The following is a 115,343-nucleotide window of genomic DNA, read 5'->3' on the forward strand; positions in this document are numbered from 1 at the left end:
CCGCCTGCGCATCCCTTCTCTCAATCGATTTACTTGTCCAAGAACCCGGCCCAAAAGCCGACAAACCCTTCGCCCCGACCGGAAAACCAGTCGACACCGGCACCCACAAAAGCAGGAGGTTCATGCCGCGCAGTCCAAAAGCCATCAGCTCAGAGACTGCAAATCCATCGTCGGCAGCGGCGCCGCCGTCGTTGGTGGAGCGCTTTCTAAACACCTCCAACCAACCCGTCAACCGTTTTTTTCACCGTCCTGAACTTTTTTCTCCGCAGCGCAACAGCGCTACAAAAAGTACAGAACCAATCCGGTCAACAGACCATCAAGCAAAATACCCACCAGAACCAAGTCTGGCGAACACCTCACCCAACAGCACGATAGATCATTCCACTTGTCCGAAGGCCGAAGCCTTCAAAGAACCTTGGATGATACTGGCCAAAACCATCACCATCCCGCCCCACAACTGCCAAACCAACCGGCCCGACGTCGTGGGAGGCGCTGTATAGGCGTACACAAAAACAGATGCAATAGGTTTTTTGAGGAAAAATGAACGACCCGTTGCATCCCCGTGACCAAACCAATGTAAGCCCGAAAACCGGGCTTGGGCAGGGGGAGACCACCGCTCCCCCTGCATGGCTGACCGATCAGGCCCCCGGCTTGACGAAGCGTAGGGTCATCCGGTCGCTTTCCCCGATCGCCAGATACTGATCCTTGTCCTTATCCTTCAGGGCCAGGGTCGGCGGCAGGGTCCAGACGCCCTGCGGATGGTCCTTGTCGTCGCGCGGGTTGGAATTGACTTCCGACAGCGCGACCAGTTTGAAGCCCGCATCGGTGGCAAGCTTGATCACATAATCCTGACGGACATAGCCGGTGGGAGCCTTGGGGTCTTGCGGCTGGTCATTACTGGCCCGGTGTTCCACCACGCCCAGCACGCCGCCCGGCTTCAGGGCGGCGAACATGGCCTTGAAAGCCTGTTCGGCCCAGCCGGCCGCCATCCAATTATGCACATTACGGAAGGTCAGCACGCGATCCACGCTGTTGGCCGGAACAATGGCCAGGGCGTTGGGGCCGAAGGCGGCAAGCTGCGTCCCCTTATAAAGATCGGGACGGGCGGCCAGCTTGTCCTTAAAGCGCTGGACCGAGGCTTTCATGCCATCCGACGCCCCGTTGGTATCCGGGGCGGCCGCGATATAGGTGCCATTATCGCGCAGCAAGGGCCCCAGCACCTCTGAATACCAGCCGGCACCCGGCCAGATCTCCACCACGCGCTGGCCCGGCGCCACGCCGAAGAAATCCAGCGTTTCCACCGGATGACGCCAGCCATCGCGGGCGCGATTCGCCTCTGAACGATGGTCACCGGCCAGCACGGGCGCCAAGGCCACCGGCAGGTCTGCAGCCTGGGCAGTAAGCGCCGGGGCCGCCAGCAGGGTTGCCCCCAGCAGCAATGAATGGATCAGGCGGGAAACCATGGGCTTATCCTTCCCTCACGTGTCATGGAAGGAGAGAAGCTACCCTTGGACACGGCTTGCAACAAGCAGGACGGGTGGTTTCAGCCAACCCCATCCAAAATGAAGCGGAGCCGTTCCGCCAACGGACAAAGCAGCTCCACCTTGATCGGTCGGCTATATCACCCGAGGCTCAGGCTTGTCATAAGCCAAGAGGCACCCTCCATGCTCCCCGGGCTCAAGCCACGCGCGCGCTGGCCAGATAGGCTTCATGCGTCGGCATGGCTTCCGCCGCCTGACGGAGGCGGCTGCGCATGGTGCCCATCCGCTCCCGGATGGCTTCCAACGCGTGCAGATCGACCAGCGGATCATAGGCTTCCGGCATGACCCCCTGGCCCAGCAGCACGGACAGCCAGCTCGTGTCACTGAACAGCGCCCGCCCACGGGTACAAATCCGCCCCCGCTGGCGGAACAGGTCGATACGCTGTTGCAGGCTGTCGGGGATCGCCATGGTCCGGCAATCGTCCCAGAGCGGGGAACCCCTGCGCTCCGTCACATGATAGTGCAGGATCAGAAAATCGCGCACCGCCTCGTATTCCGCCTGGGACAGCGCATTATATTCGGCCACTTCTACCGGCTCGATCCGCTTTCCGGGGAAGAAATCAAGCAATCGGGTGATGCCGGTCTGGATCAAGTGGATGGAGGTGGATTCCAGCGGCTCCAGAAAACCCGAGGCCAGCCCTAGTGACAGGCAATTCTTCACCCAGGCCCGCCGCCGCCGGCCAGTAGTGAAACGCAGCAGCTTTGGTGCGGCCAGGGCGGCACCGTCCAGGCTGGACAGCAGAGTCTGGCGGGCAGCCTCCTCCCCCAGATGGTTGCTGCTGAAGACATAGCCATTGCCCACCCGATGGCGCAGCGGGATGCACCATTGCCAACCGGCGTCGCGTGCCGTGGAGCGGGTGAAAGGGACGATGCGGCCATCGCTGGCGGATGGCACCGCCCAGGCACGGTCACAGGGCAGCCAATGGGTCCATTCCTCATAGCCCGCCTTCAGCGCCTTTTCGATCAGCAGCCCGGCAAAGCCGGTGCAATCGATAAAGAAATCAGCGCTCAGCCGTTCCCCGCCCTCCGCAATGACGGCATCGATAAAGCCATCCTCCCCCCGCAGCGCGACGTCAACAATGTTCCGATCCAGCCGCACCACGCCCAGCCGCTCCGCATAAGTTCGCAGATATTGGGCATAAAGCGCGGCATCAAAATGATAGGCGGCCCCCACAACACTGAGCAGATGACGCGGGTCAGCCACCGGCGCCATATAGCGGCCCAGCCGGGCCATCTGGGTGCAAAGCGAATAGTCCGCCAGCTCGCCGCCTTCCCCGTGCTGCCGCAGACGGCGCCAATATTGGTGGGTGTAATTGGCATCCAGCCGATCACCATAGACGCCGAACGGGTGGAAATAGGCATGGCCCGGCCGGCGCCAGTCGCGGAACTCAATCCCCAGCTTGCAGGTTCCCTGGGTATGGGTGAGGAAATCCGCTTCATCCAGGCCCAGCAGGCGGTTGAAATCGCGGATGGCCGGGATGGTTGCCTCCCCTACCCCCACCGTGCCGAGGGTACTGCTTTCCACCAGGCGAACCCGCACCTGCCGTCCGACAGCACGGGCCAGTGCCGCCGCCGCCATCCAGCCGGCCGTCCCCCCGCCCACGACCAGAATCTCTGCCGGCAGATTTCCCGTCATCATACCCCCATCCCCCGCCAGAACCAGAAAGGGCGCCGGGTTTCCCCGGCGCCCATACTTGGCGTTTGTCGTTTAGAGCTTGAACCGTACCCCCGCCATCAGGCGGCGGGAACCCGATCCATAGGAGAAGGGCAGGTTCTTATATTGCAGGTACTGGCTCTGATCCTCCTTGGTCAGGTTGATGCCTTCCAGCGTCACCCCGATCTGCTCGGTGACCTGATAGCCGAGCTGGGCGTCCAGCTGACCATAGGCGCGGTTCCAGATGCCCAGCGTGCGGTTGACCGCACCATCGCCGAAGCCGAAATTGCCGGCGAAGGATTTGGTACGCCAGGTATAGGAAAGGCGCGCTTCCAGCCCTTCATATTCGTAATAGACCTGACCGTTGAAGGCGTGCTTGGAAACGCCGGGGATCGGCAACCCCTTGTCGAAATCATTGAAGATGGGCGATTTGCTGTCCGAATAGGTATAGTTGACATTGAAGCCAACGCCCCAGTCGAAGGCATATTGGGCGCCCAGCTCAAAGCCGCGGACCCGGCCACCTTCGCCATTGATCGGGCGCTGGATGGGCGTGTTGCGCCCGCCGGCCTGATCCATGACGAATTCCGGCTTGGTTTCCGTGCCGATGAAGCTGTCCACTTCCTTCCAGAAGCCGACCAGCGACACCAGACCCTGGCGGCCGAAATAATATTCATAACCCAGGTCGAACTGCGAAGCCCGGAACGGATCCAGATCAGGGTTACCGGAGGAACCGTTGGTGGCTTCGAACAGGTTGGTGGTCGGGTTACGGGTGAAATCCACCCGGAAACCGCGGCCCAGATCGAAGAGGTTCTGACGGGCCACCACGCGGGAAGCAGCAAAGCGCACCTTCTGCCCTTCATCCAGATCGAACACCATGTTCAGGCTGGGCAGAATATCGGTGTAGGAACGTTCGTTGGCGATGGTTTCGCTGTCACGCAGCACCCCGTTCCAGCTATCCGTGCCCAGATAGACTGGATCGGGATCGGTGGCGCGGTTCTGGTAGACGGTCAGCTTGGTATGGATCAGCCGGGCGCCGACATTGATGTGATAGCCGTCCCCGGCATCACCGATATCCGCCATCAGATAGCCGGAATGGGTTTTCTCCTTCACCCGGAAGCTTTCCAGCGGCTCGGCATAGAAGGCGAACGGGGTGGAGGGATAAAGCCCCTGGATCCAGGCCTGGCCATCCTTCATCTGGCTGCGATCCTGCACCAGGATCTTGCCCCCCGCCACATTGCCCGACGAGAAGAAATTATTGATCGTCTCGACCCGGCCACTGCCACCGGTGAAGGTCTGGAACGGTGTGATCAGCGGCGGCGAATTGCCGAAGCGGTTATCGCACTGGGCCGGAATTCCCGGCGTCCCCTTGGGCAATTCGCAGGATTTGAAGCCGATGCCGCCATCCTGGAAATAGCCATAGGGCGTCCATTTCTGGCCGAACTTGGTGCCATCCAGCTCGCCTTTGCCGGAATAATCGGCCAGATAGCGACCGCGGACATAATCCACATCGCGCGAGGCGAAGCGATAGCCGGTGGACAGGTGCACATTGCCGGCAGCAATGAATTCCGGATCATATTCGCCATCCGCACGCAGCGAATAATTCTCCAGATCGGCACGGTCGCCGAACACCCAGTGCGATTTGAAATAGCCATAGGCCGGGTTGGTATAAAGATCCGGTGTGCTGGCCAGGGCGAAGCTGGGCAGCTTGCCGTTCCCATTATCATAGGTGAACAGGTAATTGGCCGGTGCCGCCGGGTTGGCCGCCTGATGGCTGTACCCCGTGGGGCTGGTCGGATCAGCCGTCGGCACGCTGTACTTGGTATAGCGAACATCGTTACTGGCGCTGTCGCTGTGCAGCTCCGCCGTGGCATAGGCTCCGCGCAAGGTGCCACGGAAATTGCCGCCACCATCATATTTCAACTTCATGCCGAAATTATCGGCATCGACACTGGAATTCTGTACATAGGAGATGGCTTCAGCGGAATTGGCAATCAGGGTGCCATTGATCAGCACGCCATTGCTGTCGATCGTATAGGGCTTGGTCGTATCCAGGCCGGGGCTTTCCACTGTGAAGGGGAATTTCAGTGAGGCCTCAGAGGTCAGAATATCGGATTCTGAATGGAACCAGTCGCCCGACAGTTCCAGGCTGTCGTTAAGCACAATGGCCCCGCTCAGCGACCCGCCGATGCGCTCCCGTGTCTGGTCACGATCCGTGGCGTAGCGATATTCCGGGGCGTAATAGTTGGTCTTGACGGTGGCCTTGTCGCCGCGTTCAGCAAAACGCCAGTTGCCGCGATTCTGACCGCCCAGCACATCGCTCTGGGTATTTTGCTTATCGTAGGAGAAGGTGCCGATCAGGGCCGCCTTGTCGCCCCAATTATAGCCGACGGCCACCGCACCCAGCGGCTTCCATCCCCCGTCGGCACCGCCGGACTTGGCCATGCGGACGTTGCCGGCCGCCGTGATGCCCTCATCCAGTGCCAGCGGATTGCGCGTCTTCAGATTGATGATGCCGCCCAGGCCACCTTCCAGCAGCTTGGCATTGGGGGATTTATAGACATCCACCCCACCCAGCAATTCCGATGGCACGCCTTCCAGGCTGTCGGTATTGCGGTTCTGGCCTTCGCCCAGGGTGAAAACCTCCAGGCCGGTCAGGAAAATTTCGTCATTCAGCAGGGTAACATTCTGATCCAGACCACGGATGCGAACCTTGGTGCCCTGGCCATTGTCGCGGTCGATCTGCACGCCTGACAGGCGCTGTAGGCTTTCCGCGATATTCTGGTCGGGGAACTTGCCCATATCCTCCGCAGTGATGGATTCGATGATTTCGTTGGCGTTTCTCTTGGTCTGCAGCGCGCTGGCCAGCGACGCACGGAAACCGGTAACAATGATCTCGTCCATCTGCTGCGTACCGTCGGCCGCCGCCGGGGCGGCCTGGCCCATGGCGGCCGGCGTGGCCAGCAGCGCGATAGCGGCGACGGAATGCAGATAGAGCCCGAGCCTGTTTTTGAAAGGCATCTCTCCCTCCCAGGGATTTATTGCTGTTGGTGTTTGGTCGCAGCTCACCCAAGCCGCGCAGCCCTATTGAGGCGACAGGTGGGGGCTGTCGTCAACGGAAAATGACAGCGCTGTCTATTTTTACGGTTTCAATTTTCGTAATTCATACAACATCATGCGTTGGCTCTCGCATCAGGTCATTTATTATCAATAAGTTAACACAAACCCTCCAGCGATTGGCAATAAATTGGACCGATGCAACTTTGCTGCACTTCTTCGCAGTGCAGCATAATTTGCGCTGCAAAGGCAGGCAGAGTCCGATAATTTTGCCCCGGAATCAGCATTGACAGGGTGGTTTTGTCGCAGGCATAACCTGACAACGCTGTCACGAAGAAGGGCGAAGACAATGACCGCGCGTGCCCCCAGGCCGATGCAGTCTTGATCCATCGCCAAGGGAGGATTACCGGTGAAAAACACCTATGCGAGACGCGCGGCCGCCTTTGGCATGGTCAGCGCTCTGGCCCTGACCGGCATGGTGCCGGGTTTCCGGGCCATGGCCCAGGAAACGGCACCGACAGCCGCCAGCCAGCTGCACCCGGAGAAATGGCCGGCGCCGGCACATCAGCGGCTGATCAACCCAGCCATTGAGGCGCGGGTGGACACGCTGCTGAAGCAGCTGTCCCTGGAAGAGAAGGTGGGTCAGGTCATCCAGGGTGACATTGGCAGCATCACGCCGGAGGATTTGCGTAAATATCCCCTGGGTTCTGTCCTGGCGGGTGGCAATTCCGGCCCTGGCGGCGATGATCGCGCCCCGCCCCAGGCGTGGCTTGATCTGGCGGATCAGTTCTATCGCGTCTCGCTGGAGAAGCGGCCGGGCCACACGCCCATTCCCGTCCTGTTCGGGGTAGATGCCGTGCATGGCCATGGCAATATCGGCGCGGCCACCATTTTCCCGCATAATATCGGGCTGGGGGCCGCCCATGACCCCGATCTGCTGCGCAGGATCGGTACGGTAACGGCTGTGGAAATGGCAGCCACCGGTATCGACTGGACCTTCGCCCCGGCTCTGTCGGTGGTGCGAGACGACCGCTGGGGTCGTTCCTATGAAGGGTTCTCGGAAGACCCCGAGATCGTTGCCGCCTATTCCGCCGCCATTGTCGAGGGCGTGCAGGGCAAGGCTGGCAGCAAGGATTTCATGGCCCCCGGCCGCATTGTCGCCAGCGCCAAGCATTTCCTGGCCGATGGCGGCACGGATAAGGGCCGCGACCAGGGCAATGCCCTGGCCAGCGAAGAGGAGCTGATCCGCATCCATAATGCGGGCTATCCGCCGGCGATTGATGCCGGCGTGCTGACGGTGATGGCCAGTTTCAGCAGCTGGCAGGGCATCAAGCATCATGGCAACAAGGCCCTGCTGACCGACGTGCTGAAGGGGCGGATGGGCTTCAACGGTTTCATCGTCGGCGACTGGAACGCCCATGATCAGGTGCCCGGCTGCACCAAGGTGAATTGCCCCACCGCCATCAATGCCGGGCTGGACATGTTTATGGCCGCCGATGGCTGGAAGCAGCTTTATGAAAATACGCTGGCCCAGGCGAAGGACGGCACCATCCCCATGGCCCGGCTGGATGATGCGGTGCGCCGCGTCCTGCGGGTGAAGCTGCTGTCGGGCCTGTTTGAGAAGCCGGCACCCAAGGATCGGCCCGGCCTGCCGGCGCTCAGCACCCTGGGCAGCCCGGAACATCGCGCCGTGGGGCGGGAGGCGGTCCGTAAGTCGCTGGTGTTGTTGAAGAATGATACGGGCGTACTGCCGCTGTCGCCCAAGGCGCGGGTGCTGGTGGCGGGCGATGGCGCCGATAATATCGGCAAGCAATCCGGCGGCTGGACCATCTCCTGGCAGGGTACCGGCAATCGCAACGATGAATTCCCCGGCGCCACCTCCATCCTGGCCGGCATCAAGGGGGCCGTGACGGCCGCCGGCGGGGCGGTTGATTATGACAAGGCCGGGAATTTCACCAGCAAGCCGGATGTTGCCATCGTCGTCTTTGGCGAGGAACCCTATGCGGAGTTCCAGGGCGATGTGGAAACCCTGGAATATCAGCCGGACGAGAAGACGGATCTGGCCCTGCTGAAGAAATTGCGCGCCCAGGGCATTCCCGTGGTGGCCGTCTTCCTCTCCGGCCGGCCGCTGTGGGTTAACCCGGAACTGAACGCCTCGGACGCGTTCGTTGCCGCCTGGCTGCCGGGGACAGAGGGCGGTGGTATCGCCGATGTGCTGTTCAAAGGCGCTGACGGCAAGGTACGCCATGATTTCAACGGCAAACTCTCCTTCTCCTGGCCGCGCACGGCGGTGCAGACACCGCTGAACCGGGGGGAGAAGGATTACAACCCGCTCTTCGCCTATGGCTATGGCCTGACCTACCACGACAGGACCAAGGTTGGCACCCTGCCGGAGGAATCGGGCGTGCCGGCCGGGGCGCGGCAGAATGCCGGCATTTATTTCCGCGCCGGCCGGGCCGCCGCCCCCTGGTCGCTGGGCTTGCGGGATGCGCAAGGGGAACTGCGCGTCACCACCACCACAGCGGCCAGCCCCGGTTCCGTGCTGTCACTGCGCTCCGTCGATGCGGCGGCCCAGGAAGATGCCAAGCAGGTCGTCTGGTCCGGCAAGGCTGCCGGCAGTCTGGCCATTTCCGGTCGCGCCGTCGATCTCTCCCGCCAGTCAAACGGCGACGTCACCCTGTCCGTCCGCTATCGGGTGGATCAGGCCCCCGGCGGCAAGGTGCAGATGGCGGTGGGCTGTGGTACCGACTGCGCCGGAACGCTGGACGTCACCGACCTGTTGCACAAGGCAAAGGTCGGCAGCTTCTCCACCCTGAAGATCCCCCTGAAGTGCTTCGCCGGGGCCGGCGCCAAGATGGACCGGGTGGAAGCGCCGCTGATCCTGACCAGTTCGTCGACGCTTGGCCTTACCTTCACCGATGTGAAGCTGGAGGCCGACCCGACCAACGCCGTCTGCCCGGCAGGCTGAGCCCGCTGCCGGGAAGACCTGCCGGCCCCGCCTTCCTGTTCTCGGGCGCACCGGCAGTTCAACACCCCAAACTGATAAGGCCATCACCGGGCGCCCGGTGATGGCCTCTTCTTTTGATCGGTCTGATACCAATACGCCGAGGGTTTGACCCTTGGCGTATTGGAGGCCGGCGACTGCCGGCTCAGCACCTCGTGGCGCGCAAGACAAGGGCGCGGATGCGCCTGCCCGGCACCTGAGGGAACGCAAAATCTCCCTGGATCGGTCATGATCAAGGGAGATTGGTATAAATTGCAGCAAAGAAAAACCCCACCGGCCGGCGCCGGTGGGGTTTTCAACGATAGGCGGGGAGCAACGAGGGTGTTACGCCCCCGGCGCCGCCTCGCTGCGACGGTCGGAATAAATGTAGAGCGGCTTGGCGCGGCCCTCCACCACTTCCTTATTGATGACGATCTCTTCCACGCCCTGCAGGCCGGGGAGATCATACATCGGGTCGAGCAGAATGGTTTCCATGATCGAGCGCAGACCACGGGCGCCGGTCTTGCGCTCGATCGCCTTACGGGAAATGGAGCGCAGGGCATCTTCATGCACCGTCAGCTTCACATCCTCCATCTCGAACAGACGCTGATACTGCTTTACCAGCGCGTTCTTCGGCTTGGAGAGGATTTCGATCAGGGCCGATTCGTCCAGATCATGCAGGGTGGCCAACACCGGCAGGCGCCCGACAAATTCGGGGATCAGACCGAATTTCAGCAGATCTTCCGGCTCAACCTCGCGCAGCACGTCGCCCATGCGGCGTTCATCCGGGCCGCGGACATCGGCACCAAAGCCGATGGACGTGCCCTTGCCGCGGGCGGCGATGATCTTTTCCAGACCGGCGAAGGCGCCGCCGCAGATGAACAGGATGTTGGTCGTGTCGACCTGCAGGAATTCCTGCTGCGGATGCTTGCGCCCGCCCTGCGGCGGCACGGAGGCAACCGTGCCTTCCATGATCTTCAGCAAGGCCTGCTGCACGCCTTCGCCCGAAACGTCACGGGTGATCGACGGGTTGTCGGACTTGCGGCTGATCTTATCGACCTCGTCGATATAGACGATGCCGCGCTGCGCCCGCTCGACATTATAGTCAGCGGATTGCAGCAGCTTCAGGATGATGTTCTCCACATCCTCGCCCACATAACCGGCTTCGGTCAGCGTGGTGGCGTCGGCCATGGTGAAGGGCACGTCGATGATGCGAGCCAGAGTCTGCGCCAGCAGCGTCTTACCCGAACCGGTCGGCCCGACCAGCAGGATGTTGGACTTGGCCAGTTCCACATCATTGTGCTTCGCACCGTGTGCCAGCCGTTTGTAATGGTTATGCACCGCCACGGACAGCACACGCTTGGCATGTTCCTGCCCGATGACATAGTCATCCAGCACCGTGCTGATATCGCGCGGGGAGGGGACACCATCGCGGGACTTCACCAGCGTGGTCTTGTTCTCCTCGCGGATGATGTCCATGCACAGCTCGACGCATTCATCGCAGATGAACACGGTGGGGCCGGCAATGAGCTTGCGCACCTCGTGCTGGCTCTTCCCGCAGAAAGAACAGTAGAGGGTATTCTTGCTGTCGCCGCCGGTCGACTTGGTCATATGGGCTCCGTACATCACCGGATGGCGCGTGGTCCCTGGCCCGGCATGGCCCTGGCCCCCGCACCCGGATGCCCGTTGGGGCATCCACTTCAAACCGGGCGGTTACATTGGCGCTGGCATGTCCCCTGAGGGGTCAATACCAGCACCTGCGCGCGCCCTTGAACCGACTGACGGAACCGGGCGCACCGCCCTGCCCGCCTATTCAACAACACGTAAAGCGACAGGATCAATATATACTTCTTCGCTGCCGCCTCCGGTCAGGTGATCAGTTGATCACGCAGCCCGGGAAAAGCCCGTGGGACGATCGGAAATCACCTGATCAATCAGGCCGAAAGCCTTCGCCTCGTCCGGGCTCATAAAATTGTCACGTTCAACGGCCTTTTCAATCACATCCAGCGCTTGGCCGGTATGATTCTGGAAAATCTCATTCAGACGCTGACGCATCCGCAGGATTTCCTGGGCCTGGATTTCAATATCGGCCGCCTGACCCTGGGCCCCGCCCGAAGGCTGGTGGATCATGATTCGGCTGTTGGGCAGGGCGTAACGCTTGCCCTTGGCACCACCCGCCAGCAGCAAGGCGCCCATGCTGGCCGCCTGGCCCATGCAGATGGTCTGCACCGGGCAGCGGATATATTGCATGGTGTCATAGATGGCGAGGCCAGCCGTGACATAGCCGCCGGGGGAATTGATATAGAAGGAGATTTCCTTGTCAGGATTTTCCGCCTCAAGGAACAGCAGCTGGGCGCAGATCAGGCTGGAGACCGCGTCATTGACGCCGCCCACCAGGAAAATGATCCGCTCCTTCAGGAGGCGGGAATAGATGTCGTAGGCGCGTTCACCCCGATTGGTCTGTTCGACCACCATCGGAACCAGCGCGTTCATCTGCGGATCGATCATGATTCCTGCCTTGTTCCTCGCCATGTACCGTGGGAGCCGTATATAGGCCCCCACGGTTTAATTCAAAGGGGGAATGCCGATCAGGCGGCAGCCGCACCCTCTTCCTCATCGTCCGGATCGCGCATCAGGTCGTCAACCGACACGGTCACTTCGTTCACCTTAACGCTTCCGAGGATGAAGTCGACAACCTTGTCTTCATAAATCGGCGCGCGCAGGCTTTCGACAGCCTGGGGGTTCTTGCGGAAGAACTCGAACACCTGCTGTTCCTGGCCCGGATAGCGACGAACCTCGTCGATCATGGCCTTGTTCAGCTCTTCCCGGCTGACGGTCACATTGTTGCGGCGGCCGATTTCCGACAGCAGCAGGCCCAGACGGACACGACGCACCGCGATGTCGCGGTATTCAGCCTTCAGGGCCTCTTCGTCCTTATCCTTGTCCTCAGCCTCGACTTCGCCATCGGCCAGCTCGTCCTGCAGGCGCTTCCAGATCTGCTCGAACTCGATCTCGACCATGCCGGCCGGGACGTCGAAGCTGTGCAGCTCGGCCAGCTTGTCCAGCAGGGTGCGCTTGGCGCGCAGGCGGGACGTGGCGGCATATTCCTCGCCGATGCGCTCGGAAATGGCCGTCCGCAGCCCTTCCAGATCGTCAAAGCCGAAGGTCTTGGCCAGATCGTCATTCAGCTCCGCGTCCTTGGCGGCGCGAATCTCATGCACCTTCACCTCGAACACGGCATCCTTACCGGCCAGTTCGGCAGCATGATATTCGGTCGGGAAGGTCACCGTCACAGTGACATCGCTGCCGGCCTTGGTGCCGACCAACTGGTCCTCGAAACCGGGGATGAAGGAGTTGGAGCCCAGCTCCAGCTCGTGGCCTTCGCCCTTCATGCCGGGGCGCTTCTCGCCATCGACGGAACCGTCGAAATCGATCAGCAGGATGTCGCCGGTCACGGCGGCGCGGTCATCTTCCACCTTCTCGGTGGTGCGGCGGGCCTTGGCCAGACGCTCCAGGCTCTCGGCCACGGCGTCATCGGCCACGGCGGCAACCGGCTTTTCGATCTCAACGCCGGACAGGTCGGCCGGCTCGAATTCCGGCAGCAGCTCGACGGAGACGTCCAGGGTGAAATCCTTGCCCTCGGCGAACGGCTCCACGGCCTTCACGCTCGGCTGCAGGGCCGGGCGCAGGTTGTTATCGGCAACCAGCTTGTCCACCGATTCCTGCACGGCCGCTTCCAGCACCTCGCCCATGACCGACATGCCATAGCGCTGCTTCAGGATCGGCATCGGCACCTTGCCGGGGCGGAAGCCGGGCATCTTCACGGTCTTGCCGACTTGGATCAGCTGGGTCTGCACCCGCGATTCGATGTCCTGGGCCGTGATGACGACCTTAAATTCGCGGCGGAGGCCTTCAGCGCTGGTCTCGGTGATCTGCATGGGACGAAATGCCTGTCTTTGCTGGTCGCCTCGGGCCCGGTGGATCGGACCGAAGCTCCCGCGGATACGCCCATGGATCGGCGCCACCGCGGTGGGTTGCGGGTCAAAACAACAAATTGTGGTGCGGGCGAAGGGACTTGAACCCCCACGTCTTTCGACACCGGAACCTAAATCCGGCGCGTCTACCATTCCGCCACGCCCGCACGCACGGGCAGACCGAAGCCTGCCCGCGGGAGCGCACCGTATAGCAAGGGAAAACAGCCGCGCCAAGCGCGATTCCGCAAAGCCGAGCGGCAAGAGCAATGGGGCAGGCGCAGAGCAGCGCCCCATCTGCTTTCCAAGTCATGCAACGGCATGAAAGCGGCCATACCGGCCCACGCCTTGCTCGCCACAGGGCCGAAAAGCAAAAAGGGGGGCACAGATGCCCCCCTTACATCCTGACCACCCGCAAAGGGATCAGCCGGCCTGCGGCAGACCGTACAGGCGATTGAAACTATCCACCGAGAGGATGCGGATATTCCGGGCCGGATGCCCCCGGTCGGGTCCATCCATCATGTCGTTGCGGGCGATATAGCGGACATGGGGCAAGGGAAACCCCTCCTCAGTCACGGCAACCACCTGGGCCGTTTCCACCGTATTGAAAATCACCCGCCGGTAAACAGCGCCAGGCACCGGTGCCGCCGCCTGTTTCGACCGCCTGAAGAACGACACGCCCATCTTCACGCTCCCCTACTCGCAAGAGGTTGAAGGGTGACCGACCGAGGTAACCTTTTCCCCCGGAGCGCCGCCCAAAGTGGCACCAACCGACCCATCACAAAGGCTAACGCATTAACATTGCCCTCGCAAGAAACCGACCCACCGAAACCCGATTTTATTCCCAGCAATTTAAATTTGATTTTAAAGGCAAAGGGATCGGGGGTGCGGGGCCCGTAATTTCGTCCCAGGGAGGCTAAGTTCTGCGGGTCGGCAGGTCGCGTAACCATTCTGGAACATGAACAGACCATGCGATGCCACAGCGAAGGATGGTCTGTTCATCCCATGGCAGATCCGGTTCAGCCGTTGTGAGCCGACTCGAAGCGATGGCGCAGGGCCGCCAGCACCGGCCGCAGGGCTTCCGGCAGATCATCGGCAATCAGGCCAGGGCCAGCGACCCGGCCCGACTCGCCATGCAGCCAGGCCCCGGCGCAGGCTGCCTCGAAGGCCGGCATCCCCTGGGCCAACAGGCCGGCAATCAGACCCGACAGCACGTCACCGCTGCCGGCGGTGGCCAGATCGGGCGGGGCATTATGGTTGATGGCCGCACGGCCATCGGGAGCGGCGACCACCGTATCGGCCCCCTTCAACAGCACCACCGCCCCGCTGCGACGCGCGGCCTCCTGGGCACGCGCCAGCCGACTGCCGGCAATCGCGCCGAACAAGCGCTGGAACTCCCCCTCATGCGGGGTCAATACCCAATGCTGATCAAGGCCGGCCTGCCGCAAGCTCTGCAGGTCGCCGGCGAAAATGCTGAAAATATCGGCATCCAGCACCCCGGCACGGCCAGCGCCCAGCGCTGCCAGCGTTGCGGGCCGCAGCAATGCCGCTGCCTCCCCCGTTGTTCCCGCCCCGGGCCCCAACAACAGGGCGTTGCGGCGGGGGTCCGCCAGCAGGGTGGTAAAACCGTCCAGCGAGTCCAGGGGGGCAACGATCAAACTGGCCTGCGACAGACTATATATAAGGGCAGCAGATGGATCGCAGGCCAGCGTCAACAGCCCCGCCCCCACCCGCAGCGCAGCGCGGGCAGCCAGACGCGCAGCACCGGTCATCACCGCCCCACCCAGCAGCAACAGATGGCCACGGGCATATTTATGCCCGTCCAGGCGTGGCCAGGGGTATTGTGCCCGCCAGAGCGCCGGATCGTTGGCAAACAGAGTCGGCGCGATCTGCCCCAGCAAGCCGGGCGGAATGCCGATATCCGCCAGTTCGACACGGCCGCATAATTGTCGGCCCGGCAATAACAGGTGGCCCGGTTTGCGGCGGAAAAAGGTCACGGTCACCTGGGCCGGGGCCGCAGCCCCCATCACCTGCCCGGTATCGCCATTCACGCCGCTGGGCACATCCACCGCCACCACCGGCAGGCCACTTGCCGCCAGGGCCTGCACCAGGCCCAGCGCCGCCCCCTCCAGCGGTCGGCGCAGACCGGCGCCGAACAGCGCATCGATGACAATATCGGCGTCCGCCAGCAGGGCCGGAGTCGCGGGCTCCACCGTGCCCGGCCATTGCGTTGCCGCCCAGGCGGCATCCCCCGTCAAGGCTTCGCGTTCCCCCAGCAGGGCAACGCGTACCGGCCAGCCGGCTGCCGCCAGCAGGCCCGCCGCCACGAAACCATCACCGCCATTATTGCCGGGACCACACAGGGCCAGCACGCGCGGTCGCGCGCCCTCTCCCACCAGCCCTTGTACGGCCGACGCCACCGCCGCACCAGCCGACGCCATCAGACGGATGCCGGGAATACCGGCCGCCATGGCCGCCTGATCGGCGGCATACATCTGGCGGATGGTCAGCAGGATGGGGGAGTCCGGTTCCATGATCGAACCTCTGGCACAGGGAAGGCCGGATCATGATGCCCCGGCGGGCCAGAAAACGTAAAGGCGCCTGCGGCTTTCGCCGGGCGCCTTCAACGTGTATCCTCTTCAAGAGAGGACTGGGGCGATGGACGGGACTCGAACCCGCGACCACTCGGACCACAACCGAGAGCTCTACCAACTGAGCTACCACCGCCGCCGGGAGCCGCTATATGCACCAGCTGCCGTTCTGGCGTCAAGCACTGGTTCAAACTTTTTTTGACTTTTTTGGCAGGGGCAAAAACGCCGCTATATCATGCAGCAGATCGGTATTTAGGGGCGATACAACGCCCATATGCACATCATTTGACCTCTAAGGTGAAAAATTAGGCCATATCGAGATTAAAAATGAGGCAATCATCATGGGGTGGCATGGTGAAATCCTCTGATCCCAACGGGATGGGCAACTGGCACAGCATGTGCTTACATGGTCAGACGCGCTGGCCGGCAACCGGAAACGGACTGGTCGGCGCCGAAATTTGGAGCGGTGGGACGCGATGAAGAAAATCGAAGCCATCATCAAGCCCTTCAAGCTGGATGAGGTGAAAGAGGCCCTGCATGATGTTGGCATCAAGGGCATCACCGTCACCGAAGCCAAGGGCTTCGGTCGCCAGAAGGGCCATACGGAGCTGTACCGCGGCGCCGAATATGTTGTGGATTTCCTGCCCAAGGTGAAGATCGAGATCGTGATGGACGACAGCCTTGTCGATCGCGCGATTGAGGCGATCCAGCAGGCCGCCCATACCGGCCGTATCGGCGATGGCAAGATTTTCGTCACCCCGGTGGAAGAGGTGATCCGCATCCGTACCGGTGAGCGCGGTTCCGACGCCATCTGAGGCTTCGTGCCACATTGCCCCGGCAGGCGGTTAGCCCGCCAGATGGCCAAAGCGGCAATTTTCAGGGCCACCCCTGGGAGTCCTTGAAAATTATCTTTCAAACCGGCGGGGGTTGCGGTAACGCCCTTCATCTTGAAGCGGCCTCAACCACCGCCTCGCAGCGACAGCGACAAACCTCAAACCACGGAAGCAGAGGCTATGTCTGATTTGGCCAAGTTCTTCGACCTGATCAAGGAAAACGACGTCAAGTATGTCGATTTCCGCTTCACCGATATGAAGGGGAAGGTCCATCACGTTTCCCAGCACCTGTCCACCGTGGACGAGGATCTGCTGACCGACGGCGTGATGTTCGACGGGTCGTCCATTGCTGGCTGGAAGGCCATCAACGAGTCGGACATGACCCTGATGCCCGACCTGTCCACCGCCGTCATGGACCCGTTCTCGGCCCAGCCGCTGCTGACCGTGCTGTGCGACGTGCTGGAGCCGTCGACCGGCCAGCCCTACAAGCGCGACCCGCGCTCCATCGCCAAGGCCGCCGAAAAGTACATGGCCTCCGCCGGCATCGGCGACGTGGCCTATTTCGGTCCGGAAGCCGAATTCTTCGTGTTCGACGACGTGAAGTTCGAAGTCTCGATGAACAAGGTGTTCTACGAGTTCGACAGCGAAGAAGGCCCCTACACCTCCGGCAAGTCCTATGAGGGTGGCAATATGGGCCACCGTCCGGGCGTCAAGGGTGGTTACTTCCCGGTGGCCCCGATCGACAGCGCCCAGGATCTGCGCGCCGAGATGCTGACCGTTCTGGGCGAGATGGGCGTTGAAGTCGAAAAGCACCACCACGAGGTGGCCGCTTCCCAGCATGAGCTGGGCGTGAAGTTCGGCACCCTGGTCAAGATGGCCGACGGGATGCAGCTCTTTAAGTATGTGGTGCACAATGTTGCGCACCAGTACGGCAAGACCGCGACCTTCATGCCGAAGCCGGTGTTCGGCGACAACGGCTCGGGTATGCATTGCCACCAGTCCATCTGGAAGGACGGCAAGCCGCTGTTCGCCGGCAATGGTTATGCCGACCTGTCGGAAACCGCCCTGTTCTATATCGGCGGTATCATCAAGCACGCCCGTGCGCTGAACGCCTTCACCAACCCGCTGACCAACAGCTACAAGCGTCTGGTTCCGGGCTATGAGGCACCGGTGCTGCTGGCTTACTCCAGCCGCAACCGTTCCGCTTCCTGCCGTATCCCGCACGTGTCCAGCCCGAAGGGCAAGCGCGTCGAGGTCCGCTTCCCCGATCCGGGTGCAAACCCGTACCTGGCCTTCGCCGCCATGCTGATGGCCGGTCTGGATGGTATCCAGAACAAGATCCATCCGGGCGAGGCGATGGACAAGAACCTGTACGATCTGCCGCCGGAAGAACTGAAGGAAATCCCGACCGTCTGCCGCAGCCTGCGCGAAGCGCTGGAAAGCCTGTCGGCCGACCGCGAGTTCCTGAAGAAGGGCGACGTCTTCACCGACGACATGATCGACGCTTTCATCGAGCTGAAGATGGAAGAAGTGCTGGCGTTCGAAACCTCGCCGCACCCGATCGAATACAAGATGTACTACAGCGTCTGATGCGCCACCGGCCCTGGCAACAGGGCCGGCAGCCAGCAGAAAGTGTTTGGGAACCCCCGCCGGTCCGCCGGCGGGGGTTTCTTTTTGGAGAAATTTTCAGCGCCCTGTCGGAAGGGAACAGGCGCCCGCGTCTTTCAGGCACAACCATCCTGAACGGAGACGCCACCGATGAAATTCATGATCCTGCTGAAGGCCACAACCGCCACCGAAGCCGGTGAGATGCCGGACACCGGCCTGCTGGCCGCCATGACTGCCTATAATGAAGAGCTTTTAACGGCCGGTGTGCTGGCGGGCGGCGAAGGGCTGCACCCGACCAGCGCCGGGGCGCGGGTACATTTCGACGGCGCTGACCGCTTGGCGCGACCGGGGCCCTTTGCGGATGATCCCGCCAATCTGATTGCCGGCTTCTGGATTTTCGAGACGAACAGCCTGGAAGAGGCGGTGGAATGGGTAAAGCGCTGCCCCAACCCCACCGGCCAGCAGGCAGAAATCGAAATCCGCCGTATCTTCACAGCAGAGGATTTCGGCCCCACCATGACCCCGGAATTGCAGGCACGGGAAGAGAAGCTGCAAACGGCCTTGAGCGGCTATCTGGGCTGACGGGCTTTCCCGTCAGCGGACAAGGGCATAGGATGGGGCCTGTTCTGCCGCAATCAGGCTTGCCCCATGTTCCGCCCCTTGCACGCACCCATAATCGCCCTGACCCTGCTGGCCAGCCTGCCCACCCCTGCCCTGGCCCAGCAGGCCGAGGCCAAGGCGGCCGCCCTGAACGCCAATTGCAAGCCGGGCAAGGTGGAGGTGTTGAAGCGCGTCAATGGCCGGCTGTCGGAAACACTCTATAAGATCGTCTGTACCGGCCAGAAGACCAGCGACGGCAAGGAAGTTGCCGTCACCGTGCAGTGCCGCGACCGTATCTGCGTGACCTCGCGCTGAAAGCAGCAGCGGGGCCGGGATATCTCCCGGCCCCGCTGCATCACGCACACTCAGAACTTCGCCTTCAGCTCCAGCCCCCAGGTGCGGGGCAGGCCCTTGGTGACGAAGTTGAAGGTGGTGGTGTTGGGCACCACCAGCACCACGCCATCGGCATTATAGCGCTTGTCGAACAGGTTGCGGGCGAACAGGTTGATGCCCCAGGTCTCGTTCTCCACACCCAGGCGGACATTCACCAGATCCAGCGCCGGCCGCTCCGTGCCCGGCGTGTTCAACGTGTCGAAATACATCGGACCGGTGCGGTTATATTCAACGCGGGCCGACAGGTCGAACCCATCGCCAATGGGCTTGCTGTACTGGCTGCCCAGGATGACGTCATATTTGGCGGTGAAGGGGAAACGGTTGCCCACCGTCTGCGGCAGCTCCTTATTCTCCTTGATCTCGCTGTGCAGATAGCCAAAGCCGCCGAACAGGTCCAACCCATCGGCCACCCGCACCACGCCATCCATCTCGAACCCCTTGATGTCGTTGCGATCAACGATGGAGATCACGCGCGACAAGGAGAAGGGGAAGAACTGGAAATAATGGGCATTTTCCACCTTGGTGGTAAAGGCCGCCACGTTAAAGGTGACGCGGCCATCGAACAGGCGGGTCTTCACGCCCGCCTCATAGGATGAAGACGTCTCCTTGTTGAACTGATCCTGCACCGTGGTGTTGGTGACGCCATCGATATTGATGATGTTGAAGCGGCTGCCCAGCGGGTTGAAGCCGCCCGAGCGGAAGCCCTCCCCCCAGGTGGCGTACAGGGAGACCTGTTCCGACGCGTTCCAGCGCAGGGAGATGCGCGGCTGCAGATCGCTGAAACTCTCCTTGCGGACCAGCCCCTGCACATTGGGGATGGGGGAGAAGGCGGCCGGTGTCAGGTTCGTCGTCTCCCGATTCTCCTTGTCGTAGCGGAGCGCGACCGAGGCTTCCACATCCGGGACGATATCATAGGCAAGCTGGCCGAACAGGGCCCAGGCATCATTGGCATTATCGGTCCAGGTGACGGCGACCACCGGGTTTGCCGGCCCGCCCAGCGGTGCCGGCACAATGACGCCCTGGCCCAGATCATTGCCCCGGTTCAAAACGACTTCGCGGTTGAACTTGATGTAATAAGCGCCGGCAATATAGCGCAGCCGGTCTTCACCGGGAGAAGTGAAGCGCAGTTCAAAGGATGTATCATCCTGATTGCGCTCCTGATATTGCGTGCCGTCGCGCAGGGTGGGGCCATAGCCCTCATACAGCGCCGGGTTGGTGAAGAAATCCGATGGCTTGGGCGCATTGGGGAACGGGGCGCCGAACAGGGCCAGATCCACCGCCCCTTCACCGCCCATATTCTCCGTCAGATCATGATAGGCAGCGGTGAAGGTCAGGGTGCCGGCCTCGCTGTTCCAATCCACCTTGCCAGCAAAATCCAGCCGTTCCTGGTGGTTGAAACTGTCGACATTGCCGACATAGGGGATGGAGGTGTCCTTGATATCGACACCCTTGGTGAAGCCCGGCGTGCCCGCCGTCTGGTTGTTGAAATTGAAGGCATAGCCATGGACCTTGGCATAGCCGACCGACAGATCGACCTCGATATCCTCTGTCGCCTTATAGATCAGCCGGCCGCGTACTTGGCCTTCGGAGAAGCTATCCTCCTTCTTATGCAGGGTGATGTTTTCGAAATAGCCCTCGCGGTCCTTGTAGGCGGCGGTGATGCGGGCAAACAGCTTGTTCTCGATGATCGGGCCGCCGACAAAGCCGGTGACCTTGTATTCATTGCCATTGAATTCATAGCCGGCGCGGATTTCGCCTTCCGGCTCGTTCCCCGGCTTCTTGGTGGTGATCAGGATGGCGCCGCCAATGGCGTTGCGGCCATAGATGGAGCCCAGCGGCCCCTTGATCACCTCAATCTGCGCGATATCCACCATATCCTGGTTAAAGGCATTGGGGTTGGGCACCAGCACCCCATCCAGCACATAGGCAAAGGGCGGCTCGCTGTCGCGCGGCTGGATGACCCCGCGGATATGCACCTGGCTTTCGCCGACATTGGTGGTCTGCAGGAAACTGACATTGGGCGTCAGGGAAAGAAAATCGGCCGGGCCGGTAATGCCCGCCTTCTCAATCGTGTCTGCGGTGAAGGCGGCCACCGCCACAGGGGTTTCGCGCGCCGTCTCATTACGCTGACGGGCGATCACGACGATCTCCTCCAGCACAATATCATTATTCGCCGGCGGCGGGGCAGCGTTCTGCGCCGCCGCATCATTGGATACAATTGTCAAGATCGCCAGCGCCGTCCCAGCGCTGAGGCGTGACAGCAGTCCCTTGGCATGTTTCATCGCTATCTCCGCTGTTCTCTTTGATTTATTTGGTGTCGCTTATCGGATTTCCGGTTGTGCGACCCGTTCTGTAGGGCAATAATTCTGTGTCGCGGCCGGATAGGCGACAAGGGGTCAGATACAAACATTGTATACTTTGATTGGAACTGTTGTATGAATGACGCGGTGCCAACGAAAGCCGCCGTCAAGGGGATGCCCCTTGCGGGCTGGTGTCAGGGCACAGGGGCGCTATAACCATCCCAGGCAAGACCGTAACGACGGCGATCAAGGGAGGCCCGGAACATGAGCAATGCGGTGGAGAAGGCCTATGCCGAGATCCGTGATGCCATCATGGTCGGCATTTTCCCGCCCGGCACGCATCTGAAGGAAGATGAACTGGCGAAAAGGATCGGCGTCAGCCGCACCCCGATCCGGGAGGCGCTGCGCCGGCTGAATGCCGAAGGCTCGGTACGATTCCTGCGCAACCATGGCGCCTTTGTCGCCGACTGGACCATGGCGGAAATCCGGGAGATTTTCGATCTGCGCGGGGTACTGGAAGGCTATGCCGCCGAACGCGCGGCGGAACGCTGCCCGCCTGCCGATGTGGCGCGGCTGCGCCGGCTGGCAGAAGAGATGATCGCGCTGGAGGCCGAGGGCGGACCCGATTTCCGCTCCCGCATCGCCGAGGCCAATGGCGAATTTCACCGCATCATCGTGCAGGGGGCCGGCACCCAGCGGCTGGGCAGCATGATGGCCCAGGTGGTGGAGCTACCGCTGGTGCTGCGCACTTTCCATCGCTATGACCGCGAGGCGCTACGCCGCAGCCTGAACCACCATCTGGAGATCGTGGCGGCGATGGAGGTGCGCGACGGCGCCTGGGCCGGTTCGGTCATGCGCAGCCATATTGCTGCCGCCTGGCACGCCATCGACTCCGGCGCCCGGGAAGAAGCAGCCCGTCGGGAAGCGGCAGAATAAAGCCAGCGCCGCCTTTGCCAAGCCTTTGCCGCAATCACCCTCTTCCATGCCGCTGGCCTGTCCGCCATCGGCGTGCATTGACTTCGTTGCCGTCGTCGGGGACAAGCTGAAACCCAGTGATGAGATTCTCCCCGTTGGAACAAGACGGCCCGCCCATGACGCCGACCACCCTTCGCCTCCGCCGCCTGCTGCTCTGCTCCGCCCTGGCCCTTGGTGCGCCGGCGGCCTGGGCGCAGACCAACCCGGTGGGCACGCCCGGTGTCTCCCCCGTCGCCCCTGGTGGCGCGGAGACGGACAAGGGCAAGGGGCAGCCGGTGCTGCTGTCGGCCGACCATCTGGATTATGACGAGGATCTGGGCATCGTCACCGCGCGCGGCCATGTGGAGCTGAGCCAGGGGGCGCGCCTGCTGCTGGCCGATACGGTCAGCTTCTCGGAAAAGACCAACATCGTCACCGCGTCGGGCAATGTCTCCATCCTGGAGCCGACGGGCGAGGTGCTGTTCGCCAATTACACCGAGCTGTCGGACGATCTTTCCCGCGGCTTCGTCGATCAAGTCCGCATCCTAATGTCGGATAATTCCAAGTTCGCCGCTCTGCAGGGCGAACGGCTGGACGGGCGCTATACCCGCATGGAAAAGGGCGTCTATTCCCCTTGCGAGCTGTGCGCCAGCGACCCGACGCGGCCGCCCATCTGGCAGATCCGGGCAGCCCGCATCACCCATGATCAGGAAAAGCACGATATCTATTACCGTGATGCCACGCTGGAGGTGCTGGGCGTTCCGGTCATGTATATGCCCTTCTTCGGCCATCCCGACCCCACAGTGGAACGGCGCAGCGGCTTCTTGCCGCCAGCCGGTGGTATCAGTTCCGATCTGGGCACCTATGCCCGCATCAAATATTTCTTCGATATCGACGAATCGAAGGATTTCACCCTGGAGGCCGTCCCCAGCACGGAGGATGATCTGCTGCTGGGCGGCGAATATCGCCAGCGCTTCGGCAGTGGCAGCCTCAACCTGTCGGGCAGCGCCACCTATGCCGACCGACCCCGCATCATCGGCAATCAGGAAGTGGTGAAAAAGAACTTCCGGGGCCATATCTTCGCCAATGGCCGGTTCGATATCGATCAGAACTGGCGCTGGGGTTTTGACCTGCGGCGCGTTACCGACAATACGCACCTGTTGCGCTATGATTATTCAGCAGAAGACATCCTGAACAGCCGCGCCTTCGTGGAACGGTTCAGCGGCCGGGATTATTTCTCCTTCAACGCCTATAATTTCCAGGATCTCCGCCCCGCCAACCGGGAAGAGGAACCGGTGGTGTTGCCCATGGCCCAGTATAATCTGCTGGGCGAGCCGGGCAGCCTGCTGGGGGGGCGTTGGGAGTTTGATGCCGGCCTGCTGTCGCTGCTGCGCAGTGATGGCAATGATACGCGCCGCCTGTCCAGCGCCCTGGGCTGGCGGCGCAGCGACATCGCCCCCATCGGCCTGGTTTCCACCCTGAACGCCGAAATGCGCACCGACGGCTACTGGGTGTCCGACCTGCGCCGCGCCGATGGCACGGTGGATCGCGGTGACAAGGCGCGGCTGCGCGCCTTCCCGCACGCGGAATGGACCGTCTCCATGCCGCTGGCCCGCCAGATGGGCACGGTGCAGCATATGGTGGAACCGATGGTGATGCTGTCGGCCGCCCCCAATATCTCTGCCAGCTCGGCCATCCCCAACGAGGACAGCCAGGATATCGAGTTCGATTACACCAACCTGTTCAGCGCCTCCCGCTATAATGGCATTGACCGGCTGGAGGGGGGGCAGCGCGTCACCTATGGTGTGAAGAACGGCTTCTACGGCTTTGGCGGCGGCAGCAGCACGCTGTTTGTCGGTCAATCCTACCGGCTGCAGAAAGACACGGACTTTCCGGAAAGCTCAGGCCTGCTCCGCCGTAGCTCCGACGTGGTCGGCAAGCTGGAACTGAGCCCCAGCCCCTGGATGGATGTCAGCTATTCCTTCCGGCTGGACAGCAAGACGCTGGCCCAGCGCCTCCACGATGTTTATGGCACGATTGGCCCCTCGCAGTTCCGGGTCTCAGGCGGCTATGTCTTCATCGACAAGCTGGCCCAGTCCCCCAACAATACCATCACCAGCAGTACCAGCCTGCGCGACCGCGAGGAACTGACCCTGGCGATCAATTCTGCCATCACCGAGCATTGGTCGGTTGGGATCAACCATCGCCGCGATCTGTCCAAGGGCGGCAGCGGTCCGCTGCGCAGCGGCGCCACCATCACCTATCAGGATGAATGCCTGACCTTCCAACTGGTGGGGGAACGCAACTATACCGAACGAACCGGCGTCGATACCGGCGACCGGCTGTTCTTCCGCGTGGTGCTGAAGAATCTGGGCGAGTTCATGAGCCCCGCCATCTCCGGCAAGGTGTTCGGCGAACAGCGCTGAGGAAAGGGGATTGGTATAACCCGTTGGCACTAATTGACCATCGGGCCCTAACCGTGTTTTCCAAGGTATATTCCGGGAAAGCATCCGGGCCCGCACACCCCGACGGGAGAAACCATGCCGCAACAGACCGCCGCCTTCCTTGCCCGTGGCGGGGAGATCGGGGCGCTGATGCAGCGCAAGGACTGGTCGCAATCTCCCCTGGGCGCGCCAGAGGGCTGGCCCGGCGCCTTAAAAACCACGGTCGGCCTGATGCTGGCCGCCAAGGCCCAGATCGTGCTGTTCTGGGGACCGGCCTTCGTTGCGCTGTACAATGATGCCTATGCGCCCACCATCGGCCTGAAACATCCCGATGCGCTGGGGCGGCCGGCGGCTGAATATTGGTCGGAACTGTGGGACGATCTGCATCCGCTTCTGCAATCGGTGCGGGACAGTGGCGAGACCGTCTTCGCCAACGATCGGCCTTTCTATATCGAACGGCATGGCTATCCGGAGACGGTCTATTTCGACATCTCCTATTCCCCTGTCTTCGATGCCGATGGCAGCATCGGCGGCGTACTCTGCATCGTCTCGGAAACGACGGGGCGGGTGCTGGGGGAACGGCGGCTGCGGGAAAGCGAAGCGCGCTTCCGCAATATGGCCGACCATGCCCCGGTGATGATGTGGGTCACCGATCAGGAGGGGCTCTGCACCTATGTCAACCGTTCCTGGTACGAATTTACCGGCCAGGGGCAAGATGAAGGGCAGGGTCTGGGCTGGCTGGAGATGGTGCATCCGGAGGACCGGGCAGAAGCCGAACGCATCTTCGCCGCCGCCGGAGAGCGGGAGGAGCCGTTCCGACTGGAATACCGGCTGCGGCGGGCTGATGGCGTCTATCGCTGGGCCATCGACGCTGCCGCCCCGCGTTTTGCCGAAGATGGCACCTTCCTGGGCTATATCGGCTCCGTCATCGACATTGCCGACCGCTTCGAAGCGGAACAACGGGTCCGGGACAGCGAAGCGCACCTGCAGGCGCTCAGCAATTCCATTGATGATATGGTCTGGTCGGCCCGCGCCGATGGCTATCTCGATTACTATAATGACCGCTGGTACGAATTTACCGGCCTGCCGCGCGGGGCCAGTGATGGCGACGCCTGGGAAAGTGTCATTCATCCGGAGGATCAGGCGCGGACCTGGGAATGCTGGCGCAACTCGCTCGCCACCGGCGCCCCCTATCGCATCGAATACCGGATGCGGCACTGCTCGGGCCGCTATCTCTGGGCCATGGGCCGGGCGCAGCCGGTGCGGGACGGCGATGGCAGGATTGTCCGCTGGTTCGGCACCTGCACCGACATCCAGGCCATCGTGGATGCGCGCGAAGTACTGGCCCGGTCACGCGAGGAGCTGGAGCGCGAAGTGAATGAGCGCACGGCCAAGCTGCTGGAGGCGGAAAGCCGCCTGCGCCAGGCCCAGAAGATGGAGGCGGTGGGCCAGTTGACCGGCGGCATCGCCCATGATTTCAACAATATGCTGGCCGTTATCATCAGCGGCCTGACCCTGATGCAGCGCCGGCTGGCGCGCGGCGACACCAACATCGCCCCCTATATTGACGGCGCCATGGATGGGGCCCATCGGGCGGCGGCCCTGACGGAGCGGCTGCTGGCTTTCGCCCGCCAGCAGCCGCTGGCCCCACAGATCGTCGATGCCAACAGCCTGATCAATGGCATGTCGGAACTGCTGCTGCGGGCGCTCGGCGAACCGATCCGGGTGGAAATGGTGCGCGCTGCCGGCCTGTGGCGCACCCATGTCGACCCCAACCAGCTGGAAAATGCCCTGATCAACCTGGCCGTCAACGCGCGTGACGCCATGCCCGGCGGCGGGCGGCTGACGATTGAGACGGCCAATGCCTTCATCGACGATGCCTATGGCGCCGAACATGAGGTGCAGCCGGGCCAATATGTGCTGATCGCCGTGACCGACACGGGTGACGGCATGACGCCAGAGGTGCTGGCCCGCGCCTTCGACCCGTTCTTCACCACCAAGGGGGTTGGCCGCGGTACCGGGCTGGGCCTGTCACAGGTCTTCGGCTTTGTCCGCCAGTCCGGCGGCCATGTGAAAATCTATTCAGAACCGGGCCACGGCACTTGCGTCAAAGTCTATCTGCCCCGCCATTATGGCGATGCCCTGCCCTATCAGCGCCGCAGCGAGCCCAAGCCGGGACAGGTGGCCCGGCCGGGGGAGGTGGTGCTGGTGGTGGAGGATGAGGAACGGGTCCGCCGCTTCTCCGTCGAAGCCCTGCGGGAACTGGGCTATACGGTGGTGGAGGCCGCCAGCGGGCTGGAGGCGCTGTCGCTGATCGAAGCGGGCTGCCGGCCTTCCCTGATGTTCACCGATGTGGTCATGCCGGAAATGACCGGGCGCCAGCTGGCCGACAAGGCACAGACTCTGCTGCCAGGGCTGAAGGTGCTGTACACCACCGGCTATACCCGCAACGCGGTCGTCCATAATGGCGTGCTGGACCCCGGCACCCATTTTCTGCAGAAACCATTCGGGCTGGATGCGCTGGCTGCCAAAGTGCGGGAAACACTGGACGGCGACGCTTAAGCCCCTAAATAATGGTTAAACCAAGCCGCCGGTGACGGCGCGGGGTTTTGCCAACATGCACAATGCCAACCGATCAGGTGAGATCATGGAACTGGTGAGTCGTTCTTCCACCCGCCGCGCCTTCATGGGGCTTTGCGCCGGGCTGGCCCTGCTGGCGGGCTTTGGTCCCCTGGCCACCCCGGCCAAGGCCGAAAACGCCTATGACTTCACCTTCCAGGCCATCGAGGGTGGGGCGCTGCCCTTGTCCCAGTATAAGGGCAAGGCCGTGCTGGTGGTGAACACCGCCTCCATGTGCGGTTATACCCCGCAATATAAGGGGCTGGAGACCCTGTGGGAAAAGTACCGCGACAAGGGGCTGGTCGTGGTGGGCGTTCCCTCCAATGATTTTGGCGGGCAGGAACCCGGCTCCGACAAGGAGATCAAGGAGTTCTGCAACGTCAATTTCGCCATCGACTTCCCCATGACCACCAAGGAACCGGTGAAGGGTGCCCAGGCCCACCCGTTCTATAAGTGGGTGGCCGCCCAGAAGGGCGAGCCGAAATGGAACTTCCACAAGTATCTGCTGGCGCCCGACGGCACGCTGGTGGCGGCCTTCCCCTCCAAGATCGAGCCCGACAATGCCGAATTCCTGACGGCGGTGGAAAAGGCCCTGCCGAAAGCCAGCTGATCAGCCCCGCATCTCCCCGTCCTGACCGGGGCGGGGAGATGTTTCACGTGAATTGACATGTTTCACGCCGTGATATTCAGCCCCGGAGCTGCAGTCTTTGCCGGTGTCGCCGACACCGCAGCAGCCAAGCCATAGGCGGCCTGCGCCTGCCGGTTCAGTAACGGGGATGCGGGATTGGGCCGTTCCTGGTCAGCATCCCCACCGCCGTCATCCTGCTTCTTATCCCGCAGTTCATTCTGCGCCTCAGCCTTGGTGGCGTCGGCCTGCGAGGCAACAGCCCGGTCCTGCGGCGATGGGTCAGGGGGGGCCAGCGCCGCCCGCTTGACCACCTCCATCTTGGTGATGGTGGCTTCCGGGTTGTTGCGGACGGGGGAGGCGTCAATCGGCACCTCGCCAGCCGTGGCGTAACGGCGCCCATCCGGACCGGTGGTATATTCCAGTTGAATCGCCCCGGCATAGGGGCCACCGGCCGTCTTGTGCGCCTGTTCATGCTGGCGCACCTGCGCGTCGGTCTTCTGCAGCTTCTGAACCTGCTGCTGCTGTTCGTTGGACAGCGCTTTCTGTCCAGACGCGGCTGCCCCACCGCCGCCGACGCGCGGCGACGCAGCACCCAACAGAGTGGACAGGCCAGAGACAGACATATGACACGGCGCAGAGAGAAGAACCTATCGCAGCAAGATAGTTCGCTTTCCGTATTTTGGCCAGACGGGCCCTGGCATGGCGCCCTCGCCGACTGATGCTTGTATGCCATAAACGCGAAATCCCGGCCCCTTGCGGGGCCGGGATCGACACGCCATGCACCTGGGGTAAGGGGCCGGTGCCGCCCGCTGGATCAGCGTTTCAAGTTGATCGTCTCCGTCAGCATTTCGTCGGTGGTGGTGATGACGCGGGTATTGGCCGTATAGGAACGCTGAGCGACGATCAGCTTGGTGAATTCCTGCGCGATATCCACGTTGGAGCCTTCAATGCTGCTGGCCGCGATGGTGCCGGAGCCATTCTGGCCCGTATCGTTGAACCGCGCCCGACCGCTCTCTGCCGATTCCGTGAACACGCCACCGCTTTCCCGGCCCAGGGCATTGGGATTGTTGAACAGGACCAGCGGCACCTGGGCAATGATGCGGCGGCGACCATTGTCGTAATTGGCAACCACATCACCATTTTCCCGCACTTCCACATCCTTGAAGGTACCCTGCGGGCTGCCATCCTGAAGCTGGGAAATGACGTTGATCTGACTGCCGTTAAACTCGGTCAGGCCCGTGGCCTCACCGAAGGTGCCGACATCCAGGGTGATGGTCTGTGGCCCGTTGCCATAATCCACGTCGAAGGAAACCTGTGCCGGTTGCCCGGCCGCCGTCACCGCCGTTACGCGGGCATTACCTTCACCGACATTGGCGGAAGACAGGCTGGACAGCGTACCCGTCTTGACCTGTTCCCCACTGGGCAAGGTGCCGCCGAAGTTCAAGGTGACGTGGGCCGGCGTCGAGCCCAGGGTGGAATTAGGCTCTGCCAGGAAAGCCAGCCCATCTTCATTCCCCGTCATGGTCAAAACGCCGCCAACCGCCGTCGCCCGCACCGGGATGCCGGGCTCCTTATTGACCGCAGCCGCCAGATTGGTGGCGATTTCATCCAGCGAAACCTCCTTCCCGGTCGTGGTGTAGGGGATGGTCTTGCTGAAGCTGGGGAAGGTCTTCTGGGTGCCATCCAGCTTGATGCTGGCATCCTTGGCCGTCAACACAATACCGGTCGTATCGCCATTATCATTGGTGATGGCCGTGGCGCTGACTGGCGATCCGAAATCATTATTCACCTTGGTGATGAGGCCATCCATCACGCTCTTAAGATCGGGGAAATCCCCGATATTCTGTTCCGTGATCTGTGTCGAATAGGTGGTGCCATTCATGGTAACGGCATAGACGTTACCCAGAACCGGCGTTGCCGTGGCGCTGGAGAAATCGAACTTTTGCGATGTCGGATCGGTGACCATCGCGTCGGTATCGGTGACATTGAATGGCTTGTTGGCACCGGTAACGGGATCGACGGCCGCGCCGGTCAGCTGGAGCTTATTGCCCACCACAGCAACGGTGACATCCGTGCTGGTGATCTGGGGCAGGAAGTACGTGTTCAACGCATCCGTCATCGTCGGCGGTTGCGGCAATCCGTCAATCTCAGCTTGCGTCAGGGGGCCATAGGTCGCCAGCGAACCATTGACGGTAAGGCTGAAAATATCCCCCACCGCCGGGGCGCGATCAGGATAGCTAAGTTCCGTCACCTGGGCCTTGGTTGCGGTTGCCTGGACGGTGGTGGTGCCACGCTGCGCCGTCGGTTCGGCCTGGATGGGGCTGGGGCTGCGCAATGTCACGGAATAGACGGCCCCGACATCACCCGGAACGCCCGAGATGGAAATGCGCTGGGTCTGACGCCCCCCGCCGACATTCCCCTGCAGGGAGCTGACGAAGGTTGTATTGTCGGCGGCAGCTGCATTGGTGACCGACGGCTGCATCAGCTTGTCACGCGCCGTGACATTGAAACCGGTACCGGGCGTGGCGGCCGTCAGCACCAGCCGATTACCGGTGACAGTAGCCGTGAAGTTTGAGCTGCTGATGGTGGGGAGCAGGAAAGTCGACAGCGCATCCGACATCGTTGGCGGCTGTGGCAGTGGGCTGGTGGCAGGGTCGAGATCCGTTGCTGTCAACTCGTATGAATAGGTCTGCCCATCAACGGTCAGGCTCAACTTATCGCCCGCCACCGGCGCACGGTCGGGATATGAGAGCTGAGTAACCTGCTGCACGCCGGCATTGTTGGGCGTAATCGTCTCGCCCACCTGATCGCCTACACTGAAACTGTCACCAGCACTGGTGCTGCGCAACGCCAGGGCATTACCCGAAACCGAGGCCACCACTTTTTCGCCAGCCGAATTGGCGTTGATCTGGGAGGCCAGCGCCTGGACGACACCGTTCAGATCCTTCAGCTGGCCGACATTGGCCGCCGTCACTTCCACCTTATAGATCTTGTTGGTCGTGTTATCGACATTGACGGTGAAGACGTCCCCGATATCGATGGAGCTACCGGCGAAGGTTAACACGCTCTGCTGCGGCTGGGTCGCGGTGGCGGCCGTGGTAACGGGGCTGTTCACCGTGTTTGCGGTGGGGGCCCCGTTGGTCACTTTGGTGGCCAGGGTGAAACCGGTACCGGCATTGGCAGCCGTCAGACGCAGGCGACCACCGCTGACAACGGCGTTGACGCCTGCAGGCGGTACGGAGGCGTTAATCTTGTCGGCCAGCGACTGGGCAACACCGGTCAGGTTCGACAGTTGGGAAGCGTTGGTCGGGGTAATCGTTTCGGTAAAATCCGCCCCGTTCACGGTGACTTTGTAGGTATCACCGATCTTGAAAGCGCCATCACCTTTGGGGGAGGTGAACTGCACCTCGTCGATCTGTTGGCGGGCCTCGGCACCCTGCGTCAGGCTGGTGGAGGCGGCATTGACCGGGAAGCCGGTCAGGTTGCCGGACAGGGGCAGCTTACCGGTCGCACCCGGCGTGTCAATGGACAGGCGCCAGGAACCAGCGGACTGGCCGGGGCGCCACCCCAGGGTGATGTCGCGCGGCGTGCCGGTCGCGTCATAGATCTGAATGGTGGTCGGCTGGATCGGCGTGCCGGCCTGGGGTTCTTTCGGCAGGTTGGCCTTCAGCGTGATATTCTTGGTCGGCACCGGGCTGTCGATATCCGCCGTCACCTGAATGGGCGAAGCCGTCGTGGTGAAGGAATTGCTCGCCTCACTATAGATATAACCGTTCAGCGCATAGCCGGAACGATTGACCAGCGTGCGATTATCATTCAGTTCAAAGCTGCCGTCACGGGTATAGAAGCGCTCCTGCGTCGGCGTCGCAACGCCATTGACTTCCGTCAGGCGGCTGACGCTGAAGAAGCCCTGACCACGCACCGCCAGATTGGTGGTGCGATCCACCGTGGAGATGTTGCCGGCCACGCTGTTGGCGTAGGACGGACGCGCGACCACACCACCGGGACTATGGGTGCGCGCATTGGATTGCAGCACCAGATTGGTAAAGGCGGTATCGACCCGCTTGTACCCGGTGGTCTGCGAATTGGCGATATTGTCGGAGATGTGGCCAAGCGAAGCGGCTTGAGCCTGCAAACCGGCAATACCAGTGGTCAAGGAGCCGAAGATGCTCATGGGAGAACTCCCGTTGGAATAATGGCGTGTCGGGAAGACTAAAGCAAATGTGATGCCAACCGACGACGAGAGACAATTGGCTGATTTAAAAGGATTTTCTGTATCACCCCACCCGGCACGCTCTGCCGCTACCCGGTGCCCGGCGGTTTTTGCCGATCGGCTCCGTGCCGGATTTGCCGATCCCTCGGCAAGACCCCAAGCAAAAGGGCCGGTCCCCTTGGGGAACCGGCCCTTTGAAACTCTCCCCCCAACCGGGGGCGCTGCGGCAAGATCAGTTGGGGCGCGGGATGGAGAACATGCCGGAACGGATATCGCTGGCCAGCCCATCCAGGAAGCCGGCCGTGGTTTCCGTGCCATGTTTGGCGAGCAGGCCGTAAATGGCGGCCGTCACCGACATGGTGCCGATCATGTCATAGGGCGCACCTTCGTGGATGGCGTTCAGCCAGAAGGCATTGAACTGATCGAACAGGCGGGTGCGCACCACCTCGTCCTGGGCCGGCATCCCGGCGGCCTCGGGAGCGGAAATGGTGAACTGGGAGGATTCAGTGAAGGCGTTCATGTCGGTTCTCCTTTTGCTTGAAACAGGTTTGAAGGGATGGAACAGGATCAGGACAGGAAATTCACCAGTGACAGGGAGGCGGTGCGCCCGGTCACGGCGTAGGAAGTTTGCTGACGACCAAGGGCCGCTTGCAATTTTACGGCCACTTCATTTTCGTCCACACCCTCGATCTGGGCCATTTCGTTTGTGGCTTTGGCCATGGCGGTGGTGTGGCGGGTCTGGGCATTCTCCATCGTGGTGGCTGCATTGACCACACGAGCAGAGACACCTTTCAGTTCGTTCTGGGCAGCGATGGCCAGATCGCGGCCCTCACTCATGATTTCGCTGTAGCGGCCGGGCTGCGCCACGGCCTGGGTCAGCCGGCGCAGGCTGCTGACCAGTTTCTGGATGGCGGGATCATTGCTGCTGACCCCGTAGGTTACCGGCAGCCCCTCATCCACCGTCATGCGTGCCTGGTCATAGGCAGCGCTGTTATCGGTTTGCTGGGTGAACTCAGTATCATAGAAGGGCAGCTTGGGCGGGGCCGCCAGGTCGGCAAAAACATCCTGGTTGGCCAGCGGCGGAATTTCATTGGTGACCAGCCGCGCACTGTTGCCAGCATTGTTGATGCTGGCCGTGGTCTGGAACTGGCTGTTATTGACCTTGGCTGTCAGGATGATGTTGGTATCGTCCGCCGGATCAATACTGGCCGTTACGGTGGTGGCTGGATCAGCATTGATCTGCGCCGTCAGCTTCTGTGCCACCCAGTTCGACATGGAGCTGGGGGCGGTGAAACCTGCGGGCACCGGCGCATTGCCGTTCAGGATGTCGGTGTCGGCCGGGCTGATGGCATATGAGTATTTTGTCGGGCCGGCAACAATGACCTTCGGCGGTGCATTTTCATTCTGCACAATGGTACGGGCACCGATGGAAACGTTGAACACGTCGCCAACATCAGCCTCGTCACCATGCAGCTTCACATGATCAATCTGCGTCTGGGTTTCACTGGCTGTCTGGATCGTGTAGGGCGCCTGGCCGGGGTCAAGGGCACCTGGCGCCGGCTCTATGGTATTGTTATGGGTACCATTATCATAGACGGCTGAGGACATGGTGAATTTATCAGCAACATCCTTGGCCGTCGCGGTAACAATGCCATTGCTGACCGACAAGGTGACATTGAAGGGCGGTTGCACCGCCTTCATCTGGTCAACAAGGCCGGTGCCATCGCCATTGGTCAGCACCTCATCCAGCGATTTTTCCTTGCCCGTGGTCGTATAGGTGAAGCGCTGACCATTCAGCGTCATCTCAAACACCTCGCCAGGATCTCCGCGAGCACCCACCAGGGTAGTGCTCATGATCTGCTTGGCAGAGATGATGTCACCCACCGGTTTGGTGGAAAGACGCGATCCGGCGAAAATGTACCGGTCACCCACCTTCTCATTCAGCATGGACTGCAGTTCAGTCGTCATGCCCTTGATCAGCGACTTGGTGGAAGCAAGATCAGGCCAGGTGACATCAAAGGTGGAGGTACCGCCGCCGGCCAGTTCCTCGAAATTCAACTTGATCACGGCACCTTCGCCAGGACCGCCATTGATGATGAAGCGGTCGGCATCCACCTGGGGTGGCACCTGTTTCAGGTTGACCGTATTGGTGGATTTGCCGCCCAGCCCGTCGGTGACCGTCACATCGAAGCTGCCGGCGGGACCGGTGCTGCTGGGCACAGCGGAAACCGTATAGGTCGCCTCTGCCTTGAAGCTGGAATTGATCTGGTCGATCGTCACCTTCATGCTTTCGGCATTGGAATTGATGACGGAGCTGACACGCACCGCGCCCGGCCCCTGCGGCAGGCGGCTGACATTGCTCAGTTCCGATGCCATCTTCACCATCCGCTCCATGATGGTGTTGTAGGATTTCACCCGCGTCATCGACTGGTCGATGGTGTTCGTATAGGCCTGACGCTTGGCATAATCGGCGCGCAGGTCCAGCAACCGCTGCGTCTGCGTGCCATAGGCGGACACATCGACCGATTTTTTGAGCGTGTTGAGCTGTGACGACAGGTCATCAATCTGCCGCTGCCCATTGGTGAGTCCCCCCAGCGTCGAGAGGTAGCTGCCATAGCTGCTGATCCGTGTCATCTGACGATGCCCTCGATAGCGTCCAGCATATTGTTAACCGTCTGCATGACGCGGGCGGCGGCGGAGTAATTGCGCTGAAGCACCTGCAACATGGCGATCTCCTCGTCCATGTTGACGCCGGTATTGTTCTTGTACCGGCTGTCCAGCTGCGATTTGAAATCGGTGGCGATTGTCGCCTGTTCATGCGTCACCTTGGCATTGGTGCTCCAGGAACCAATGACGGTGGAAACCATGGAGGAGTAGCTGACGCTGGTGATGCGCAACCCATCGGCGTTAAGGGAACGGCCGGATGCAGACAAGGACTGTGTCACCCCGGTGATGGCGCTCTGCTTGATCTGCTTCTCCCCGGACAATAAAGCCGGATTGAGCTGGATATCGCCCGCCCCATTGCCGACGAAGAAGCGGTTGGCTTGTTCATGGTCCAAGGCGGGGCTGGCCTGATTATAAGCGTCGGCAAAACTGGTGGGTTCCCCCGGCTTGGTGGAACCCAGAAAGGCCTCGCCCAAACCCTGAAGCTGGGAATTCAGCTTGCGGATGATCTCTGCCCCAGGCTGGGTGCTGGCCGGCTGCGGCGGTATAGCGGTGGAACCGTCGGCAGACATTTGCAGCAAGGCACCCAGCTTGCCGTCATTGATCTGGTCATTCAGCGCCCGGTCGCTGCCGGAAGACCGCAGCATCCCATTAGAATAGCTGAACTTCACCGGTGCAGCATCCAGCAGCGAGACACCGGAAGAAGTGAAGATGGAAAGCTTGCCATCCCCCCGCTCCACCGTGCGGACGCTCATCAGGCTGGATACTTCGCGGATAAGCTGGTCGCGCTTATCCTCCAGATTCATCGTCGACTCGCCAGCACCCTTGCTGGCCAGGATATCGTCGTTCAGCTTGTCGATCGTGGTCAGGGCGGTGTTCAGCTGGTCAACGGAGCCTTGGATATCCGTATCGATCTCGCGTTTCAGATCACCGACACCCAGGGTCAGCCGCCGCAGTTCGCGGGCGACGTCATCGCCATAGGTCACGATCTGGCCTTGCGCCACCGTGCTTTCCGGCGTGGCTTCCAGCTCCATCCAGGCCGCCTGGAATTTCTGCATGGAATCCGTCAGCGGCGGCGTACCCGCCGTGGTGCCCAGCAGGTCCGTCACCTTGCGCATATAGCTGGACAGGGTGCTGGCGTTGGACTCCTCTGAAATTGTCTGCTGCAACTGTACCCGCAGCGCCACATCCACCTCACGCCGGTACTGCGCCACCATCGGGTTGCCACTGGCATCGATGGTCCGCTCCAGCACATGGCGGGAACGGTTGGGATCGTCAGCACTGGCCACGTTCTCGGCAACGACCGACAGCTGCCCCTGGATCATGCGCAGGTTGCTGGCGGTGTTGTTGAGAACGCCGAAAAGGCTGGTCATCGTCCCTATCCCTTGATGGCGGCCCGACCGGGCAGCGACAGACCCCGGATGGATCGGTCACCAGCCCTCAATGCAATGAACGGGCCAAGAGCAGGGGGAAACTTAAGTTATTGATTTAAATATTAAAAAAACATACGGAAGAATCCCATCGGCAATTTCTTCCCGGTGGAAAAGCCGGAAACGGCAAGCTTGGCCGGGCCAGCGGATCAGTCGATCAGTCGATCAGGTTATATAAAGAAAAATCCGCCCGGGATGCGGGCGGATGATCACAGTTCTGCCAAGGGGGGGTGTTGACACGCCCCCTGGCAGTTTCTTTTTCCTTCAGATTTCTCGCGGCAGCACCATCATGGCCGACGCGCCCACAGCGGCGGAGCCGCATCGCACCAGGGCGACAGGCCCTTACCGTCAGGCAGTATGAACCGCGGCGGACAGCAATGACAGGCGGCTGCGGACAATTTGTTCGGCCACCAGCCAATGTTCCATATCCTTGCCCTCTGGTCGGCCTTCACCTAGCCAGAGCAGATAGGCCTCGTACGCGACCTGTTCGGTAGTGGGCTGAACAGAAGCCGGATCAGCGGCGGCGGCGACAGGAGCCACCGGCTTCTTCGTCTTGCCGGTCGAGGCTTTTGTAGCCGCTTCCGCCGGTGCCTTGGCCTTCGGCGCTCGCGGCTTCCGGGGCGACGCCGGCTGCGGCATCACCGGGTCGGCGGGGGTGGTTTCGACAAGGGTGGCGACAGTGATTTCGGCATTCTTGGGCTTACGCGGCATAGGTCCAGATCTCCATGCAAAGCGGTACGCGAAGCAACGGGGGGGAACGCGCGAATGATGCGGCAGACAAAAAGTTTGGCGAATTTATTGCACCGCACCACTAGTGGAATTTACCACTGTCCGCCGGCTCTCCATAGAGATGTTTTCAATGGATCGGAAACAGCGCCTGGCGTGACAACCATCGCACCGCACATGCGGTATTGCCAGGTTGCAGATGCAGCAGCAGCAGTTGAAGAATACAACAGGCGGGGAGCGTTTTGCCCGTCAGTGGAATAACGCGCCGGGTCTTTCTGCTGTGTCCAGCCCCTTGCTGGAGGTCGCCTGCTTTACGGCTGCACCGCACCAAGGCTGCACAGCAGCGGCAGCCGGCGCTGGCGGAAACGCTGCCAGCGTTCCTCCAGTTCCACGAGATTCTGTTTGGGTGTTTCCAAAAGGCGTCCATCGCGCAGCAGCCGCTGCCCCACCGCGGCCAGGGCCGCCCAGGCGGCCTCCGGGGGGGAGGCTGCCTGCTGGTGCAGGGCCTGCAGGAAAAGCTGTTCCACCCGATCGACCGCGATGGCGCCGCCGGTGACCGGGCAGGCCAGCGCCTGCAGCCGGTCAAGCTGCAAGGCCTGGTGCAGGATCACCGCGTTGAGCCGTTGCGCCGTCATTGCCCTTGCCGACAGCCCCGCAGGCGGCAAGGCCGGAGTCAGCAAGTCCAGGGCCGTCAGCAGGCCCAGCGCCCCCGGCACTGCCGTGCCGTGGCGGGCCTGCAGCACCGACAGCGGCAGCGGTCCCGCCTGCAGGCTGGCCAGAATGTCATGCGACAATTCCCAATCCGGCTCCACCACGCTGCCACCGGGCAGGGTGGCACGGCGTGGCAGATCCCGTGGATGGCCCAGCGCTGCCCAGCAGGGATCAGGGTCAGGCGTTGCCGCAGTTCCCCCGGCGCGGCGGAACAGGTCGCGGCGGAAAGGCCGGTTGGTCAGATAATCACGCAGCAGCTCCGCAAACACGGGATCATCACCCCCCGGCCCCGCCGCCGCCGCGATGGCGGGTGCCTGCAGCGCCGCCTCCCACCGGTCAGACGCCCGGCGCTGTCCGGCGAAATGCACCCCAATGGCCGCCAGATCGGCAGCAATATCAGCGAAATAGACCGGCTCCCAACTCTCATTGAAATACTCATGCGCCAGATATTGGGCGGGGCGACCCTGCAACTGGGCCAGACGGGGGGAAAGTGTGGGGTTGATACGGAAATATTCCGCCCCCTGCCCTTCCAGCCGCCCGGCCAGATCCAGGGCGGCGGCGATGCGGGCGGGAAGGCTGCCATCCTCCCGCCTTGCCTGCTCCAGCATCAGCCGGCGCAGCGGCAGATATTGTGCCCAGCCCGGCAGCACATTGTAGCCGATATAGACCAGCCCACCCGGCTTCAGCCTGGCATCAATGAAGCGCACCACATCCGCCCGTGCCACTGGCCCCACCCAGGACCAGACGCCATGCAGGGCGATGATGTCGAAGGCAGGTAGATATTCGTGCAGATACTCACGAAACCCCGCCCCACTGACCGTCAGGTTGGTCAACCCCGCCGCGTCGGCCAGTCCCCGGACATGGGCCACATGGTCGGGGTTGAAATCATTGCCCCAGAAGCGGGCCTGCGGATTGGCCGCCGCCATCAGGGCCAGACTGAACCCCTGGCCGAAGCCCAGTTCACAATAATCAAAGGGCTGGTCTGGGCGGATCGGGGCATCGGGCAGGGCCGCCGCCATCTCCCATGGCAACAGTTCCACGTGGAACCCATGAGTGTAGCCGATCTCTGTTACATAACCTTCAGTCCAGCCCTGCATCTCGCCATATCCAGAATCGCATCTTTCACTTTTAATGGCACGCTTTGGCGATCTCGCCTATAGATCGCCGCCTCTGGAAATGCGGGTTCGGAAAGGCTTGGCGGATGCGATACGGGAAGCTGGAGGTGATCTGCGGACCGATGTTCTCCGGCAAATCGACGGAGATATTGAAGCGAGCCATCTGGTACACGCACGGTACCGGCTCCCATATCATGCTGCTGAAGCCGGCCTTTGATGTGCGCTATGGGCAGGACCGGGTGGTGAACCATGATGGCATCGGCTTTGACGCCATGCCCATCACCCGGATGCCACCCGTTCCCGACAATATCGCCGCCGTCTTCATCGATGAAGTGCAGTTCTGCACCGACCCGCATTACCAGGGCGATCTGGTGGAGGATGTGCGCAGCCTGCTGGCGCGCGGCATTGATGTGGCCGTGGCGGGGCTGGATATGGACTGGCGGGGCCGCGCCTTTCCCCTGACCGCAACCCTGGCCGCCATGGCCGACGGCATCCAGAAACTGCGCGCCCGTTGCGCCGTCTGCGGCCATGACGCGCATAAGAGCTTCAAGAAGCACAGCAATGATCGCACCGTCGAACTGGGTCAGGCCGACCTGTACGAGCCTCGCTGCAACCTGCATTGGCACGACCACAGCACCCGGCCGGGAACGGCGTTGAGCTTGGATTTGTGAGGGGCCGTCGGGAAATTCAGCGTGCTGCCCCTGCCGGCAAAAGCCATGGGCATGACCCTTGGCACACCCCGGCAACCGGAAATCCGGGCTTGATCAGAAGGGTTCGGGCCTTCTGCTGTCATTGGGGTGGTTATGTCACTTCGCCCAGCAAACGACTCAGCAGGCCGTAGCCATAACGCTGGACAGTGGCTTCCAGCCGCAACTGTTCCTGTTCAGCATCCCGTCGCAACCCCATGCGGTTCAGGCCACGGATACGGCAGAATTTAGCCAGCGATGCATGGAGGACGGCCCCACGCTCTGCGGCACTGCGCTCCGCCTGATCAATCTCGGCCAGCCCATCAATGCTCCGCCCCAGTTCAATCAAGGCCAGGCCGCGCCTGGCATGGAGCACATCATCCAAAAGCGGTGAGGCGGCAGCGGCGGAGATGGACAGGGCGTCGTTGCAAAGGGCCAGCAACTCAGGATAGCGCCCCTGCCTTTGCAAAATCTCCCCCGCATAGACGCGCACATAGATGCGGTTGAACGGATAGGTTCCGGCATCCGCCAACTGCAACGCCTGTTGCAGCTCCGCTGTCGGATCCTGTCCTTGATGGACCAGACAGCGGGCCCGCATGATGGCGATCAGCATCGCGCCATCCACCATCATGAAACGGCCCGGATGATGGCCCTGCCAGGCATCCGCACGGTCGGCGAAATCCAGCAGGGTCTGCGCCTGTTCCAGATTGCCGGCTTCGATATGGCAGCAGGCCGCCAGGATCTGCACCTCCGGATGGGCGCGGGCAGCCTGTCCGCCGCCTGACAGCAGCAAGGCCCGGTCGGCCAGGACCAGGGCATGGCGCAGCCCCCCATAAACCCATTCGTAGCTGACCTGCTGCACCAGCCCGGCAAGCGCCCGGCCCTCATCCCCGGCCTGATGGGCCAGTTCCACCGCGCGTTCCAATTCCGCCATGGCGCGGTCACGATCCCCCGCCGGCATGGCCGCCCGGGCCAGGATCAGCCGCAGATCAATCCCGGTTCGGGCGGCCTCTACATCCTGTGGCAGTTGGTCATTGGCCCGCACGGCCAGGGCAAACAGCGATACGGCCTCCGCCGCCAGCGAGCGTTGCAATGCCTCCTGCCCGGCCGCCCGGCCGGCCTGCACCGCCACCGGCCAAAGCTTGGCATGGTCGGCATGGCGCGCCTGGGCGGCAAGCCGGCCCGGCAATTGCGCAAAAACGCCGCCATCCAGCAATGCGGCCACCCGCCCATGCAGGCGCTGCCGCTCCCGCCGGGTGATACCTTCATAAACCGCCTCATGCATGAGCGCATGATGGAAACTATATTCCAGGCGCGGCAGCAGGCGTGTTTCATCAATCAGCCCGGCATCAGACAGGCCGGCCAGGGGCAGGCTGGGCACCGTGCATCCGGTGAGGGCGGAGAGCAGACCGACATCAAAGGTGGGGCCGATGACGGCCGCTGCCCGCAGCACATCACGCGCGTCGGGTGCCAGCCGGTCGGTACGGGCGGCCAGCAGGGCCTGCACCGTATTCGGCAGACGGCGCGCCGTGGGTATGCCCGGTTTCATACCACCGACAGGACCAGCCAGCGCATCCTGATCCACCAGAACCCGCACACATTCAATCAGGAAAAAGGGATTGCCCTGAGCCCGGCGCTGCAACTCCTCCTTGATCGGCTCCAGCGCCGGATCACGCCCCATGTAGCTGTCCAGCAATGCCTGGGCATCAGCGGCATTCAGAGGCGCCAGGATATGACCCTGGATCTCCCCCGCCTCCGTCAGCATTTCCGGTGGACGGACATTGCGGCTGCTGCCCAGAACCAGGATTGGTTCCCCGGCACAACGCCGAAGCAGCGCGCTCAGCACCGCCAGCAACTCACTCCCTGCCCAGTGTAAATCCTCTACCACCAGCAAGATGGGGCGTCGGCGCGCCGCCAGCACCGCCAGTTCCGCCACCGCGCGGGCGGCCGTGGATAAACGCTCCGCCGCAGCCGCTGCAGACGCGCCGCCGGACTGGGGGTGCAGCAAAGTGGCCAGCGCCTCCGCCAGCGGGCGCGACACACCGGCCGCCACGATGGTCGCCAGACTGTCCGCCATCTCGGGAGCAACAGGACGATCCAGCAACTCCCCCACCAGTTCCTGCAGCAATTGGGGGGCGCCCACCGGCTCAATGGCGGAAATTGACCATTCGATGACCCGAGCGCCGCGCCACCGCGCCTCCGCCGCCAGCAGCGACAACAGACGGGACTTGCCCAGCCCAGCTTCCCCGCTGACGATATGCATGAGGGGAACGGGTTTGGCTGGCGGCGTCTGGGCACCACCGGACAGCGCCGACAAAGCGATGGACAGGGTACGCCGCAGCCCCTCCCGCCCCACCATGGGCAGTTGCTGGCCACGATGCAGGCGACGGCGGCGCACGCCCAGCAATTCGAAGGTGCCGATCTTGTCCAGGGCCGTCAGCGACAATGTATCGCCCGCCCGCATATCCATCCAGTCGGCGGCCAGGGCGGCCGTGCTGTCGGACAGCCTTACCCTGTTGGGCAGGGCCGCCTGCTGCAATTTGGCAGCAGCATGAACGGCGCGGCCTACAGCGGGCGATCCGTTCTGGTGACGCAGGGCGCTGCCATCCCAGACGATCTCCCCGGAGCAGAGGCCGACACGCACAGCGCAGGCCTGGCTGCGCGCGATCTCCCGTACGATGGCGTCAGCGGCGGCACAGGCCCGTACCGCATGGTTTTCCTGTGCCGCCGGCGCGCCGAACACGGCATAGACGCCATCACCCAGCCGCTGGCAGACCGTGCCGCCATAACGCTGGATGTGCCGCACCATCACATCAATCACCCCTTTCAGAAGATCGCGCGCATCTTCCGGATCGCTGGGGGCAATCCACTGAGTGGAATTGACGATGTCACAGAAAAAAATAGTCGCCGTGCGGCGGTCAACCTCCTCCACCGCGCCAAGATCAGCGCGCTGCGCCACCGGCGCGATGAGGCCGAACTGCAAGCCTGCTGCCGACACGTCGTCCACCTTCACGCATTCAAACCGGCTTCAGCTTAACACTCGCTAATCCGAAGAGCGATCCGTCCGCCTTATTACAAAAGTATAGGTGTGCAGGATAGCACCACCAACAGTCGTTGCAATAGCCGCCTTGACCACCGATCAGGTTGGTTATGACCGCAGTCGCTGCAACATATTATAGGCACTGCGCATAGCATGTTCCAGATTTCCCGCTGGCGCCGGCAGCAATTTCTGGGAAGCAAACCAGGGGCGAACGGCCGTTCCCAGCCGCGACCAGTCACCAATCCCGCCGGTCCGCCAGACCGGCACACCCAGCGCTCCAGCCATTTCACCAATTGCAGTTGGGGCGGTGATCACCAGATCCAGGTTGGCAATCAGCGCCGCCACCCCCTCCAGATCGTCGGTCAAATCCAGCCCGGGAGCCTGGTGCAGGCGCGCACCCGCCTGACATTCCAACAGCCCGATCTCCTCCGGCAGGGCACCATATTGCAGGTTGATCGGTATTACGCCGGGCTCCGCCAGCAGGGGCGCCCACCAGTCGAGGGCGCCATAGCTGGCCAGCCGCCGGTGCGTCATCAGCCGCGACCGCCAGCACAATCCGACCCGTAACCCGGTCCCCAGACTATTCAACCAATCGCGCATCACAGCAGTGCGGCGACGGTCCGGCACCAGATAGGGGCTGCCCTGATAAGCGGAAAGCGCCTCCCCGGCCAACAGGGCGGGCAGCGTGCCGGCCGGGCAGTGCCGTTGCGCCTGGGGCTGTTCCGGCGGACTGCCCGGCGGCGGCAATGGCGGCTCCGGCCGAACTGTCAGCGTGGGGAAACTGCGGGTGAACAAGCCCAGCAGCCGTTTGTCACATTCGATGATCAACTGGCCAACGCGCGCGGCGGCGGCGTGATAAAAGCTGGCGAACATCAACTCGTCCCCCAGCCCCTGCTCCCGCCAAAGCAGCAAGCTGCCCTCCGGCAACGTTTCCCCCTGCCAGGCTGGAACGGTAAAGGTCCGCTGTGGCCGCGCCTCACCAGCCGCAAAACGGCTTTCATAATCTGCGCCGCCTTTTCCCAGGTGCCCCTGCTCCAGCAACAGCAGCGCCCGGCTCATCCTGGCATTGGCCAGATCGGGGTCCAATGCCAGTGCCCGATCCAGATCGGCCATGGCACTTCCCACCTGCCGACGCTGGAGTCGGCACAGGGCCAGATTGCCCCAGGCCTCCGCATGGGAGGCATCCAGGGAAAGGGCACGCGACAGCACCGCTTCGGCTTCATCAAGCTGGCCCAGCACTTCCAGTGCGGTCCCCAGATTGGCCATACCGCCGGCATGGCCGGGGGCCAGGGCCAACCCGGCCCGGTAGGCCCGAACCGCCTCAAGCGGCCGATCCAGCGCCTGCAGGGCCACGCCCTGGGAAATATGGGCTTCTGCGTGCTGCGGATTGGCCGCAACGGCCTGCCGATGACAATCCAGCGCGCCTTCAAGGTCTCCCAGACGAACCAGCATATTGCCCAGATTGGTCAAGGTTTCCCCATGGCCGGGGCGCAAAAGCAGCGATTGCCGATAAGCATTGGCCGCCGCCGTCCATTGTTGCCGGACCGCAAAGATGCCACCCAGATTGTTCCATGCCTGAGCATGGCCGGGGTCAAGGGCCAGCACGGCCCTGAATTCAGCAACAGCCCCCTCCAGATCCCCCACGGCAACACAGCTATTGGCCAGATTGAAATGCGTGCCGACATGGGATGGGCGCCCCAGCAAAGCGCGGCGATATGCCTCAACCGCCTCGCGGTGGGCGCCCAGATCGGCGAGCGCATTGCCCAGATTGAAATGGAATGAAGGCTGATCCGGCTTCAGCGTCAGCGCACGGCGATGGGCCTCGGCGGCGGCCGCCGGCTGACCGGCCGCACGCAGCGCACTGCCCAGGTTATCCGCCATATCGGCCGCTGTCGGGGAAGAGGCCACCGCCTTTTGCAGCAAAGGAACCGCCTGCCCGGCACTCCCCAACTGCAACAAGGCGACACCCAGCAGGTTGAGCAGCGGCCCATGATCCGGCCGCTGGCGCATGAGAGTCTTATACAGGGGCACCGCTGCTGATAAGTCACCAGCCTGATGCAGCCGCAATGCCTCGCGCAGCCGGGCATCAAAGACGGTCTTGTTCATGAAATCTTATCCAATTTCCGACATGATGCACTCGGCATCGGCAGGACGGGCCGGCGCTGAAGACGCACTCTAAGGCATTATTCTTGTCGGACGTACCCCATTGTGGAATAATGCATCTGTCTTATTGGTCCGTTCACAGGACATGGCACCCGTTATGAAGCCAGCGACCGGTTACACAAACCGCCCCGTCTCTGAGGATCCCCGCGATGTGGAGGCTTGGGGTTTGACCGAAGCAGCCCGGCGCCTGATCCATGCGCGTCAGGCGCCGGATAATCCGGAACTGCTGCGTCAGGCTCTCTCGCTCAATCAGCGGCTCTGGACCATCTTCCAGACCTCCATGGTCGATCCGGAATGTCCGCTGCCGCGTGACGTGCGCGATAATATCCTCACCCTGTCCATCATCGTTGATCGGCAGACGTTTGATCGGCTGATCGATCTGGATACGACGAAGCTTGATCGGTTGATTGACATTAATCGGGCAGTGGCGACCGGATTGTCGCAGCGGCCAGCGGCGGGCGACAGTCCTGTTGCGGCCCCGTCCCAGGCCACCGCACCGGTCCCCCCACCGAGGCCGAAGCCCAACCAACCGCCAATGCCAAGCGGCAAACTGAGCATATCGATCTGATCGGTCGCTGACCGGCTCATGTGAGTGTTTGATTGCATTTTATCTAATTCCGGCCTAGACTGGCTGGTAATTCGGTTCTCCTGCCGATCATGGATCTTGGAAAGGATCTGCCATGGTCACGTCCATTCTCTCTTCCAGCAGCACTGACACTGCTGCCAGCCTTGCCGCCGCCAGCCAAGCCATTGCTGAAGGTAAGGTGAAGGCTGCCCAGGCCGTCGCTGATCTGTCGACAATTGGCGACAGTGTTGCCGCGCTGCAGGAAAAGCAGAGGAAGCAGGAAGAACAGTCGCTGGCACAGTCCAAGATCAATGTTCAGACCTTGGAAAAGCAGGTCTACAAATCCGCCTATGCCACCACCAGCTCGGCCACTGATATTGGCAACCTAGTGGCGGACAATACCCGGCTGAATGTCTATAGCGCCCTGAAGAAGGGTGACAAAGGGGATGTTTATCGCTTTACGACGCAGGGAACCGGGTCGATCACCTTGGGCACGGTCAGCGATCCAGGGCTGCGGGTACAGGTGATGACCCGCTATGGCGGGGTTCTGGCCGACAGCAAGGAAGGCACTGGCAAAAGCAACGAAAGTTTCAAGGCCCTGCAGACGGGCGACCTGAAGCTGGACAATGGTGAGTATTTCATCAAAGTCACCCATGATGGCACCACCCCGCTGGACGAGAAGGGGAAACCCATCGAGGACAAGAACTACGCCATCCAGCTTTCCAAGGGCCTGTACAAGACCGACTATGATACCATCGCCAAACAGGCGACGGCAGCCAGCAGCACACCCCAACTTTCTTCCGCACAGCTGGAACTGCAGAATATGCTGCAGACCCAGTCCTATACCCCGACCGGGCAAAGCGGCACAAAGAAGCTGTTGGGCATTCTCGGCGGTTGAAGGAACACAAAATCTTCCTGGATCGCTCTCGATCAAGGGGGATTGGTATATTATCGGATAATGGACATGAAAAAGGGCGGTGAGGCCAAAGCTCACCGCCCTTTTTGCATTTGTACCGCCGCTACTCAGCGATGCTCCCAGCCGCCTTGGCCGATGGGCATTTCAACCCCACCCATGCCCAGAACCGCCACCCCCACCGGGCCTTCCGTCACCCGCCCTATGCGCGTGACGGTGACACCGGCGCTGGCAGCAGCGGCGGCAATATCATCGCCCTTGCCGGCTGGCGCTGTGAAGGCAACCTCATAATCATCACCCCCCGTCAGCACGGCGCTCAGCAGCTCCGGCTGGCGGGTCACCAGACGGGCGGCAGCAGGCGACAACGGCACCGTACGGGCATCCAGCGCGATGCCGACATTGCTGGCGGCCGCCAGATGACGCAGATCCCCCACCAGCCCATCGGAGATGTCCAGGGCCGCCGTGGCAAAAACACGCAAGGAGGCAACAAGCTCCAGCCGGGGTGAGGGGCGGCGCAGGCGTCCCACCAGATAGGCACGGTCGGCATCCGGCACCGGCTGGGCCAAGGTGCCCAAGGCCAGTTTCAAGCCCAGGGCGGCATCGCCGATATTGCCGGTGACGAAAACCGCATCACCCGGTCGGGCGCCCTTGCGCCGGATCATCGTGCCGCGCGGCACGATGCCCAGCGCGTTAATGGTCAGCGACAGGGGGCCCTGGGTGGAAACACTGTCCCCCCCCAGCAGGTTGGTCTTGAAGGCGCGCTGTGCCACGCCCAACCCGGCGGCAAAGGCGGCGACCCATTCATCGCTGGTGCTCCGCGGCAGTGCCATCACCAGACTATAGGCCAGGGGTTCGGCCCCCTTGGCCGCCAGATCCGACATATTGACAGCCAGGATCTTGTGCGCCAGATCCGCCGGATCATCGCCGGGCAGGAAATGCACGCCGGCCACCATGCCATCGCAGGTGGCCACCAACTGCTGATCGGCCGGCACATCCAGCACGGCCGCATCATCCGTCAGATCGAAGGCACCGGGCACCCCCACGGCCAGCGGCCGGAAATAGGCCGCGATCCGGCCGAATTCCCCCAACCCTGCCCCTGCCACGGCCTGTGTCACGAACCGGCCTTCTTGGCGGCCGCCTTGGCTGCCATTTCCTCCGGGCGCAGGGCGCGGGCCAGCTTGTCCAGCACGCCATTCACCATGCCGGGCTCGCGTCCCGCGAAGAAGGCGTGGGTGACGTCGATATAATCATTGATGATGATGTGCGGCGCCACCGGACCATTGGCCAGCAATTCCCAGGCCCCAGCGCGCAGAATGGCCCGCAGCAGCAGTTCCATCCGGTCCAGCGACCATTGCCGGTCCAGCAGACCGCCCAGCAACTCATCCACCTCGGCCAGACGGGCCTGAACACCGCGCACGATGTCGCCGAACAGCACCGTATCCGCCGTCACGAATTCGTCGCCATCCTGCTCCTGCCCGATGCGGTGGCGGACAAATTCCATAATCACCGCATCGCTGGACGCGCCGGCAAGATCGATCTGGTACAGCGCCTGCACCGCTGCCAGACGGGCAGCGCTGCGCCGGGCCTTGGCAGAGCCGGTGGGCTTGATCTTGGGCGGCGGCTCCGGCTTGGGCGGCAGGGCGATCTTCTTGCGCGGCGGCATGGTTCAAAACTCAGCGGGAAAAAAGGCGGAATTGCTGTTTCAGGGCGATCATCTGCAAACAGGCATTTGCAGCGAAGCCGCCCTTGTTCTTCTGGTTGACGGCAGCGCGCACCCAGGCCTGTTCCCGGTTCTCGGTGGTCAGAATGCCATTGCCGATGGCCAGCGTATAACGCAGGGCCAGATCCTGCAGGCCACGGGCACTTTCATTGCACACGTAATCATAATGGGTGGTTTCACCCCGGATCACGCAGCCCAGTGCCACATAGCCATCAAAACGGCGGCGACCGGAATAGAAATCCATCGAGCGGACGGAGAACTGGATGGCCGCCGGCACCTCATAAACGCCGGGCACCTGGAAAATCTCATAGGTGGCACCGGCCTTCTCCAGCTCGGCCACCGCGCCCTTCACCAGTTCATCGGCGAGATCTTCGTAGAAGCGGGCTTCCACGATCATGATATGGGGCGCGTCGGCCATGGCTGATTCTTCCTGTAAAAGACGAAAGCGACGGGTTGCCGGCAACTCAGAAGGCGGTGGGTATGGCGCGCTGGCCAACAATGGTCAACCCATAGCCTTCGAGGCCCACCACCGTCTTTTTGGTATTGCTCAGCAAAACCATCTCCCGCACGCCCAGATCGTTGAGGATCTGCGCGCCGATCCCATAGTCGCGCAATTCGCCCGACAGTTCCAGATTGCCGTCATCGACATTGCGCACACGGTCAGCCAGAGAGAATGGCTGGGCGTCGCGCATCACCACGACCACGCCACGATCCTCCCCGGCGATGGTGCGCAATGCCCCTTCCAGGCCGCCGCGCGGACCATGGCGGGTATCCCCCAACAGATCCTTGACGATATCCAGCGAATGCATCCGCACCGGCACCGGGCCGGGGGCGGCGACATCGCCCTTCACCAGGGCGATATGTTCCGCCCCGCTCATCCGGTTGCGATAGATCACCATTTCGAAGCGGCCGCCGAAATGGCTTTCCAGCGTGGTGCGATAGCTGCGCTCGACAATGGTTTCGGTGCGGCGGCGATAGGCGATCAGGTCAGCGATGGTGCCGATCTTCAGCCCGTGCAGCTGGGCAAACTTCACCAGATCCGGCATCCGGGCCATGGTGCCATCGTCATTCATGATCTCGCAGATCACGCCCGACGGGTTCAGCCCGGCCAGCCGGGCGAAATCGACCGAGGCTTCCGTATGGCCGGCGCGCACCAGCGTGCCGCCATCGCGGGCCAACAGCGGGAAGACATGACCCGGCGTCACGATATCGCGCGGGTCAACATTGCGGTCGATGGCCACCTGAACCGTGCGAGCGCGGTCAGCGGCGGAAATGCCGGTCGTCACCCCTTCCCGCGCCTCAATCGACACGGTGAAGGCGGTCTGGTGGCGGGTACCATTCTGCTGCGCCATCAGCGGCAGGCGCAGCCGTTCGATCTGCTGGCTGTCCATGGTCAGGCAGATCAGGCCGCGGCCATAGCGGGCCATGAAATTGATCGCCTCCGGCGTCGCCATCTGGGCGGGGATGACCAGATCGCCCTCATTCTCCCGGTCCTCATCATCAACCAGGATGAACATGCGGCCCTGGCGGGCCTCTTCGATCAGTTCTTCGGTGCTGCTCAGCACCGCGCGGTCATCCGGCGGCAAACGGGATTCGGGAGCGGACATTTTCAGCCTTCTTTTCCAACCAGACGGGCGACATAACGCGCCAGCATATCGACTTCCAGATTGACCCGCGCCCCGGCCCCGATCTGGCCGAAGGTGGTCTCCTGCGCGGTATGGGGGATGATGTTCACGCCGAACACATCGCCCTCAACCTCGTTCACGGTCAGGGAGACGCCATTCAGCGCCACCGAGCCCTTGGCCGCAATATAACGGGCCAGATTGGCCGGGGCCTGGAAGCGCCAGCGGTGGCTGTCACCATCCGGCGTCACCGACAGCACGGTGACGATGCCATCGACATGGCCATAGACCAGATGGCCCCCCAGCTCATCCCCCAGCTTCAGGGAACGTTCCAGGTTGACGGGCGTGCCCACCACCCAATCGCCCACCGTCGTCTTGGCGATGGTCTCCGCTGACACATCGACGCGGTAAGCGCCGGCCAGCTTCTCAATGACCGTCAGGCAAACACCGTTGGACGCGATGGACGCGCCCATTGCCACCTGCGACAGGTCATAGCGGGTCTCGATCGTCAGGCGAAGATCGCCACGATGCTCGATGTCGGCAATCCGGCCGATGTCGGTGATGATGCCTGTAAACATGCGAATAAATTAGGTCGATAAGGCGCAAGTTGCGAGCGGGATTTCTCTGCGGTTCACGCATGGCCCCGCTGTGCAGACACGCCCTTGTCCCTCAACGGGACCGGGACACGGCACGGCGATAGCGTTCCAGCAGATCATCGCCCAGCGGCAGCACATCCACCCGCCGGAAACGCAACGCATCGGCCAGATCGTCAATGCCGAAACCGGCGGCCGCCCCAAGCCCGTCGCCGCCAATGACCATCGGTGCCCGGAACCATTCCAGCCGATCCACCTCCCCCGCCCGCAGCAGGGAAGCGGCCAGCCGCGATCCACCTTCGGCCAATACCCGTGTCACTCCCCGCGTTGCCAAGGCGCGCAGGGCGGCAGCGATGCCGATTTCGCCGGGGGTTTCCGGTTCAATCTCAATCAGTTGTACGCCGCAATCGATGAAAGCCTGCGCCCGCGCTGCCTCCGCCCCGTGGCGCAGGGTAACGATCCAGGTCGGCACCCTGGTCGCCTGCCGCACCAGCTTGGCTGTCAGCGGCAGACGCAGGCGGGTATCCAGCACCACCCGCACCGGCGAGCGATCTTCCAGCCCCGGCAGGCGGCAGGTCAGTTCCGGATCATCGGCCAGGGCCGTGCCGATCCCCACCATGATGGCATCATGGTTTGCGCGCAGGCGATGCCCCTGCTCGCGCGCCAGAACCCCGGTGATCCATTGGCTGTGACCGCTGCGGGTGGCGATACGGCCATCCAGGCTGGTGGCCATTTTCAGGCTGACCATTGGCTTGGCATAGCGGATGCGGTTGATGAAACCTTCGTTGAGGGTCTCCGCCTCCGCCGCCATCAGGCCGACATCCACCTGAATACCGGCTTCCCGCAGCCGGCGGATGCCACCGCCGCAGACGCGTGGATCGGGGTCTTCGCAGGCCACCACCACCCGCGCCACCCCGGCGGCGATCAGCGCCTCCGAACAGGGTGGGGTCTTGCCATGATGGTTGCAGGGCTCCAGGCTGACATAGGCGGTGGCCCCGCGCGCCGCCGCCCCGGCCTGGGCCAAAGCCTGGGTTTCCCCATGCGGCCGCCCGCCGGATGCGGTAACCGCCTGGCCCAGCACCTGACCATCCTTAACGATAAGGCAGCCCACCGACGGGTTGGGCCATACCCGGCCCAGCCCCGTTTCAGCCAGGGCCAGGGCGGACGCCATATGGGCGTGGTCCGCCGGCGAAAAACCAGGTGCCGGCATCGGCGAAGTTCCACTCACTCAGGGGTAAGCACATCGGTGCGGAGGGTTTCAACGAACTGGTTGAAATCCGTCGCCTCCCGAAAATCTTTATAAACAGAGGCATAGCGGATATAGGCGACCTTATCGAGCGCCTTCAGGCTGTCCATCACCATGGCGCCGATCTGGGTCGCCGGAATTTCCGTCTCCCCGGAACTTTCCAGCTGACGGACTATGGAGTTGACCACCCGGTCGATCCGGTCTGCATCCACCGGGCGCTTGCGCAGGGCGATGCGCATGGAGCGCAGCATCTTTTCCCGATCAAACGGCTCCCGCGCGCCGGAGCTTTTCACCACGGTCAATTCGCGCAGCTGTACCCGCTCGAATGTCGTGAACCGGGCACCACAGGACGAGCAGAAACGCCGCCGCCGAATGGCCGAATTATCCTCGGTCGGTCGGCTGTCCTTCACCTGGGTATCGTCATTCCCGCAGAACGGGCAGCGCATACGAAGCCTCCATTCATCCCTGTATTTTATTTTAATTCATTGGTGCGCAAAACAAAACCGCGCCCTGTATAGCAGGGCGCGGTGTCGTTCACATTACAGGTTCGGATAGATCGGGAACTGGCGGCACAGCGCCTGTACCCGTTCGCGCACCCGGGATTCCGCCGCGCTGTTATCGCCATTGCTGACGGCCAGTGCGTCCAGCACCTCAACGATCATGTCGCCGATCTGCGCGAACTCGGCCGTGCCGAAGCCACGTGTCGTGGCTGCCGGGCTGCCCAGACGCACGCCCGACGTAACGAAGGGCTTTTCCGGATCGAACGGCACGCCGTTCTTGTTGCAGGTCATGCCGGCATTTTCCAGCGCATGTTCCGCCGCTTTGCCGGTCAGCTTCTTCGGGCGCAGGTCCACCAGCACGATATGGCTGTCGGTGCCGCCGGAAACGATATCCAGACCACCGGCCACCAGCCGTTCCGCCAGCACCTTGGCGTTGGCGACAACATTGGCGGCGTAAGTCTTGAACTCCGGCCGCAGTGCCTCACCAAAGGCCACGGCCTTGGCGGCGATGACATGCATCAGCGGACCGCCCTGCAGGCCAGGGAACACGGCAGAGTTGATCTTCTTACCCAAATCCAGATCATTGGACAGGATCATGCCGCCACGCGGACCGCGCAGCGTCTTATGGGTGGTGGTGGTCACCACATGGGCGTGCGGCAGCGGATCGGGATAGACGCCAGCGGCGATCAGACCCGCATAATGGGCCATATCCACCATGAAATAGGCGCCGATCTCGTCGGCGATCTTGCGGAAACGGGCAAAATCAATGGCGCGCGGATAGGCGGAACCGCCAGCGATGATCAGCTTGGGCTTATGTTCGCGCGCCTTAGCCTCCAGATCATCATAATCGATCAGGTGGGTGTCGCGGGTCACCCCGTAGGAGACGACCTTGAACCACTTGCCGGACTGGTTGGCCGGCGCACCATGGGTCAGGTGACCACCGGCGGCCAGATCCATACCCATGAAGGTGTCGCCCGGCTGCAGCAGGGCCATGAACACCGCCTGGTTGGCCTGGGCACCGGAATGCGGCTGCACATTAACATATTCACAACCAAACAGCTTCTTGGCGCGCTCAATAGCAAGCTGTTCGGCGATATCGACATATTCACAACCGCCATAATAGCGCTTGCCCGGATAGCCTTCTGCGTACTTGTTGGTGAGGACGGAGCCCTGGGCTTCCAGCACGGCGGCGGAAACGATGTTCTCCGAGGCGATCAGCTCAATCTGTTCCTGCTGCCGGGCCAGCTCCTTGGCAATGCCCTGATACAGGTCGGGATCGGCGGCGGCCAGCCGGTCGGAAAAGAAGGGGGAACCCTGAATGCTGTCCATGATCGTCTGATCCTCAACAGTAGGAAAGGCCGCCGGGTTCAGCCCAGCATGGCCACGCGGCGGGCATGACGCCCGCCTTCGAATGGGGTGGCAAAGAAGGTGGCGACAATGTCCTTCACCACCTCAATACCGGTGGTGCGGGCACCCAGCACCAACACATTGGCATCATTGTGCAAACGGGTCAGCCGCGCATCCGTCGGGCTGTGGCACAGGGCAGCGCGCACGTGGCGATGGCGGTTGGCGGCAATGGAAATACCGATGCCGGTACCGCAGATCAGCACGCCCTGCACGGCGCGCCCGTCGGCCAGGGCAGCGGCTACCGCATCGGCATAGGTGGGATAATCGACCGAGGCGCTGCCATCGGTACCCAAATCCAGCACCGTATGACCCAGATCGCGCAGCTGGGCGGCAATCTGGGCCTTCAGCTCCGGCCCCGCATGATCGGACGCAATCGCAATCGTCAGCGCGCCTGCCAGGGTGCCAATTGCCTCGCCATTCATGGTGCCACCTTATTCCAGTACCATATCCGCGCCCCAATGCGGGACCAACAGGGTAAAACACCCCAGAGTTTGGGGGTATCTGACGCAGGCGACCCTAGCAGATGGTTTCCCACAGCACCAGAACCGGCGAACGAATGGGAGAGCAAGCCCGCCCTGCCCCCGGCGCTTGCCTGCGAGCGGGCCGACGGCCGCGTTGGGGTGCAAGAAACCCCGAGTCGTAATTAGTTGGGAATTGATATCTATCATGCACCCGCATGACAAATTGCCGAAGGGTCGGACCGCTATAACATAGGATATAGGCCTACTACAGTTGGACCGTGGCGGCAGTAGCAGAAGGTCCAACCTGACTGTTTCACCAAGGTGTTATATAAACTTTGACACAACAACAGCAGCAAGTAATCTAAACAATGATACCGATGTTTCCCGTTGACATAATTTCACCGCCGTGCGAAGCGAAAACATCGCTGGGCGCAATTTGGGAAAAGACACAATGACCGATCAGCTGGGTAATGAGCTGCAGACAGGCGATCTTCTGCGGATGACGGCAGAAATCGTTTCTGCCTATGTCGGCAAGAACACGTTACAGACACAGCAGCTCCCGGAAGTGATCAACGCGGTTTACTCCACGCTTACCGGACTTCAGGGCGCACCTCAGGAAGCGACGGTGGAGCCGGCGCGTCCAGCCGTGCCAATCAAGCGTTCTGTGACGCCTGAATATATCATCTGCCTGGAAGATGGTAAGAAGTTGAAGATGCTGAAGCGGCATCTGCGTTCCACCTACGACATGACACCGGATGAATACCGGATCAAGTGGGGCCTGCCGCCAGACTATCCCATGGTGGCGCCGAACTATGCTGCGCAGCGGTCGGAGTTTGCCAAGAAAATCGGCCTGGGTCGGGGGTCATCGGTGCGTGCTGGCCGTCGTCGCGGCTGACACGGCTATTGCCCCCAGTGGGGAACTGGTTTCCTGATCAGAAACCATCGTCAAGATGATAAGTTCAGTCCTGGCAGTAAAAAGGGCCGCCCTGGAGTTCCAGGGCGGCCCTTTATCATTTACCTGATTGGAAGATCAGGCGGCATCGCCGAAAGCGACACCCTTGTCCTGCAGCAGTTCCTGCAGCTCGCCCGCCTCGTACATTTCGCGGACAATGTCACAGCCGCCAACAAATTCACCCTTCACATAAAGCTGGGGAATCGTCGGCCAGTTGCTGAATTCCTTGATGCCCTGGCGCAGAGCGGGATCGACCAGGATATCGATGCCCTTGAACTTGACACCCAGCTGGCTCAGCACCTGCACAACGGCAGCGGAGAAACCGCACTGCGGGAACACCGGCGTCCCCTTCATATACAGCAAAACGTCGTTATCAGCGATGTCACGCTTGATGCGCTCGGCAACCGTCTGGTCCATCTAGAGAACCCCTTAGCTGGTGATGCTTTTGCAGATCAATAACCAAGACGCAGAATATATGCTACTAGAATCGATAAATACCAAAAATGCATAGCTGAACCGAATTAGCCGCACAATAAAGGCGTACTCCTTGATCACAATTGCTCACATGGGTGGCCCGGGCGGCGTTCAGTGTTTGGCTCTGGCAGCATCCTGGAAACCATAAAATATACTGAAATGTTGGAAATCAGCCATCGCTGAGAACTGAATCAATATCTGATCCGCAGCGCCGCAGAAATTGCCGCCCCCCCGAGACTGATGGGCATTGATCAGAGCCGGCGGCCGGGATCAATGCCGCTCTCACCGATCAAACGTCACATTCTCCGCCTTGTCCTGGCCGTTGAAGGTCAGGGTGCGGATATGGGCCGGGTCGCCATCGGCCATGTCGAAATTCACCTGATTAAGCTGGGTGCGGAAGACATCGCGCAGGATGCCATCCTCCACCGCCAATGCTTTGGGCGGGGCCGGCAGGGCCAGTTCCTGATAGACGAAGATGTGATCGCCCTCCAGCTCGGCCCCCAGCAGCTTCAGGGACAGGGGCTTGCCCCCCAGCGGGGTCAGGCTGAAACGGGCCTCGACATACAGCGCCAGCTTGGCCTGATCCTCCAGCCTGGACAGGTCCGGGGTGGCGATACCCGCCTGCTGGCTCAGCGCCACCTCCGCATCATGGGCGTGCAGCTTATGCTCCACCTCCAGAAGTTTAGCCGCAGCGTTCCAGCGCACCAGCGTCAGGGATGACTTGGCCCGGTGGGCCTGGGCCGGCAAGGCGGCGGCCAGCAGCAGGCCACCGCCCATCAGGGCCAACAGGGACCGGCGCCTCATTTCGCCTCACCCGCCGGGGCCAGCGGCACATCCTTGCCGGGTTCCACCCCCTTGCCCTTCTCCCCTTCCTTGGCCTTCAACTCCACCAGCATGTCGGCCATCAGGTTCTTCTCGTCCCGCTTATCCTTGTAGAGTTCCAGGCGGGAAGCGTGGATGCGGCGGGGGAAGCTGTTATTGGACGTGTCGGCATCGGCAATTTCCTGCCGCGGGTCCAGATCGACGGCGACGATCTGCTTGGGCCGGATCAGCATCTTCGTGACTTGCTTGGCGTTGTAACGCCAGATTTCCGCCGGAATCATCAGGAACTCGGTGCTTTTGTCGGCAAGGGTCAGTTGCAGGGGCAGCGGCATCACCAGCCCGCCCTTATTGACGAAATCCAGGAAATAGACCCAGTCGCCCTCCTTCTCCGCCCTGGCCAGGGCCTCACGCTCCCACGGTTCCAGCCCTTCCAGCATCTCCTGATAGCTGTTGCGGTCCTTGTTGGTGACGGTGAACTTGTCGTTCTCGTTATAGAAATCCTTCAGCGACGGGTCGCGCTCCACCGCCGTCTGCAGGCCCTGTTCCCGGTTATGGATGCTGGCCAGCGGTTCGCGCTGGTCGCGCGCCGCCTCTTCGCGCTGCAGCGGCTTCTCCTTGTCCGGGTTACTGGTGCCGATACGGTATTCCCGCACATTGCTGAGGTCGATATCGACGTGATCGGTGGTATAGAACCAGCCGCGCCAGAACCAGTCCAGATCCACGCCCGACGCATCCTCCATGGTGCGAAAGAAGTCGGACGGGGTTGGGCGCTTGAACTTCCAGCGCCGCGCATATTCGCGGAAGGCGTGGTCGAACAGCTCCCGCCCCATGATCGTTTCACGCAGGATGGTCAGCGCGGTGGCCGGCTTGGTATAGGCATTGGGGCCGAACTGCAAAACGCTGTCCGACTGCGTCATGATCGGCACCTGATTTTCGCTGACCATATAGCTGGTTATCTGTGCCGGCAGGTTGGGGTTGCGGGTCTGGCCGCCGAATCCTTCCTCCCATTCCAGATGGGCGATATTCTGCAGGAAAGTGTTCAGCCCCTCATCCATCCAGCTCCATTGCCGTTCATCGGAATTGACGGTCATGGGGAAATAGATATGGCCGATCTCGTGGATCACCACGCCGATCAGACCGTATTTCGCCTGAGCGGAATAGGTGCGCTTGCCCGTCTTCTTATCCACGCTGGGGCGATATCCGTTGAAGGTGATCATCGGATATTCCATGCCCCCGCCTTCCCACGTATTCACCGACTGGGCCGTGGGATAGGGATAGGCGAAGGAGAATTTGGAATAGGTGCGCAGGGTGTGCACCACCGCCTGGGTGGAATATTTCGACCAGAGCGGCTCCGCCTCCTTCGGGTAGAAGGACATGGCCATCACTTCCGGCTGGGTCTGATCCTCCTGGCGATAGCCCATCGCATCCCAGATAAATTTGTTGGAGCTGGCAAAGGCGAAGTCGCGCACATTCTGGGCGCGGAACACCCAGGTGCGCATCTCCTTGTCCGTCGCCTTCTCATTCTCCGCCGCCTCTTCCGGCGTGACGATGAAGACGGGCTGCTTGGCGGTGCGGGCCTTCTCCAGGCGTTCACGCTGGGTTTCGCTCAGCACGTCGCTGGCATTGCGCAACTCCCCGCTGGCCGAGACGAAATGATCGGCCGGCACGGTCAGGGAGACATCGTAATTGCCAAATTCCAGCGTGAACTCCCCCCGGCCCAGAAAGGCCTTGTGCTGCCAGCCGGCATAGTCGGTATAGGCGGCCATGCGGGGAAACCATTGGGCGATGAAGAACAGGTCGCTGTCGGGCTCCGTGAAATGCTCATACCCGCTGCGGCCGCCGATCCGGTCCTGGTTGATGATATTGAAGGCCCAGTCGATGGAGAAACTGACCGAGGCACCCGGCGCCAGCGGCTGGCGCAGGTCGATGCGCATCATGGTATCGACGATGACATAGGGCAGCGGGCTGCCCCGGTCATCGGTCACCTTAGCGATCTCAAACCCGTATTTGATATCCTTCATCATCTGGGCGCGGGCCAGCGTGTCATAGCTGATCCGGTCCTCCCCGCTGGTGCGGGTCAGCTCAGCAATCGATTTGTCCTTGTAGATATTCTGGTCCAGCTGCAGCCACAGATAGGGCAGGGCGTCGGGCGAGTTGTTGGCGTAGCGGATGGTCTCCGACGCGGTGATGCGCTTGCCCGCCGCATCCAGCTTGGCATTGATGCGGTAATCGGCCCGCTGCTGCCAATATTGGTGGCCGGGGGCCCCCGATGCCGTGCGATAATTGTTGGGGGTGGGCAGGTCCACCTCCAATTGGCGGAACTTGTCCTGCCAATTGCCCTTGGTCTGTTCAATCGCATCCGCCGATACCGGCAGGGATGGCAGAAAACACAATAGCAGCGTGGCCAGCACGGCCGCCGCGCAGCGCTTGAAACCGATCATTCCCCACTCTCCCCCCGCCGAGGCCGTCCAATCGCCCCAACGTTTCAAGCAATGGATAGTGAAGCCATCAGCCAAAAGGTCAATGGGGTTTCTCCGTTTCGTATACGATGGAAAGGTATGAGGCCTTCCCTGTCGGGATTGACTGAATCGCGGGGCGGTCCCCTGTTCAGGTCGGGGCTGTTTTCCTTACCAAATGCTTCGTTCCGCCCTATGATCCGCCGCATCAAAAAGCGGGGGAACAGGATGCGGGACGGAATTGCCATGCGCGGCGATTGGCGGAACGAAACCATTATTGTCAGCCTGTCGGTGGATGGGTTGGGATCGCGCGATCTGGCTTCCCTGCATCAGCTTCTGGATGCTGGCGAACAGGGCCGGGCCGCAAGTTTCCATTTCGACGCCGACCGCCATTCCTACATCGCCGCCCATGGCCTGTTGCGCCTGTTTCTGGGCGCCTGGATGGGCCGGTCGCCGACGCAGCTGGCCTTCAACACCGGCACCTGGGGCAAGCCGGCCCTGGTGCGCGGTGGCGCCCCCTTCAGCATCAGCCACACGCGCGGCATGGTGGCCGTGGCCATCGCCCCGCAGGGGGATGTCGGCGTCGATGTGGAACAGCTCAGCACCCGCCGGGAGCCGGAGCTTGAAATCGCCGACCGCTGGTTCTCCCCCCAGGAAGTGGCACAGATCACCGCTTTGGAGACGGATGCGGAAAAGCGCGAACGTTTCATGCGTATCTGGAACCTGAAGGAAGCCGTCATCAAGGCCACCGGGCGGGGCCTCTCGCAGGAATTGGCCGGCTTCAGCGTTACCCCCGCCACCGATGACAGCAGCAGCCCCAGCCTTGAATGCCATGAAGAATGGTTGCGCCAGGCGGGCCACTGGCAGTTGGAGCAGTGGCAACAGGGCAAGTATCTGCTCTCCGTCGCCGGCATCAACGGCCCCACGACCAAGCCCCGCCATTTGAAGGTCACGGCCGACGGTCTGGCCGCCTTGGCGGACGGCGTTCCGGTAATGGCCTGAGGCCACCGGCGGTGCCCGGTCAACGGCCGGGCACCCATCGCCTGTAGGGCGTAAAACATCCCCTGTTACGAATTGGACCATACCCATTCAGAACCTGGATGGGTCCTGGGGACAACGTTGTCCGTGTGACGGACAGGGTGATTGAATAATTTTGATAAGTTTTGGGACAAAACCCAACAGTTGACGCGTGCGGAGGCCTCAGCCTCCACGCCTCGGCCACAAGCCATGTGAAAAACCAGAACAGGTCGAACGCGGATGCTGCCGGCATCCGTGCGCGGGGGTGCTTTGCGCCCAACAAGAAGCCGGCATCGGGACGCTTTCACGCGAAGATACGAAGGGGAGTTGGGATGAAGGGGGTCTATTTCCGTCACACGCTGGGTGTTTCCACCCTGGCGCTCAGCATCGCTGCGGCCGCACTGCCGGCCCAGGCCCAGAATGCGGAGAAGGAAAAGCCGGCGGCGGACGAATACGCGCTGGACGAAATTGTGGTGACAGCCCGTAAGCGGGCCGAAGATATCCTGAAGACGCCAGTTTCCGTCACCGCCGTAACGTCTGAACAGTTGGAACAGCGTGGCATTGCCACCGTTTCAAATCTGGCGGAACAGACCCCCGGCTTCAACATCAACAATAACAGCTCCGGCCGCGCCGACCGGTCGTTCCAGCAGTTGATCCTGCGCGGCTTCACGCCCGCCACCACCGACAGCACCCCGGTCGCCACCTTTATCGATGGCGTACCCGTTTCTTCCGCCACAGCGGTGATGAGCATTTCCAACCCGGCACGTGTTGAGCTGCTGCGCGGCCCGCAATCGGCCTATTTCGGCCGCAACACCTTTGCCGGTGCCTTGAACGTGGTGAACAAGGAGCCGGGCGACAAGTTTGCCGGCAGCGTCACCGCCTCCATCGCCAGCCGTGACAATTACCGCCTGCAGGGTGAGCTGGAAGCCCCGATCCTGGAAGACAAGCTGTCCTTCCGCATCGCCGGCAGCAAAGATTCCAAGGATGGCAGCTACAAGAACGGCGCCAATCGGGATGAGACGCTGGGCGACCAATCCAACTACAATTTCAATGGATTGGTGGTTATCAAGCCGTCGGAGAACATGACCATCAAAGCCTTCGGCATGGTCTCCCATGATGATGATGGCCCAGCCGGCATGGGCGTGATCGGCGCCGGGCAGGTCACCGATGCCAAGGGCAAGGTGGTGGTTGCCAACCAGTCCAATTGCGGCTTCACCGTCACCAACGCCCTGTTCGGCTTTACCAGCACCAACCGCTTCATCTGCGGCACCGCGCCGAAGCTCAGCGGCCTGTCGCCGGCCTCCAACACGGCGGTGGATAACTATGTCCGCTCACGTCTGGCCATCAAGCAGAACCGTCTGATCGATCCGGAAGATAGTGTTCAGGGTTACGGCTTGATCCGCGACTATCAGCATTACCATCTGGCTGCCGATTACGACATTCCGGATACCGGCTTCACGGTGACAGCCCTGACCGGCATGAACCGCGAACAGTGGGGCTCCCTGTCCGACATCGTCAATTATGACAGCTCGGGCATTGCCAACGCCGCCTATACGCCGACCAATGGCCTGCGCAGCTATTACAGCTCGTCCTATCTGGTGGAAAGCAAGTCCAAGGACTTTTCCCAGGAACTTCGACTTGGCTATGATGATCAGGGCGATCTGCGCTTTGTGACCGGTGCCAATTACCTGAATGCCAGCGCCAAGCGCACGGTTGATATCCTGGATAACATCACCCCGGCCTCTGGCGTCACGCCCTCGGGCAAGACGCGGAACGAGACGCTCAGCGGCTTCTTCGGTATCACCTACGATATCACCGACGCGCTGACCGCCAGCGTCGAAGGCCGCTATCAGATCGATAAGCTCTACGCCTATATCTCGCCGCTGCGCGATCTGGTCGTGACCGATCCCACCTTCACCAAGCCCGGCACCTATGCCGCCGGCTCGTTGCTGGCCAGCAAGAAGTACGAGAACTTCCTGCCCCGCTTCATCGCCCAGTACCAGTGGACGGATGAGGTGATGACCTATGCCTCCGTGGCAAAGGGCGTCAACCCGGCGGCCCTCAATTCCGGCGTGGTGACCTATACCGGTGAATCCGCTGCCTTCGCCAAAAATCTGGGCCTGGATGTCTTCGTGAAGCCGGAAAAGGTCACCACCTATGAACTGGGCCTGAAGGGTTCGGGTGATAGTGGGCGGCTGCGTTACACCTTTGCCGGCTACTTCTCCCAGTGGCGTGACCAGTTGAACCAGGTCATCCAGACCTTTGGCAACACGGTTGGCGGTTTCTCCAGCGTGTTCGGCACCATCAATGCCGGTGGTTCCGACATGAAGGGTATTGAGTTCGAAGGCTCCTACCGTCTGAACCAGTTGATCACCCTGAATGCGGCCGGTTCGATCAATGACAGCAAGGTGAAGAATTACCGGTCGCCGCTGACGACCCAGTTGACCGGCCTCTCCAGCTTCCGCGGCAACGAGTTGCCATCAACATCCAAGTACGGCGCTTCCGTTGGCGTGCTGTTGAATGGGGAACTGGGTCTGTGGCAAGACAGCACCTGGTTCACCCGCGTCGACTACACCTACAAGTCCGGCATGTGGTCGGATGTGGCCAATATTGTAAAAACCCCGTCTTCGCAGGTCGTGAACCTGCGGGCCGGTGTCACGATGGGCGACGTCTCCCTGGATATCTTCGTGAACAATCTGTTCAACGAGGATGCCTATACCTCCATCACCGACAATTTCATCTTCTCCCCCACCACCACCTATGCGGCCTACAACGCCATCAATGTGGGTCTGCGGGAGAAGCGCTCCGTCGGTGCGCAGGTCAAGGTCAAGTTCTAAAGCCACCTGCGTTTAATCGAACGCAGGTGGCTTTAGATGAGTCTGCCTGCGAGCGGATTCACGCCAAAAGGTGATGTCACCTTTTGGCGATCCGCTCTAATCCCGCTTACGGGATCGGCGCGGTGGGGAATGGTCGGTCTTCCCCACCGCGTTTTTTTATCCGCGCGGCCCCCATTCAAAATTCTCCCTTTCAAGGAGCCATCATGCGCAATGTCATGATCGCGGCCAGCGCCGCGCTATGCCTTTCTGCCATTACCCTGCCCGCCCTCGCCGATGTGCAACCGTGTGAAGAGCGCAGCTTCATGCAGCCGCCGCTATTTTATCCCGGTGTGGAGAAACTGGCGGACGGGCGCGTCACCTTCCGGTTCTGTTCCAAATCCGCCAAGGATGTGCGCGTGCTGGCCATGGAAGTGGCCGGCGTGCCCACCGGGCTGGATGGCAAGCCGCCGGGTCTGGCGCTCAGCCTGGGCGATAAGGGCTATTGGTCCGCCACCACCAGCGCGCCTGTGGCACCCGGCGTCTATACCTACGCCTTCAAGGTCGATGGGCTGCGTATCGCCGATCCGCAGGGCACCCGCTTTGCCGAAAGCTTCGGTGGCCCGCAATCGATCTTCGAAATCCAGGGGCCGGAAACCCCCAACCAGTTCTATAAGGCCGAGGTGCCGCACGGCCTGGTCTCCCTGGTCGAATATAATTCCGCCAGCCTGGGCGGCATCAAGCGCCGCGCCCATGTCTATACCCCGCCGGGGTACGAGGCGGGCGGCAAGGAACGCTATCCGGTGCTCTATCTGGTCCATGGTTATAGCGACAGCGACGATGCCTGGGTGCAGAAGGGCAATGCCAACGCGATCCTGGATAACCTGATCGCCGCCGGCACGGTGAAGCCGATGATCGTGGTCATGCCCTATGGCCATACGCCGGAACGGGCGGGCGTGCAGGGCATGGTGAATGTCGATTTCGGTGCCGATCTGCATAAGGAACTGATCCCCTATATCGATACGCATTTCCGCACCGAGGCCGCACCCAAGACCCGCGCCATGGCGGGCCTGTCGATGGGTGGCGCCCATACGCTGCAGTTCGGCCTGCCCCGGCCGGATGTATTCGGCAGCATCGGCGTGTTCAGCATCGGTCTGTTCGGTGATCAGGTCACCGCCTATGCCAGCGCCAATGATGCCGGGCTGAAGGCACGGGCCAAGGAAAAGGGGCCGGTGTTCCTGGCTGTCGGCAAGGAAGATTTCGTCTTCCCCTCCGTGGCACCGGTGCGCAAGATCATGGATGATTACGGCATCAAGCACGAATATGAGGAAAGCGGCGGCGGCCATACCTGGATCAATTGGCGCGCCTATCTGGAAGAATTCCTGCCCAAGCTGTTCCGTTAAGCTCTGGGGAGAGACATGGAAAAAGGGGGGCCACGTGACCCCCCTTTTTATTGCGACGTCGCAACGGCGCTATCGATCAGCCGCCAATCAACCGGTCAATGCGTTCCCGCAGCGCCAGCAGGGAAGCGCGTTCATCCTCCGCCAGCGCACCAGCGCGCTTGGCGATATTGTCCAGGTTGCGGCCCAGGCGGGTGGCCGCCTGCAGCACGGCACTGGCCTTGATCTTGGCCACTGCAGGCTGGGCGCGGGCGGCACGCAGCTCCTTGATGGTGGCGCCAGCCTTGATCCGGGACCAGAGCGCCAGCCGCGCCCCCTCCCCTTCTGTATCGACCAGCAGGAACAGGTGGCTTTTCGTCACCCGGTCCCGCAGGGGCGGATATTCGGTGCGGATCAGCTCCGGCAAGCCCGGCAGAGCCAGCAGGCGGGAGACCTCCGACTTGCTGAGGCCCACAATGGCCGCCAATTGTTCCTGGGCATAATTATGCCGTTCCCCCAGCCGGGCCAGGGCCTGGGCGGTTTCCAGCGCATCCAGATCGCGGCGCTGCAGGTTTTCCACCAGCGCTACTTCTTCGATATCGCCACGGGTGACAACGGCGAAGATGGTGGGCTTGCCCAACAGCCCATGTGCCCGCCAGCGACGCTCCCCGGCGGCGATGACATAACCGCCCTCCGCCCGCTTCTTCACCAGGATCGGCTGCAGCAGGCCGGTATGGCGGATGCTCTCCGCCAGTTCCTGCAGTGCCAGCTCATCGAAATGCCGGCGCGGCTGGTCCGGATTGGCATGAACCTGATCCAGGTCCAGCTCTACCAGTTCCGGGAAATCGGCGGAGGTGCCGAACAACTTGTTCAGGCTGCTGTCGCGCGGCACCAGCGGGGCGGCGGGGGCCAGCGCGGGATTGCTGCGGGCGAGCTTACGCGACATCGGCTTCCTCCGTCTGGTCGGCCTGGATCAAGGACTGCGCCACTTCGCGGAACGGCGCCACCGTGCTGGGGTCGGATGCCACATCCACCGTCGGCTGGGCAGCCGCCACCGATTGCGGGAAAATGGTGGAGCGCGGCACAGCGGAGAAGATGCGCAGGCTGCCGCCGAACCGTTCCGTCAGGTCGGCCAGGGTAGCCCGGTCCTGGGTGTGGCGGGCGGTGAACATGGTGGGCAGGATGCCGATGATCGACAGGTCCGGGTTGCCGCGCCGGCGCACCTTGGCGATGGTGTCCAGCAGCAGCGGCACCCCCATCATGGCCAGCAGTTCCGTCTGCACCGGGATCAGCACACTATTGGCCGCCGCCAGGGCATTCAGCGTCATCATGCCCAGATGCGGCGGGCAATCCAGCAGGATGTAATCATAAGCGCGCGCCACACCGGCCAGCCGCTCACGCAGCACCAGTGTGCCCATCGGTTCCGCCATCAGCTCCGTCTCTGCCGCCGACAGCAGGATGGTGGAGGGCAGCAGGTGGAAGCGCCCGTCACAGACCGGCACCACCGCATTGGCCACCGGCTGATCCTTCAGCATGACATGGAAGGTGGTGCGCCCGGCCTCCGACGCTTCGGCCTGGGAGATGCCCAGATGCACGGTGGCGCTGGCCTGCGGATCGGCATCCACCAGCAGCACGCGCTGACCCAGGGTGGCGAGCGCGGCAGCGATATTCACCGCCGCACTGGTCTTGCCGACGCCGCCCTTCTGGTTGGAAATGGCGATCACCGTGGCGCGGTCGCGCCGGCGCTGCACGGGGGTGCGCAGCAGATCGGCCACGGCCTGGGGGATCTTCTCCGTCCCGCCTTCCCAGCGGGAGATGCGGCCCTTGTCATAGCGGCGGTCCATACAGGCATTCAGCCATTCTGCGAACGCCTGCTGTGTATCCCCACGCGCTTCCCGCGCTGCCCGCAATTCCGGCCCATCCATGGCCCTGCCCCATCGCTTGTGGCTGTCACATGCGCGGGAGCATAGGGATTGGTTGACGGGCCGTCAACGGGGTTGGTTGTGACATGTCAACAGTCAGCCCCGCTAGAAATCTTCCCGGACTTGGTGGTCGGGCTGATCTCGCTGGGGAAAATCTGATCCAGGATGCTCGAAAAACTCATCCCACAGTGCGTCCGCTGGCAACAGAACCCGTTGCTGCCCCTGCTTCAGGATGAATACCTCCTTCACGTCTGGCGCGAAGGCAACATCTTCCGGCAGATGGATAACTTGACCGGCATCCCATCCTCCCCACCATCACTCACAGCAAGGGTGACGCGGGAAGGATGCACCGTCAACCACTCGCCCCCCTACTCCGCCGCCGTCAACTGCTCCCGAATGGCCGCCGCCAACGCCTTCACCCGCTCCAGCCGGTCATTATAGTCCTGGGCGGCGGTGGCGATGTGGGTACCGCAATGGGGGCAATCGGTCTCGTGCGGCCAGACATATTCATGGCAGCCCCGGCAGAGTGCCAGATGCGGCGGGATGCGGCCCCGGTCATAGCCGTCGCGCTCATCCGGGGCGATATAGACCTCCCGCCCATCGGTGGCGGAAAAGGGTGCCAGCAGCGCCGGGGCCACCTGTTCGGCCGCCGGGATCGCCTCTTCAATCAGGGCGAACTCACCCACGGCGAAGCTCTCCGGTCCCGCCTCCTTCACCTTCACCACCTTTTCGCGGATGCCCTTCTTGGCCAGATCGCGCACCCGGTAATGGCAATAGGGGTTGTTGCCCCGCTTGCCCAACAGGGAATGGGAGGTCCAGGTACAGCCAGCCCGGCAGACATCGGCGTAATAGCAGGTACGGCAATAGCCCCAGAGATCCTGGTCGACGGACCGGGTACGGCCAAAGGCCATGGCCTCATTGTTCCGCCAGATATCGGCCAGGGTCAGGTCACGGATATTGCCGGCGGCATAACCGACCGTGGCCAGGGAGGGGCAGCCCTTGATGGTGCCGTCCGCTTCGATCCCAATGACATTCTGGCCGGCGGCACAGCCCGACCAGTGCACCGCCTCGTTCCCGAAACCGCGCCACAGCGATTCATAGGGACCGAAATAGCCGACATTATTGCCCACCACCATGGTCAGGCCGCGCTTGGCCCCTTCGCGGTAGAGCTTGGCCAGCAGGGGCATCAGCTCGATCAGGCGATAGGGCTGCAGCAAAACCTCTGGATTATCCACGGCATTGCCCATGGCCACGGTCAACTGGATTTGCCAATGAGTGGCCCCAACCTCGATGATGCGGTCCATCAGCTCCGGCAGATCGGGCATGGTCTCTGCCCCGATCTGGGTATTGACGGAGATGGACAGCCCCAGCGCCTTGGCCCGGCGCAGGGCCGACATGGCCTGATCATAGGAACCGGGCACACCGCGCACCCGGTCATGCAGCGGTGCCAGCCCGTCGATGGAAACACCGATGCCGCACAGCCCGGCGGCCACCGCCTCTTCCAGGCGCTTATCCGTCAGGTTGCGCCCGCCGGTCTGGATCAGGCAGAGGATGCCATGTTCACGCACCCGGCGCAGAATATCCAGCCAGTCGCGGCGCAGATAAGCCTCACCGCCGATCAGGGTCACTTCCCGCGTACCCAACCGCGCCATCTGGTCCACCAGATCCAGGCATTCCGCCGTGGTCAGTTCGCGGGTGCGGACATGGCCGGCGCGGGAGCCGCAATGCTGGCATTTCAGGTTGCAGGCCAGCGTGATTTCCCACACCACATGGACAGGCACCAGATCCACCACATCGCGCATGGAGCGGGCACGCGGCACCTTGCTTTCCGGCAAGGCGGGAATGTCGGGCATCGGCATCACCCTTGATTGAAGGCATGAAGGGGGCACAAGAAGGTCGGCCGCTGGCAAACCCAGCGGCCGACAGGCGCTGAGGGGGCTCAGCCGCCTTGCTTGGCCTTGGCCAGGGCGGCGCGCGCCACGGCCAGGGCAGAGCGGATATCACCAATCTGGCTGTTCTGCTTCTGCGCCTCAGCCAGGGTCAGTTTCAGCAGGCCGACATCACCGCTGACGATGCTGTTGCGGATGCTGACGGCATACAACGCCACGACAGGCGGCCAGGGCAGGTTACCCTCCGGGGGTGTGGTGACCATGATCGTCTCCTTGAACGTATAGGTTACGGGTACCGATCAGCGTTCGAGCTTGGCGATCTCGGTCTTCAATTGTTCGATCAGGGTCGGCAGGTCGCCGTATTTTTCCAGATAGGCTTCGGCCTGGCAGATCAGGCTGTCCAATTCGGCCGCGTCATTACGGGCCACGGCGCTATGCAGCGTGGCGGCATAGAGCGGGATCGGGTGCGGCTGAGGCGGCACACCATACAGCGCGCGGGAAATAGATTCGCTCATTTCTGGATTCCTTTCAATTTCATGCATGGGGGAACGCTACCGCCGCTCCATCAGGGTGGCGGCGGTTGATCAGCGATGAAGTCAGACGCGTTCAGCGGCAGTCAGGACGCGGCTTTGGACGCAGCCAGTTGGGCACGGGCGGCCGCCAGAGCCGACCGCACATCGCCATCGCGGGCATGAAGTTCCTGGGCCAGCGACAGCGCCACTTTCAGCGCATCCAGATTCCCGCTGGCGATGGCCGTGCGAATGGCCACCCCATAGGGCGTGATGGCGGTGAAATTTTCCAATGAAACCTCCCTCTCGGTTCACGCAAAGGGCGGGCAGGCGCAGACTTAAGGGTGATTGGCTTCTGGAAGTCCGTTCTGGAGCCCTTGCGCCAGCAACCACCTTGGCGACATGATGAAATCACATAGACACGCTTAAGGCGAGTAAATTATATGTGTCCGCTATAATTTTTACGTGTATACAATTTATGAAAGACACCTTTAATCACCGGAACGCAAAAAAGGGCGGCACCGGATCGGCTGCCGCCCCTCTTCCTGGATTGCGTCGCTCAAAGGCCCCGCAGGAAATCCGCGATGGCGGCCGCCCAGGCCTCCGGTTGCTGGTCGACAATATCGATACCGCCGCCCTCCAGGGCCTTAAAGGCGAAATCCGGGCGCAGCCGGTGCGTCGCCAGGGCGGCCTCATAGAGCATGTCCCCGGTATTGGTCAGGATCAGGGTCGGGTGACGCAAAAGCTTCAGCCGCTCCTCCTGATAATAGGCAAAGGCGGCGGCGTGGCCGTACCAATAGGTGCCCTGCGCCAGCGCCTGCATGGCCTGCACCACATAGTCACTGATGCGCGCCGGGCTGACGCTGCCGGCGGCATAGCGTTCCCGGATGCGCGCCACCTCCACCATATGGGCGGCTTCCGGCAGGGCCTGGAACGCCTTTTCCCGCGCGACAATATCGTCGATCAAGGCTTGGCGCACCTGATCAGGGATCAGCATCTGCCCGCCCAGAATGGCCGCCTCCACCCGATCGGGATAGAGCAGCGCCACCTCATTGCTCACCAGGGCGCCGGTATGGTGGCCGCCAACGGCCGCCTTGGCCAGCCCCAGCGCATCCAGCACCGGCGGCACCACGGCGGCGTAATCGGCAATGCTGGGCAAGGATGCCGGTGCATCAGACAGGCCGAAGCCGGGCAGGTCGATGGCGATGGGGCGGATACCCCGTTCCAGCAGCGGTTCGAACACATAATCGAACTGGTTGGCATTCTGGATCGCCTGATGCAGCAGCAGCAGCGGCCGCCCCTCCCGCCCATCCAGATAATGGATCTGGCCATAAGGCCCATCGGCATAGCCACGCCGCACCCGCACCATCACGCGTCCCTCCCCAACGATAAAGGGGAACAGTCTGTCCCAATGCGGCCGATAAGGGGACGTCCGCCGCACCCCCTGTTCACCAGACGGCTACAGCATCCTGCGGCTGGCAAGCAGGTAATCGGCCATGGTGGCGTGCGGGTAGAAATGTTTCTCCAGCAGCGCCCACATGGGCGGGTTGAGATGGCTGGCCTCAAACGCGGCGACGGCGTGCGGCCCGATCTGTTCTTCCATCATCGCCGTTACCTGGGCGATGGCCGCCATCAGCCAGCCGCGCTTTGCATCGGCTGGATGCACCCAGCCGATGGGGAAAAACCAGCGCCCGACCTGCGGCTGATATTCACAAATGATCCAGCCACGCCACGCACCGGCAGCATCATGGATCATCAGGGTAAAATGGGGTTCCGCCGCCGCCAGATGGCCGGAGGGGTCGGCCCAGTCCGGCAGTTCCCCCGCCGCGCGCAGCGCTACAACCGCCTCCCGCACCTGCTGCTGGCCCCCCTGCCCCAGCGTGCCCCAGGGCACCAGGGCCACCCGGTCCCGCTCCAGCCGCCCCAACAGGGCGGCACGGCGCAGGAAAACCCGCTCCGTCCGTTCCACACTGCTCTGCAGGCGCAGGCTGACCCGTTGCGGCGCGGTCCAGCCGGCCTGCAGCAGCAGCCCCGCCAGGGCGCCCGCCCCCGGCAAGCGGCTGGACCATTCCGCCACCAACTCCCCTGCCCCCGCCGCTGTCGCCGCATCCACGGTGGCCGCCAGCAATTGCCGCCCCAAACCCTGGCGGCGATGTGTGGAACTGACCATGATGGAATGAAGCTGGGCACCGGGCTTGCCCAGCAGATTGGGCCCCAGCAGGGCCAGGCCGAGCGGGCGTTCATCCTGCCAGGCCGCCACAGCCGCCACCCGCTTGCCGTCGATCCGGGGCAACAAGTCCCGCAGGGCGCGGAAGGTGAGATGGCCAAGCCGTTCCGCCTCCCCCACCGTGACACCGCGTATCTGCACCGCTGTACCCACCATCATCTGCACCTTTACCGTAAACGGCGGGTACCTTGGCATAGGGTTGCCGGGCCGGACAGCGGGGCAGCGCACTTCCCGCCCGTGTTTGCGCTATGCGGGCGGGTGCTGCCTCAGCCCTTGCGCGGCTTGCTGGCCGGTACCTGAAACTCCACCTCGGTGATGGAGCCGGAGGTCAGCGAGGACAGCACCAGCCGCATCGTCGCCTCATGTCCCCGGCGGGCCGTATCGGCCGTCACGGCGTGGGCGGCGCGCAGCACCAGCTTGCGGGCGCCACGGGCGGTTTCCTCAATCCCCACCGCCTCCAGATCGCGCAGCAGCGGGCCGGGCACATTGCGGGAACCCAGGGCATGGCGGGCGGCGGCCCACAAGGCCTCCGCATCGTCGGCATCCGGCAGGGGCGGCGGCGGCACGGCGGGGGCCGGTGCCTCCAGCTTCTCCACATTACCCAGGCGGCGGGCCTTGCGGCCGGCGGCATGGCGTTCCCGCTCCAGGAAGGTTTCGGCGGCTTCCTCCTCCTCCTTGGCGTGGAAATCCAGCGTCACTTCCTCAATCTTGCGGCCTTTGCGCTTGAACTTCTCCTCCGGCATATCCACCCGGAAGGGGGCCAACTGGTTCACCTCCGCCATGGCGCGATCGATGGTGCGGGTTCGCAGGATACCGAAATCCTTGTAAGCGCCTTCCGGCACATTCATCAGCTTGCGCAGGGTCTCGATATCCAGGGTCAGGGACGGATGGTCCATCTGGTACCGCTGCATCCCGATCTCATAGAGCTTCAGCGCGTAGGTGCTGGTGACCTTCACCATGGCCGGGCCCGACAGCCGGGCCCAGAGCTGGGAGGAGCGCTGCAGCTCCAGGAACGCATCGGTGAACTGGAAATGGATATCAGCGCTGTCGATCTCTACCTCATCTTCCGGCCGGACATAGGAGGAGAGGATACGCAGTTCCGCCCGGCTGCGCCGGCCACGGAAGGGGCCGATCACCACCAGGGAGCTTTCGTAAATCTCCTTCACCGCGTCGAAGATGCGCTCATTGCCCTTATGGTTGCCGCGCACCACCTTCTTGGGCAGGCGATAGAGCTTGTTGGCGAAGTTCTGGCTGCCAGCCAGATGGATCATGAAATTCAGCATCTTCTGCGCCGGCAGCGACAGGCGCGACCCGTTGGCCGGGTAGGAATAGACCGCCTCCGCTGCCTTGATCAGATGCTTGTAGCCATCGCGTTCGAACGTGGCGGCGGCCACGCGCGCCGTGTGGCCGCCAGGGTCCAGGGCCGGCAGATTGTCGGGGCCGGAATTGCCCTCCATGTCGATGACGACGCCGCTATCCCCGAAGGCCGGGCTGTAGGGTATGATCTCTGCGGCGGCCGCACCCTTGGCGCGGCCGGTCGTGGGTTTAGCAATCTGGTCATCCGCGCCACCATCGTCGATGGCGACAGCGGCTTTGCGGCGTGAAGGCGGCATGGAAATCCCCTGGTCAATGCCCCAACCTATGATCTTCCTTACAGGGAGTGCAAGTAAGGAAAGGACCATGGCCCCCTTCCTTACGGCGTGGGGGCAGACACTTACGCCCCGGGGCGTGGGCCAAACGCCCCCGTCAGGTAGGGTTGAGCCCCCCGGTCTGTAAGGATGAGGGCCAAAAACCCAAGGATTCCTGCGGCTCTGCGGTTCCCTGAATCTATACAAGAATCCTGAAAACCAAAAACAGGCGTTTTGCAGTGCGATTGCTGTCCTGTTTGGCGGGCAAATTCCGCTTTTCCACCGGTCATGGCGACTCGGAGAGCAGGATTCCTTACCTCTCGGGGGCGTAAATGTGATTCGTCTCCAAGGAATAGGGGGCCGATTCCCTTACGGCTTGGGGGAGTGTGGCGGGGCGCTGTTGATCCTTACTGTTTGGGGGCTGCAGTGGCGGGTTTTCCCCCGGGGTGTAAGGATGTGGATCGGGTTTTGCCCCCAAACGGTAAGGAAGGACGCGTATCAAACCGTCATGCTTTCGTTTATCCCATATATTTCAATGCGTTACCATCCCCCGAGGCGTAAGGAAGTGATCGACTTCCAGGGGAATGGCGAAGAGTCAAGCCACCCCCTGCCCGTAAGCTTGTCCCGAGTCCCACAGACCAAGCTTACTTCCTGGGGGGATGGCCCTTGGCTGATCCTTACTGTTTGGGGGCGGTTTTCCTGCAGAAACGACAAACGGCGCCGGAATTCCGGCGCCGTTTGCTCTGCGAAACTGAACCCTTACAGGTCGGGGGCAGGCGACTCCTTGGCCAACGGCCGGGAAGCTGCTGGTTTCAGGGCTCCCCCAAACGGTAAGGATGGAAAAAGCTCAGGAAGCGGCGCGCGCCGCTTCCCGCAGACGGATGCTGCTGGCCTGTGGTCCCATCGGCCCGTCCTCGCGCGCCCGCACCACCTCCACCAGCGTGCCGACGCTGAGTGTTTCGAACCGGTCACCCTGCACGGCGCTGCGGCTGAAATAGAGGTCACCGTCCCGCATCTCTACGAATCCGTATTCCTGTTCTGGGAGCAGCCGGACCACCTTGCCGGTGTCGGGGGCCGAGGCGTGATGCTTCACAATCCCCTTATTGATCCGGTTGGCCTGTTCCAGCTGGCGTTCCATCACCTCAAACACACGGTTGATCACCAGGGTGTGATCCTGCTTGGCGTCGTGGCGGGGTTCCTCGTCCCGGGCGACCAGGGTGTTATGGCCGGGAATATTCACTTCCAGGGCGATTTCCAGCGGCAGCTTGCCGCTGGCGGCGGCGCGATGGGGGATGGAAAGCACCGCCCGGCAACTGGTGATGGCCTGATGTACCCGTTTCAGTTTCTCTACCCGGGTACGGATTTGCGCCTCCAGAAAGGCAGAGCTGTCCATGTCCTTGAAAGCGATCTGCAGCGGAATGTCCATTACGTCAGTCCTTTCCCCTTGATGCGGGTTCCGGTTCGGTCGGGACATGGTTTGAAACGGTCCCGACCGCCGGTGTACGGGGGCGATGGCGCTGTCGGCCTCAGCCCCTGTCCGATGGAAATCCGGTTGATGCGTGTTGGAAAACGCTTCTCCTTGGACGGGGTTCCTTATTTGCAGGTGGGGCGGCTTGGCGGGGGCTGCAACCCCGGAGGAAGGAAAAATCATCCTGCAAGATGTATTGCGAATCATTCTTAATAACGATACGGTAACCCCATCTTTCCCCCTGCCATGGTGTTGATGATGCGCAGCCTGCGACTTGTCTGGAGCAACCAAGACGATCCGCCCGCCCCCATCCGGGCGGAGATGCCTTTTGTGGCGCTGACCCCGGCGGCGCGGCTGACACTGTGGGGAATGCGCTATTGGGCCACCTGTGCCCGGCATGGGCGCTGCCCGGCCTTGATGCTGCGCGATGTCTATCGCAGCGCCGGGGTGCCGGATGCGGCGGCCAGCATCGACGCGTTGATGCGGATATTCGCTATGGCTTCCCGCCGCGCGCCGGCCCTGGGCTGTCCGGCCTGCACGCGGCTGACTGATGATGAGGCACAGATCCTTAACGGGGTACGGGCGCTGCAGCGTGATGAGGGGCTGGGGGCCGAAGTGATCCTGGCCGCCTGGCTGCCGGTGCGGGCGGCGGAGCTGGCAGCCCCGGCGATGGAGGGGCTGGCCCGCCTGCTGCGGAACGGTGGCTTTGATCTTGCCTGCGACCGGGCCCCGGTGCTGACCCCGCCGCAGCGGCTGCATTGATCGGTTGCCTTCCGTCCCTGCGACAACAGGGGAATGGACAGGGGCTGCCACGCGTGGCACCCATTAAGCATGAAGGCGATACCGTACCCGGCGCCGCGCGGCGGACAATGGCTCACCATTCTGGTGCTGGCGGCCTTTTGGCTGCGGGCCCTGGTGCCGGCCGGCTATATGCCCGATCCGGCCAGCCTCTCTTCCGGCGGTTGGGCGGGCTTTTCCCTCTGCCGGGCGGGCCTGACGGCCGGCACAGCGGACCAGGATGGTCCCCTCATCCTGCATGGCGGTGACCATTGCCTGTTCGCCGCCATGTCCAGTCTGCCCGCCCTGGCCGGACCGGCTTTGCGCCAGCCCTTGCAATGGGTTCTGTCCATCGTTGCCATGGTGGCGGTCCGCTGCCCCCCCTTCAGCGTTACCCTGTGGGTTCCTCCTGCGCGCGGGCCGCCGGGGCTCTAATACCAATCTCCCTTGATCGGTTACGATCAAGGGAGATTTTGCGTTCCCTCTGGCGCCGGGCGGGCGCATCCGCGCCCTTGGCTTACGCGGGCATGGGCCCGCGGGCCGGCAGTCGCCGGCCTCCAATCCGCCAAGGGTCAAACCCTCGGCGTATTGGTGTAACCCGCCCCACCCCTGCTACGATAAGCCTTAATAAAGAACCCAAGGGTGACATCATGAAGTTTTTTGCCAAGCATCTGGCGCTGGCCTCCCTCTCCATGCTGGCGCTGACCGGCATGGCCGCCGCCGCCACGGTGACGGTGACGGAGCCTTTCTCCCGCGCCACGGCACCCATGGCCAAGGTGGGCGCTGCCTTCCTGACGCTGGCCCTGGACCAGGGGGAGGACAAGCTGCTGTCCGCCAGCAGCCCGGCGGCCGAGAAGGCGGAACTGCATAATCATGTCATGGAAAATGGCGTGGCGCAGATGCGGTCGGTAGCGGCCATTCCCCTGGTGGCCGGCACCCCGGTGCAGTTGCAGCCCGGCGGGCTGCACATCATGCTGATCGGCCTGAAGCAGCAATTGAAGGCAGGCGACGCGGTACCGCTGACGCTGAATTTCGAAAAGGCGGGTGCTGTATCTGTCAGTGTCCCAGTCAAGGGTCCGGGCGCCCGTCCGGCGACCGGGGCCGACCAGGGTGGCCATAACGGCCATCAACATTAAGCCGGGAGGGGCCGATGAAACGCCGTATGTTATGGACCGGCATTGCCATTCTGGGCGCTGTCGGTTTCCTGGGGGCCGCCCTGCTGGTGGCGGATCATCTCCGCCCCTTCTCGCAAGCGGATCAGGGTCAGGGGCGCGCTGATATTGGCGGCCCCTTTGCCCTGACCGACCATACCGGTGCGCCGGTCACCGAGGCGGCGCTGCAGGGCAAGGTCAGCCTGATCTATTTCGGCTATAGCTATTGCCCGGATATCTGCCCCACCGACCTGCAGTCGATCGGGGAGACGCTGGACCTGTTGGGCAATGAACTGCCGGATGCTCAGGCCCTGTTCGTGACGGTTGATCCAGAGCGGGACACGCCGGAACATCTGGCCGGCTATGTCAGCCTGTTTCATCCCAACCTGCGGGGGGTGACCGGCACCCCCGAGCAGATAGAGGCGGTGAAGAAGGAATTCCGTGTCTATTCCAAGAAAGTGTCGGCCGAAGAGGCCGGCACCACCGAATATCTGGTCGACCATTCCGCCTTCATCTATCTGTTCGACCGCCAAGGCCATTTCGTCCGCGTCTTCGGCCATGGGGTGCAGGCCGCTGAAATGGCCGCGGCCATGAAGGCTGTAAAATCTTAACGGCACCCCTCCCCCCAAGCGGTAAGGAAAGCCCCAGCGGTCGACCCGCCGCTGGGGGATAGGCCGCCCCTATCAGGCTGATCGGATCATTCGATTGTACGGAATTCTTTTCCGGGCTTACTGTTTACCCATGCCCAGCGGTTGGCGTTGGGCGGCGATGTCGAACGATGTTGCGACGTCGCAAGCGGGGAACAGGAAGCCATCATGCAGGATCGGGAACCGGCCAAACAAATCGGACCCATGGCGCGGGCGCTTTACCGCCTGGCGGCCAGCTTCTGTCTGATCCTGGGGATCATCGGCATTGTGCTGCCGGTCCTGCCCACCACGATTTTTCTGATACTGGCAGTCATCTGCCTGATCCGCGCCGGCGATCACCGGGCAGAGCGGTTGCTGGCGCATCCGCGTTATGGCGCCCCGATCCGCCTGTTCCTGGATCATGGGGCCATCACCCGCCGGGGCAAGGCCCTGGCCCTGGGTGGTATCAGCCTGGGCATGGCGTTTCTGGTGCCGCTGGCGCTCTCCCTGCCCTGGCTGGGTGTCGGAAGCATGGCGATCCTTGTTACTGCTGCCAGCTACATTATCACGAGGCCGGAACCGCTTGCGGTTCCCGTGCAACAGGGTCGGCAACGCTGATCCTGTTTTCCTTCAGTAAAAACTTAAAAAAGCCCACGGTCGCCAACACGTGGGCTTTCTTTTTTGGTGAGGGTAAACAGAGCTTACTCGCCCGCCTTGCGCCCCAACATGCCGCGCAGCAATTGCGCGCCGGGGGCAATGGCGGCAGACAGGATGATCTGCCCCTCCTCCGTCAGGGAAATTTTCAGCCGCTGCCCCGGCCGCACGCGCAGATGGGCCTGCATCTCTGGCGTCAAGGTCAATGACCCGTCAGCCTCCAGGGTAATTTCACTATGCATGATCAGGGTCCGGTTAAAGCTTCACCCACCGAACCTAGTGCGCCAGGCCGGTCAGCGCAATTGCCGGTTCATCACCATCATGGATAGGTGATTGACAGATTAACTCTGGTGATAAAATATAAAGATATAGCTTTGTATCATTTAACGAGGGCGACATGTTGATCGGCTTGCTGGGGGCGGTGCGTGACCCGTTCCGCCCTGTCGCCCCGGAACTGGTGCCGCTGCTGTCGCCCACCAATGTGCTGCGCCCCTTCCCGTCCCGTGTGCCGGCCTTCCCCTTCACCCCGTTGGAGCAGGCGCTGCAGCAGGTGGGGCATCTGGAAGCGGGGCTTGCGGCGGTAGAGGCCGGCTGTGATGCGCTGGTGATCGACAGTCTGGGGGATTACGGTCTGGCGGCCCTGCGTGCGGCAACCGCGCTGCCCGTCTTCGGGCCAGGGGAAATGGGGATGGCGGCGGCCGCTGCGGGCGGGCGCCGCTTCGGTATTGTCACTGTCTGGCCCCGCTCCATGAACTTCATCCCGGAAGCTCTGTTGCACCTCTATGGTCACGGGACGGCCTGCATCGGCATCGCCAATGTGGGGGCGGAGGCAGAACTGGACCGTCTGGCCGGCCCCGATGGCTATCTGGCCCAGGTGCGGGAGGGGGCGTCGGCGGTGCTGGATGCCATCGCGGTGGCCATTGCCGATATGGCGGATCGGGGGGCGGAAGCGGTGCTGCTGGGCTGCACCTGCATGTCGCCCCTGGCGGCGGCGCTGGTGGCGCGGGCTGCGATCCCGGTAATCAACCCGCTGGCCAGCGCCGTAAGCGCGGCGGCGGGGGCAGGGGTTTGGGCCGGCGGGGAACGGGTGATCGCCCGTCCCGGCCGGCCCGATCTGGTGAAACGCATGGTGGAAGGGGTGGCGGACGAACCGGCAGAGGATTGCCCGGTCTGCGCCGTCGCCAGCAACGTGGGAGAATGAAAATGGGACGCAGCGTCGCCGAAATCACCTTGGCGCATCCGGTGGAGGCGGCCCCGACAGCGGCAGACTTCACCCTGATCCAGCGTGATCTGCCCGACACCCCGCTGCAAGGCATGGTGCATGTGCGGCTGCTATGGCTGGGGCTGGACCCCTATCTGGGGCCGCGCATCCGGGGCCGCCATATGGGCGAACCCCGGCCGGTGCCGGGCGGCCCGCTGCCGGGGGAGGGGGTGTGCCAGGTGCTGGCATCCGCCGCAGACGGCTTTCAGCCCGGTGATTATGTGGTGACGGAAGCGGGCTGGGCGGAAGAGGCGATGGTGCCGGCAGAGACTGTGCGCCGCATCGATCCCAGCCTGGGGCTGACGGCCCATCTGGGCCTGCTGGGGATGCCGGGTGTCACCGCCTGGGCCGGCATCACCCAACTGGCCAAGGTGCAGGCCGGCGATGTGCTGTGCATCAATGCCGCTGCCGGCGTGGTGGCGGGCACGGCCGGGCAGATTGCCAAGGCGGCCGGTGCCCGCGTCATTGGTATTGCCGGCGGGCCGGACAAGTGCCGGCTGGCCCTGGAGCAATATGGTTTTGATGCTTGCGTCGATTATCGGCTGGAGGGCTGGCAGCAGCAATTGGCCGATCTGTCAAAGGAAGCAGGCGGCTTCAGCATCCATTTTGAAAATGTCGGCGCCAGTATGCTGCAGGTGGCGCTGCCGCTGCTGCGTCCCTATGCGCGGGTGGTGCTGTGCGGGTTGGCCGAACATTATGGGGCTGGCACGCCGGCCATGATCAATGCCGGCATGATCATGTTCAAGCGCGCCACCGTGCATGGGCTGATCGTCTATGATTTCATTCCGCGCCGGGCGGAATGGGTGGAGATGGCCCGCCCCCTGATCGCCAGCGGCGCCCTGCGGGAAGCCAATGACGTGGCCGTGGGGCTGCAGGCCGCCCCGGCGCAGCTGGAAAAGGTGGTGCGTGGCCAGTCCAATGGCCGCGCCCTGGTGCGGGTGGCGGGGGTCGCGGTATGAGCGGCCCCGTCCGCATCCGCCGGGGCTTTGCCGATGGCCCGCATGGGCAAATCCATTACCGGCGGGCGGGGCAGGGGGCCCCGATCCTGCTGTTCCACGCTTCCCCAGCCAGTTCCAAACAGCTGGAACCGGTGATGTTGGCCCTGGCCGACCGCTTCGATGTCATTGCCCCGGATACACCCGGCAATGGCGACAGCGACGCGCCCGCTCTGCCCGGCGGGCGTCGCCCGCAGATGGCGGATTATGCCGCCAATGTGCTGGCGCTGATGGATGCGCTGGAAGTTGCGACGTCGCATCTGTACGGTTCCCACACCGGCGCGGCCATCGCGGCGGAAACCGCCATCCTGGCTCCTGATCGCGCGTCAAGCGTGGTGATGGACGGGGTGGCGGCCTTCACGCCGGAGCAGCAGGCGGAATATCTGGCCCGCTATGCCCCGGCCTTTCCCCCAACGCTGGAGGGGGATTACCTGCAGCGTGCCTTCATGTTCTGCCGCGACCAGTATAGCTTCTTCCCTTGGTACAGCCGCGATGCCGCCCATCGTCGCCCCACCGGCCTGCCCAGCCCGCAGCGGCTGCATGAACTGGTGCTGGATGTGCTGAAGGCGCCGGAGACCTATCCCTGGGCCTATCACGCGGCCTTCGTCTATCCGATTTTGGAGCGTATCGGGCTGATCCGCTGCCCGGTGCTGGGGCTGATCGGGGCCAACGATCCGCTGGGCGATGATACACGCCGCGCCCTGGCGCTGGCGCCCCATGGCCAATGCCGGGAAACCCCGGCCTTTGGGGCAGAGGGGTATGGCCCGGCGGTGGCAGCGGTGATCAAAGCGTTTCTGGCCACCAGCAGCCGGTGATCGGTGTGCAGCGTCAGGCGAGGGCGTTGTTCACCGCCTGCCGCTGCTCCGCCGTCATGCCGTCCAGCTGGGCGGTGGTGAAAGCCTTCACCTGCTTTTCCGACATGGATTCGATCTGGCTGGTGGAAAGGGCGGCAATCTGGCTGCTGGGCATCGCGGTCACCTGATCCGTGGTCAGCCCGATAAGCTGTTGGGGCGTCAGCTGGCCGATCTGGCTGGTGGTCAAGGCCGTGAACTGGCTAATACCGACCGCCGCGATCTGCGCCGATGACACCTGGCTGAACTGGCTGCCGGTCAGCGACTGCATCTGGGCGGCAGTGAAATTGGCGAACTGGCTGGGGGCCATGCCACCGATCTGCGTGCCGGTGAGGGCGGCCACCTGATCGCTGCCCAGGGCACGCAACTGCACCCGCAGCAGGCCGGAAAGCTGTTGCCCAGTCAGGCCCGGCATGGCGCTGGTGGACAGGGACTGCAATTGCGTGTTGGACAGCGCCTGCAACTGGTCGCTGGTCAACCCACTGACCTGGGTGGAGGATATGCCGCCCAGCTGGGCCGTGCCGATGGAACCGATGCTGGCGGCGGGAATGGCCCCCAGCGCGGAGGGGGAGAGTGCCTGCACCTGATTGGTCAGCATGTTGCTCACCTGATCCGGTGTCAGCCGGCTGATGAAGCCGGTGGACAGTCCTGCCACCTGCGTGGTGGTGAGATCCTGTAATTGCGTGCCGCTGAAGGCTGCCTGCTGCGTGGCGTTCAGCTGGTTCAGCTGAGCCACGTTCAGCAGGCCGATCTGGCTGGAGGTCAGGGCACCGACCTGGGCGGAGGACAGCGCCCCCACCTGGGCGCTGGACAGGGCGTTCAGCTGTGTGCCGGTCAGGGCTGCGAACTGTACTGTGCCGATGGAGCTGACGAAGCCGGTGGACAATCCGGCCACCTGCGTGGTGGTCAGGGCCTGCATCTGGCTGGCGGAAAGGCCGCCGGCCTGGCTGGCGGTCAACCCGGCCAGTTGGGTGGCGGACAGGCCGGCGATGCCACTGGTGCCCAGCGACTGGATCTGCGCCTGGCTCATCGCGCCAAGCTGGGCCGCCGTCAGGGACGGCAGCTGCTGAGACACAATCACGCCCAGCTTTTCCGTCTGCAGGGAGCCGACCTGGGTCGGGGAGAGGGCACCAACCTGGGAAGCGGTCAACCCGCTGATCTGCGTGCTGCTCAGCGCGTTCAGCAGGCCGGCGGACAGGCTGGCGATAACACTGGTGCCAAGCGCGCTGACCTGTCCGGTGCCTAACAGCCCCAGCTGGGCGGTGCTGAAGCTGTTGACCTGGGCGGCCGTCAGCCCGCTGACCTGACCGGTGCTCAACTGGGCCAGCCGCGTATCGCTGAGTGCTGCCAGCTGGGAGGGTGATACCGCCTTCATCTGGTCTGATGACAGGGTGGCGAACTGGGCGCTGGACAGGGCTTCCAGCTGTTCGCCGCGCAGCCCGGCAGCGGCCGTGCTGCTGATGGCCCCCAGCTGGCCGGTGCTGAGCCAGGGCAGCTGCTCCGCCGTCAGGGCATTGATCTGGTCGGCGGAAAGGCCGGCAATCTGGCGGGTGCCCAGGGCCTGCAGCTGCGTCTGGCTCAACATCGGCAGGCTGACGGCACCGATGGCGCCCAGCTGCGTGGCGGACAGCGCCTGCAGCTGCGGCACAGTCAGCTGGGCCACCTGATCGGGCAGCAATTTGCTCATCTGGTCGGGTGTGAACAGGCCAATTTGCGTCGTCGTCAGTCCCGCCATCTGCTCCGGGCTCAGCGCGGTGATCTGGTCGCCGGTCAACCCGGCGATGGCGGCATTGGGCAGGGCCGCCATCTGCGCCGGGGTCAGCCCGGCCAGCTGCGCCGGGCTGAGTGAACCCAGCTGTGCTGCCGTCAAGCCGGAAATCTGCGTGTTGGTCAGGCTGGCCAGCTGGTCAGGTGACAGCAGGGCGAACTGGTCGGTGGAAAGCCCGGCCAGCTGGGGCGCCGTCATGCCAGCCAGCAATTCCGGGCTCAGATTGGTGATCTGGGTGGTGTTCAGCCCACTGATGGCCGCCGGCGTCAGGGCGGCAAACTTCACCGTGCTCAAACCATTCAGATTATCGATGTTCAAGACAGCGACCTGCTCCGCCTTCAGCCCACCGATCTGGCCCACGCTGAGGCTGGCGAACTGTTCCCCGCCGATGGAGGCCACGCGGGTCTGGCTGAGGCTGCCGATCTGCGTGGCTGTCAGGCCGGAAAGCTGGCTGACGGAGATTTCGGCGAAACGTTCATCACTGAAAGAATTCAGCTGGTCTGCCGTCATGGCACCGAACTGGCTGGCCGTCAGCCCGGCAAACTGGCTGGCGCTGAGGCGACCCATGAATTCGTTGCTGACACCCGCCACCTGGCTGTTGCTCAGCCCCGCCAACTGCTCCGGCGTCAGCGCGCCGATCTGGTTTTCACTCAGGCTGTTCAACTGGGTCACCGTCAGGTTCTTGACCTGGGTCACCGTCATGCCGCCGATCTGGGCGGGGGTCAGCTGTGCCACTTTTTCTGGGTCCAGCCCACCCAGCTGGCCGGCTGCCAGGCCGGCCAGCTGGGTGGCTGACAAGGCGGCCAGCTGTTCCCCGCTGATGGCGTTGATCTGGGTGGAAGTCAGGGCCGACAGCTGGGTGGTCGACAGGGCCGCCATCTGCGTGCCGGACAGCCGGGCAATCTGGTCGGCCGTCAGCGCCTTGATCTGCCCGACATTCAGCAGGGCCATCTGGTTGGCGGTCAGGGCCGCCACGTCCTCACCCTGCAGCGCGCCGATCTGGGTGGCCGACAGCGCCTTCAACTGCACTTCCGACAGGCTGGCCACCTGTTCCCCGGAAAGGGCCGCCACCTGGGCAGTGCTGAGACTGGAGATGCTGGAGGCGGCCAGTCCGCCGATCTGGGTGGTGTTGAGGGCCGTCACCTGCTCGGGCGTCAATCCCCGAATCTGGGGGGTGCTGAGGCTGGCCACCTGTTCGCTGGTCAGGGCGGCCAACTGATCAGGCGTCAGGGCGGCAATGGCAAGGGTGGTCAGGCCCTTGATCTGCTGGTTGGTCAGCCCGGCCAGGGAGCTGCCGGTCAGGCCCGAGATCTGACCATCGCTCAGCGCGCCGATCTGGCCGGCTGTCAAGCCGCCCAGCTGCGTACCTGACAGCCAGGACAGCTGCACATTGCTGAAGCCGGAAAGGGCGCTGTTGTTGAAACCGGCCAGCTGGGCGCGGGACAGGCTTTCCACCTGGGTCTGATTCAGGGCAGCCGTCTGGGTGCTGGACATGCCTTTCAGCTGCACCGCCGTCAGATTGGCCATCACATCGCCGCCGATGCTGCCAATCTGTTCGGCGGTAATGGCCCCAACCTGGGCGGCGCTGAAACTGCGCAGCTGGGTGGCTGACAATGCCGCCAGCTGCTCACCGGTCAGCGCCGTCATCTGGTCGGTGGAGATGGCGGCCATCTGGGCCGGCGTCAAGGCAGACACTTGTGTGGTGGACAGGCCGCCCAGCAGTTCCGGCGCAACCCCCCGCACCTGGCCGGGGTTGAGGGCCGCGACCTGCGTGGAACTCAACGCGGACAGCTGATTGCCGGCCAGCATCCCGATCTGGCCGGTGGTCAGCGCGCGCAACTGCACCGTGGTCAGTCCCGCCAGCTGATCCTGGCTCAGCGCCGTGATCTGCCCGCTGGTCAGGGCACTCACTTGCGGGGCTGTCAGTGCTGAAAGCTGGGTGGTGGACAGGATGGCCACGCGCCCTTCCGGCAGGGCCTTCACCTGCGAGGCCGTCAATGCCGTCAACTGTCCCTTGCCCAGGCTGCCGAACTGATCATCGGTCAGGCTGGCCAGCTGGGTGGTGGTCAGGGCCCGAACCTGACTGGCATTCAGCGCGGTCAGTTGGGTGCCAGTCAGGGCGGCCAGCCTTTCATCATTCAGGTTGGCCAGCTTGACCGGGCCGATCTGCGCGATCTGGGCCGGGCTCAGCACGCCGATCTGGTCGGCGCTGAGATTCTGGAACTGGGTGGTGGTCAGCGCATTGATCTGCGCCCCGTTCAGCCCGGCCACCTGGTCTGGCGACAGGGCCGTCATCTTCTCTGACGGCAGCCATTTCACCTGGGCGACCGACAGTTTGGACAGCTGGCCGGGGCTGAATGAAGCCAGTTGTCCTTCCGTCAGGGAACCCAGCTGGGCCTGGGTCAAGCCCCTCATCTGGGCCGGGGTCATGCTGCCGATCTGTTCCCCCGACAGGCCTTGCACCTGGGTGGTGGTCAATGCCGCCAGCTGGCTGGCGGTAAAGCCTTTGAACTGTGCCTCCGGCAGGCTGGACAGCAGGTTTGTATCCAGCCCTTTCACCTGTCCCGTCGTCAGGGTGCCGATCTGGGCGGGGGTGAAATTCTGCCATTGCGCGGTAGACAGGTTGTTCAGCTGCGTCAATGTCAGACTGCGGACCTGAACAGTGGACAGGCTGGCCAGCTGGGTCGGGCTCAACCGTTCCAGCTGAGTGTCGCTCAATGACGCCATCTGTGCGGCGGTCAGGCCCTTCAGCTGGCTGGTGGACAGCGCCCCCACCTGATCCGCCGTCATTGCATTCAACTGGTCGCCGGACAGGGCCGCGATCTGGCTGCTGCTCAGCGCCCCGATCTGGGTGGCGCTGAAGCTGGCGATCTGGCTGGTAGACATGGCCTTCAATTGCGGCGCCGTCAGTGCGGCCACCTGGGTGGTGGAGAGGGCGGCAATTTTTTCAGGGGTCATTAATGCCACCTCCCGCGGGGTCAACCCGCGGATCTGGCTGACCGTCATGGCGGAGAAGTCGTCGGCCTCGAACGCTTTGAACTGATCATCGCTGAGGGCGGCCAGCTGGGCGGCGGTGAAGCCGATCTGATTGCTGTTCAAAGCCTGAATGTGGCTGGTGGTCAAGCCACTGATTTGCCTAACAGAAATGGCAGCAATCTGGGGCTTTGTCAGGGAACCGATATCTTCCAGATCGAACGATCGGATCTGGGTGGCCGTCAACGTCGCCATTCTCTGCGGCGTCAGGCCGCTGACCGGACCGGTATAGTTCGGCAGAGTGATCGTCGTGGCCATTATCGTTTCTTTCGCCTGAAGAATTTTCCAACCAGGATTTTATAAAGCAAACCACGTGCCAGGGAAGGGCACGCGGCCAACGATCATTTTTGCCGGGTTGGATAGGCGCAAAGTTGTGTAAGGGGATCTATACCCAGCCCCCCAGTTCACGTTCCGTCAGGCGGACCAGCAGGTCGATATGGGCAGGGCTGCTGTTGAGGCACGGAATATAGGTGAAATTCTGCCCCCCAGCGGTAAGGAAGGTCTCCCGGATGCCCTGGTTGACCTCCTCCAGCGTTTCCACACAGTCGCTGACAAAGGCGGGGGCCATGATGGCAAGGTTCTTCACGCCCTGTTCCGGCAGGGCCTTCACCATCGGTTCCAGATAGGGTTGCAGCCATTCGGTGCGGCCAAAGCGGGACTGGAAGGCATGGCGCAGCTTGTCCGCTGTCCAACCCAGCTCTTCGCGCAACAGCCGGGCCGTCTTCAGGCAATAGCAATGATAAGGGTCGCCCTTTTCCAGATAGGCCTTGGGCAGGCCATGGAAGCTGGTGATCAGCAGATCGGGCGTCCAGTCCAGCCCGGCCAGATGATCGCGCACGCTGGTGGCGAGTGCGCTGATATAGGCCGGCTCATCATGATATGTCGGCACAGTGCGCAGCGCCGGCTGGCGGCGCATGGCCATCAGGGCGCGGAAGGCCTGATCGCAGGCCGTGGCCGTGGTGGTGGCGCTATATTGCGGATAGAGCGGGAACAGCAGGATGCGCTCACACCCTGCCGCCGTCAGCCGTTCCAGGGCGGCGGCGGTGGAGGGGTGGCCATAGCGCATCCCCCATTCCACCACCACGCCATCGCCATGCCGGGCCGCCATGGCGGCGGAAAGCAGCAGCGCCTGTTCGCGCGTATGGGTCTTCAGCGGGCTTTCATCCAGTTCCCGGTTCCAGATGCCGGCATAGGCATGGCCGCTTTTCTTCGGCCGGAAGGTCAGGATGATGCCCTGCAGGATCGGCTGCCAGATCAGGCGCGGCACCTCCACCACCCGGCGGTCGGAGAGGAATTCCGACAGATAGCGCCGCATCGACCAGTAATCGGTGCCCTCCGGCGTGCCGAGATTGATCAGCAATACGCCGACACGCGGCGTCTTTACAGGCGGGTGACCGGCGGGCAGGGGGGGGGAGGGGGCTTGCGGCACGATATCCTACGGGGGTTCCGGGCAGGTCAGGCTTTCATGCGCACCATCGCCAGCAATGTGCGCCGATGGCGATGCGCCTGCATCAAGATATCTGCCGGCGCTGAACCTTCAATGATCAGCTGTTCCCCTTTGGCCACAAGGCCGGCCCCATGCTGACGCAGGGCCTGGAAGACTTTTTCAGCGGATTTGCGCTGTTGCATTAGATCTCTCCCGATCACAGGTCTGATTGGCCGTTATTCTGGCCGAACCGCCGGCGATAGGGAAATCGATTGATCTGATCAGGGTGATAGGGACGGGTTATCGCTCCCCGCCTCTTCCAGGGCGGGGAGCGATCAGAACGGCTTCAAGCCCCGCAGCACTTCTTGTATTTTTTGCCCGAACCGCAGGTGCAGGGATCGTTGCGGCCGACCTTCACCACGGTGCGCGGGCGCTGGCCCATGATGCCATCCACATACCACCAGCGGCCATCCTGCTTCTGGAAGCGGCCGGTTTCATGATGGATCAGTTCCTTGCCATCCATGATGAACTTGGCGACGAACTCGACATAAGCTTCATTGGCGTCCTTGCCATCGGCGGTGGAGCGCACTTCCAGCCCGGTCCACTGGCTGTTCTTCGCCCATTCCGTCACCTGTTCGGCGTCGAAATCATCCTGCGTGCCCGGCAGCAGGGTTTCGCCCAGATAGGCGACATTGGCCGTGGCGAAGGCGGAATAACGTGAACGCATCAGCGCTTCCGGCGTCGGCGGCACAGCCGCCCCCGAGAGGTAAGGACCGCAGCATTCATCAAAGGCGCGGCCGGAGCCGCAATGGCAATTCGTCATGTCACGTCTCAAGAACAAAACCGGTTTGGCTGGGCACAGGGGATAGCGCAAAGCCAGCCGCACCGCCAGTGCCGGCTTTGCAGGGGCGGCCCCGGGGTGACGGCCGCCCCGTCGAGTTTCTGGATCGACAGCGGTTTATTGATAGAAATGTTCTATCGCAGCATGGGACAGCTATGTTGAAACGCGTGCAGGGCTCTGTTTCTCTCAACTGAAACGATGTTGAGACGAAAGGCAGCCCCCGATGCCAAGCGCGTCCCATCGCCCCACCTGGGATCCATTCCGGGCGGAAGCGATTATTGCTGACCATGCCCAGATGCCGGGTGCCCTGTTGCCGATCCTGCACGCGCTGCAGGAAGAATTCGGCCATGTGCCCGAACCGGCGGTGCCGCTGCTGGCGGACGCGCTGAACCTGTCACGGGCGGAGGTGCATGGCGTCATCACCTTCTATCATGATTTCCGCCATGATCCCGCCGGCCGCCATGTGGTGAAGCTCTGCCGGGCCGAGGCGTGCCAGTCGATGAAGGGGGAGCATACTGCCAGCCACCTGCTGCGCCGGCTGGGCATTGACTGGGGCGGTACCACGCCGGACGGGTCGGTGACGGTGGAACCGGTCTATTGCCTGGGCCTCTGCGCCACCGCCCCTGCCGCCCTGGTGGATGGGGAGCCGCATGGTCGCCTGACCCCGGAAAGCCTGGCCGGTATTGTTGAGGAGGCGCGGCGCGCATGAATACCGCCCCGATATCGCCGATCCGGCTGTTCATCCCGCAGGACGTAGCAGCATTGGCTGTGGGGGCGGAGCGGGTGGTGAAGGCCATCACCAGCCATGCCGCCGCTGATGGCACCCCGATAACCATCATCCGCACCGGCTCGCGCGGGTTGTTCTGGCTGGAAACGCTGGTGGAGGTGGAAACGCCCGCCGGCCGCATCGCCTATGGCCCGGTCAATCCGCATGATGTGCCGGGCCTGTTCAATGCCGGCTTCCTGCTGGGCGGTGCCCATCCGCTGCGGCTGGGCCGGATGGAGGATCATCCCTGGCTGAAGGGCCAGACGCGGCTGACCTTCGCCCGCTGCGGCATTGTCGATCCGCTGTCGCTGGCGGATTATGAGGCGACGGGCGGTTACAAGGGGCTGCGCCACGCCTTGGCGATTGGCCCGGCGGCCATTGTGGAGACGGTGACAAAATCCGGTCTGCGTGGTCGCGGTGGGGCAGGTTTCCCCACCGGCGTGAAATGGAAGACGGTGGCCGACACCAAGGCCCCGCAGAAATATATCGTCTGCAACGCCGATGAAGGCGACAGCGGCACCTTCGCCGACCGGATGATCATGGAGGGCGATCCCTTCGGCCTGATCGAGGGCATGAGCATTGCCGGCATCGCGGTGGGGGCGACCAAGGGGTACATCTATTCCCGCTCCGAATATCCCCATGCCAACCGCACCATGCGCGCCGCCATTGCGGAAGCCTACCGTACCGGGCGGCTGGGGGCCGATATTCTGGGCAGCGGCGTCACGTTCGATCTGGAATTCCGGGTCGGTGCCGGGGCTTATGTCTGCGGGGAGGAAACCGCCCTGCTGGAAAGCCTGGAGGGCAAACGCGGGCAGGTGCGGGCCAAGCCACCACTGCCGGCGCATAAGGGCCTGTTCGGCCAGCCGACCGTGATCAACAACCTGATTTCGCTCGCCACCGTCCCGGTAATCCTGGCCGAAGGGGCGGCCTATTATGCCGATTTCGGCATGGGCCGGTCACGCGGCACCATGCCAATCCAGATCGCCGGCAATGTCCGCCATGGCGGGCTGTATGAAACGGCGTTCGGCGTGACGCTGGGCGAGATTGTGGAGGGCATCGGCGATGGCACCGCCACCGGCCGCCCGGTCAAGGCGGTGCAGTGTGGCGGCCCGCTGGGGGCTTATTTCCCGCCGATGCTGTTCGACACGCCCTATGATTATGAGGCCTTTGCCCAGCGTGATGGCCTGATTGGCCATGGCGGGGTGGTGGTGTTCGATGACAGCGTGGACATGGCGGCGCAGGCGCGCTTTGCCATGGAATTCTGCGCCATTGAATCCTGTGGCAAATGCACCCCCTGCCGCATCGGCTCTACCCGCGGCGCGGAGGTGGTGGAAAAGATCATGGCGGGTCGGGAGGTGGATGCCAATCTGGTGCTGCTGGAAGATCTCTGCGCCACGATGAAATTCGGCTCGCTCTGCGCGCTGGGCGGCTTCACGCCCTATCCGGTGTTGAGCGCGGTACGTCATTACCCGGAGGATTTCCGCCGGCGTCATGCGGCGGCGGCGGAGTAGGGGCGGTGATGCTTCTTGCACCCTTCCCCAATCCGGCCCACATTATCCGCACTGGTGCGAGAGAGGTCGGATCATGCCGATATTGGACCGGATCACCCAGGAGCCGGGTGTCATGGGTGGCAAGCCCTGTATCCGGGGCAAGCGGGTTACGGTGGGTCTGTTGGTCGGGCTGGTCGCGTCTGGCCAGGAGATCGACAGCATCCTGGCTGATTACCCCTATCTGGAGCGCGATGACGTGCTGCAGGCCCTGCGCTATGCCGCCTGGCGGTCGGAAGAACGCGAAATCACCCTCGCGTCGGCATGAAGCTGCTGATCGATATGAACCTGCCACCCCGGTGGGTGCAGGTTCTGCAGGCCGAGGGGATCGAGGCGCAGCACTGGTCCAGCATTGGGCTGATGGGGGCACCCGACCGGGAGATCATGGCCTATGCGGCCGCCCATGGGCTGGTCGTGCTGACCCACGATCTGGATTTCAGCGCCATGCTGGCCGCGACGGGCGGGGCCAAACCCAGCGTCGTGCAAATCCGCGCCGAGGATGTTCGACCGGAGGCGATTGGCCCGGCTTTGGTGGCGGCCCTGCGCCAGATGGAACCCGATCTGGAGGCCGGTGCGCTGGTGACGGTGGAGCCCAAGCGCGCCCGGCTGCGCCTGTTGCCCTTGCGGGGCTGAAGCCCTCGCTCTCCCCCTCCTGCTACCGTCACCCCGGCGAAGGCCGGGGTCCAGTCTCACAGGCGCATTGCTCTACGAATCTGGATCCCGGCCTGCGCCGGGATGACGGCATTGCTTTGCCTAAGCATCAGCTTTCCCACCCCCGGAGGAACCCATGACCCTGATCCACGAGATCGACTATGGCACGCCCAGGTCCAAGTCGGAGAGCATGGTCAACCTTACCATTGACGGGGTGGAAATCAGCGTGCCGGAAGGCACTTCCGTCATGCGGGCGGCCATGGATGCCGGCATCCAGGTGCCGAAGCTGTGCGCCACCGACATGCTGGATGCCTATGGTTCCTGCCGGCTCTGTCTGGTGGAGATTGAGGGGCGCAACGGCACGCCGGCATCCTGCACCACACCTGTCGCCCCTGGCATGAAGGTGGCAACCCAGACGCCCAAGCTGGCCAAGCTGCGGCGCGGGGTGATGGAGCTTTACATCTCCGACCATCCGCTGGATTGCCTGACCTGTGCCGCCAATGGTGATTGTGAATTGCAGGATATGGCCGGGGCCGTGGGCCTGCGCGAGGTGCGCTATGGCACCGAGGTTGAAACCCATCTGGGCCAGGAAAAAGATACCAGCAACCCCTATTTCACCTTCGATCCCAGCAAATGCATTGTCTGCGCCCGATGCGTGCGGGCGTGTGAGGAGGTGCAGGGTACCTTCGCGCTGTCCATCGCCGACCGGGGCTTTGCGTCCAAGGTGAATGCCGGGGCGGGACAGGATTTCCTGTCGTCGGATTGCGTGTCCTGCGGGGCCTGCGTGCAGGCCTGCCCGACGGCGACACTGATCGAAAAATCGGTCATCGAGATCGGCCAGCCCGAACATTCCGTCGTCACCACCTGCGCCTATTGCGGGGTCGGCTGTTCCTTCAAGGCGGAAATGCGTGGGAATGAGCTGGTGCGCATGGTCCCCTATAAGGATGGCAAGGCCAACCGGGGCCACTCCTGTGTGAAGGGCCGCTTCGCCTGGGGCTATGCCACGCACAAGGAACGTATCCTGAAGCCGATGGTGCGGGCCAAGATCACCGATCCCTGGCAGGAAGTGACCTGGGATCAGGCGATTGCCCATGTGGCATCCGAATTCAAGCGCCTGCAGGGCCAATATGGCCGCAATGCCATTGGCGGCATCACCTCATCGCGCTGCACCAATGAAGAAACCTATCTGGTGCAGAAGCTGATCCGGGGTGGCTTCGGCAATAATAATGTCGATACCTGCGCCCGCGTCTGCCATTCCCCCACCGGCTATGGGTTGAAGACGGCGTTTGGCACCTCTGCCGGTACGCAGGATTTTGACTCGGTGGAACAGGCCGATGTGGTGGTGGTGATCGGGGCCAACCCCACCGATGGCCACCCGGTCTTCGGCTCCCGCCTGAAGAAGCGGCTGCGCCAGGGGGCCAAGCTGATCGTTATTGATCCGCGCCGGATTGATCTGGTGCGCCAGCCGCATGTGGAAGCCTCCTTCCATCTGCCGCTGCGCCCCGGCACCAATGTGGCGGTGCTGACGGCTCTGGCCCATGTCATCGTCACCGAAGGGCTGGTGAACGAGGCGTTCGTGCGCGAACGCTGCGATTGGGATGAATTTACCGACTGGGCGGATTTCGTCTCCGACCCGCGCCACAGCCCGGAGGCGGTGGAACAATATACCGGCGTGCCGGCAGAGCATCTGCGCGGTGCCGCCCGGCTTTACGCCACGGGCGGCAATGGCGCGATCTATTACGGCCTGGGCGTGACCGAGCATAGCCAGGGTTCCACCACCGTGATGGCGATTGCCAATCTGGCCATGGCCACCGGCAATCTGGGCCGGGAAGGGGTGGGGGTGAACCCGCTGCGCGGGCAGAATAATGTGCAGGGTGCCTGTGACATGGGGTCGTTCCCGCATGAAATGTCGGGATATCGCCATGTGGCGGACGATGCGACGCGGGAGATGTTTGAAAATCTCTGGGGCGTGACCCTGGATAATGAACCGGGCCTGCGCATCCCCAACATGCTGGATGCCGCCGTCAGCGGCAGCTTCAAGGGGCTGTATGTGCAAGGGGAGGATATTGTCCAGTCCGACCCCAACACCACCCATGTCGCCGCTGGGCTGGCGGCCATGGAATGCGTGGTGGTGCAGGATCTGTTCCTGAATGAAACGGCGAATTACGCCCATGTCTTCCTGCCCGGCAGCACGTTTTTGGAAAAGGATGGCACCTTCACCAATGCCGAACGCCGCATCAACCGCGTGCGCAAGGTGATGCCGCCGCGCAATGGCGCTGGTGGGCCGGGGCTGGCGGATTGGGAAATCACGGTGGCCATCGCCAATGCCATGGGCTTCCCGATGAATTACAAGCACCCGGCGGAGATCATGGACGAGATCGCCGCCGTCACCCCCAGCTTCAAGGGCGTGTCTTACGCCAAACTGGAAGAACTGGGTTCCGTGCAATGGCCCTGCAACGACAAGGCGCCGGAAGGCACGCCCGTCATGCATATTGGCGGCTTCGCCCGCGGCAAGGGTAAGTTCGTCATCACCGAATATATCCCGACCGACGAGAAGACGGGGCCGCGCTTCCCGCTGCTGCTCACCACCGGGCGCATCCTGTCGCAATATAATGTCGGCGCGCAGACAAGGCGCACCGCCAACACGGTGTGGCATCAGGAGGACCGTCTGGAAATCCACCCGCATGATGCCGAACAGCGCGGCGTGCGCGATGGTGATTGGGTGCGGCTGCAAAGCCGGGCAGGGGAGACCACGCTGCGGGCGCTGATCACCGACCGGGTGGCGCCGGGTGTCGTCTACACCACCTTCCATCACCCGATGACCCAGGCCAATGTCGTCACCACCGATTATTCCGATTGGGCCACCAATTGCCCGGAATATAAGGTGACGGCGGTGCAGGTATCGCCCAGCAATGGCCCCTCTGACTGGCAGGAGCGCTATCAGGCCCATGCCGACCTGTCACGCCGCATTTCCGGCCATGTGAGTGCGGCGGAATGAGCGATCGCCCCCTCCCCCAAGCCGTAAGGATGACCCCCGGTCAGGCGTGGCGGGCGGGGGAAATGCAGCCACATCAACGCCATCTGGCGGAGGAAACCCCGGTTGCCTTCAGCTATGACGGGGCCGCCCATGCGGTGATGATGGCGACCCCGGCAGACCTGGAGGATTTTGCGGTCGGCTTTAGCCTTACCGAAGGCATCATCGACCAGCCCTCCGCCATCCGGGAACTGGAAGTGGTGCCGGTGCCCGATGGGGTTAACCTGCGCCTGTGGCTGGAACCGGCGGCGGCTGAACGGGCGGAGAGGCGTCGCCGGCGCTTGGCCGGCCCTGTCGGCTGCGGCCTGTGCGGAATTGAGAGCTTGGCGGAAGCCAACCGCGCCTTGCCCAAGGTTGCAGCGGAACCCCGTTTCACCCCCGCACAGGTGACGCTTGCGATGGCGCAACTGGCGGCCTTGCAGCCGTTGAACCAGCAAACCCGTGCCGTTCATGCCGCCGCCTTGTGGACGTCCCAGGCCGGCATCGTCGCTGTGCGGGAGGATGTGGGGAGGCATAATGCGCTGGACAAGCTGGCCGGCGCCCTGGCAGGCGCTGGTATCTCCCCGGCTGCCGGCATCCTGCTGCTGACCAGCCGGGTATCGGTGGAAATGGTGCAGAAGGCGGCCAGCATCGGGGCGCCCGTCATTGCCGCCATTTCCGCCCCCACCGCGCTTGCCGTGCGGCTGGCGGAAAAGGCCAACATCACACTGGCCGCCATTGTGCGCGGCCCGGAATTTGAGCTGTTCACCCATTCCCATCGTATCGACGGAAAGGCAAAGGCCGATGTCGCCTGACAAGCTGGTCAGCATGGCCAACCAGATCGGCAAATTCTTCGCCACCCAGCCGGGCGACAAGGCCGCCGCTGGTATCGCCGACCATATTCGCAGCTTCTGGGATCCCCGTATGCGTCAGGCGATTTTCGCGCATCTGGATGCGGGTGGGCAGGGGCTGGACCCGCTGGTGCGCCAGGCATTGGAAAGTCTGCGCATCCAGGCGTGAGGTTTTGGCACCTCGCGCCCCCGGCACGGTGCGCTATAAGCGCCGGCCGTAAGTGACTGAACAGGCAGGAAACTGGACCAGGAGGCGTGACGAGATGAGTGCTGCCAATCCCCCTTATGATATGGACGGTGTGGGTCTGCTGGACAAGCAGCGCATCATCGCCCAGCCGGGCTTCAACCGCTGGCTGGTGCCACCCGCGGCCCTGGCCGTGCATCTGTGCATCGGCATGGCCTATGGTTTCAGCGTGTTCTGGCTGCCGCTCAGCCGGGCTCTGGGTGTCACGGCCCCGGTTGCCTGCACCGACATGAACGTCTTCACGGCCCTGTTCACCACCAGTTGTGACTGGCGGGTGGCGGACCTGTCGATCATGTATACTTTGTTCTTCGTCTTCCTGGGCTGTTCGGCGGCGGTATGGGGAGGCTGGCTGGAAAAGGTTGGCCCGCGCAAGGCCGCCTTTGTCGCGGCACTCTGCTGGTGTGGCGGCATGGTGATCGCCGCCTTCGGCATCATGACCCATCAACTCTGGCTGATGTGGCTGGGCTCGGGCGTCATTGGCGGGATTGGGCTGGGGCTGGGTTACATCTCTCCGGTCTCCACGCTGGTGAAATGGTTCCCCGACCGGCGCGGCATGGCCACCGGCATGGCCATCATGGGCTTTGGCGGTGGGGCCATGATCGGCGCGCCGCTGGCCGATATTCTGATGAATATGTTCCGCAGCCCCACCTCAGTTGGCGTGTGGCAAACCTTCCTGGTGCTGGCCGCCGGCTATTTCGTCTTCATGGTGGCCGGGGCCTTTGGGTATCGCATTCCGCCGGCCGGCTGGCGCCCGGATGGCTGGGCCGCACCGCCCCCAAGCGGTAAGGTTATGATCACCCATGGCCATGTGCATCTGCGCGATGCCCATAAAACCAAGCAGTTCTGGCTGATCTGGGCCGTGCTCTGCCTGAATGTCTCTGCCGGTATCGGCGTGATCGGTATGGCCTCGCCCATGTTGCAGGAAATCTTCGCCGGTTCCCTGATCGGATCGCCCGATGTGGGCTTCAATGCGCTGGATGAAGGTCAGCGCAAGGCGGTGGCGGCCATTGCCGCCGGCTTTACCGGCCTGTTGTCGCTGTTCAATATCGGCGGCCGCTTCTTCTGGGCTTCGCTGTCCGACAAGATCGGTCGCAAGGCCACATATTTCACCTTCTTCGCCCTGGGCATCGTGCTCTATGGGCTGGCGCCCTGGGCGGCCCATGCCGGTTCGGTGGCGCTGTTCGTCGCCTTCTTCTGCATCATCCTGTCCATGTATGGCGGCGGCTTTGCTACCATCCCGGCCTATCTCGCGGATATTTTCGGCACCCAGTTCGTGGGCGCCATCCATGGCCGTCTGCTGACGGCCTGGGCGACGGCCGGCATCATCGGGCCGTTCGTCGTCACCTTCATCCGCGAAGCCCAGATTGATGCCGGGGTGCCGCGCGATCAGGTCTATGATTTTACCATGTATATCCTGGCCGGGATGCTGGTGCTGGGCCTGCTGGCCAATCTGGCTGTGCGACCCTTGGCGGAAAAATGGTTCATGCCTGACAGCGAAGTGGCGGCCCTGCAGGCCTCTGCCCGCGCCGCTGCCGCCCATCAGGTGACCGGTTCGTTCGGCATCGGCAAGGGTGGGCTGGATGGCAGGGCGGCGTTGGCTTGGCTGGCGGTGGGTATCCCCATCCTCTGGGGTGTCTGGGTTACCCTGCAGAAGGCAGCCGTGCTGTTCCATTGAATGGTTGGGGCAGGTGTCGGTGGGAACCCGGCCCCTGCCCCCAAGCGGTAAGGATACGGAAAAGCATCGTCATCTGGCGGAACTGGCGATAGAAAAGGGCACAAAGCCAAATCCTGCCATGAGGGTTCCATGTTCGCGCGTTTTGCCGCTTCGCTGCTGCTGGGGATGGTGCTGGTCGCAGTCCCCGCCCTGGCCCAGGCGCAGACCAGCCCTGCCGCCCCGGCTGGCCAGACCAAGCAGGCCAAGGTGGAGGGTTTCCGCAATGCCCGCTTCGGCATGAATGAGGAAGAGCTGCGCAAGGCGATCGCCAAGGATTTCAACCTGACCGGCGATGCGGTGCAGAAGGTGGAAGACCCATCGGAACGCACCACGGCCCTGCTGATCAAGGTCAAGGATCTGCTGCCGGACAGCGGCGTGGGCGTGGTTGCCTACATCATGGGCTACAAATCCAAAAAGCTGTTCCGCGTCAATGTCATCTGGGGCCGGGAAGCCGGATCGGACACCAAGGCCGAAAATATCGTCGCGGCCGCCAATGCCCTGCGTAACTTCCTTACCGATCAGGGCTATAAGCCTGACACGCTGGTGCTGAACCACCCGCTGGATGGCGACAATGTGCTGGTGTTCCAGGGCAAGGATAACCAGGGCCGCTTGACGGAACTGGTGCTGAGCCTGATCACCGAGAAGGCCGACAAACCCAATGCCCAACCGGTGGTGAAGGGGGCGAATCTGCGGCTTTCCTATGTTGAAAAGCCGACAGCCCCCGACATCTACCGTATCGATGGCGGTTTCTGATCCGGGTCATCCTTACCGCCTGGGGGATATCAAGCATTTGTTTTAAAAGGGAATTGTGCAGCGCGTTAAAAAACAGCAGCCTCTGTGAGCCGGATCACAGAGGCTGTTTGCATTTGAACCCATAAGTGCCGGTATAGAAATGTACCCGTCAGTACAGTATCTTTCCGTCCGGCCTATTGCCATGGTGATAGGGGCGGCGGCGCAAAGAAATCTACCTGTGTTGCCGGATGCATGATACATCCGATATCGGATGTAATTTGACAACCGCGCGTCCGACGCGGGAAACGACCGATCACTGGGGATCACCGCACCATGCCCACCCTCTCCCGCCTCAAAGGGCCGCTCGCGCTCGGTAGCGTCCTGCTGTTACTGACCGCCTGCGGCAATGAACAGCATCCCATGGGCCCGATGGGGCCAGTGGAGGTGGGGGTGGTCACCCTGTCTGCCAAACCCTATACGCTGACCACGGAATTGACCGGCCGCATTACCGCCTTCCAGGTGTCCGAGGTGCGGCCGCAGGTGGGCGGCATCATCAAGAAGCGCCTGTTTGAGGAGGGCAGCACTGTCCAGGCTGGCCAGCCCCTCTATCAGATCGATCCGGCCACCTATAAGGCGGCTGCCGCGGAGGCTGAAGCCAATCTGAAAAGCGCCCAGGCCCAGGCGGTTGCCACCCGCGCCAAGGCGGAGCGTTACCGTGAACTGGTACGTGTGCGCGGCGTCAGTCAGCAGGATTACGATGATGTCGTTGCCACGCTGGGCCAGCAGGAAGCGGCGATTGCCTCTGCCAAGGCAGCGCTGGACACGGCGCGGATCAATCTCGGCTATACCGAGGTAAATGCGCCGATCGCCGGCCGTATCGGCCGCTCGCGCTTTACCGAGGGTGCCCTGGTCACCGCCGGTCAGGCGGACATGCTGACCAACATCACCGACCTGTCCAAGGTCTATGTCGATCTGACCCAGTCGGCGGAAGAGATTTCCGCGCTTCGCCGGCAGATCGCCAATGGCCAACTTTCCATGCCAGAGGGCGGCAAGCTGCGGGTCACCCTGCTGATGCCTGATGGCAGTGAATACGCCGAAGCCGGCACGCTGGATTTCTATGAAGTCACCGTCGATCAGACGACGGGCATGGTGACCCTGCGCGCCACCTTCCCCAATCCGCGCCAGGAACTGCTGCCCGGCATGTTCGTACGTGCCCGTGTGGAACAGGGTGTGATGGCTGATGCCATCCTGGCGCCGCAGGTCGGCATCCAGCGCGTCGCCGGTGGTGCCGCCATCGCCATGGTGGTGGGGGCAGACAACAAGGTGCAAATGCGCCCGGTTGAAACCCGCCAGGCTGTCGGTGACCAGTGGCTGGTGACCAAGGGCCTGGCCGCCAATGAACGGATCATCACCGAAGGGGTGCTGAAGGCGGCTCCCGGTGCGGAAGTGAAGCCCGTACCGGCTGGCCAGAAGCCGGCTGCCCCTGCCGCCGGTGCTGCACCCCAGGGCCAGGCCCACTGATCGGAGCGCCGCATCATGGCAAAATTCTTCATCGACCGCCCGGTCTTCGCCTGGGTGCTCGCGATAATCGTTATGTTGGCCGGCGCGCTTTCCATCATGCGCCTGCCGATCGAACAATATCCGGCCATCGCGCCGGTGACCATTTCGGTTACCACCTCTTACCCCGGTGCTTCGGCGGAGACGTTGGAGCGCACGGTGACCCAGGTTATTGAACAGAACCTGAAGGGCATCGATAATCTGCGCTATATCTCCTCTACCAGCGACAGCTCCGGCGCCGTCTCCATCAACCTGACCTTCAATGCCGGCACCAATGGCGATATCGCCCAGGTGCAGGTGCAGAACAAGGTGCAGCCGGCGCTGGCCAGCTTGCCGGCGGAAGTGCAGCAGCGCGGCGTGGTCGTGGCCAAATCGTCGGCCAGCTTCCTGATGGTGGCGGCTTTCGTTTCCACCGACGGGCGGCTGAACGATGCCGATATCGGTGACTTCGTCGCCTCACGCATTCAAGATCCGATCAGCCGCGTCAACGGTGTTGGCAGCATCCAGGTGTTCGGTGCCTCCTATGCCATGCGTATCTGGCTGGACCCGAACAAGATGGCCAGCTATGGCCTGACTGTGGCGGAGGTTTCGGCTGCCATCAAGGCGCAGAACGCCCAGGTCTCGGCAGGCCAGATCGGTGGCACGCCCTCGCCCAAGGGCCAGCAGCTCAACGCCACTATCACCGCCCAGACCCGCCTGCAGACGCCGGAAGAGTTCGGCGCCATCCTGGTGCGCACCAATACGGACGGCTCCACCGTCCGCCTGCGTGACGTGGCGCATGTGGAATTGGGGGCGGAAACCGCCGATTTCGTGTCGCGTTATAACCGGATGCCAGCCGCCGGTTTTGCCATCAACCTTGCCACCGGCGCCAATGCGCTGGGGACGGCAGAGGCGGTAAAAACGGCAATCGAGGGTTTACGCCCGATCTTCCCGGCCGGGGTGGATGTGGCCTATCCGTTCGAGACGACGCCCTTCGTCAAGCTCTCGATCAAGGAAGTGGTGAAGACCCTGGCGGAAGCCGTGGTGCTGGTCTTCCTGGTAATGTACCTGTTCCTGCAGAGCTTCCGTGCCACCATCATCCCCACCATCGCGGTGCCGGTGGTGTTGCTGGGGACGTTTGGCATCCTGGCGGCGTTCGGCTTCACCATCAACACCCTCACCCTGTTCGGTGTGGTGCTGGCCATCGGCCTGCTGGTGGACGATGCCATCGTCGTGGTGGAAAATGTTGAGCGCGTGATGGCGGAGGAGGGGCTTTCCGCCCGCGAAGCCACCCGCAAATCCATGGAACAGATCACCGGCGCCCTGGTGGGTATCGCCATGGTGCTGTCGGCCGTGTTCGTGCCGATGGCCTTCTTCCCCGGTTCCACCGGGGTGATCTATCGCCAGTTCTCCATCACCATTGTGTCCGCCATGGCGCTGTCGGTGCTGGTGGCTATTGTTCTGACGCCCGCTTTGTGCGCCACCTTGCTGAAAAGCCAGGCGCATCATGAGCGGAAGGGCTTCTTCGGCTGGTTCAACCGCACCTTTGACCGCAGCAACCGCCGCTATGTCTCAGTCACCGACCGGCTGGTAAACCGGCCGCTGCGCTACCTGCTGTTGTTCGTGGCCATTGTGGGGGGCCTTGCCTTCCTGTTTACCCGCCTGCCCAGTTCCTTCCTGCCGGAAGAAGACCAGGGCATCATCTTCGCCCAGGTGATGACACCCTCCGGCTCCACCCAGGAACGCACCCTGGAAGCGGTGAAGAAGGTGGAAGATTACCTGATTGGTCAGGAAGGCAAATATATCAACGGCGTCTTCTCCATCGCTGGTTTCTCCTTCTCCGGTCAGGGGCAGAATACCGCCATGGTGTTCGTGAACCTGAAGGACTGGAAGGAGCGCGGTAACAAGGAAGGCCGGGCCCAAGCCATCGCCATGCGCGCTATGGGGGCCTTCATGATGACCATCAAGGACGCGTTGGCCTTTGCCTTCACGCCGCCGGCCGTGTTGGAATTGGGTAACGCCACTGGCTTCGACCTGCAGCTGATTGATGAGGGGGGCGTCGGCCACGCGAAACTGCTGGAAGCCCGCAACATGTTCCTGGGCATGGCCGCCAAGAATCCCGCGCTGGTCAATGTCCGCCCGAATGGCATGGAAGATGCGGCCCAGTTGAAGGTGGATATCGACAAGGTGAAGGCGGCGGCCCTGGGGCTCAACCTCGCCGATGTCAACAGCACGCTCAGCAACATGTGGGGTTCGGCCTATATCGACGATTTCGTTGATCGCGGCCGTGTGAAACGAGTCTATCTGCAGGCCGAAGCCCAGTTCCGTATGTTGCCGCAGGACATCAATCTGTTGCATGTCCGCAACGCAAAAGGCGAGATGGTGCCCTTCTCCGCCTTCGCCAAGGCTGAATGGATCCATGGGCCGGTGCGTCTGGAACGGTTCCAGGGCAGTTCGGCGATGAATATCCAGGGCGAACCAGCACAGGGCTATTCCTCGGGCGCCGCCATGACGGCGGTGGCGGAGATTGTCGCCAAGCTGCCGCCCGGTATCGGGCTGGCCTGGACGGGCCTGTCCTACGAGGAACGTCTCTCCGGCTCGCAAGCCCCGGCGCTCTACGCCATCTCGATGCTGGTCGTCTTCCTCTGCCTGGCCGCGCTCTATGAAAGCTGGGCCATCCCGGTCTCGGTGATTCTGGTGGTGCCGCTGGGTGTGCTGGGGGCGGTGATTGCCGCTACCCTGACCGGCCTGCCCAATGACATTTATTTCCAGGTCGGTCTGCTCACCACCATCGGTCTGTCGGCGAAGAATGCGATCCTGATCGTGGAATTCGCCAAGGAATATTATGAGAAGGGGATGGACCTGATCCCCGCCACGCTGGAGGCAGCGCGTCAGCGTCTACGGCCGATCCTGATGACCTCGCTGGCCTTCGTGCTGGGCGTGACGCCGCTGGCCATCGCCTCGGGTGCCGGTTCGGGCAGCCAGAACGCCATCGGTATCGGCGTGGTTGGCGGTATGATCTCCGCCACCCTGCTGGCCATCTTCTTCGTGCCTATCTTCTTCGTGGTGGTGGAGAAGCTGGTCCTTCGTTTGAACCGGTCGAAGCGGCAGGAAAACCCCGCCGTCCGGGAGGGCTGATCCGATGAGAACCCATGCCAAACTTGTCCTTGCCCTGCCTTTGACCCTCTGGCTGGCCGGGTGCAGCCTGGCGCCGGAGACGGTGCGGCCGGAAACCGGCGTTGCCAGTGCCTGGCCGGCATCTGCCGGCCCGGTGATGGCGGCCGACCAGAAGGCCGCTGCCATAGCCTGGCAGGAATTCTTCCGCGATCCGGCCCTGAAGGGCCTGATCGAGCGGGCGCTGGCGAACAATGCCAATCTGGAAGAAGCCGTTGCGAATGTGGAACGAGCCCGGGCACAGTACCGCATCAGCCGGTCTGATCTGCTGCCGAAGCTGAATGCCGGTGTTTCGGCCAGCCGGCAGGGTGTGCCGGCTGCCAGCGCCGCCACCGGCCGGTCCATGGTGACCGAACAGTACCAGGCCAATCTGGGTATCACCGCGTTTGAGCTGGATTTCTTCGGCCGGGTGCGCAACCTGTCCGATGCCGCCCTGCAGAGCTTCCTGGCTACCGAGCAGGCGCAGCGTTCCACCCAACTCTCGCTGGTGGCAGAGGTAGCCAATGCCTGGCTGACCCTGCTGTCCGACAAGGCCCTGCTGCGACTGACGGACGATACGCTGAAGGCCCAGCAGGAAAGTTATGACCTGATCAAGATCGGCTTCGACCGGGGCGTGCGCACCCAGTTGGAACTGAGCCAGGCCCGGACGACGCTGGAGACGGCGCGCGCCAACCATGCACTCTATCGCCGGCAGGTCGATCAGGACATCAATGCCCTGGCCGTACTGGTCGGCGGCCCGGTGGATGCCGGGCAGGCCACGCTGGCCGCCGAAGATGGCATCTATATGCTGCCCGACTTGCCGGGCGGGCTGCCATCCGACTTGCTGGTGCATCGTCCAGACGTTTTGCAGGCGGAATATTCCTTGCGTTCCGCCAATGCTAACATTGGCGCGGCGCGGGCAGCCTTCTTCCCCAGCATCTCGCTGACCTCTTCCATCGGTACGGTGTCGGGCAGCCTGTCCAATCTTTTCGATAGCGGAACGAAGGCCTGGAGTGTCGCGCCGTCCGCCACGCTGCCGATTTTCGACTTCGGCGCCAACGAGGCCAATCTGGGCGTGGCCAAGGCCAACCGCGATATCGCCGTGGCCCAGTATCGCCAGACCGTGCGCACGGCTTTCCAGGAAGTGGCCAATGGTCTGGCGGCACGCGGCACCCTGACGGACCAGTTGCGGGCACAGGAAGGGCTGGTGGCGGCAACGCAGAGCAGCTTCGACCTGTCCCGTGCCCGCTATGAACGCGGGGTGGATGATTACCTGACCGTTCTGGACAGCCAGCGGGCACTCTATACCGCCCAGCAGAACCTGATTTCGGTCCGACTGCTGCGCCTGTCCAATCTGGTGACGTTGTATAAGGTGCTGGGGGGCGGCACGCTGGCCGGTGGAACGGCCACGGTCGACTCAATACCTTGAACGGGATAAAACCCGCCATCCCCGCGGCTGGGCGTCGTCCCAGCCGCGGGGAGATGCGGCGGCGCGCGATTCTGAACGCTGCCAGCATCGTCTTTCTGCAGAAGGGCTATGAGAAAGCCAGTCTCAGCGAGATTCTCACCCTCTCAGGCGGATCGCGCGCCACTATCTATCAACTGTTCGGCAGCAAGGACGGGCTGCTGGAGGCTATGCTGGTGGAATGCTGTCAGGCGGTGCTGGCACCGCTTTCGGCTGATGCCGTGCGCTCCCGCCCCCCGGGGGAGGTGCTGCGGGAAATGGCGGTACGGTCGGTGGACGTGCTGCTATCGCCGGCCAATCTGGCGCTGACCCGCGTGGTTCTGGCAGAAGGGCGGAAATTCCCCCATCTAACACAGGTCTTCCATGAACAGGGCTTCGTGGAGGGAAACCGGATGCTGGGCGCCTATCTGGCCGATATTTCCCGCGACGGCGCCTATTATATTCCGGACCCGGAACGATATGCCCGCATCTTTTTCAGCATGGCCTGGGGGGACGCGATGTTCCGGCTTGCGGCTGAAATGCCCGATCCGCCCACGCGGGAAGAGGTGCTGGGCGATGTCGAGGTGGCGGTGCGCATTTTTCTGGAAGGTATTCGCGGCGATGTGGGGCTGCCGGCCGCCGCTCCACGCGAAACCCGGTCCTTTCCCTCGGTATAAGCTGTGGGGAGGGGCGGATTCGCCGGACTGCTAGAGCGGATCGCGGAAAAGCGGAATCGCTTTGGAGCGGCAGGCCGATTTCGTGGGAATCGGCCAGATGCTTCCAATCAGAATCGGACGGGCAAGGGGCTTTTTCGCTGGGCTGCAAACAGCCGATGCTGCACCGCCGCTACGCGCAGGCGGTCTCGGTAATTGAGAAATACGAAAGGCTTATGCCAAGGGGCATAGACAATACCCGCACGGCTTGAGTTTTCTTTACTGTGGGCGGTTCACCTACCGAAATGGGATAGGCTGTTGGAACGGAAGAGAGAGGGAATTGTTCCAACCGGGCAGATGCCTGTCCACGAAGTTGTATTCTTGAAACACTGCTTTTAATGCAGATGAACCTTGAGCTAATGTCTTCACCGGAGGCAGCTGCTTGTGGTAAAGCAACCCTGCTTCGGCACTGCGGAACGAAGGGGCGGACCGCGGATAAACGGTAAAGTCGTTCTCCCGAACGGGGGGCTTGATGACGCTTGAGCAGAAATGCGCGGGCGGAGGAGGGCAATCCGGTCGGTAGGGGACAATTCGTAAACCCGCGCAAAAGGTGGGCAAATTGAATTATGCGATAGCTGTTGTCGTGCAGGTCGCCCTGTCTGCCCTGATCTGCCTGATGGCTCCCCGGATTGGTTCGCTGCTGGGGGTAATGGACAAGCCTGATACGTTCCGAAAATTGCACCGGGGAGCTGTTCCGCTGATTGGCGGTTTGGCTATCCTGCTGCCGGCGGCCGTGATCGGTATTGTCCTGTCCGTGATGGCTGGTGAGTGGTCTCATTGGGTGATTGTGCCGACTGCCACGGTTTTGTTCATCATGGGTATGATGGATGACCGGGCTCATCTCCCCCCTGCGATCCGTCTTTCGGTATCGCTGGTCATGTTTTCGCTGGCGGTGATCTTGTCGCCCCATCTGGCGATTCAGACACTGAATTTTGGCGACAACACGCTGGTCACGATGGCGCCTGTTGTTGGTGCCGTGCTGACAATCGTCAGCCTGGTCGGCTTCCAGTATGCCTTCAACATGAGCGATGGTGCCAACGGCGTGGCCAGTGGCGCTGCCATGATCTGGGCCCTGTTCTTCTTCTTCAGCAGTACCGGGGTGCTGGCCTGGCTGTCGCTGCTGCTGTTCTTTGGCGGCGCCGTCTTCCTGTTCTTCAATATGCGGGGCCGCATCTTTCTGGGCGATAGCGGTGCCTATGGCCTCTCGGCGGTGATCGGGCTTCTTGGGCTGGCTATTGTCAGCCAGCCGGACAGTGGCCTGACCAACATGGCGTTGATGGGGCTGTTCCTGCTGCCGGTGCTGGACTGCCTGCGCCTGATTGTCTCCCGGACCCGGGCCGGTCGCGCGCCCTTTTCCCCGGATCGGGAACATCTGCACCATTATCTGCTGCGCTGGCTGGTTTCGCCGATGCGCACGGCTGTCGTCTATTGGCTGATGGTGGGCGTCCCCAATCTGTTGGGTATGCTGGTTGGTGGTACCGGTGGTTTCATGCTGACCCTGGCCTTGACCCTGATGCTTTACCGTACTGTGATCGCCCGGACCGCTCTGGTGCCGGCGCCCAGGCCGGCTGCTATCAGCGGCGAGGCACGTTGAGCTTGGGCATTGTGTTGGGCAGACGGTCAGCGATCTGCTGATCTTGTCGCAGAATAAAGGGCCGGGGCGTAGATGCTCCGGCCCTTTATCGTTTCCCGTCGGGGCCCAAGGATCACCCCAGCTTGGCTGCGCGTGGCGGCTGGGTCAACAGCGCGGCGACGGCAAGGCCAATGGCCAACAGCAACGGCGGGATGGTCCAGACCGGGCTGGCCCAGACCGCTAGGAAGGCCAACCCGTAAAGGGCGAGAGCCAGCAGCAATTCCGCCATCAGTGTCAGATAATTGCCCTGATAGCGCTTCTGGAATGCCTTGCGCCCGCCCTCCACCGGGGCTTGGCGCATATCCAGCAGCAAGAACAGCAGGATGGCCAGAACTCCCGTCAGCCAGATGCCGACCGCCGCCATGCCATAGGCCGGCAGCAGGTAGAGGCTGACAGCGCTGAGAATGACCAGGGAGGGCAGGCCGGCCGCCAGAAGCTGATCCCCCAGCAGCTGCATCCGTGGCACCGGAGCGGTGCCCAGCAGGTCCGGTGCATCCTCCGCCACCACGGCCAGCCAGACCATCGCGCCGGCCAGCAGGCCCAGGCTGGGGGGAACAACCAGCCATCCCATGTATAACAGCGCATTCCCCGTGGTGGTGATGGTCTTGCCATGCAGGGAAAAGCCCATGGGGACGATCATCAGCCCGATGGAAAGCACCTGAGTCAGCAGGGCCGGGTCACGCCAGATCAGCCGCCATTCCTTCAACAAGACGGACAGGGTACGGCCGCGCACCCGCAACCCCATCGGTCGGCTCTTGTGGCGGCGTGGGCTGGTGTCGGCGGCCCCGGTGCTGGCGGCCAGCCGCAGGAAGGCCGGGCCGCTGAACCAGCAGATGGCGGTGAAGCCACCGATGCCGACCAGCAGCAGGATGGCCAGGGCCCCCGGCGCCCCCGCCATGGCGGCGCCCAGCCAGCGCACAGCCAGCGCAATCGGCGTATCGGCCAGCTTCAACGCTGTCTCCATGCCGGCGCGGGTACGCTCTCCGCTGCCTCCCCCCTTCATGTTCATCAGCTGCCAGGCGAGAGCCCCGCCGATACCGACAATGCCTGCGGTCACCTGGGCCACCGTTCGGGCCCGTCTTGGCCCCAGCACCCGCACCAGGCCCAGCAGCAGCAGGAAAGAGAAGGACAGGGTGATCAGGCTGAGGGTGGGCAGGGTCAGATAGCCCACCAGCCATCGCCAGGAGACAATAAGCGCCCCGCCGTTGATGAAGGGGGCGGTAAAGATCAGAACCCCGGCCGAGAGCGCGATCCAGGTTCCCATTAATCGTACCGGCAGAATGACGCGCGGCGACAGGGGGGAGGAGAGCAACAGATCGTAATCTCCCCGCGTATAGAGCCCGTTCACCAGCAATTGCAGGGCGATGGCGATATTCATCGCCATCGTGAACAGGCCGGCGCCCCCCAGCATCAGATGCAGCGCGGACGTTGGCAGGTCCATCTTGGCGAAGCCGAAGGCGGACATGATACCAATTCCATGCAGCATCAGCAGCAGCACGATGGAGCCGGCGATCATCCAGGGGCCGTTCCGCTTGGTGCGGAACGACAGGCGCAGTTCGTGGCGCAGCAGCCAGGGAAGGGAGCCAGGGCGCAAGGCGGGCAGCATCAGGCGGCCCCCCGCGTGGCGACCAGATCCAGGAATACCTCCTCCAGCGTGCCGCCGCTGCGGCCGGCCTGCTGGCGCAGGGCGTCCAGGGTGCCTTCCGCCACCAGCTGTCCATGCTGGATGATGCCGATGCGGTCCACCAGCCGTTCTGCCACCTCCATGATATGGGTGGTCAGGATGATGGTGCAGCCCGCCCGCGCCCGTTCCAGCAGCAGATCCTTCACCTGCCGGGCGATGGCGGCATCAAGCCCGGTCAAGGGCTCGTCCAGGATCAGCAGGCGCGGATCATGGATCAGCGCGCCGGCCAGGGCGGCCTTCTGCTTCATGCCGCGGGAAAAGCCTTCACAGCGTTCGTCCCGGTGGTCCCACAGTTCCAGCCGGGTCAGCAGCTTTTCCGCCTCTTCCCGGGCGTGGGTGGCATCAATGCCCCAGAGCCCGGCGACGAATTCCAGATATTCCAGCGGGGTCAGCTTGTCATAGAGCATCGGTTCGTCCGGCAGCCAGGCGATCAGGCGCTTGGCCTCCACCCCCCGGCTCTGGGTATCCACCCCGAAGACCGATATGCTGCCGGCATCCGGGCGCAGCAGCCCCACCACCATTTTCAGGGTCGTCGTCTTGCCGGCCCCGTTGGGCCCCAACAGCCCATAGAATTCACCCGGCTGGATGGAAAGGTCGATACCCTTCACCGCCTCCTTCGCGCCATATGATTTGCGCAAGGCGTGGATTTCCAGGGCAGGGCTTGCGGAATGATCAGGCATGACTGCAACCCATGTGGTGTATGACGCCACAGGATGTTAGCCAAATGACCCTCTCGGCGCAGCATAATTAACCAAGCAGCACTTGCGCCCCTTATAGGCAAACGAAAACCGCCGCCGGGTGGGCCGGCGGCGGTTCTGCGCGATCAAACCGTCTGTGTAGGATCAGGCGGCTTCGGCGTCGGCCGCCACCTGCAGCTTGATGATCTGGTCGGGTTCCTTCACCTCGCCATTGCGGCCCTGGCCGCGCTTGATGGCGTCCACATGCTCCATCCCCTCGGTCACCTGGCCCCAGACCGTGTACTGGCCGTCCAGGAAGCGGGCATCGGCGAAGCAGATGAAGAACTGGCTGTCGGCGCTGTTCGGGTTGGCCGCACGGGCCATGGAGCAGGTGCCGCGCACATGCGGCTGCCGGCTGAATTCCTGCGGCAGGTTCTGGCCGGACCCACTGGTGCCGTCACCGCGCGGGCAACCGCCCTGCGCCATGAAGCCTTCGATGACGCGATGGAAATTCAGCCCATCATAGAAGCCTTCGCGCGCCAGCTCCTTGATACGGGCGACATGCTTCGGTGCCAGATCCGGACGCAGCTCGATGGTGACGCGGCCGCCTGCCAGATCGAGATACAGGGTGTTTTCCAAATCCATCGTGTCGGTTCCTTGGTCGGTGTTTTATGGGCCGGCGCGCACAATAGCGATATGCCGGGCGGATGAAAACCGGCGCTTTATGCGATGCCGCCGTCTATTTCTTCTGGGGCTGGGGCGCGGCCGGTGCCGGTTTTCCCTCGCCATCGGCGGCGATCCAGGCGCGGACGATACGGTCAGGGTCGGTCACACGGCCATCCTTTTTCATGTCGCCGGTCTTCAGCCGGTCGACCAGATCCATCCCCTGGGTCACCTTGCCCCAGACGGTGTATTTTCGGTCCAGCTGCGGTTCTGCCCGCATCAGGATGAAGAACTGGCTGTCGGCGCTGTCCTTGTGCATTCCGCGCGCCATGGAGACGGTGCCGCGTTCATGCGGCAGGTCCGATGGCTCCAGCATCAGATAGCGGCCGCTGCCGCCGGCCCCATTGCCGCGCGGATCGCCGGTCTGGACCAGAAAGCCCTTCAGCACCCGGTGAAAGGCCAACCCATCATAAAAGCCGCGCCTTACCAGCTGGCGGATGCGGGCCACATGCAGCGGCGCCGCATCCGGCCGCATCGTGATGGTGATGCGGCCGCTGGCCAGTTGCAGATACAGAATATCCTCTGGCTTGGCCTTATAGGCGGGGGCGGCCCCTGCCGGCAGAGCCAGCGCCAGGGCCAGAGGCAGCAACAGCAGCAGGCGGCGCAGCATCGCCATGGTTTCTCCCTGATCCATTTTCTTTCCCGCCCAGACGATAACGGCCACGGCCTTGCAAGGGAACCCTTGGTGTTTACCAGCGCTGGGTGGATTTTACCTATCCGGGCGATCCGGCAAAGGGTGATGGGGCGGATGGTGCGGCAATATCGGCTTTGGCTGGTGGCAGGGCTGGTCCTTTCGGGCCTGATACTCTTCCTGGTGGGGCGGCAGATGCTGCCGGGGCTGGTGGAACGCGCCCTGACCCAGGCGCTCTGGGCGGAGGGGCTGACCGGTGCCCAGCTGACCTTGACGGAACTGGGCGATGATCAGGCCAGTGGCACCCTGCTGCTGGATACGCGCTGCGCCCCGGCCTGTCATGCCCGCTTCACTGCGGGCTATAGTCTGCCCGGCCTGTGGGGTCGGCGGCTGGATGCGCTGCTGATCAGCGACCTGTCGCTGGCCGGCTGGTCGCCGCCGCCCCTGCCGCCGGCGGGGGCGGCGCGCTGGCAATGGCCCCGTATTCAGCTGCGGGATATTCCCCTGCCGCTGCCGGACAACCCCCTGCTGCCAATATCGGCACAGGTGATGCAGGCCAGCCTGACCCCGCTGCCGGCGGGCGGCTGGCAGGCCGACGGCCAGGGGCAGCTGATGGGCGGCGGGAAGGTGCTGGCCAATCTGGCGCTGCTGGGCAGCCTGCTGCCGGGGCAGCCGCCCGAAATTGCGGTCACGGCCAGCCCGGCCGGCGCTGGCCCGCAGGCCAGAGGGACCATGCGAATCCGCTTACCTGCCGGTGCGCTGCCGGTGGGGGAGGGGCATTTGCAACTGGAGCAGCTGACGTTCTGGGGCCTCTCCCTCCTGCGGTTGGAGCTTTCGGCCCGATCCGGCACCGATGGGGCACTGGCCTTGCAGGGGCTGCTGGTGCTGCCGGACGCGGCCGGCCCCCTGCAGGCGGGCCGGCTCAGCCTGTCCCTGGTGGGCACCCCGACCCGGCTGGAAGGGCAGGTGAGTGCGGAGGGGATCGGCATCCAGGATGGCCCCCGCGACAACCGCGCCAGCCTGCCCCTGTTATTGCGCCGGGGAGCACAGAGCTGGCAGGTGGAAAGCCCGGCCGGCGGCGCGCTGTTCCTGCCCGCGCTGGGCGTGGCGGCCCATGGCCTGACCGTGACCGCCCCGGCGGCGGAGGGCGCCTTGATTCTCTCGGCCGACAGCCTGCATCTGGGCGGGCCGGCCCCGCTGCTGGTGCCGCTGCGCCCGGTGCTGCGCCTGGATCGCGGGCAGCCAGGACAATGGACGGCCAGCCTGTCGGCGACCGACCTTGCCGGGCAGTCGCTGGTACGGGGGGAGGCGGCGTGGCAGCCGGGGGGCGAGGCCCGGCTGATGCTGGAAATCCCGCCCCAGAATCTGGGGCCGGCGGGCCGGTCCCTGGATGCTCTCTCCCCCTGGCTCGCCCGCTGGCTGACGGCGGCGCGGGGGCGTGTCGGGTTGCGCCTGACCTATGCCCAGGACGTCGCCGGTTCCACCAGTGCCGCCCATCTGTTGCTGGATCAGGCGGGATTTTCCTGGAATGGCGGGCAGGTGGAGGGGCTGTCCGGCGTGCTCTGGTTCGATACGCTGTCGCCGCTGGCCATGCCGGCGCAGAATTTGTGGCTGGGCCGGCTGCAGGCGGCCGGCATGGTGCTGGATGGTGGGGCGCTGTCGGTGGAACTGCCGGGGGATGGCCAGCTGTTGGTCGGGCCGGCCCTGGTCAACTGGTCCGGCCTTGCCCTGCAGTTGGCGCCCAGCCGTTTCGCCCTGGGCAAGGCGCTGTCCCCCCTTTCCCTGACCCTTCCCGACCGCGCGGCCGGCACGGTGCTGGCGGCGCTGGGCATGGCGCCGCTGTCGGCGGAAGGGACGATTGCCGGTCGCATCGATCTGCCGCTGGATGGAAAATCCTTACCGTTTGGGGGCTTGCAGGCGGTCGGGCCGGGGCAGATCATCTGGCAGGGGGCGGAGACAGTCCCGCCTTTCCTTGACCCGCAGCAGACCGACAGTCCGGCCCTGGCGGCGGCGGCCTTGCGCCATTACCAATTTCGCCAATTGCGGCTGAGCCCGGGGGCCGACGGCCCGGTGCTGCGGCTGGAAGGCGGCAACCCGGATCTCTATGGCGGCTATGCCATGGGGTTGAGCCTGCATCTGCGCCCGCCTGCAGGTGCAGGGCCGCCCGCCCGTCCCCCGGCGCTGGACGCGGCCGTGGCGGCCTATCTGCGCGGCGGCTGACGGATCAGGGGAAGCGGCAGACCTCGCCGGTGACCTCCACAAAGGAACGGGCGCCGGCGCTGACGGTCAGCTTCACTTCTTTGTCCGAGGCGATCAGAGAGTGCTGCAGGGGCAGCACGCCGGAAATCTCCTGCGCCGGAGCATCGCCATTGCTGATGCGCAGGGTGACTGGCTTGGTCGGGTCGTACCAAGCCTCCGGGCTGCCGCCGGCATTGCGGGCCGGCACGCCTTCGCCGGTTACTACCAGGCTGCCATCGGCGAAGGCGACGCTGGTATTGGCCCCGCGATAAATCGGCGTGGGCAGCACGAAGCGCTTGGTTTCCGGCCGGGCACAGGAGCGCGGGTTGCTGGCCTGTTCCAGAAGAAAGGCGATACGTTCCGGCTTCACCCCTTCGGCCAGCTTGCGCGACAGCAATTCCGACAGCCGGGCCAGTTCCCCGCTGGGTACCTCGCGCTGCAGGCGGATTTCCAGCTCCTTGGTCTTCACCTCCAGCGACTGGGCGATCTGCTGCAACTGCCCGGCACGCCGTTCGGCCTTGTCCTTGGCGGCGGTGGCATTGGCCAGTTCTTCCTGCATGGAGCCCTGGCGCGATTTCAACTGTTCGACCCCGACCAGATAGGAGAAGCCGGCCACCCCGCCCAGGACCAGCAACCAAAGCCCCAGCTTGATAATCCGGGCCCAGAAACGGCGGCGATAGCGCCGATGATGGTCATAAAGGCCGTAGCTCATGTCGTCGCCACAATCCGGCTGGGGTGAAACGATAAGGGTGAACCCGCACGGGAACCTAATCAGCCGCTTGGCGAATTACAAGCGGGGTGCGGTGTGGGGCGGCTGGCCCATTGCGCCCGGCGGCCACACCGGCTAATTTCGCCGCCAGCCCTCCCCGTTCAGGAATGCATCGATCATGAGCTTCGCTGTCATCGGTATTTTCATCGCCGCCAGTGTGCTGGCCGGCATCTGCATTGCCGCCATCAAGGCACCGGAAGGCGATGGCGATCATGGCCATGGCCACCATGGGCATGGCCATCACTGAGATCATGCTGACGGGCCGGCGGTTTCACCCGCCGGCCCGATCCTGACGATACGCCAGAAGGTCAGCCCGGCCGCCGCGCCGATCAGGGCGATGGGTGCCAAGGCTATCATTCCGGCGATGCCCCCCATATCGGGAAACCCTGCAAAGGGCAGCGGCACCAAGAACCCGCCCACCGCAGCGCAGCGGCGGGGGGTGAGGGCAACCCGCCTGATCAACAGCGCGAAGATGGTTGCGCCCAGCATCAGCGTCAGCGGGATGGAAAGCCCGGCGGTGAAAGCATAGAGGCGCAGCAGTGCCAGCGCCTTGTCGGGCTCCCACCACCCGCCTTGCCGGTTAAATACGTCAAAAGATTCGTAGACTCCCATGGCCGGGAACACTGCCGCCGCAGATATCGCGCCGGCGGCGAGAAGGCCCTGAAATATCCGGGAACGCCGATAGGTGTTTTCCGTGATCATGGCGAAACTCCCCGACGGTCACTTCACCAGCCGCAGCAACTCCTTGAATTCCGGCCGATCATAGCGCTCCAGCCATTCGAACACCACCATCTCTGCCGTTACCAGTTCAACCCGGTGATGGCGTAGCCGGTCCAGTGCGGCGGCCTTGTCGGACGGGTGGCGGGAGCCGACGGCATCCACCACCACCGCCACCTTCAAGCCCAAGCCTGTCAGGCCCAGGGCCGTCTGCAGCACGCATATATGCGCTTCCGTCCCACAGAGCAGCACGGTTCCCCCGGCGGCGGCCCAGGCCAGGAAATCGCCCTGGTTGCTGGCGGCGAAATGCACCTTGCCGAAACGCAGCGGCACCAGGGTGGCCAGCCGGGCGGTGGTGGGGCCGATGCCGGCCGGGTTCTGTTCCGTGGCGGCCAGGGGAATACCCAGCCGATGTGCGGCGCGGGCCAGCAATTCGCACCGTGCCACCACCTGTTCAGCCCCATCGATGGCGGCCAGCAGCCGGTCCTGCACGTCAATGATGACCAGCCGGCTGTTCCCGGTCAGCACCAGCGGGGTGGGGGCGGAGCGATCGGCGGGGCCTGACATGGGCATGATCCCTTGCTGCAAGGCCGCCATGCGGCGGCAGGGACGGCGCTGTGAGCCGTGTCACTGAGGGCCGGGGAGCCCTGGATTAGGTTTTCAGCAACCTCACCTCCATCTTAACAGGAACCAGGGCCATGCGCCGCTTATCATTGGCGGGCACGGGATTGCTGTTGCTTCTCGGCGCCTGCACCACCACCCCGAATAGCCTCACCGCCTACGCCCCCCTGCAGGTGGCGGACGAACATCCCGGTTTTGCCGGCTGTGCCGCCGCTGTGCAGGCGTCATATCCTGGCGTGCAGGCGGTTGATGCCCGCGTTACCGCCCTGCAGCAGTGCCTGGCCCGCAATCCAGGTGCTGGCCCGCAGGCTATGCGGTTGAGCTGATAAGCGGATTTCCCCTGCGAAAATAGATATTGACAGGTGAAAGAGTGGCGGAAAACCAAGCATATAAAGGTATTCTGTTCAAGCAAGTTTCAAACGATTGCATGGTAATGACGCATTGAAATAAATCTGAAATTTGTCTGCGCAAATATTGTCACGGTTGGGGCCTATAAGCCGGGTTGTCCCGGCGGCCCTTGATGGCCGTGGGGCTGTTGCCAATCCCACCCCACAGGTTGACCGATGCACCGGACTTTCCTGCTGCGCAGCGCTTCTGCGCTGGCGCTTTGCCTTGCCTGCGTCCCGGCCATGACGGCCTTCGCCGATGTCGCCCCCGCGACGGAGGAGATGGAAGAAATCGTCGTCACCGGCACCTATAGCCGCAGCCTGCAGGCCGCCCGCGATGTGAAGCGCAATGCCGACAAGGTGGTGGATTCGGTCTCCTCCGAAGATATCGGCAAGTTTCCCAACCAGAATGTGGCGGAGGCGCTGCAACTGGTGACCGGCATCACCATGACCCGCAGCCGCAGCGAGGGTCTGGATATTGCCGTGCGCGGTCTGGCCTCCAACTTCCAGACCACCCAGCTGAACGGCCGTTCCGTTGCCGTGAACGAGAATGCAGAGAATGGCGGCGTCAATGGCCGCCAGTTCCGCTTTGACGTGCTGCCGCCGGAACTGGTTTCCCGCATCGATGTGGTGAAGTCCCCCACGGCCGACATGAATGAAGGGGCCATCGGCGGCAATATCGATGTGCGCACCGTGCGCCCGTTCGATCTGGGCACCACCGTCAGCGGCACGGTCCAGGGCAGCTATTCCGACCTGCGGGAAAAGACTGATCCGTCGGCCTCCGGCATTGTCTCCTGGGTGAACGACGACAAGAGCCTGGGACTGCTGCTGGCCGGCTCCTACATGAAGCGCTCCGTTCGCCAGGACCGCGAATACAGCACCGGCTTTGAGATCAAGAAGGGCTGGTCCTCCCTGTTCGGCGGCGATACCTGGACGCCGACCCGCATCCGCCCGACCATCGAGCAGGAAGACCGCAAGCGCTACACCGTCGCCGGCGCCCTGCAATGGCAGCCGGACGCGCGCTGGGAAACCAATGTCGATCTGCTGTTCTCCCGTCTGCGCAACGACTATGACGAATACGGCATCGATATTTACCCCGGCGACAGTGCTGCCAAGCCGCGCCCCGGCAGCTTCACCATCAAGAATGGCACCCTGGTGAAGGGCACCTTTGACAATGTTTTCACCATGGCATCGCGGGAAACCTCGGGCCAGCGCCATGACCTTTACGTGGCGGGCCTGAACCAGAAATTCACCAGCGGTGACGGCTGGATCGTGGATATGGATGTCTCCTACTCCAAGGCGCATTCCATCAGCGAAGACCCGATCTCCCGCACCCGGTTGCAGACCTATCTGCCGCTGACCATGGATTTCAGCCGTGGTTACAAGAATGCTTATGATCTGATCACCAGTACCGATCTGAACAACCCGGCCTCCTATGTCGGCCGCCGGCTGGAATATCGGATGCAGGACAGCAACGATACCGATTGGGGCGGGCGTCTGGATGTGACGCGCGAACTGAATATGGGGCCGCTGGCCAGCATCCAGGTGGGTGGCGAATATCGCAAGCGGGAGCGTGATTATTTCCGCCGCGACATCACCAGCAGCGCCGGTGTTGCCAATGTGCCGGGCGGCAGCTTCTCCAGCGATCTGTTCGACAGCTTCCCCTATAGCGACTTCCTGTCCGACTATAGCGGCAATTTCCCGCGCACCTGGCTGGTGCCGGATGGCAAGGCCTTCTTCGCCAAATACTGGAACAAGGCGCTGGAAAGCACGGCGCTGACGGCGGCTGACAAGGCCAACAGCTTCAATGTGCAGGAAGAAATCTGGGGCGGCTATGCCCGCCTGAATATGGAGACGGAGCTGGGCTCCATCCCCGTCAGTGCCAATCTGGGTGGCCGTCTGGTCAATACCCAGCAGATTTCGGCCGGCCATGCCAGCAATGGCACCAATGCCACCCCGGTGCGGTATGAGAAGGACTATACCAAGTTCCTGCCCAGCCTGAACGTCAAGGCC

The 115,343-nt window shown here is 62.9% G+C and carries 95 protein-coding genes and 2 tRNA genes (1 of these 97 running past the window's edge); 43 read left to right on the forward strand and 54 right to left on the reverse strand.

Features of this window, described 5'->3' with window-relative positions; translation table 11 throughout:
• Window positions 1-500 (forward strand): hypothetical protein (locus GE253_RS18960; protein ID WP_211101519.1); only part of this gene is annotated, 500 nt, incomplete at its 5' end.
• A 138-nt stretch (window positions 501-638) separates the two neighbouring features.
• Here the strand turns inward: GE253_RS18960 and GE253_RS18965 are convergent.
• The 3 genes from GE253_RS18965 to GE253_RS18975 form a co-directional block, all read right to left on the reverse strand.
• Window positions 639-1,463 carry a class I SAM-dependent methyltransferase gene (locus GE253_RS18965; RefSeq protein ID WP_153205725.1) on the reverse strand — a complete coding sequence of 275 codons (825 nt, stop codon included), beginning with the start codon at window positions 1,461-1,463 and terminating at the stop codon, window positions 639-641.
• Window positions 1,464-1,677: 214 nt separating this feature from the next.
• Window positions 1,678-3,180 carry a tryptophan halogenase family protein gene (locus tag GE253_RS18970; RefSeq protein ID WP_247878752.1) on the reverse strand — a complete coding sequence of 501 codons (1,503 nt, stop codon included), beginning with the start codon at window positions 3,178-3,180 and terminating at the stop codon, window positions 1,678-1,680.
• Window positions 3,181-3,249: 69 nt separating this feature from the next.
• Window positions 3,250-6,213: a TonB-dependent receptor gene (locus GE253_RS18975; RefSeq protein WP_173012730.1), complete on the reverse strand. Its 2,964-nt coding sequence runs from the start codon at window positions 6,211-6,213 to the stop codon at window positions 3,250-3,252.
• A gap of 445 nt (window positions 6,214-6,658) precedes the next feature.
• Here GE253_RS18975 and GE253_RS18980 point away from each other — a divergent pair, with 445 nt between their 5' ends.
• Window positions 6,659-9,217, forward strand: a complete 2,559-nt coding sequence (locus tag GE253_RS18980; RefSeq protein ID WP_211101520.1) for an exo 1,3/1,4-beta-D-glucan glucohydrolase — start codon at window positions 6,659-6,661, stop codon at window positions 9,215-9,217.
• 360 nt (window positions 9,218-9,577) lie between these two features.
• On the opposite strand, the gene clpX is transcribed toward GE253_RS18980, so the two are convergent.
• The 7 genes from clpX to GE253_RS19015 all read right to left on the reverse strand — a co-directional run bounded on the left by clpX (window position 9,578) and on the right by GE253_RS19015 (window position 15,930).
• Window positions 9,578-10,843 carry an ATP-dependent Clp protease ATP-binding subunit ClpX gene (gene clpX / locus GE253_RS18985; protein WP_153205726.1) on the reverse strand — a complete coding sequence of 422 codons (1,266 nt, stop codon included), beginning with the start codon at window positions 10,841-10,843 and terminating at the stop codon, window positions 9,578-9,580.
• Between the two features lie 273 nt (window positions 10,844-11,116).
• The gene (clpP, locus tag GE253_RS18990; protein ID WP_153205727.1) at window positions 11,117-11,740 is read right to left on the reverse strand and encodes an ATP-dependent Clp endopeptidase proteolytic subunit ClpP; all 624 of its coding nucleotides are present in this window, start codon (window positions 11,738-11,740) and stop codon (window positions 11,117-11,119) included.
• Between the two features lie 80 nt (window positions 11,741-11,820).
• Window positions 11,821-13,170 carry a trigger factor gene (tig, locus tag GE253_RS18995; protein ID WP_153205728.1) on the reverse strand — a complete coding sequence of 450 codons (1,350 nt, stop codon included), beginning with the start codon at window positions 13,168-13,170 and terminating at the stop codon, window positions 11,821-11,823.
• Window positions 13,171-13,289: 119 nt separating this feature from the next.
• Window positions 13,290-13,373: transfer RNA gene (locus GE253_RS19000), tRNA-Leu, on the reverse strand.
• 253 nt (window positions 13,374-13,626) lie between these two features.
• Window positions 13,627-13,887: a hypothetical protein gene (locus GE253_RS19005; RefSeq protein ID WP_153205729.1), complete on the reverse strand. Its 261-nt coding sequence runs from the start codon at window positions 13,885-13,887 to the stop codon at window positions 13,627-13,629.
• Between the two features lie 335 nt (window positions 13,888-14,222).
• The gene (locus GE253_RS19010) at window positions 14,223-15,737 is read right to left on the reverse strand and encodes an NAD(P)H-hydrate dehydratase (RefSeq protein WP_153205730.1); all 1,515 of its coding nucleotides are present in this window, start codon (window positions 15,735-15,737) and stop codon (window positions 14,223-14,225) included.
• 117 nt (window positions 15,738-15,854) lie between these two features.
• Window positions 15,855-15,930: transfer RNA gene (locus GE253_RS19015), tRNA-His, on the reverse strand.
• Window positions 15,931-16,270: 340 nt separating this feature from the next.
• Here GE253_RS19015 and GE253_RS19020 point away from each other — a divergent pair.
• The 4 genes from GE253_RS19020 (at window position 16,271) to GE253_RS19035 (ending at window position 19,150) form a co-directional block, all read left to right on the forward strand.
• On the forward strand, window positions 16,271-16,609 hold the full coding sequence (locus GE253_RS19020) for a P-II family nitrogen regulator (protein WP_089289572.1): 339 nt from the start codon (window positions 16,271-16,273) through the stop codon (window positions 16,607-16,609).
• Between the two features lie 198 nt (window positions 16,610-16,807).
• Window positions 16,808-18,217 (forward strand): type I glutamate--ammonia ligase, encoded by a 1,410-nt coding sequence (gene glnA, locus GE253_RS19025; RefSeq protein ID WP_153205731.1) that lies wholly within the window; start codon window positions 16,808-16,810, stop codon window positions 18,215-18,217.
• A gap of 168 nt (window positions 18,218-18,385) precedes the next feature.
• Window positions 18,386-18,817, forward strand: coding sequence for a YciI family protein (locus tag GE253_RS19030; protein ID WP_153205732.1), 432 nt, complete (start codon window positions 18,386-18,388; stop codon window positions 18,815-18,817).
• 66 nt (window positions 18,818-18,883) lie between these two features.
• Window positions 18,884-19,150 carry a hypothetical protein gene (locus tag GE253_RS19035; RefSeq protein ID WP_247878753.1) on the forward strand — a complete coding sequence of 89 codons (267 nt, stop codon included), beginning with the start codon at window positions 18,884-18,886 and terminating at the stop codon, window positions 19,148-19,150.
• Window positions 19,151-19,200: 50 nt separating this feature from the next.
• On the opposite strand, the gene GE253_RS19040 is transcribed toward GE253_RS19035, so the two are convergent.
• A complete protein-coding gene (locus GE253_RS19040; protein ID WP_153205733.1) occupies window positions 19,201-21,510 on the reverse strand; it encodes a TonB-dependent receptor in 2,310 nt (769 codons plus the stop codon).
• A 282-nt stretch (window positions 21,511-21,792) separates the two neighbouring features.
• Here GE253_RS19040 and GE253_RS19045 point away from each other — a divergent pair, with 282 nt between their 5' ends.
• The 4 genes from GE253_RS19045 to GE253_RS19060 all read left to right on the forward strand — a co-directional run bounded on the left by GE253_RS19045 (window position 21,793) and on the right by GE253_RS19060 (window position 28,155).
• Window positions 21,793-22,464, forward strand: coding sequence for a GntR family transcriptional regulator (locus GE253_RS19045; protein ID WP_153205734.1), 672 nt, complete (start codon window positions 21,793-21,795; stop codon window positions 22,462-22,464).
• A gap of 155 nt (window positions 22,465-22,619) precedes the next feature.
• Complete coding sequence (gene lptD, locus GE253_RS19050; protein ID WP_153205735.1) at window positions 22,620-24,908, forward strand: LPS assembly protein LptD; 2,289 nt, start codon at window positions 22,620-22,622, stop codon at window positions 24,906-24,908.
• A 114-nt stretch (window positions 24,909-25,022) separates the two neighbouring features.
• Window positions 25,023-27,488, forward strand: a complete 2,466-nt coding sequence (locus tag GE253_RS19055; protein WP_153205736.1) for a PAS domain S-box protein — start codon at window positions 25,023-25,025, stop codon at window positions 27,486-27,488.
• Window positions 27,489-27,573: 85 nt separating this feature from the next.
• Window positions 27,574-28,155 carry a glutathione peroxidase gene (locus tag GE253_RS19060; protein WP_089289592.1) on the forward strand — a complete coding sequence of 194 codons (582 nt, stop codon included), beginning with the start codon at window positions 27,574-27,576 and terminating at the stop codon, window positions 28,153-28,155.
• Window positions 28,156-28,217: 62 nt separating this feature from the next.
• Here GE253_RS19060 and GE253_RS19065 read toward each other — a convergent pair whose 3' ends face one another.
• The 7 genes from GE253_RS19065 to GE253_RS19095 all read right to left on the reverse strand — a co-directional run bounded on the left by GE253_RS19065 (window position 28,218) and on the right by GE253_RS19095 (window position 39,014).
• Complete coding sequence (locus tag GE253_RS19065; RefSeq protein ID WP_153205737.1) at window positions 28,218-28,796, reverse strand: putative metalloprotease CJM1_0395 family protein; 579 nt, start codon at window positions 28,794-28,796, stop codon at window positions 28,218-28,220.
• Between the two features lie 191 nt (window positions 28,797-28,987).
• Window positions 28,988-32,347, reverse strand: a complete 3,360-nt coding sequence (locus tag GE253_RS19070) for a flagellar hook-basal body complex protein (RefSeq protein WP_173012731.1) — start codon at window positions 32,345-32,347, stop codon at window positions 28,988-28,990.
• A gap of 271 nt (window positions 32,348-32,618) precedes the next feature.
• A complete protein-coding gene (locus GE253_RS19075) occupies window positions 32,619-32,906 on the reverse strand; it encodes a hypothetical protein (protein ID WP_153205739.1) in 288 nt (95 codons plus the stop codon).
• Between the two features lie 47 nt (window positions 32,907-32,953).
• Window positions 32,954-35,020, reverse strand: a complete 2,067-nt coding sequence (locus GE253_RS19080) for a hypothetical protein (RefSeq protein WP_153205740.1) — start codon at window positions 35,018-35,020, stop codon at window positions 32,954-32,956.
• Window positions 35,017-36,423 carry a flagellar hook-associated protein FlgK gene (flgK, locus tag GE253_RS19085; RefSeq protein WP_153205741.1) on the reverse strand — a complete coding sequence of 469 codons (1,407 nt, stop codon included), beginning with the start codon at window positions 36,421-36,423 and terminating at the stop codon, window positions 35,017-35,019. Before flgK ends, GE253_RS19080 begins: the two co-directional genes overlap by 4 nt.
• A gap of 405 nt (window positions 36,424-36,828) precedes the next feature.
• Window positions 36,829-37,191, reverse strand: coding sequence for a DUF2934 domain-containing protein (locus GE253_RS19090; RefSeq protein ID WP_153205742.1), 363 nt, complete (start codon window positions 37,189-37,191; stop codon window positions 36,829-36,831).
• 326 nt (window positions 37,192-37,517) lie between these two features.
• Window positions 37,518-39,014, reverse strand: a complete 1,497-nt coding sequence (locus GE253_RS19095; RefSeq protein ID WP_153205743.1) for a class I SAM-dependent methyltransferase — start codon at window positions 39,012-39,014, stop codon at window positions 37,518-37,520.
• Between the two features lie 104 nt (window positions 39,015-39,118).
• Here GE253_RS19095 and GE253_RS19100 point away from each other — a divergent pair, with 104 nt between their 5' ends.
• Window positions 39,119-39,703: a thymidine kinase gene (locus GE253_RS19100; protein WP_153205744.1), complete on the forward strand. Its 585-nt coding sequence runs from the start codon at window positions 39,119-39,121 to the stop codon at window positions 39,701-39,703.
• A 130-nt stretch (window positions 39,704-39,833) separates the two neighbouring features.
• Here GE253_RS19100 and GE253_RS26575 read toward each other — a convergent pair whose 3' ends face one another.
• Together GE253_RS26575 and GE253_RS19110 are read right to left on the reverse strand one after the other, a co-directional pair.
• Complete coding sequence (locus GE253_RS26575; RefSeq protein WP_153205745.1) at window positions 39,834-42,731, reverse strand: adenylate/guanylate cyclase domain-containing protein; 2,898 nt, start codon at window positions 42,729-42,731, stop codon at window positions 39,834-39,836.
• A 135-nt stretch (window positions 42,732-42,866) separates the two neighbouring features.
• On the reverse strand, window positions 42,867-44,864 hold the full coding sequence (locus tag GE253_RS19110) for a tetratricopeptide repeat protein (protein ID WP_153205746.1): 1,998 nt from the start codon (window positions 44,862-44,864) through the stop codon (window positions 42,867-42,869).
• A gap of 154 nt (window positions 44,865-45,018) precedes the next feature.
• Between GE253_RS19110 and GE253_RS19115 the strand changes: the two genes are divergently transcribed.
• Both GE253_RS19115 and GE253_RS19120 read left to right on the forward strand, forming a co-directional pair.
• The gene (locus GE253_RS19115) at window positions 45,019-45,489 is read left to right on the forward strand and encodes a flagellar biosynthesis regulator FlaF (protein WP_153205747.1); all 471 of its coding nucleotides are present in this window, start codon (window positions 45,019-45,021) and stop codon (window positions 45,487-45,489) included.
• A gap of 112 nt (window positions 45,490-45,601) precedes the next feature.
• The gene (locus GE253_RS19120; protein WP_153205748.1) at window positions 45,602-46,384 is read left to right on the forward strand and encodes a hypothetical protein; all 783 of its coding nucleotides are present in this window, start codon (window positions 45,602-45,604) and stop codon (window positions 46,382-46,384) included.
• A gap of 125 nt (window positions 46,385-46,509) precedes the next feature.
• Here GE253_RS19120 and thiL read toward each other — a convergent pair whose 3' ends face one another.
• From thiL to rpiB, 9 genes are all read right to left on the reverse strand, one after another.
• Entirely contained in the window at window positions 46,510-47,514 is a 1,005-nt protein-coding gene (gene thiL / locus GE253_RS19125; RefSeq protein WP_348770900.1) for a thiamine-phosphate kinase, read from the reverse strand.
• Complete coding sequence (gene nusB, locus GE253_RS19130; protein ID WP_153205749.1) at window positions 47,511-48,062, reverse strand: transcription antitermination factor NusB; 552 nt, start codon at window positions 48,060-48,062, stop codon at window positions 47,511-47,513. Before nusB ends, thiL begins: the two co-directional genes overlap by 4 nt.
• Window positions 48,063-48,072: 10 nt before the next feature.
• Window positions 48,073-48,537: a 6,7-dimethyl-8-ribityllumazine synthase gene (locus GE253_RS19135; RefSeq protein ID WP_089289286.1), complete on the reverse strand. Its 465-nt coding sequence runs from the start codon at window positions 48,535-48,537 to the stop codon at window positions 48,073-48,075.
• A 46-nt stretch (window positions 48,538-48,583) separates the two neighbouring features.
• Window positions 48,584-49,726 (reverse strand): 3,4-dihydroxy-2-butanone-4-phosphate synthase, encoded by a 1,143-nt coding sequence (ribB, locus tag GE253_RS19140; RefSeq protein ID WP_153205750.1) that lies wholly within the window; start codon window positions 49,724-49,726, stop codon window positions 48,584-48,586.
• A gap of 2 nt (window positions 49,727-49,728) precedes the next feature.
• Entirely contained in the window at window positions 49,729-50,319 is a 591-nt protein-coding gene (locus GE253_RS19145; RefSeq protein WP_153205751.1) for a riboflavin synthase, read from the reverse strand.
• 91 nt (window positions 50,320-50,410) lie between these two features.
• Complete coding sequence (gene ribD / locus GE253_RS19150) at window positions 50,411-51,505, reverse strand: bifunctional diaminohydroxyphosphoribosylaminopyrimidine deaminase/5-amino-6-(5-phosphoribosylamino)uracil reductase RibD (RefSeq protein ID WP_153205752.1); 1,095 nt, start codon at window positions 51,503-51,505, stop codon at window positions 50,411-50,413.
• A gap of 53 nt (window positions 51,506-51,558) precedes the next feature.
• Window positions 51,559-52,026 (reverse strand): transcriptional regulator NrdR, encoded by a 468-nt coding sequence (gene nrdR, locus GE253_RS19155; RefSeq protein ID WP_153205753.1) that lies wholly within the window; start codon window positions 52,024-52,026, stop codon window positions 51,559-51,561.
• Between the two features lie 93 nt (window positions 52,027-52,119).
• Window positions 52,120-53,409 carry a serine hydroxymethyltransferase gene (gene glyA, locus GE253_RS19160; protein ID WP_153205754.1) on the reverse strand — a complete coding sequence of 430 codons (1,290 nt, stop codon included), beginning with the start codon at window positions 53,407-53,409 and terminating at the stop codon, window positions 52,120-52,122.
• Between the two features lie 38 nt (window positions 53,410-53,447).
• Window positions 53,448-53,909 carry a ribose 5-phosphate isomerase B gene (rpiB, locus tag GE253_RS19165; protein WP_153205755.1) on the reverse strand — a complete coding sequence of 154 codons (462 nt, stop codon included), beginning with the start codon at window positions 53,907-53,909 and terminating at the stop codon, window positions 53,448-53,450.
• Window positions 53,910-54,399: 490 nt separating this feature from the next.
• Between rpiB and GE253_RS19170 the strand changes: the two genes are divergently transcribed.
• The gene (locus GE253_RS19170; RefSeq protein WP_153205756.1) at window positions 54,400-54,843 is read left to right on the forward strand and encodes a MucR family transcriptional regulator; all 444 of its coding nucleotides are present in this window, start codon (window positions 54,400-54,402) and stop codon (window positions 54,841-54,843) included.
• A gap of 135 nt (window positions 54,844-54,978) precedes the next feature.
• On the opposite strand, the gene grxD is transcribed toward GE253_RS19170, so the two are convergent.
• The 3 genes from grxD to GE253_RS19185 form a co-directional block, all read right to left on the reverse strand.
• Complete coding sequence (grxD, locus tag GE253_RS19175; RefSeq protein ID WP_153205757.1) at window positions 54,979-55,317, reverse strand: Grx4 family monothiol glutaredoxin; 339 nt, start codon at window positions 55,315-55,317, stop codon at window positions 54,979-54,981.
• A gap of 339 nt (window positions 55,318-55,656) precedes the next feature.
• Window positions 55,657-56,178 (reverse strand): DUF6702 family protein, encoded by a 522-nt coding sequence (locus tag GE253_RS19180; protein WP_153205758.1) that lies wholly within the window; start codon window positions 56,176-56,178, stop codon window positions 55,657-55,659.
• Window positions 56,175-58,637, reverse strand: a complete 2,463-nt coding sequence (locus tag GE253_RS19185; RefSeq protein WP_173012732.1) for a M1 family metallopeptidase — start codon at window positions 58,635-58,637, stop codon at window positions 56,175-56,177. The genes GE253_RS19180 and GE253_RS19185 overlap by 4 nt, the downstream gene beginning before the upstream one ends.
• Window positions 58,638-58,880: 243 nt before the next feature.
• Between GE253_RS19185 and GE253_RS19190 the strand changes: the two genes are divergently transcribed.
• The 3 genes from GE253_RS19190 to GE253_RS19200 all read left to right on the forward strand — a co-directional run bounded on the left by GE253_RS19190 (window position 58,881) and on the right by GE253_RS19200 (window position 63,885).
• Window positions 58,881-59,654 (forward strand): 4'-phosphopantetheinyl transferase superfamily protein, encoded by a 774-nt coding sequence (locus GE253_RS19190; protein WP_173012733.1) that lies wholly within the window; start codon window positions 58,881-58,883, stop codon window positions 59,652-59,654.
• A gap of 347 nt (window positions 59,655-60,001) precedes the next feature.
• On the forward strand, window positions 60,002-62,506 hold the full coding sequence (locus GE253_RS19195; RefSeq protein ID WP_153205760.1) for a TonB-dependent receptor: 2,505 nt from the start codon (window positions 60,002-60,004) through the stop codon (window positions 62,504-62,506).
• Between the two features lie 203 nt (window positions 62,507-62,709).
• Window positions 62,710-63,885, forward strand: a complete 1,176-nt coding sequence (locus GE253_RS19200) for an alpha/beta hydrolase-fold protein (RefSeq protein WP_153205761.1) — start codon at window positions 62,710-62,712, stop codon at window positions 63,883-63,885.
• A gap of 76 nt (window positions 63,886-63,961) precedes the next feature.
• Here GE253_RS19200 and GE253_RS19205 read toward each other — a convergent pair whose 3' ends face one another.
• From GE253_RS19205 to GE253_RS25930, 10 genes are all read right to left on the reverse strand, one after another.
• Complete coding sequence (locus GE253_RS19205) at window positions 63,962-64,807, reverse strand: ParB/RepB/Spo0J family partition protein (protein ID WP_153205762.1); 846 nt, start codon at window positions 64,805-64,807, stop codon at window positions 63,962-63,964.
• Window positions 64,797-65,786: an AAA family ATPase gene (locus GE253_RS19210; RefSeq protein WP_282183245.1), complete on the reverse strand. Its 990-nt coding sequence runs from the start codon at window positions 65,784-65,786 to the stop codon at window positions 64,797-64,799. Before GE253_RS19210 ends, GE253_RS19205 begins: the two co-directional genes overlap by 11 nt.
• A gap of 365 nt (window positions 65,787-66,151) precedes the next feature.
• Window positions 66,152-67,636, reverse strand: a complete 1,485-nt coding sequence (locus GE253_RS19215; protein ID WP_153205763.1) for a GDL motif peptide-associated radical SAM/SPASM maturase — start codon at window positions 67,634-67,636, stop codon at window positions 66,152-66,154.
• Between the two features lie 86 nt (window positions 67,637-67,722).
• A complete protein-coding gene (locus tag GE253_RS19220; protein WP_153205764.1) occupies window positions 67,723-67,935 on the reverse strand; it encodes a DUF1843 domain-containing protein in 213 nt (70 codons plus the stop codon).
• Between the two features lie 36 nt (window positions 67,936-67,971).
• The gene (locus GE253_RS19225) at window positions 67,972-68,187 is read right to left on the reverse strand and encodes a DUF1843 domain-containing protein (protein WP_153205765.1); all 216 of its coding nucleotides are present in this window, start codon (window positions 68,185-68,187) and stop codon (window positions 67,972-67,974) included.
• Window positions 68,188-68,288: 101 nt separating this feature from the next.
• Window positions 68,289-68,474, reverse strand: coding sequence for a DUF1843 domain-containing protein (locus GE253_RS19230; RefSeq protein ID WP_153205766.1), 186 nt, complete (start codon window positions 68,472-68,474; stop codon window positions 68,289-68,291).
• A gap of 266 nt (window positions 68,475-68,740) precedes the next feature.
• Window positions 68,741-69,550, reverse strand: a complete 810-nt coding sequence (locus GE253_RS19235; protein WP_153205767.1) for an alpha/beta hydrolase — start codon at window positions 69,548-69,550, stop codon at window positions 68,741-68,743.
• A gap of 90 nt (window positions 69,551-69,640) precedes the next feature.
• Window positions 69,641-70,567 carry a GNAT family N-acetyltransferase gene (locus tag GE253_RS19240; RefSeq protein ID WP_173012734.1) on the reverse strand — a complete coding sequence of 309 codons (927 nt, stop codon included), beginning with the start codon at window positions 70,565-70,567 and terminating at the stop codon, window positions 69,641-69,643.
• Window positions 70,568-70,674: 107 nt separating this feature from the next.
• Window positions 70,675-72,021 carry a replication initiation protein gene (locus GE253_RS19245; RefSeq protein WP_153205769.1) on the reverse strand — a complete coding sequence of 449 codons (1,347 nt, stop codon included), beginning with the start codon at window positions 72,019-72,021 and terminating at the stop codon, window positions 70,675-70,677.
• 862 nt (window positions 72,022-72,883) lie between these two features.
• Entirely contained in the window at window positions 72,884-73,462 is a 579-nt protein-coding gene (locus GE253_RS25930) for an HPF/RaiA family ribosome-associated protein (protein ID WP_173012735.1), read from the reverse strand.
• Between the two features lie 297 nt (window positions 73,463-73,759).
• Here GE253_RS25930 and GE253_RS25935 point away from each other — a divergent pair, with 297 nt between their 5' ends.
• The 5 genes from GE253_RS25935 to GE253_RS19270 all read left to right on the forward strand — a co-directional run bounded on the left by GE253_RS25935 (window position 73,760) and on the right by GE253_RS19270 (window position 76,676).
• On the forward strand, window positions 73,760-74,266 hold the full coding sequence (locus GE253_RS25935) for a hypothetical protein (RefSeq protein WP_173012736.1): 507 nt from the start codon (window positions 73,760-73,762) through the stop codon (window positions 74,264-74,266).
• A 69-nt stretch (window positions 74,267-74,335) separates the two neighbouring features.
• On the forward strand, window positions 74,336-74,716 hold the full coding sequence (locus GE253_RS19255; RefSeq protein WP_153205771.1) for a hypothetical protein: 381 nt from the start codon (window positions 74,336-74,338) through the stop codon (window positions 74,714-74,716).
• A 215-nt stretch (window positions 74,717-74,931) separates the two neighbouring features.
• Window positions 74,932-75,417, forward strand: a complete 486-nt coding sequence (locus GE253_RS19260) for a copper chaperone PCu(A)C (protein WP_153205772.1) — start codon at window positions 74,932-74,934, stop codon at window positions 75,415-75,417.
• A 14-nt stretch (window positions 75,418-75,431) separates the two neighbouring features.
• Complete coding sequence (locus GE253_RS19265) at window positions 75,432-76,043, forward strand: SCO family protein (RefSeq protein ID WP_153205773.1); 612 nt, start codon at window positions 75,432-75,434, stop codon at window positions 76,041-76,043.
• 204 nt (window positions 76,044-76,247) lie between these two features.
• Window positions 76,248-76,676, forward strand: a complete 429-nt coding sequence (locus GE253_RS19270) for a YbaN family protein (protein ID WP_211101521.1) — start codon at window positions 76,248-76,250, stop codon at window positions 76,674-76,676.
• A gap of 83 nt (window positions 76,677-76,759) precedes the next feature.
• Here the strand turns inward: GE253_RS19270 and GE253_RS19275 are convergent, their stop codons facing one another.
• Window positions 76,760-76,954, reverse strand: a complete 195-nt coding sequence (locus GE253_RS19275) for a hypothetical protein (RefSeq protein WP_153205774.1) — start codon at window positions 76,952-76,954, stop codon at window positions 76,760-76,762.
• A 155-nt stretch (window positions 76,955-77,109) separates the two neighbouring features.
• On the opposite strand from GE253_RS19275, the gene GE253_RS19280 reads away from it, so the two are divergent.
• The 3 genes from GE253_RS19280 to GE253_RS19290 are packed head-to-tail and all read left to right on the forward strand — an operon-like array spanning window position 77,110 to window position 79,783.
• Window positions 77,110-77,913, forward strand: coding sequence for an aspartate/glutamate racemase family protein (locus GE253_RS19280; RefSeq protein ID WP_153205775.1), 804 nt, complete (start codon window positions 77,110-77,112; stop codon window positions 77,911-77,913).
• Between the two features lie 2 nt (window positions 77,914-77,915).
• Entirely contained in the window at window positions 77,916-78,932 is a 1,017-nt protein-coding gene (locus tag GE253_RS19285; RefSeq protein WP_153205776.1) for an NADP-dependent oxidoreductase, read from the forward strand.
• Window positions 78,929-79,783, forward strand: a complete 855-nt coding sequence (locus tag GE253_RS19290; protein ID WP_153205777.1) for an alpha/beta hydrolase — start codon at window positions 78,929-78,931, stop codon at window positions 79,781-79,783. The genes GE253_RS19285 and GE253_RS19290 overlap by 4 nt, the downstream gene beginning before the upstream one ends.
• Window positions 79,784-79,796: 13 nt before the next feature.
• Here the strand turns inward: GE253_RS19290 and GE253_RS19295 are convergent, their stop codons facing one another.
• The 4 genes from GE253_RS19295 to GE253_RS19310 all read right to left on the reverse strand — a co-directional run bounded on the left by GE253_RS19295 (window position 79,797) and on the right by GE253_RS19310 (window position 86,869).
• On the reverse strand, window positions 79,797-84,878 hold the full coding sequence (locus GE253_RS19295; protein ID WP_153205778.1) for a hypothetical protein: 5,082 nt from the start codon (window positions 84,876-84,878) through the stop codon (window positions 79,797-79,799).
• Between the two features lie 127 nt (window positions 84,879-85,005).
• Window positions 85,006-86,049: a ferrochelatase gene (hemH, locus tag GE253_RS19300; protein WP_348770901.1), complete on the reverse strand. Its 1,044-nt coding sequence runs from the start codon at window positions 86,047-86,049 to the stop codon at window positions 85,006-85,008.
• A gap of 26 nt (window positions 86,050-86,075) precedes the next feature.
• A complete protein-coding gene (locus tag GE253_RS19305; RefSeq protein ID WP_153205779.1) occupies window positions 86,076-86,249 on the reverse strand; it encodes a hypothetical protein in 174 nt (57 codons plus the stop codon).
• Between the two features lie 143 nt (window positions 86,250-86,392).
• A complete protein-coding gene (locus GE253_RS19310) occupies window positions 86,393-86,869 on the reverse strand; it encodes a YchJ family protein (protein ID WP_153205780.1) in 477 nt (158 codons plus the stop codon).
• Between the two features lie 241 nt (window positions 86,870-87,110).
• Here GE253_RS19310 and GE253_RS19315 point away from each other — a divergent pair, with 241 nt between their 5' ends.
• The 14 genes from GE253_RS19315 (at window position 87,111) to GE253_RS19380 (ending at window position 104,845) form a co-directional block, all read left to right on the forward strand.
• Window positions 87,111-87,596, forward strand: a complete 486-nt coding sequence (locus tag GE253_RS19315; protein ID WP_153205781.1) for a formate dehydrogenase subunit gamma — start codon at window positions 87,111-87,113, stop codon at window positions 87,594-87,596.
• Entirely contained in the window at window positions 87,593-89,164 is a 1,572-nt protein-coding gene (locus tag GE253_RS19320; RefSeq protein ID WP_153205782.1) for an NADH-quinone oxidoreductase subunit NuoF, read from the forward strand. Before GE253_RS19315 ends, GE253_RS19320 begins: the two co-directional genes overlap by 4 nt.
• 73 nt (window positions 89,165-89,237) lie before the next feature.
• Window positions 89,238-89,468 (forward strand): DUF433 domain-containing protein, encoded by a 231-nt coding sequence (locus GE253_RS19325; RefSeq protein ID WP_029012880.1) that lies wholly within the window; start codon window positions 89,238-89,240, stop codon window positions 89,466-89,468.
• Window positions 89,465-89,833 carry a DUF5615 family PIN-like protein gene (locus GE253_RS19330; protein WP_153205783.1) on the forward strand — a complete coding sequence of 123 codons (369 nt, stop codon included), beginning with the start codon at window positions 89,465-89,467 and terminating at the stop codon, window positions 89,831-89,833. The genes GE253_RS19325 and GE253_RS19330 overlap by 4 nt, the downstream gene beginning before the upstream one ends.
• A gap of 154 nt (window positions 89,834-89,987) precedes the next feature.
• The gene (fdhF, locus tag GE253_RS19335) at window positions 89,988-92,849 is read left to right on the forward strand and encodes a formate dehydrogenase subunit alpha (protein ID WP_153205784.1); all 2,862 of its coding nucleotides are present in this window, start codon (window positions 89,988-89,990) and stop codon (window positions 92,847-92,849) included.
• Entirely contained in the window at window positions 92,846-93,679 is an 834-nt protein-coding gene (gene fdhD / locus GE253_RS19340; protein ID WP_211101522.1) for a formate dehydrogenase accessory sulfurtransferase FdhD, read from the forward strand. The genes fdhF and fdhD overlap by 4 nt, the downstream gene beginning before the upstream one ends.
• A complete protein-coding gene (locus GE253_RS19345; protein WP_153205785.1) occupies window positions 93,669-93,884 on the forward strand; it encodes a formate dehydrogenase subunit delta in 216 nt (71 codons plus the stop codon). Before fdhD ends, GE253_RS19345 begins: the two co-directional genes overlap by 11 nt.
• A 94-nt stretch (window positions 93,885-93,978) precedes the next feature.
• Complete coding sequence (locus tag GE253_RS19350) at window positions 93,979-95,634, forward strand: OFA family MFS transporter (protein ID WP_153205786.1); 1,656 nt, start codon at window positions 93,979-93,981, stop codon at window positions 95,632-95,634.
• Window positions 95,635-95,763: 129 nt separating this feature from the next.
• Window positions 95,764-96,426, forward strand: a complete 663-nt coding sequence (locus GE253_RS19355; protein WP_153205787.1) for a hypothetical protein — start codon at window positions 95,764-95,766, stop codon at window positions 96,424-96,426.
• Between the two features lie 312 nt (window positions 96,427-96,738).
• Window positions 96,739-97,926, forward strand: a complete 1,188-nt coding sequence (locus tag GE253_RS19360; RefSeq protein ID WP_153205788.1) for an efflux RND transporter periplasmic adaptor subunit — start codon at window positions 96,739-96,741, stop codon at window positions 97,924-97,926.
• A gap of 15 nt (window positions 97,927-97,941) precedes the next feature.
• The gene (locus tag GE253_RS19365; RefSeq protein WP_153205789.1) at window positions 97,942-101,079 is read left to right on the forward strand and encodes an efflux RND transporter permease subunit; all 3,138 of its coding nucleotides are present in this window, start codon (window positions 97,942-97,944) and stop codon (window positions 101,077-101,079) included.
• Between the two features lie 4 nt (window positions 101,080-101,083).
• Window positions 101,084-102,523: an efflux transporter outer membrane subunit gene (locus tag GE253_RS19370; protein ID WP_153205790.1), complete on the forward strand. Its 1,440-nt coding sequence runs from the start codon at window positions 101,084-101,086 to the stop codon at window positions 102,521-102,523.
• A gap of 53 nt (window positions 102,524-102,576) precedes the next feature.
• Window positions 102,577-103,215, forward strand: coding sequence for a TetR/AcrR family transcriptional regulator (locus tag GE253_RS19375; RefSeq protein WP_153205791.1), 639 nt, complete (start codon window positions 102,577-102,579; stop codon window positions 103,213-103,215).
• Between the two features lie 595 nt (window positions 103,216-103,810).
• Window positions 103,811-104,845, forward strand: a complete 1,035-nt coding sequence (locus tag GE253_RS19380; RefSeq protein ID WP_153205792.1) for an MraY family glycosyltransferase — start codon at window positions 103,811-103,813, stop codon at window positions 104,843-104,845.
• Window positions 104,846-104,957: 112 nt separating this feature from the next.
• On the opposite strand, the gene GE253_RS19385 is transcribed toward GE253_RS19380, so the two are convergent.
• From GE253_RS19385 to GE253_RS19400, 4 genes are all read right to left on the reverse strand, one after another.
• Window positions 104,958-106,490, reverse strand: coding sequence for a hypothetical protein (locus GE253_RS19385; RefSeq protein ID WP_153205793.1), 1,533 nt, complete (start codon window positions 106,488-106,490; stop codon window positions 104,958-104,960).
• Window positions 106,490-107,248, reverse strand: a complete 759-nt coding sequence (locus GE253_RS19390) for an ABC transporter ATP-binding protein (protein WP_153205794.1) — start codon at window positions 107,246-107,248, stop codon at window positions 106,490-106,492. Before GE253_RS19390 ends, GE253_RS19385 begins: the two co-directional genes overlap by 1 nt.
• Window positions 107,249-107,410: 162 nt before the next feature.
• Complete coding sequence (locus GE253_RS19395; protein WP_153205795.1) at window positions 107,411-107,890, reverse strand: peptidylprolyl isomerase; 480 nt, start codon at window positions 107,888-107,890, stop codon at window positions 107,411-107,413.
• 94 nt (window positions 107,891-107,984) lie between these two features.
• Window positions 107,985-108,602: a peptidylprolyl isomerase gene (locus GE253_RS19400; RefSeq protein ID WP_247878755.1), complete on the reverse strand. Its 618-nt coding sequence runs from the start codon at window positions 108,600-108,602 to the stop codon at window positions 107,985-107,987.
• Window positions 108,603-108,716: 114 nt separating this feature from the next.
• On the opposite strand from GE253_RS19400, the gene GE253_RS19405 reads away from it, so the two are divergent.
• On the forward strand, window positions 108,717-110,819 hold the full coding sequence (locus GE253_RS19405) for a hypothetical protein (RefSeq protein ID WP_153205796.1): 2,103 nt from the start codon (window positions 108,717-108,719) through the stop codon (window positions 110,817-110,819).
• Between the two features lie 4 nt (window positions 110,820-110,823).
• On the opposite strand, the gene GE253_RS19410 is transcribed toward GE253_RS19405, so the two are convergent.
• Window positions 110,824-111,549, reverse strand: coding sequence for a hypothetical protein (locus GE253_RS19410; RefSeq protein ID WP_153205797.1), 726 nt, complete (start codon window positions 111,547-111,549; stop codon window positions 110,824-110,826).
• A 175-nt stretch (window positions 111,550-111,724) separates the two neighbouring features.
• Between GE253_RS19410 and GE253_RS26580 the strand changes: the two genes are divergently transcribed.
• Window positions 111,725-111,853, forward strand: coding sequence for a hypothetical protein (locus GE253_RS26580; protein WP_282183246.1), 129 nt, complete (start codon window positions 111,725-111,727; stop codon window positions 111,851-111,853).
• Between the two features lie 2 nt (window positions 111,854-111,855).
• Here GE253_RS26580 and GE253_RS19415 read toward each other — a convergent pair whose 3' ends face one another.
• Both GE253_RS19415 and GE253_RS19420 read right to left on the reverse strand, forming a co-directional pair.
• On the reverse strand, window positions 111,856-112,308 hold the full coding sequence (locus GE253_RS19415; RefSeq protein ID WP_153205798.1) for a hypothetical protein: 453 nt from the start codon (window positions 112,306-112,308) through the stop codon (window positions 111,856-111,858).
• An 18-nt stretch (window positions 112,309-112,326) separates the two neighbouring features.
• Complete coding sequence (locus GE253_RS19420) at window positions 112,327-112,890, reverse strand: isochorismatase family protein (protein ID WP_153205799.1); 564 nt, start codon at window positions 112,888-112,890, stop codon at window positions 112,327-112,329.
• A 131-nt stretch (window positions 112,891-113,021) separates the two neighbouring features.
• On the opposite strand from GE253_RS19420, the gene GE253_RS19425 reads away from it, so the two are divergent.
• On the forward strand, window positions 113,022-113,270 hold the full coding sequence (locus GE253_RS19425) for a hypothetical protein (RefSeq protein WP_153205800.1): 249 nt from the start codon (window positions 113,022-113,024) through the stop codon (window positions 113,268-113,270).
• A gap of 237 nt (window positions 113,271-113,507) precedes the next feature.
• Window positions 113,508-115,343: the 5' portion of a TonB-dependent receptor gene (locus tag GE253_RS19430; protein ID WP_153205801.1), read on the forward strand. The gene runs 780 nt beyond the window's last position; 1,836 of the gene's 2,616 nt are visible here — the first part of the coding sequence; it begins with the start codon at window positions 113,508-113,510; its stop codon lies off the right edge, out of view.

The organism is Niveispirillum sp. SYP-B3756 (assembly GCF_009495745.1).
GTDB lineage: Bacteria > Pseudomonadota > Alphaproteobacteria > Azospirillales > Azospirillaceae > Niveispirillum.

Excerpts from the sequence above, each read along its gene's own strand:
- GE253_RS18965 (WP_153205725.1), bottom strand. The coding sequence starts at position 1,463 with ATGGTTTCCCGCCTGATCCATTCATTGCTGCTGGGGGCAACCCTGCTG.
- GE253_RS18970 (WP_247878752.1), bottom strand. The coding sequence starts at position 3,180 with ATGATGACGGGAAATCTGCCGGCAGAGATTCTGGTCGTGGGCGGGGGG.
- GE253_RS18975 (WP_173012730.1), bottom strand. The coding sequence starts at position 6,213 with ATGCCTTTCAAAAACAGGCTCGGGCTCTATCTGCATTCCGTCGCCGCT.
- clpX (WP_153205726.1), bottom strand. The coding sequence starts at position 10,843 with ATGACCAAGTCGACCGGCGGCGACAGCAAGAATACCCTCTACTGTTCT.
- clpP (WP_153205727.1), bottom strand. The coding sequence starts at position 11,740 with ATGATCGATCCGCAGATGAACGCGCTGGTTCCGATGGTGGTCGAACAG.
- tig (WP_153205728.1), bottom strand. The coding sequence starts at position 13,170 with ATGCAGATCACCGAGACCAGCGCTGAAGGCCTCCGCCGCGAATTTAAG.
- GE253_RS19005 (WP_153205729.1), bottom strand. The coding sequence starts at position 13,887 with ATGGGCGTGTCGTTCTTCAGGCGGTCGAAACAGGCGGCGGCACCGGTG.
- GE253_RS19010 (WP_153205730.1), bottom strand. The coding sequence starts at position 15,737 with ATGGAACCGGACTCCCCCATCCTGCTGACCATCCGCCAGATGTATGCC.
- GE253_RS19020 (WP_089289572.1), top strand. The coding sequence starts at position 16,271 with ATGAAGAAAATCGAAGCCATCATCAAGCCCTTCAAGCTGGATGAGGTG.
- glnA (WP_153205731.1), top strand. The coding sequence starts at position 16,808 with ATGTCTGATTTGGCCAAGTTCTTCGACCTGATCAAGGAAAACGACGTC.
- GE253_RS19030 (WP_153205732.1), top strand. The coding sequence starts at position 18,386 with ATGAAATTCATGATCCTGCTGAAGGCCACAACCGCCACCGAAGCCGGT.
- GE253_RS19035 (WP_247878753.1), top strand. The coding sequence starts at position 18,884 with ATGTTCCGCCCCTTGCACGCACCCATAATCGCCCTGACCCTGCTGGCC.
- GE253_RS19040 (WP_153205733.1), bottom strand. The coding sequence starts at position 21,510 with ATGAAACATGCCAAGGGACTGCTGTCACGCCTCAGCGCTGGGACGGCG.
- GE253_RS19045 (WP_153205734.1), top strand. The coding sequence starts at position 21,793 with ATGAGCAATGCGGTGGAGAAGGCCTATGCCGAGATCCGTGATGCCATC.
- lptD (WP_153205735.1), top strand. The coding sequence starts at position 22,620 with ATGACGCCGACCACCCTTCGCCTCCGCCGCCTGCTGCTCTGCTCCGCC.
- GE253_RS19055 (WP_153205736.1), top strand. The coding sequence starts at position 25,023 with ATGCCGCAACAGACCGCCGCCTTCCTTGCCCGTGGCGGGGAGATCGGG.
- GE253_RS19060 (WP_089289592.1), top strand. The coding sequence starts at position 27,574 with ATGGAACTGGTGAGTCGTTCTTCCACCCGCCGCGCCTTCATGGGGCTT.
- GE253_RS19065 (WP_153205737.1), bottom strand. The coding sequence starts at position 28,796 with ATGTCTGTCTCTGGCCTGTCCACTCTGTTGGGTGCTGCGTCGCCGCGC.
- GE253_RS19070 (WP_173012731.1), bottom strand. The coding sequence starts at position 32,347 with ATGAGCATCTTCGGCTCCTTGACCACTGGTATTGCCGGTTTGCAGGCT.
- GE253_RS19075 (WP_153205739.1), bottom strand. The coding sequence starts at position 32,906 with ATGAACGCCTTCACTGAATCCTCCCAGTTCACCATTTCCGCTCCCGAG.
- GE253_RS19080 (WP_153205740.1), bottom strand. The coding sequence starts at position 35,020 with ATGACACGGATCAGCAGCTATGGCAGCTACCTCTCGACGCTGGGGGGA.
- flgK (WP_153205741.1), bottom strand. The coding sequence starts at position 36,423 with ATGACCAGCCTTTTCGGCGTTCTCAACAACACCGCCAGCAACCTGCGC.
- GE253_RS19090 (WP_153205742.1), bottom strand. The coding sequence starts at position 37,191 with ATGCCGCGTAAGCCCAAGAATGCCGAAATCACTGTCGCCACCCTTGTC.
- GE253_RS19095 (WP_153205743.1), bottom strand. The coding sequence starts at position 39,014 with ATGCAGGGCTGGACTGAAGGTTATGTAACAGAGATCGGCTACACTCAT.
- GE253_RS19100 (WP_153205744.1), top strand. The coding sequence starts at position 39,119 with ATGCGATACGGGAAGCTGGAGGTGATCTGCGGACCGATGTTCTCCGGC.
- GE253_RS19110 (WP_153205746.1), bottom strand. The coding sequence starts at position 44,864 with ATGAACAAGACCGTCTTTGATGCCCGGCTGCGCGAGGCATTGCGGCTG.
- GE253_RS19115 (WP_153205747.1), top strand. The coding sequence starts at position 45,019 with ATGAAGCCAGCGACCGGTTACACAAACCGCCCCGTCTCTGAGGATCCC.
- GE253_RS19120 (WP_153205748.1), top strand. The coding sequence starts at position 45,602 with ATGGTCACGTCCATTCTCTCTTCCAGCAGCACTGACACTGCTGCCAGC.
- nusB (WP_153205749.1), bottom strand. The coding sequence starts at position 48,062 with ATGCCGCCGCGCAAGAAGATCGCCCTGCCGCCCAAGCCGGAGCCGCCG.
- GE253_RS19135 (WP_089289286.1), bottom strand. The coding sequence starts at position 48,537 with ATGGCCGACGCGCCCCATATCATGATCGTGGAAGCCCGCTTCTACGAA.
- ribB (WP_153205750.1), bottom strand. The coding sequence starts at position 49,726 with ATGTCCGCTCCCGAATCCCGTTTGCCGCCGGATGACCGCGCGGTGCTG.
- GE253_RS19145 (WP_153205751.1), bottom strand. The coding sequence starts at position 50,319 with ATGTTTACAGGCATCATCACCGACATCGGCCGGATTGCCGACATCGAG.
- ribD (WP_153205752.1), bottom strand. The coding sequence starts at position 51,505 with ATGGCGTCCGCCCTGGCCCTGGCTGAAACGGGGCTGGGCCGGGTATGG.
- nrdR (WP_153205753.1), bottom strand. The coding sequence starts at position 52,026 with ATGCGCTGCCCGTTCTGCGGGAATGACGATACCCAGGTGAAGGACAGC.
- glyA (WP_153205754.1), bottom strand. The coding sequence starts at position 53,409 with ATGGACAGCATTCAGGGTTCCCCCTTCTTTTCCGACCGGCTGGCCGCC.
- rpiB (WP_153205755.1), bottom strand. The coding sequence starts at position 53,909 with ATGAATGGCGAGGCAATTGGCACCCTGGCAGGCGCGCTGACGATTGCG.
- GE253_RS19170 (WP_153205756.1), top strand. The coding sequence starts at position 54,400 with ATGACCGATCAGCTGGGTAATGAGCTGCAGACAGGCGATCTTCTGCGG.
- grxD (WP_153205757.1), bottom strand. The coding sequence starts at position 55,317 with ATGGACCAGACGGTTGCCGAGCGCATCAAGCGTGACATCGCTGATAAC.
- GE253_RS19180 (WP_153205758.1), bottom strand. The coding sequence starts at position 56,178 with ATGAGGCGCCGGTCCCTGTTGGCCCTGATGGGCGGTGGCCTGCTGCTG.
- GE253_RS19185 (WP_173012732.1), bottom strand. The coding sequence starts at position 58,637 with ATGATCGGTTTCAAGCGCTGCGCGGCGGCCGTGCTGGCCACGCTGCTA.
- GE253_RS19190 (WP_173012733.1), top strand. The coding sequence starts at position 58,881 with ATGCGGGACGGAATTGCCATGCGCGGCGATTGGCGGAACGAAACCATT.
- GE253_RS19195 (WP_153205760.1), top strand. The coding sequence starts at position 60,002 with ATGAAGGGGGTCTATTTCCGTCACACGCTGGGTGTTTCCACCCTGGCG.
- GE253_RS19200 (WP_153205761.1), top strand. The coding sequence starts at position 62,710 with ATGCGCAATGTCATGATCGCGGCCAGCGCCGCGCTATGCCTTTCTGCC.
- GE253_RS19205 (WP_153205762.1), bottom strand. The coding sequence starts at position 64,807 with ATGTCGCGTAAGCTCGCCCGCAGCAATCCCGCGCTGGCCCCCGCCGCC.
- GE253_RS19210 (WP_282183245.1), bottom strand. The coding sequence starts at position 65,786 with ATGGATGGGCCGGAATTGCGGGCAGCGCGGGAAGCGCGTGGGGATACA.
- GE253_RS19215 (WP_153205763.1), bottom strand. The coding sequence starts at position 67,636 with ATGCCCGACATTCCCGCCTTGCCGGAAAGCAAGGTGCCGCGTGCCCGC.
- GE253_RS19220 (WP_153205764.1), bottom strand. The coding sequence starts at position 67,935 with ATGGTCACCACACCCCCGGAGGGTAACCTGCCCTGGCCGCCTGTCGTG.
- GE253_RS19225 (WP_153205765.1), bottom strand. The coding sequence starts at position 68,187 with ATGAGCGAATCTATTTCCCGCGCGCTGTATGGTGTGCCGCCTCAGCCG.
- GE253_RS19235 (WP_153205767.1), bottom strand. The coding sequence starts at position 69,550 with ATGGTGCGGGTGCGGCGTGGCTATGCCGATGGGCCTTATGGCCAGATC.
- GE253_RS19240 (WP_173012734.1), bottom strand. The coding sequence starts at position 70,567 with ATGATGGTGGGTACAGCGGTGCAGATACGCGGTGTCACGGTGGGGGAG.
- GE253_RS19245 (WP_153205769.1), bottom strand. The coding sequence starts at position 72,021 with ATGCCGCCTTCACGCCGCAAAGCCGCTGTCGCCATCGACGATGGTGGC.
- GE253_RS25930 (WP_173012735.1), bottom strand. The coding sequence starts at position 73,462 with ATGGACATTCCGCTGCAGATCGCTTTCAAGGACATGGACAGCTCTGCC.
- GE253_RS25935 (WP_173012736.1), top strand. The coding sequence starts at position 73,760 with ATGATGCGCAGCCTGCGACTTGTCTGGAGCAACCAAGACGATCCGCCC.
- GE253_RS19255 (WP_153205771.1), top strand. The coding sequence starts at position 74,336 with ATGAAGGCGATACCGTACCCGGCGCCGCGCGGCGGACAATGGCTCACC.
- GE253_RS19260 (WP_153205772.1), top strand. The coding sequence starts at position 74,932 with ATGAAGTTTTTTGCCAAGCATCTGGCGCTGGCCTCCCTCTCCATGCTG.
- GE253_RS19265 (WP_153205773.1), top strand. The coding sequence starts at position 75,432 with ATGAAACGCCGTATGTTATGGACCGGCATTGCCATTCTGGGCGCTGTC.
- GE253_RS19270 (WP_211101521.1), top strand. The coding sequence starts at position 76,248 with ATGCAGGATCGGGAACCGGCCAAACAAATCGGACCCATGGCGCGGGCG.
- GE253_RS19275 (WP_153205774.1), bottom strand. The coding sequence starts at position 76,954 with ATGCATAGTGAAATTACCCTGGAGGCTGACGGGTCATTGACCTTGACG.
- GE253_RS19280 (WP_153205775.1), top strand. The coding sequence starts at position 77,110 with ATGTTGATCGGCTTGCTGGGGGCGGTGCGTGACCCGTTCCGCCCTGTC.
- GE253_RS19285 (WP_153205776.1), top strand. The coding sequence starts at position 77,916 with ATGGGACGCAGCGTCGCCGAAATCACCTTGGCGCATCCGGTGGAGGCG.
- GE253_RS19290 (WP_153205777.1), top strand. The coding sequence starts at position 78,929 with ATGAGCGGCCCCGTCCGCATCCGCCGGGGCTTTGCCGATGGCCCGCAT.
- GE253_RS19295 (WP_153205778.1), bottom strand. The coding sequence starts at position 84,878 with ATGGCCACGACGATCACTCTGCCGAACTATACCGGTCCGGTCAGCGGC.
- GE253_RS19305 (WP_153205779.1), bottom strand. The coding sequence starts at position 86,249 with ATGCAACAGCGCAAATCCGCTGAAAAAGTCTTCCAGGCCCTGCGTCAG.
- GE253_RS19310 (WP_153205780.1), bottom strand. The coding sequence starts at position 86,869 with ATGACGAATTGCCATTGCGGCTCCGGCCGCGCCTTTGATGAATGCTGC.
- GE253_RS19315 (WP_153205781.1), top strand. The coding sequence starts at position 87,111 with ATGCCAAGCGCGTCCCATCGCCCCACCTGGGATCCATTCCGGGCGGAA.
- GE253_RS19320 (WP_153205782.1), top strand. The coding sequence starts at position 87,593 with ATGAATACCGCCCCGATATCGCCGATCCGGCTGTTCATCCCGCAGGAC.
- GE253_RS19325 (WP_029012880.1), top strand. The coding sequence starts at position 89,238 with ATGCCGATATTGGACCGGATCACCCAGGAGCCGGGTGTCATGGGTGGC.
- GE253_RS19330 (WP_153205783.1), top strand. The coding sequence starts at position 89,465 with ATGAAGCTGCTGATCGATATGAACCTGCCACCCCGGTGGGTGCAGGTT.
- fdhF (WP_153205784.1), top strand. The coding sequence starts at position 89,988 with ATGACCCTGATCCACGAGATCGACTATGGCACGCCCAGGTCCAAGTCG.
- fdhD (WP_211101522.1), top strand. The coding sequence starts at position 92,846 with ATGAGCGATCGCCCCCTCCCCCAAGCCGTAAGGATGACCCCCGGTCAG.
- GE253_RS19345 (WP_153205785.1), top strand. The coding sequence starts at position 93,669 with ATGTCGCCTGACAAGCTGGTCAGCATGGCCAACCAGATCGGCAAATTC.
- GE253_RS19350 (WP_153205786.1), top strand. The coding sequence starts at position 93,979 with ATGAGTGCTGCCAATCCCCCTTATGATATGGACGGTGTGGGTCTGCTG.
- GE253_RS19355 (WP_153205787.1), top strand. The coding sequence starts at position 95,764 with ATGTTCGCGCGTTTTGCCGCTTCGCTGCTGCTGGGGATGGTGCTGGTC.
- GE253_RS19360 (WP_153205788.1), top strand. The coding sequence starts at position 96,739 with ATGCCCACCCTCTCCCGCCTCAAAGGGCCGCTCGCGCTCGGTAGCGTC.
- GE253_RS19365 (WP_153205789.1), top strand. The coding sequence starts at position 97,942 with ATGGCAAAATTCTTCATCGACCGCCCGGTCTTCGCCTGGGTGCTCGCG.
- GE253_RS19370 (WP_153205790.1), top strand. The coding sequence starts at position 101,084 with ATGAGAACCCATGCCAAACTTGTCCTTGCCCTGCCTTTGACCCTCTGG.
- GE253_RS19375 (WP_153205791.1), top strand. The coding sequence starts at position 102,577 with ATGCGGCGGCGCGCGATTCTGAACGCTGCCAGCATCGTCTTTCTGCAG.
- GE253_RS19385 (WP_153205793.1), bottom strand. The coding sequence starts at position 106,490 with ATGCTGCCCGCCTTGCGCCCTGGCTCCCTTCCCTGGCTGCTGCGCCAC.
- GE253_RS19390 (WP_153205794.1), bottom strand. The coding sequence starts at position 107,248 with ATGCCTGATCATTCCGCAAGCCCTGCCCTGGAAATCCACGCCTTGCGC.
- GE253_RS19395 (WP_153205795.1), bottom strand. The coding sequence starts at position 107,890 with ATGGATTTGGAAAACACCCTGTATCTCGATCTGGCAGGCGGCCGCGTC.
- GE253_RS19400 (WP_247878755.1), bottom strand. The coding sequence starts at position 108,602 with ATGGATCAGGGAGAAACCATGGCGATGCTGCGCCGCCTGCTGCTGTTG.
- GE253_RS19405 (WP_153205796.1), top strand. The coding sequence starts at position 108,717 with ATGGTGCGGCAATATCGGCTTTGGCTGGTGGCAGGGCTGGTCCTTTCG.
- GE253_RS19410 (WP_153205797.1), bottom strand. The coding sequence starts at position 111,549 with ATGAGCTACGGCCTTTATGACCATCATCGGCGCTATCGCCGCCGTTTC.
- GE253_RS26580 (WP_282183246.1), top strand. The coding sequence starts at position 111,725 with ATGAGCTTCGCTGTCATCGGTATTTTCATCGCCGCCAGTGTGCTGGCC.
- GE253_RS19415 (WP_153205798.1), bottom strand. The coding sequence starts at position 112,308 with ATGATCACGGAAAACACCTATCGGCGTTCCCGGATATTTCAGGGCCTT.
- GE253_RS19420 (WP_153205799.1), bottom strand. The coding sequence starts at position 112,890 with ATGTCAGGCCCCGCCGATCGCTCCGCCCCCACCCCGCTGGTGCTGACC.
- GE253_RS19425 (WP_153205800.1), top strand. The coding sequence starts at position 113,022 with ATGCGCCGCTTATCATTGGCGGGCACGGGATTGCTGTTGCTTCTCGGC.